Source organism: Microbacterium sp. CFBP9023 (assembly GCF_034045055.1).
Lineage (GTDB): Bacteria > Actinomycetota > Actinomycetes > Actinomycetales > Microbacteriaceae > Microbacterium.
Genome location: NZ_JAXCWI010000002.1, coordinates 113,421 through 225,402, shown reverse-complemented (window position 1 = coordinate 225,402; position 111,982 = coordinate 113,421). Strand labels below are relative to the sequence as shown.

Here is a 111,982-nt window from a genome sequence, read left to right as displayed (position 1 = left end):
AGGTCGTCCTGAAGCTGGTAGGCGAGACCCAGGTGGCGGCCGACGGCCTGCAGCGTCTCCTCGGCCGAGGTGGAGGAGTCGGCGAGGAGCGCCGCGGCGCGCAGCGGGAGCGAGAACGAATAGGTGGCCGTCTTGTAGACGCTCATCGACAGCACGGTGTCGACGTCGGAGGCGATGATCCCGTGGCTCAATGCGACGTCGGTGTGCTCGCCGGCCACCGTCTCGAGGATCGTCTGCTCGACCAGGTCGAGGAGGCGTCCTCGTGTGTGCGCCGGCACATCCGCCCGGGCGAAGCCCATGATCGCGGCCGAGAGCATCAGATCGCCCATCAGGATCGCGCTGGACCTGGCCCAGTGCAGCGCGTCCTGCTCGGAGGCGCCCGGTGTGCCGGCGGCGAGCTGCCCGATCAGATTGGGTCGCTTGCGGCGGGTCAGGTCTCCGTCGATGACGTCGTCGTGAAGGAGGAAGGCATAGTGAAGGAGCTCGATATGGGTCGCTATGTCGACGGCCCCGATCATCGCGTCCTCGCCTGCGGTCGGGACGAGCGCGCGGTGGATGTCGAGCAGCAGCCGCGGGCGCACGAGCTTGCCGCCGAGAGCGTGGTCGGCGGTCGCGCGCCAGAGGGCGGCGAACTCGGCTCCGTACACCTCGGCGTTCTCGCAGTGAATGGCGAAGCGCTGTCGGAGCACCTCTTCGACACGGGTGCTCATGTCCTCTCGCGGCGCGGTCTGCGTCACGGTCGCGGTCATGATCACACCACCCCGAGGTCGCGCAGTCGGGGCAGCTGCTCCACGAGCCAGGGACTGTACGCGAAGGGGGCACCGATGACGGCGTCAGCGAACTCGGCCGGATCGACCCAGGCCCACTCGGCGACCTCGTCGGGATCGGGGGAGAGGGGGCCGTCTGCGATGGCGACGTGCACGGGGCAGATCTCGTTCTCGACGATCCCGCTCGCGTCGACCGCGCGATAGCGGTAGTCAGGCAGCACCAGGGAGATGTCGGTGAGACGGAGTCCGAGCTCGTCCTGCGCGCGTCGATGCACTGCCTGTGTCATGTCCTCGCCCGGGCGGGGGTGACCGCAGAAGCTGTTGGTCCAGACGCCGGGCCAGGTGCGCTTCGTCAGCGCTCGCCGCGTGACGAGAAGACGCCCCTGCCGGTCGAAGACATGGCAGGAGAAGGCCAGGTGAAGAGGAGTATCGGTGGTGTGCACCGCATCTTTCGCGAACACGCCTATCGCGACTCCGTCTGCAGAGAGGAGGGTGACCTCATCCAACGGGGAACCTCCTCGATTTTCGCTAGCTTAGCTAATAATCAACATAACACGAAACAATCGTGTGTAGCATGATGGCATGCACGACGGACCCGACGCCACCCCCCGCGGAAGCGGTGCGTCCGATGTGCTGTCTCGCAAGGACCCGATCTCTCCGGACGGCCTCGCGCACGCGGCGATCTACGACGTCGAGTCGGCGGATCCGCGGAGCACTCTGATCGATCGATCAGGTGTCGACCCCGAGGACCTGCGCCAGATCGCGCTCGTCATGGGCGCCCTCGGTGAGCTCCGCGACGCGGAGCAGAAGCTGTCACTCGCCTCACGGCGCTACATGCGCCTGAACGACACGGACATGCGCGCACTGCATTACCTGATCGTGTGCGCGAACCGCGGGGCCACGGCCACTCCCGGGGGGATCGCGACGCACCTCGGCATATCGACGGCGTCGACGACGAAGCTGCTCGACCGCCTCGAGAAGGGCGGACATATCCGGCGGGCGCCGCATCCGACCGACCGGCGCGCTCTCGCGATCACCATCACGCCGGAGACGCGGCAGGCGGCCATGGAGACGGTGGGTCGTCAGCAGGCCAAGCGCTTCTACTCGGCGGCGCGACTCACTCCGGACGAGCGTGACGTCGTCATCCGGTTCCTGTCCGACATGGCCCAGGAGATCACGCTCCGGGATGAGCCGTGGGCTCAACCCGGAGTCGCGACCTCAGACTGAGTCAGTGCGCGGCGTTGTACGCCTCGACGACCGGGGCGGGAATGCGGCCCCGCTCTGAGAGCGTGTAACCGTTGTCGTTCGCCCAGGCGCGGATCGCCGCGACCTCGGGATTGCGACCCGCGCGCTTCCGGGGTGCTGCTGACCGCGACGAGGCCGCCGAGCCGGCCCGTCTTCCAGCCGAGATATACGGTTCCAATGCCGCACGCAGTTCTTCTGCGTGCGCGGAATTCAGATCGATCTCGTAAGAAGTGCCATTCAGCGAGAAATGGACCGTTTCGCCTTCGCCCACTTCCAGGATGCTTCCGTCGATGTCGTCAACCAGCTGGTGCACAATTCTTCTTGCCATGGGAATACAGTACTGCCGAATATCCGAGCCCGCAGTGCTATTCGTGACCAGGGTCGATCAATTTCAGGCCGACGATGCAGCCGACGAGGCCGAGGAGCAGCAGAATCCGCGGCCAGGAGATGTCGCTGTCGCCGGTGATCATCGCCCACACCACTGTCAGAGTCGCGCCGATGCCGACCCACACCGCATAGGCGGTGCCGGTGGCGATATCACGCATGGCGAATGCGAGCCCGAGCATCGAGAGGATCAGACCGCCCGCGAATATGATGCTCGGCCACAGCTTGGTGAATCCCTCGGATTTGCCGAGCGCAGTCGCCCATACAGCTTCGAGGACTCCGGAGACGATAAGCACGATCCACGACATGACGGTCCTTTCGGACCAGTCTTTTCGCTCACCGGGTACTGGTCTGCCTCGTCCGGGGCCGGGGTTCACCGACCAGTATCCACGATAGCCCTGAGCGCTGGGCAGGGCCTGTGCAGCGCTGTGCCGCGGAGCGCCGCGCGTGACTCAGGGGAGCAGTCCGGCCCGCCGCGCCTTGGCCACGGCGGCATGGCGGGTCGAGGCGTCGAGCTTGGACATCGCCGTGCCGAGATACGCCTTGACGGTGCCCTCGCGAAGGCCGAGCTGCCCGCCGATCTCCGCATTCGTCGCGCCGAGGGCGGCGCAGGCGAGCACATCGGTCTCGCGGCGGGAGAGATGAATCGTCGGGATCGGCCCGGTACCGGTGGAGACCGCGTCGTCCGCGAGCATCACGAGGCGCTGCTCCACCTGTGCGATGCGCGCCCGAAGATCCGCATCATCGACGGATGCCGCGATGCTGCGAAGCTCGGCGAAGCTCTCCCGCAGCTCTTCGCGATGGCGCGGGGGGACGGATGCGGACGACGGCGTGACCGAGCGAAGGCGACGTTCCACCTCGTCGCGAACTCGGAGCTCCTCTGCGACGGACTGTGCGACCTGCATCGCCGGCGCCGTGGTCACGCCGCCGACGGGTGTCCGGTCCCAGGCCCCCGCGTACAGGACTCCTCGGGGACGGCCGCTCACGACGATCGGCAGGGCCAGCAGAGTCCTGAGGCCCTCGCCGAGCACGAACACGTCGTAGTCGTGCGTGATCTGCTGCGATGACCCGTAGTCGCTCGTCATGCGAGGGCGCAGCTCCATCATCGCCCGTCCGCCGAGACCGCGTTCGGGTCTGACGCGCAACCCGTCGAGGCTGTGCGTGCGGTTTCCGACGATGCTGGTGACGCTGACCACGCCCTCGTCGATCAGGCCGCCGAAGGCGACCGGGAACCGGGTGCGCTGCGCGAGCTCGCGCACTGCTCTGGCGACGAGCTCGGTCTCTGATTCCATCTCGGTCGATGTGCTCACGACTACCTACTTTCGGGGGTGACGGCGCTGTGTCCCCGTTTCGTAGCGTCGACCCTATCATTCGCCTGGCAATGCGGGGCGAGCCGCAGAACATGAGGCAAGGAGGCCCCATGACCGACCATCCGACGGCAGATTCGCCGGGAGCGATCGACTACATCGCTGTCGAGGAATCACCACGATTCCGCGAACTGAAGAAGACGCAGCGCTCATTCATCTTCCCGCTCGCGGCATTCTTCCTCATCTGGTATTTCGTCTACGTCCTGCTCGCCGCCTTCGCGACCGAATTCATGTCGCAGAGAGTGTGGGGAGATATCACCGTCGGGCTGCTCATGGGGTTGGGACAATTCGTCACCACCTTCGCGATCACGATGGGGTACGTCGCATTCGCGAACCGGAGACTCGATCCGATAGCGACCGAGATCCGCGAAGAGCTCGAGAAGGCGCAGGCTGACGCATGAACCGCATTCACGCCGCCGCGGGGGAGATCGCGGTGGAGAGCAATCCTGTTCTCAACATCTCGATCTTCGTCGCCTTCGTGGCGGTGACACTGTTCATCGTCATCCGTGCGAGCCGGAACAACAAGACGGCGGCGGACTACTACGCCGCGGGCCGCTCGTTCACGGGGCCGCAGAACGGTTTCGCGATCGCCGGCGACTATCTGTCTGCGGCATCCTTCCTCGGGATCTGCGGTGCGATCGCGATCAACGGCTACGACGGCTTCCTGTATTCGATCGGATTCCTCGTCGCCTGGCTCGTCGCACTGCTTCTCGTCGCCGAGCTGATGCGCAACACCGGCAAGTTCACGATGGCCGACGTCCTGTCGTTCCGACTGAAGCAGCGGCCAGTGCGCATGGCGGCAGCGATCACCACGCTCGCAGTGTGCTTCTTCTACCTGCTCGCGCAGATGGCGGGAGCCGGCGGGCTGGTCTCCCTGCTGCTCGGAATCGACGGCCGACTCGGTCAGTCGATCGTGATCGCCGTCGTCGGCGTGCTGATGATCGTCTACGTCCTCATCGGCGGCATGAAGGGCACGACCTGGGTGCAGATCGTCAAGGCGTTCCTGCTCATCGGCGGTGCGATCGCGATGACGATCTGGGTGCTGGCGATCAACGGATTCAGCCTCAACACGCTGCTCGAGGCGGCTGTGGCGAATTCCGACAAGGGCGACGCGATCCTCGCGCCGGGACTGCAGTACGGGGCGAACCCGTGGGACTTCGTCTCTCTCGGCATGGCTCTCGTGCTCGGAACGGCGGGGCTCCCGCACGTGCTGATGCGCTTCTATACGGTCCCCACCGCCAAGGAGGCTCGTCGTTCGGTGGTGTGGGCGATCTGGCTGATCGGCGGCTTCTACCTGCTGACGCTGGTGCTCGGCTACGGAGCAGGCGCGCTCGTCGGCGCGGACGTGATCGCGGCGGCACCCGGCGGGCCGAACTCGGCGGCGCCGCTGCTCGCCCTGTATCTCGGCGGGCCGGTCCTCCTCGGGTTCATCTCGGCCGTCGCCTTCGCGACCATCCTCGCGGTGGTGGCCGGACTCACGATCACGGCAGCAGCCTCCTTCGCGCACGACATCTATGCGAACGTGATCCAGAAGGGGAAGAAGGACTCGGCCGGAAACCCCGTCGAGCCGGATCCCAACGGCGAGGTGCGCGTCGCACGCCGAACGGTGGTCGTGATCGGCATCCTCGCGATCGTGGGCGGGATCGGTGCGCAGGGGCAGAACATCGCCTTCCTGGTGGCGCTCGCGTTCGCGGTCGCCGCCTCGGCGAATCTGCCGACGATCCTCTACTCGCTGTTCTGGCGACGGTTCAACACCCGCGGTGCGGTCTGGAGCATGTACGGCGGCCTCGCCGCGGCGATCATCCTGATCATCCTGTCGCCGGTGTTCTCCGGGTCGCCGACCTCGATGATCCCCGGGATCGACATCGTGCTGTGGCCGATGAACAATCCGGGAATCGTGTCGATCCCGCTCGGCTTCTTCCTCGGCTGGCTCGGGACGGTCACGAGCCGGACCAAGGAGTCGCCGCTCCTGGCGGCCGAGATGGAAGTGCGCTCGCTCACCGGTTTCGGGGCCGAGAAGGCCGTCGACCACTGAGCGGCCGATGACGCGAACGGGGACCCCGACGGCCTACTCGTCGGGGTCCCCGTGTGCGGTCAGCCGTGCGACTCGAGGTCGAGAAGGAACCTCTTGCGCTCGGGATGCGCGCCGTACTGACCCGTCGTGCCATCCGACCGCACCACGCGGTGGACGGGGACGACGATGGAGAAGGGACTGAGACGGCAGGCGGTGCCGACGGCCCGCGCGGCACCGGGGCGCCCGGCCAGCACCGCGACCTCCCCGTAGCTGATCGTCTCTCCCCATTCGATGGTGGTGATGGTCTGCAGCGCCGTGCGCGCGAACCCGTCGATGAGGCGCCAGTCGAGCGCCAGGTGATCGTGGAATCGCACCGGCGATCCACCGAAGTACGCGTCGAGGAGTTCGGTGACCTCGTCTGCCGCACCGGGGTCGGGTTCCGGGACGGCCCGGAGCTGGCTCGCGATGTTCTCGAGGAGCCAGGGAACCGATGGATCATTCGACTCCGAGAGGTCGAATCGGACGAGCCCCTCGTCGGAGAACACCGCGAGGGCGTCGCCGAACGGAGTCGGTGCGAAGTCATAGCGGAAGGTCATGCCTCCATACTGACCGGAGCGGGGGCGCGGCAGTGTCCCCACGAGCGCGACCGGGGGAGACCGCACCGACTCGTCGCTCGGGTGCAGAAGCAGTCCACAGGGTCGTCGCTCCGCCCTCGAGCGGGCGGAAATACGGTGAAACCCGCCCGGGATACCGCCTGTGGGGCGAGGCGCGCTTAGTGTGTGAGGTGTGTGGCGACGTGAAGGCAAGGCTGCGGATGACGCAGCGACCGATGCCGCAGTGACCCTCGGCGAATCGCACGAGCCGGTCTCCGGTATCGGCATCGCGCATGCGGCAGAGGCCGAGCGCACTCGGCTGCGTGCGGAAGCTGCTGACCTCGGCGGCTCATCGCCGCTCGTGAACTTCCGCGACACGGTCGAATCCAGCATCGACATCTCGAAGGCCCACCCCGGCAGTCTTCCCCAGTTCATCACCGGCAAATCGACCCTGCTGTCGAATCTCTATCGCGACGAGGTCGGTCTGCGCACTGCGAGGCTCGCCGCCGAGCGGATCACGGCGAAGAACACCGAGCTGCGCACCGTTCGCGGCATCGAGGCGGTGCACCTCGCAGTCGGCGTCGCCGGCTGGCGCATCGGCGGGGCGGATTTCTCGGCGCCCGTGCTGCTTCGCCCCCTCGCCATCCGTCGGCACCACTCCGACTTCGAACTCAAGCTGCAGGGCGCGTTCGAGGTGAACCCCGAGCTCGTGCGCATCGCGCGTGAGCACTTCGGCATCACGATCGACGCCGCGGCTCTCGCCTCCCTCGCCTACGACGGCGGGATCTTCAAGCCGCAGCCCGTGATCGACAGCCTTCGGGCCACGACGCGGTCGATCGACACCTTCACGGTGCTGCCGCGGCTCGTGGTCTCGACCTTCGCCGATGTCGGCGGTGCCATGTCCCGCGACGGCGGGAGTCTGGACCACGTCGTGCTCAACGCTCTGGCCGGTCACGTCGGTGACCGCGAGCAGGTCTCGGCCCGCCGACCCGCGCCGCACCACACCGGACCGGACGACCGGGCGCCGGCATCCGACAATCTGCTGCTCGATGCGGATGCAGAGCAGGAGGCGCTCCTCGCCAGGATCGCCGCCGGACATTCGCTGACCGTCGCGACGCTCCCCGGCACAGGCGGCACACAGACCGTGATCAACGCGCTCGGCGAACTCGTGCGGGCCGGCAAGAGGGTGCTCGTCGTCTCGGCGCGACGGTCGACCCTCGACGGCGTGCGGCACCGTCTTGCGGGCATCGGCCTCGACAGCCTGGCGGTGTCTCCCGCGAACGTGCGTCGGGACCTCGTCCGCGCGATCGGCCGGAACGAGAAGGCGACGGCTCCGAAGGTCAGCGACGTCGATGACGCTCTCGTGCGTCTCCGCACGGTGCTCAGGGATTATCGCAGCGCTCTCACCGCTCCGGTCGCGGGGACGAACTCGTCGGTGCTCGACGCCACCAGGCATCTCACGAGGCTCGCCTCCCTGCCCACCCCGCCGTCGACCACGGCGCGACTCAGCGCCGAGACCCTCCGCCGTCTCGCTGACGATCGCTCGTCGGCGGCAGCGGCGCTCGCGCAGGCCGCGCGCCTCGGCGAGTTCCGCTTCGGACCCGACGACTCGCCCTGGTACGGAGTCACGTTCTCGAGCACCGAGGCTGCGAAGTCGGCGCACCAGCTGGCAGCGCGTCTGCACTCCGACAGCGTGCCGGCCCTCCTCGAGCGCGGGTATGCCCTCATCGCCCAGACGCATATGCGCCCGTTCTCGACGATCGACGAGCTCGGTGAGTACCTGCGGCTGCTGCAGGGCATCCGCGACTCTCTCGACCGGTTCAGCCCCACCGTCTTCGAGCGTCCGCTGGGCGAGCTCATCCAGGCTCACGGATCGCGCCGCGACGCGCCCGCGATGTCCGGGGCGAACCGGCGTCGGCTGCGTCGTCTCGCCAAGGAGTACGTGCGCCCGGGCGTCCATGTCACCGAGATGCACGAGTCGCTGCTGCGCATCCAGGCGCAGCGCACCCAGTGGCAGCGGTTCGTGGAAGCCGGGGTTGCGCCCGAGGTTCCACTCGGGCTCGCCGACGTCCACTCGTCGTGGCAGCGCGTCACGGCTGAGCTCGCCGAGCTCGATGTCGCGCTCGGCCGCAGGGAACCGCTGTCGACGCTCCCCGTCGCCCGCCTCGTGCGCACTCTCGCCGGTCTCGCGGCGAAGTCCGACGTCTTCGACAACCTCGTGGAGCGCGCGCAGCTGCGCGATCGGCTGGCTGACCTCGGTCTCGAGCCGCTGCTCGCGGAGCTGTCCGTTCGCCACGTCGCCGAGTCGCGCGTGGGTGACGAGCTGGAGTTCGCCTGGTGGCAGACACTGCTGGAGCGGGCTCTGCAGGAGGATCGAGCGCTGCTCGGTGCGAACACGGCGGTGGTCGACCGGCTCGAGCGGGACTTCCGTCTCGTCGACGAGGCGCACGCCGCGATGGCCGGTCCATTGCTCGCCTGGCAGCTCGCGAACCAGTGGAAGATCGCCATCGTCGATGAGCCGCAGGAGTCGCAGAACCTCAGGCGTGCACTGAAGCAGCCGGCGACGACGACAGCCGAGATCGTGAGCTCCGCGCCCACCCTCGTCGGCGTGCTCGCGCCGGTCTGGATCTCGTCTCCCTACCTCGTGCCGCAGATCCCCGACTCCGTCGAGTTCGACACGGTGCTCCTCGTCGATGCGGCCGCGATCAACCTCGCCGAAGCGGCCCCGGCGATCCGCCGTGCCCGTCAGGTTGTCGCTTTCGGCGATCCGGTCACTCAGCTTCCGACAGCGTTCCACGTCGCCGTGGACCCCGGCCCCGAATGGGAGCACGAGGTGCCCTTCGACTCCGTGTCGGTGTTCGAGCGCCTGTCCGAACTGCTTCCCGTGATGACCCTCACGCGCAGCTACCGCGCGGGCGGCGAGGACCTCGCAGAGCTCATCAACGACGCGTTCTACGGCGGCGAGATCGTCTCTCTGCCCTGGGCGGGCTCGTACCTGGGTCGCGGCAGCCTCACCGTCGACTACGTCGAAGGCGGCACCGGGGCGCCCGACCCCGTGTCGGGTGCGGTGGAGAGCCCCGAGGCAGAGGTCGCACGCGTCGTCACGCTGGTCGTGGAGCACGCCGTGCATCGCCCGGACGAGTCGCTCATGGTGGTCACCGCGAGCAGGCGTCACGCCGAGCGCGTGAGGGCCGCCGTCACCTCGGCATTCGCCGGGCGCTCCGACGTCGCCGACTTCGTCGGTCGCGACACGGCCGAGCCCTTCGCGGTGCTCACCCTCGAGGAGTCCGTGGCTGAGAGCCGCGACCGGGTGATCTTCTCACTCGGCTACGGCCTGACCAAGCACGGCCGAGTGCTCAGCGACTTCGGCGACCTGTCCACGCCGGATGGGGAGCGGCTGCTGACGGTCGGGATGACCCGCGCCCGCCGGTCCATGGTGATCGTCTCGTCGATCCGCCCCTCGTCGTTCGACGACGGCCGCCTCGAGTTCGGCGCCGCCACCCTGATGTCGATCCTCGGCGGCCTCGCCACCCGGGGACGCGACGCACGCCTGGAGGATCTCGCCGACCCGCTGACGCTCGCCCTCGCACGAGAGCTGCGCCGTCTCGGCGCAGCGGTCGACGTCGACTACCGCGGTCTGCTGCCGCTCGTCGCACAGCACAACGGCAAGGCCGTCGTCATCGAGTCCGACCCGGAGTCTCGTGGCGAGTCACTGCGCGAGGCCCTGCGGCTGCGCCCGAACGTGCTTCGCCGCCTCGGGTGGCATTACGTGCGCGTGCACGCCTTCGACCTCTACAGCGACCCCGTCACGGCGGCCACGCGCATCGCGGGAGTCTTGGGAATCTCGGCATCCGCGGCCCGAGCCGACAACGACACGCAGCCGATCGATCTCACCGACCCGCAGAATGACTGATCAGCCGGACTCCGGTGCCCCGCGGCAGAAGGTCGTGCGGGTCGCCGGATCGCGGCGTGCCCGGCTGACTCCCGTGCCGGGCACCGACACGGACCCGGATCGGGTCGTCCGGGAACCTCAGCGGACGACGGGCCCGAAGGGGCCCAACGACGACCGCCTGATGCAGGACGTGCCCCCGCACTACTGAGCACCGGCGGCTCAGGCGTGTTCGGGAGACGACGATGCGCACGGCCCGAATCGGACCGTGCGCTTCGCGGTGCGGACTGCGAGTCAGCTGCGCGGCTTGTTCCCGGCGAGCAGGTCGCGGATCTCGACGAGCAGCTCGGCCTCGGTGGCGGCCGCCGGCTCTTCTTCCGGCTGCTCGGCCGCGGTGCCCTTGCGCGCCTCGACGTGGGCCTTGAACGTGTTCATCGGCAGCACGAAGACGAAGTACACCACCAGAGCGACCGAGAGGAAGCTGATGATCGCCGAGATGAGATCGCCGATGGGGAACGTGACGGTATCTCCGTAGATGCTCTGCACCTGCGGTCCGAAGTTGCCCGTCGCATCCGCCTTGAAGAACAGCGAGACGAGCGGGGTGATGATGCTGTTCACCACGGCGGTGACGATCGCCGTGAACGCGGTGCCGATGACGACCGCGACCGCGAGGTCGATCACGTTGCCGCGGAGGATGAAGTCCTTGAAACCTTTGAGCATGGATGCCTCCGGGGAGTCGATGGGGTCAGGAAGAAGAGGTGCTGGTCGACGCGGGGGCCGGGGTCGTGGTCTTGGCCGGCTCCGCCTTCGATGATGCCGGGGCGGATGCGGAAGAGCCGGAGCCCGCTCGCGAGTCGGTGCGATAGAAGCCGGATCCGTTGAAGGTCACGCCGATGGATCCGTACTGCTTGCGCAGCTCGCCGCCGCATTCGGGGCAGACCGTGAGCGCGTCGTCGGAGAAGCTCTGCACGGCGTCGAAGGCGTGACCGCACGAACGGCAGGCATAGGCATAGGTGGGCATTGCGATCCTCGCGGGTCAGCGTCGCGTGGGCGACAGGTGGAGGGTCTGCGTGGGAGTCACGACGCCGGTGACCGGCTGGTCGTGAACCTCCCTCGGCAGGAAGTCGAGTACCTCGGAATCATAGATGACTGCGTAGACCGGAGGGCACTTCTCCATCGAACCGATGGTCTTGTCGAAGTACCCGCGCCCCCAGCCCATGCGCATCCCGGTGCGGTCGACGGCCGCGGCGGGGATCACCATCAGGTCGACATCATTGACGGCGATCGGACCGAGCACCTCGCCGGTCGGCTCGGGAAGCCCGAAGAGGCCTTCCGCGACGTCGTCGTCATCGGTCGCCACGGCCCAGTCGAGAAGGCCGTCGGCCCGTGTCACAGGAAGCAGGACCCGGATGCCGCGGCGCACCGCGCCGGTGACGAACTCCCGGGTGCCCGGCTCGGTCGTGGTCGAGAGGAAGCATGAGATCGACCGGGCGCCGAGCGCGTCGACCAGCTCGTCGAGGCGCTGCGTGATGGCGGATGCCGCGGCCTCCCGCTGCGAGTCGCTCAGCAGCTGGCGGCGTTCGCGGAGCTCGGCGCGAAGCGCGCGCTTCTCATGCTCTACGTCGTGGGACATGGCTCCGAGTCTACGGCGGCATCCCCACTAGGCTGGGTGGATGGGTATACGGAAGATGAAGGCTGTCATTCCTGCTGCCGGTCTGGGAACGCGTTTCCTGCCGGCGACGAAGGCGATGCCGAAGGAGATGCTGCCGGTCGTCGACAAGCCGGCGATCCAGTACGTCGTCGAAGAGGCCGCCAGCGCCGGGATCGATGACATCCTCGTCATCATCGGCCGCAACAAGAACGCGATCTCCAACCACTTCGACTCGGTCCCCGAGCTCGAGGTCAAGCTGATGGAGAAGGGCGACACGGGGCGTCTCGAGCGCGTCATCCATTCGAGCGACCTCGCCGACATCCACTTCGTCCGTCAGGGTGAGCCCAAGGGACTCGGTCACGCGGTGCTGCGTGCCCGCACGCACGTCGGCGACAGCTCCTTCGCCGTGCTCCTCGGCGACGACCTCATCGACGAGCGCGACCAGCTGCTCACCGAGATGATCGCCGAGCACGAGCGCAGCGGCGCCGCGGTGATCGCCCTCATGGAGGTCGACCCCGCGAGCATCCACATGTACGGCGCCGCCGCCGTCGAGGACATCGAGGGATCGGATGCCGTGCGCGTCACCGACCTCGTCGAGAAGCCCGCACCCGAGGACGCGCCGTCGAACCTGGCGATCATCGGCCGTTACGTCCTGCCCGCCTCGATCTTCGAGGTGCTCGAGCGCACCGAACCCGGCAAGGGCGGCGAGATCCAGCTGACCGACGCGCTGCAGGAGCTGGCCACCAGCGCCGACGGCCCCGGTGTGGTGGGCGTCATCTTCCGTGGACGCCGGTACGACACCGGCGACCGCGTCGACTACATCAAGGCGATCGTCCAGCTCGCCTCCGACCGCGACGACCTCGGCCCCGAGCTGCGGCCGTGGCTCAAGGAGTTCGCGGAACGCCTCTAGGCGTCGACGCGGCGTCGGGAGCGCGCGGATGGATCAGGCGACGGGGATGCGGCATGGTCCCATCGAGTTGCGCCTCGTGCGCTCTCGGGATGCGAGGGCTCTTCAGCACGAGCTGTTGAGCAATCGCTCCTGGCTGCAGCCGTGGGAGGCCACCGTCCCGTACGGATCGGTCTCGTTCGACATGCGACTCAGCATCCGCCGTCTGCTGCAGCAGTACCGCGACGGCGCGGGCTATCCGTTCGTCATGGAGTACGAGGGTGAGATCGCCGGGCAGCTCAACGTGTGGGGAGTCGCCAGGGGGTCGTTGTGCTCGGCGACCATCGGGTACTGGGTGAGCGAGCGCTTCGCCGGCAAGGGCATCACGCCCACAGCCGTCGCGCTCGCGACCGATGCCTGCTTCACGGAGTATGCGCTGCACCGCATGGAGATCTGCATCCGGCCCGAGAACGTCGCGAGCCTGAGGGTCGTGCAGAAGCTCGGCTTCCGCTACGAAGGGCTGCGTCGCCGTTACATCCACATCGACGGCGACTGGCGGGATCACTACGCGTTCGCCCTCACTCGCGAGGATGTGCCGCAGGGCGTGCTGGCCCGGTGGCTGAACGGCGAGGTGCCTCCGGACGCCGCGACGATCCCGCCGTCGGACCGTTTCGCGCTCTGACACGCCGCTGACTTCAGAACTCCTCGCGACACACGCTCCGACTGAGCGTCGTGACCAGCGATGTTCCCGTACCGTTGTCGACATGGACGGGCCGGTGCTGAGCGGGGGAGTGATAGTCCTCGTCGCTGTGCTCCTGTGGATGCTCTACCTGCTGCCCTCCTGGCGTGGGCGCTTCCAGTACGACGCCGCGGAGCGCAACGCCGTCAGACTGAACCAGGCCCTGCGGGTGCTGGCCGAGACCAGCGAGACCCCCGGCGAGGTCCGTCTCGAACTCAACGCGCGGACTGCCCTCGCGCAGCAGAAGCTCGCGAAGCGCCTGCAGTCCGAGAAGGAAGCCGCTGAGCTCATGAAGCTCCGCGAAGAGCTGGCTGCGACGAGGGCTGATCCCGTCATGCGACAGGCCCGCGCGCGTCGCCGCGTGCGCATCGTCGCCACCTCGACCCTGCTTCTCGGTCTCGTCGTCACGGGGCTCGGCGTGTGGCAGCTGATCGCGCTTCAGGCGCAGCTGCTGCTCTGGGTCGGCGGGTCGGTCATCGTCGTCGCCGGCTTCGCCCTGCAGCGCATGTCGGCTGTCGCCGCCCGCGCCGCCCGGCGTTCGGTGCGCGTCGTCGAGCAGCCCGTGCAGAGGGCAGAGCCCGAACTGCACGATCAGGGCCCGGCGACATGGACTCCGCGTCCGCTGCCCGAGCCGCTGGTGTCGGTCGCAGGCTCGCGCGCGCAGGTGGCGAGAGCGGAGCTGGATGCGCAGGAGAAGCGCCGCGCTGCGGCTCGTCTCGCCGAGCTTCGTGAGCGAGCGGAGCGCATGGCGCCCGCCGCACCCGTGCAGATTCCCGCGGCCTCGCAGGCCGCCGCGTCTCCGTTCGCGAAGATGGGATACGTCGACGACGCGGAGATCGAGGCGCATGTGCGCGACCTCCTCGCGAAGCGTGCAGCGGGCTGATGCTCGCGGCACGAGAGGGTCTTCGAGCGTGATAGCGTAGAAGACGTCAGGGCCTATGGCGCAGTTGGTAGCGCGCCTCGTTCGCATCGAGGAGGTCAGGGGTTCGAATCCCCTTAGGTCCACCGACGAGAAAGACCCCCGAGCATCGCTCGGGGGTCTTTCTTCTGTCTACTGTGCGCGTGCGCGGAGACGGCGACCGATCGCGTGGTCGCAGAGGGCGGCGGCACCCGCGCCCACCGCGTAGGCGACGAGGTCGCGCGCATCGAATCCGACGCCCAGGACGAGTCGCACCGGCCAGAAGGCCTCGGACCAGATCGCCGGCAGACCGGTGAGCTGGAAGCACTCGATCAGCATGCACAGCGCCGCGGCGCTCGCACCCACGATCCAGACCGGGGCTCGTGGGAGCACGATCGCGATGACGACGTAGATCATCACCGCATAGAGGGCGTCGCCGAGTGCGTTCGCGATCGGACCACGACCGACGACGTGTGTGACGAGACCGGCCGCGACCACCAGGACGGCGATGACGAGCAGTGCCCGGCGACGCGCACTGACGTGCGCGTCGCCGCGTGTGACCGACTGCATTCGCCGCTCCCGCTGTCTCGCCTACTTCCGGTTCGCGCGGTAGTAGGAGAGCAGCGTCTTCGTTGAGGCGTCCTGCGCGTCGATGGCCGCCTCGTCCCCGCCGATGGCCGGAGCGATCTGCATCGCGAGCTGCTTGCCCAGCTCGACGCCCCACTGGTCGAACGAGTTGATGCCCCAGATCGTGCCCTGCGTGAACGTGATGTGCTCGTACAGGGCGATCAGCTGACCGAGCACCTGTGGTGTCAGCGCGGGTGCGAAGATCGAGGTCGTCGGGCGGTTGCCGGCGAACGTGCGTGCCGCGACGAGCGCTCCGGTGGTTCCCTCAGCCTCGACCTCTGCGGCGGTCTTGCCGAAGGCCAGAGCCTTCGTCTGGGCGAGGAAGTTCGCCAGGAACAGCTCGTGCACGTCCTGCCCGCCGTCGGTCAGAGGGTAGGCCGGGTTCACGAACGCGATGAAGTCGGCCGGAATCAGCCGGGTGCCCTGATGGATGAGCTGGTAGAACGCGTGCTGGCCGTTGGTCCCGGGCTCTCCCCAGAACACCTCGCCGGTGTCGGTGGTGACCGGGGTGCCGTCCCAGCGGACCGACTTGCCGTTGGACTCCATCGTCAGCTGCTGCAGGTAGGCCGGGAACCGGCTCAGCTGCTGCGCGTAGGGCAGCACCGCATGCGACTGCGCGCCGTGGAAGTTGACGTACCAGACGTTGAGCAGACCCATCAGCACCGGGACGTTGCGCTCGAGAGGCGTGGTGCGCACGTGCTCGTCGACCGCATGGAAGCCGGTCAGCAGATCGCGGAAGGTATCGGGTCCGAGCGCGATCGCGAGCGACAGGCCGATCGCGGAGTCGACCGAGTAGCGGCCGCCGACCCAGTCCCAGAATCCGAAGGCGTTCGCCGGATCGATCCCGAAGGCCGCGACCTTGTCGAGGGCGGTCGACACCGCCACGAAGTGGTGCGCGACGGCGTCGGTGCGGGCGTCCTCGTCGTCGGAGATGGCTCCCGAGGCCTGGAGTCCGGCCCACAGCCAATCGCGCGCCAGGCGGGCGTTGGTGAGCGTCTCGAGGGTGGTGAAGGTCTTGGACGCGACGATGAAGAGGGTCGTCTCGGGGTCGAGGTCCGCGGTCTTCTGCGCGAGGTCGGTGGGATCGATGTTCGACACGAACCGCGCCTCGATCCCGGCATCCGCATAGGGCTTGAGCGCCTCGTAGACCATGACGGGCCCGAGGTCGGAGCCGCCGATGCCGATGTTGACGACATGGGTGACGCGCTTTCCGGTGATGCCGAGCCACTCTCCGGAGCGAACTCTGGTGGCGAAAGTGCTGAGTGCGTCGAGCACGGCCTGCACGTCGGCATCCACGTCCTGTCCGTCGACGACGAGCGCGGGGGAGGAGTCGGCCGGTCGACGCAGTGCCGTGTGCAGCACGGCGCGGTCCTCGGACGTGTTGAGGTGGCTTCCCTGGAGCATCGCGGCGTATCGCTCGGCGACTCCCGTCTGCTCGGCGAGGCGCAGAAGCGCTGCGAGAACGTCGTCGGTGACGAGGTTCTTCGACAGGTCGACGTGGAGGTCTGCGAGCGGGAACGAGAATCGCTCCGCACGGTCGGCATCGGCGGCGAACCAGCCTCGCAGATCGGCGGTGATCGACTCGCGCAGCGCGGCGAGTTCGGACCAGGCGGGAGTGAGTGTCGGATCAACAGGAGCGGTCATGGATCCACGGTACTGCCGCACGCGACGTCGTGACCCCGTGATGACGTCCGGCCTCGCTCTAGGATGGGGGCGATGACCGACACGGCGCCCACGACGACCTCGGAGCGGAGGCTGCGACGCGAAATCGGCCGCCGGCTCGTGCGGGCTCCGCTCGCGGGGGGAGTGCTCCTGCTGGTGGCCGCGACGGTGTGGACGATCGCGGGCGACGACCTGAGCTTCTTCCCGTTCCTGCTCATGCTGCTCGGCGGCTGGAGCATCGCCTTCTCCTTCGTCAACGCGACGATGGACATGCGCCCGGTGCGCGCCGGCGTCGCCGTGCACCTGGGTGTCGCCGTGGTGCTGACGGCTGTGATGATCGTCGTGATCGACGCCGGGAGCGAGCTGCTCGCAGGCCTGCCCGAACCCGTGCGGGCGGTCATCGTCGTGCTGCAGATCGCCGCCGGTCCCGCCGCGGGATGGATCTGGCTGGGCCTTCTGTCGCGCGTCACAGACCGCATCGGACGGCGTGATGCCCTCAGGCGCCCGTCTCCTGTCGCACCCGAATGGGAGCGTGACGAGAACGGCGACGGATCCCACGTCCAGTTCTCTGCCCTCGACCTGCGCATGCGGGCGCTGACGGTCGCCATCGTGGCGGTGGTCCTCGTCGTCGGCACCGCGGGCACCGTGCTGCTCATCGCATTCGACGACGCGGTGATGCACATGGGCGCCCGCCTCGCGATCATCCTCACGGGCGCGGTCGTCGGACTGCCGGTCTATCTGATGCTCCGCGCCGTGCTGAGGCGACGGACGCTGTCCTGCAGCGTCGCGTTCGGCGATGACGATCTGCGCATCCGCGCCGGCAACGCGACCCACCGCATCCCCTTCCGGCAGCTGCAGCATCTCGTCTGGCGGACGCGATCAGACTACGCCCGCATCGAGGTGCGCGGCGCGGGCGTCGATCTCTCGCTGATCACCGGGCTCGCGAAGCCGCCGTCGGGCCGCACGGCCGAACTGCCCGCGCTTCCGCGTCGGGTCTTCCGACGACTCGAGCTCGCAGGGCTCGACGTGGAGCGTTCGCGCCGTGATGAGGTTGTGACGTTCTCGCCGCGCCAGAGCGCGCACGCGAGTACACGATGACACGCGCGTCGGGGTACGGTTTCCTTCATGGGAAGACTGCGATATGACGGCACTTCGGAGCCGATCCTCATCGACGACGAGACGCTCGCTCATCTGAAGGTCATCGTCGGCACGAAGCTCCGTCGCCAGGAGAGCTTCATGATGACCTGGCATCCTCGCGAAGGCGGCGACCCCGGCCGTCTCACCGTCTGGATGCACCCGGCGATCCCGCTGCAGTTCCTCTTCACCTCTCCGGACCCGCACAACATCGAGAAGGCGCGCATCGAAGAGATGATGCGCGCTCTCAACGCGACGGGCGAGCTCGTGATCGACGACTACGTGCAGCCGAAGGCTGACAGCGGGAGCGCGTCGAAGTCCTGAACTACTCCGCGGGGTATCCGTCTGCCTGGAGACCGCGGGCCAGGTGCACGGCATTGCGCACTGCCGTCGCCGTGGCCTGCGCGACCTTCTCAGGGGTCGTGGAGAGATCCTTGTAGTCGATGGTCTGCATCGCCTCGCCGTTCCAGTAGATCGACGACTGGGCGGGCAGCGAGTACCCGACGTCGTTCAGCGCCTGGAACAGGATCGCGGCGATGTGGTGGGCTCCATCCTCGTTGCCGACGATTCCGGCGATCGCGACCTTGTCGAACAGGATCGGTCGGCCCGCATCGTCGGTCTCGCTCAGTTCGGCGTCGAGGCGTTCCAGCACCCGCTGCGCGACACTCGAGTGCTGGCCCATCCAGGTGGGGGTCAGGAACACGAGGATGTCGGCCGCCAGCACCTGCTCGCGCAGAGTCGGCCATTCATCGCCTTCGCCCATGTCGGTCTCGACGCCAGGGCTGATCGAGTGATCGACGGCGCGCACCAGCTGGCCGGCGACTCCGTGCTCCGCGAGAGCTTGCAGGATCTGGGACCCCAGGAGGTCGCTGCTCGATTCCGCGGGAGACGGCTTGAGGGTGCAGGAGATGGCGAGGGCAGTCAGTCGTGTGCTCATCCCTGCACGCAATCACCCCCGCGGGCGATCGCCCAGGGGGTTCCGTCGCTGCCGCGTGTGCGCTAGGCGGTATCCTGGATGACGGCCGCTACGACAGGAGATCCCGTGATCCTCAGCTTCATCTTCTTCATGATCCTCTTCCTCGGAGGCATCTGGCTCATGGGGCTCGCGCAGTCGCTCGAGGACTTCCAGGCGATCGTCTTCATCGCCGGCCTGCTCATCGTGAGTCTGTCGCTCGCGTTCGTGATGCGCGCCAGCGGCTCGGCCACCCGTCGCAAGGACAACTGGTCGGGCAACGCCACCGAGTAGTCAGGCGCGTCTGGCCAGCCTCGCCTCGAGGTTGGCCTTCACCGCGGGCCACTCGGGCTCGATGATCGAGAACTCGACGCTGTCGCGCAGCGCGCCGTTGCGGTATCGGCTCATCGCGCGCATGACACCGTCCTGCTTCGCTCCCAGACGTTCGATCGCCGCCCGCGACTGGAAGTTGACCCACTGCGTCGTCAGGCCCACACGGAACACGCCGAGGTCCTCGAACGCGTGCCGGAGCAGCAGCAGCTTCGACTCGGCGTTGGTGCCGGTGCCGTGGGCCGACGGGCGATTCCAGGTGTAGCCGATGTGCAGCCGGGGGACGTCGGCCTCCAGGTCGTAATAGGACGTGAGGCCGAGGATCCGTCCTTCGGCGTCGAACGCGGTGAACGGGATCATCCCACCGGTCTCGATCAGGCCGATGCGACGGTCGATCTCGGCGGCGAGCCCGTCGGGGGAGGGCACCGAGGTGTACCACGCCTGCTTCCACAGCTCACCCTCGAGCAGCGCATCGAGGAGGCCGTCGTGATGAGACGTCTCCAGAGGTCGGAGTTCGACGAGGCGGCCGGTGAGGATGATCGGGGCCGGAGCGGTGCGGAAGGTCATGCAGCCATTCAATCAGCGCCGCGCCCGGCGCCATGTCACACGATCGGGGCGCGATGCTCCCATTGGCCCCGCCCCATCCTCGCGCCGACGTACGTGGTGTCCCCGACGCGACGCAGCAGCCGTCGATATGCGGTCACGAGCTCGACGGTCACTCCCAGCTCGAAGGCGAGGCTGGCGGGGTGGGTGCCTCGCGCTCTCTCGGCCTCGGCGTACGCGTCGGCGTCGATCAGCAGTCGGGCCGCCCACTCGTCTGCTCGGCGCTCCTGTCGCGCGCGGATCGACGAATCCGCGGTGGGGGTGTGACCGAGCATCGCGTGCCCGAGCTCGTGCGCGATCACGCTGGATGTGGCCCTCGCGCTGAGACCGGGGGTGACCCGGATGGTCGCGGTGTGCGGTTCGTAGCCGCCGGGGCGCCGACCTCGCCGTTCGATGAGGTGCAGCCCGTTCTCTTCGAGCAGGCGAAGGAGGGCCTCCATGATCCTCCTCGCCGGGTGGTCGTCAGTCGTAGAGATCGTCGGTGTCGTCAGCGTGCGCGAGAGGAGACTCGAACGCGACTTCGGATTCATCCTGGCGTCGACCACGGACATCGGTGCGGGGGTGCAGGGCGGTGATCGTGGCGCCGCCGCGGAAGCCCTCGGAACGGAGCCGCTCTTCGGCACGCGTGATCACCACGTGCGGTGCGATGTCGAGGGCCGCGCTGACCGCGTACAGGATGGGAACCGGGATCGAGCGCTTGCCCGTGACGTAGTTGTCGAGAGCGCTCCTCGCGATGCCGACCTCGCGCGCCATCGCGGCGATGCTGCTTCCGGCGGCGGCGATCTCGGCGCGGAGCTGGCGGCCTACCGCCGCATTGAACTGCTCGCCCGGTGTCTTCACGTGAGTCACGATAGCACCGGCATGAAGCCAGGATGCCGTCATACTGGTGCGCTGAACGCTTGTCGCACCCCGTATGCGGCGATACTGTCTATGAATGACGACAGATGTGCGACGTGCGGTGGCGAATGCGATCGAAGAAGAACTGCGTCGCGGGGGCCGGGACGCACCCTGGCTCTCCGATCGAGCGGGAATCGCCCGCGCAGCGCTCCGCAGGAAGCTCGCGGGTGAGGCCGACTTCACCGTTGCCGATCTGGCCGACATCGCGCAGGCGCTCGACATATCGGTCGCGCGGCTCACGCCCTGACCGCACTAGCGTGGGGGTATGAAGACCATCCCCTTCGGATCCGCCACAGCCCCCGCCGTCGTCGCAGGAATGATGCGCATCGATGACAAGGATGATGCGCAGATCCGTGAACTGTACGACACCGCCCGCAGTGCCGGCATCGACTTCTTCGATCATGCCGACATCTACGGCGGCAGCATGCACTTCTGCGAAAGCCGCTTCGCCGATGCGCTGGACCTCACGGCCGCCGAGCGCGACGAGATCGTGCTGCAGACCAAGTGCGGAATCCACCCCGCCGAGGGCACGTTCGACTTCTCATACGAGCACATCGTCCGCCAGGTCGAGGGGTCGCTCGCGGCGCTTCGCACAGACCACATCGACGTTCTCCTGCTGCACCGCCCCGACGCGCTGGTCGAGCCCGAGGAGGTCGCCAGGGCGTTCGACGAGCTCGAGGCCGCAGGCAAGGTCCGCTCGTTCGGCGTCTCGAACCACACGCCGCGGCAGATCGACCTCCTGCGCACCGCGGTCACTCAGCCCCTGGTCGCCAATCAGCTGCAGCTGTCGATCACGCACGCGCCGATCCTCGCGCAGCCGGTCGCCGCGAACATGGCAGGCGAGGACCAGAGCATCGTCCGCGACGGCGGAGGCATCGTCGAGTACTGCCGCATCAACGGCATCACGATCCAGGCGTGGTCGCCCTTCCAGGGCGGCTTCTTCACCGGGGTGTTCCTCGGCAACCCCGAGTATGCCGAGCTCAACGCCGTGATCGATCGGCTGGCTGCGTCGTACGCGGTCGCACCGATCGCGATCGCGACGGCGTGGATCACGCGTCACCCCGCGAAGATGCAGGTCGTGCTCGGAACCACGACCCCGCAGCGGGTGCAGGATGCCGCTGCCGGCGCCGACATCGAGCTCACGCGCGCCGAGTGGTACGAGCTCTTCCGCGCGGCGGGTCACCTGCTCCCGTAGCAGGCGCGCGAGACTCGGGCGTCGTCTACCCTGAACACATGCCGTTCCTGTTCTCGCTCCTCGTCATCGCGCTGATGATCGGCGCGCTGGTCGACATCATCCGCCGAGACGACGCGCAGGTGAGATTCCTGCCGAAGATGGCGTGGATCATCATCGTGATCCTCCTGCCGCTGATCGGCGGTCTGCTGTGGTTCGCGATCGGCAGGGAGTACTCGGAGGCGGGTCTGCGGCTTCCCCGGATGCGGCCGGCTGCGCGCCCCGCGACCCGCCGACCCGAGCCACGCCAGGCCCCGCCGGTCGACGCTCGCAGCACGGAGCAGCAGATCGCGGATCTCGATCGTGAGATCGAGGAGTGGCGGCTGCGTCAGGAGATCGAGAAGCGCCGGCGAGACGAGGGCGACGCGTCGTCGAGCGGGGCCGCGGACACGTCGAGCTAGCCGACGCGCTCGAGATCGAAGGACTCCCGCAGGGCGTCTTCGAGGTGGGGATACGCGAACTCGAACCCGGCGAGCGTCAGCTTCTCGGGGATGACCCACCGGCTCTTGAGGATCAGCTCGGTCTCGGTGCGGATGCCGATGGCGCCGAGCTCGAGCATCCACCGAGGCATCGGCGGACCGATGCGTACCTCCAGCAGCCGCCGCACGGTGGCCATGAAGTCGGCGTTGTCGGTCGGGTTTGGAGATGCGGCGTTCACGGGCCCGTCGAGGGTCGGCGTGACCTCGAGGAAATCGATGATGCGGGCGACGTCCTCGACGTGCACCCAGCTGAACCGCTGCCGTCCGCGGCGTGCGCCGGGGCGGTGGCCCGTGCCCGCGGCGCGGCGTGCGCGGCTGATCGGCCAGCGCCCGTCGTGCTGCGCCCCTCCGAGGCCGAGTCGTGCCAGGTTCTTCAGCGGGCCGAGCACGCCGCCGTGGCCGAGCACGATCGCACTGCGCAGGGCCACCCGCCGCGTCCGGGGGAGGTCGTCCGCGAACAGCGCGCGCTCCCACGCCTTGGCCACCTCGACGGAGAACCCCGTGCCGATCTCGCCCGACGACTCGGTCATCGGACGCTCTTCGGCATGACGGTAGATGGTCGCCGTCGAGGAGTTGACCCACAGTGGGGGAGGATTCGCGGCCTTCGCGATGGCGGAGCTCAGCGACGAGGTCGTGTCGAGCCGCGAGCGGAAGATCGCGGCTCGGTTCTCGGGCGTATAGCGGCAGTTCACGCTCTTGCCCGCCAGGCCGATCACGAGCGACGCACCGTCGACGGCCCGATCGATCGCCGCCTGGTCTCCCCAGGAGATGTCGGCGCCGGATCGCGAGACGGTGATCACCTCCCGCCCCGCTGACCGCAGACGGGGGATCAGGTACTGCCCCATGAAGCCGGTCGATCCGCCGATCACGACGGGTCCTGCGGAGCGGGGCATCGGATCCGTCACGGGGTCTCGCTCTCGATCGCGTACTCGAAGAATCCCGTGTACTCGTAGACGCGGCCGAGCAGCGGGGCGTCGATGGTCATGTTCACGTGGTGCCGCTCGCGCTGTTCGTCCCAGCGCTCGACGAGACCGATGCGCGGACTCAGGAAGCGCGGAGCGGTGATGCGCAGCCGCCCGAACCGCATCCCGATCCGGCGGATGGTCAGCACGACGGCACCGTCACGCACGTCGATGTCGAAGGTCGTGACGACCGTGCGACGGGGGCCGATCTCGTTGCGGAGGATGCGGTTCGCGCCGAGGGAGACGACGTCGGGCATGACCCAGGTGCGTCCTGGGAGATCGAAGTGCCTGACTGCCAGCGCCTCGCCCGCGACCGTGCGGTTCTCGATGCGGAACGGGACGTCGTGCTCCCATCCGGCGAACGCGACTCCGAGGGATTCCGCGATGCGGAACACCGGCCACAACCAGCGATGGCGCGAGCCCGCGGTCGTGAACACGCCCGTGCCGACTCCGACATGCCCGTCGGGGATGGTGCGGAAATACCAGGCGGTCTTCGGGTGGAGTTCCGAGATGCGCTCGCCGAGCGCGCGCTCGTAGGGCGACCGTCGATCAGTGCCGGGTGCTGTCACACCCTCACCCTAGCGAGAGGTCGGACGCAGCAGTCGATCGAGCAGGGCGAGTGCCTCATGCTGCGGCGCGGTGTCGTCGAGGAGCCACTGCGTCTGCAGGCCGTCGGAGGCGGCCACGACCAGAGCGGCGACGGCCTCGGCATCCACGTCCTCGCGTATGAGACCCGTGTCCTGCTGCTCTCGCACGAGCGCGGCCATGTCCGTGCGCAACCGCGCGAAGCGCGTCGTCGCGAACTCACGGGCAGCCGGGTGCCCTTCTTCGAGTGCGGTCGCGACGAGCATGGAGTAGAGCTGGACGAGCCCGGGGACCTCGCGGTTGGTGCGCGCCGACTCGATCATCCGCTCGACCGGGGTCGCCTCGGCCGGGAGGGCGTCGGGCTGCTGGCGACCGGGCGCCGTGCTCTCCTGGTAGACCGCGACGAGCAGCTCCTCCAGCGACCCGAAGTAGTGGGTGAGGGCCGCGTGAGTGACGCCGACGGCACTGGCGATGGAGCGGAGGCTCGTGCGGTCGGCTCCGCGTGCGGCGAAGACCTCGATGGCGCGATCGAGGATCTCCTGGCGACGGGCGATGCCCTTCGCGTAGGCACCGCGCTGCCGCGGGCGATCCTGATCCTGACTCATGAGGCGAGTCTACAGATTGAAAACTTCCGCGCGGAGGTATTTGGTGATAGCGTGCTCGGACAGACGGGTGAAGGCAGCCCGCACGTCACCGACGACCGAAGGAGACCCCGTGGCGATTCAGACTTCCATCCAGCTGTTCACGATCAAGGATCAGCTCGAGACCGACCTCGAAGGCTCGCTGAAAGAGGTGGCCGCCAGAGGCTTCACCGCCGTCGAGCCCTACGACTTCGTGCGCCGGGCTCAGCCGCTCGCCGACGCCCTGTCTGCGGCGGGCCTGACCGCTCCCTCCGGCCACGCATTCCTCGCCTCCGAGTCGTTCGTCAACCCGGACGGCAGTGGAACCACTCTTCCGGTGCCGTCGCCCGCCGAGGTGTTCGCCGCGGCGAAGGTGCTCGGCATGGGCACCGTCATCGACCCCTACACGGAGCCCGCGCGCTGGGAGTCGATCGAGCAGATCGAGGAGACCGCGCGCCTGCTCAACGAGGCGGCCGCCGTCGGCGCGACCGTCGACGTGCGCGTCGGCTACCACAACCACGCCCATGAGCTCGAGGCCGTCTTCGACGGCGTCACCGGACTCGAGGTGCTCGCCGGCCTGCTCGACGAGCGTGTCGTGCTCGAGGTCGACCTCTACTGGGTCGCACGCGGCGGGGTCGACCCGGTCGCCCTGCTGCAGCGCCTCGGGGACCGCGTGATCGCGGTGCACGCCAAGGACGGCACGCTCGATCCCGCGCTCCTGAGCGCCTACCCGCCCGCCGATCAGGTGGCAGCCGGTGAGGGCACCGTGCCGCTCATCGAGGCCATCGCGGCCGCCCCCGCTCTCGAGCTCGCGATCGTCGAGTTCGACCACTTCGACGGCGACCTCTGGGATGCGGTCGAGCGCAGCCGCGTCTACCTCGACGAGAAGGTCGCCGGCTGATGGCGATCGGCAACGGACCCGTCGGCGTCGGGATCATCGGCGCGGGCAACATCAGCGACCAGTACCTGTCGAACCTCACGACCTTCCCCGACGTGCGCGTGATCGCCGTCGGCGATCTGCTCGAGGACCGCGCGAAGGCGCAGGCCGAGAAGTACGGCGTTCCTCGCGCGGGCGGTGTCGAGCTCGTGCTGAACGACCCCGAGATCGACATCGTCGTGAACCTGACGATCCCCGCCGTGCACGTCGAGGTGTCGGAGGCGATCCTCGCCGCCGGCAAGCACGTGTGGACGGAGAAGCCGATCGGCGTCAGCCGCGACGAGTCGCAGCGCCTGCTGCAGAGGGCGGAGGCCGCCGGTCTCCGTGTCGGCGTCGCCCCCGACACCGTGCTCGGACCCGGCGTGCAGACCGCGAAGCGCGCGATCGCCCGCGGCGACATCGGTCGTCCCCTCTTCGCCCAGACCACGTTCCAGTGGCAGGGGCCGGAGATCTTCCATCCGAACCCCGCGTTCCTGTATGCCAAGGGTGCGGGTCCGCTGCTCGACATGGGGCCGTACTACGTCTCGGCGCTCGTGCACGTGTTCGGTCCGGTGGCGGCCGTCGCGGCCCTCGGGCTCCAGGGTGCTCCGACGCGCACGGTGCAGGTGGGAGAGCTCGCCGGACAGGAGTTCCCGGTCGAGATCCCGTCGACGTTGAGCGTGCTGATGGACTTCGAGCAGGGCGGACAGGCGCAGAGCCTCTACAGCACCGACTCGCCTCTGCTGCGCCAGGGCATCGTCGAGATCACGGGCACCGAGGGCACGATCGTGATCCCCGACCCCAACACGTTCGGCGGACCGATCACGATCACGCGACCGCTGTCCCGCGTGTTCGTGCCGCCGGAGCCGACCGTGCAGGACGTCGTCGACGTCGAGCAGGAGGGCGTGCTCTCGGGACGCGGCGTCGGTCTGCTGGACATGGCGCGGTCGATCGCCGCCGGCCGGACGCATGTCGCCACGGGGGAATTCGGCTATCACGTGCTCGACACGCTGCTGTCGATCGAAGAGGCCGCCGAATCGCGCAGCTTCGTGCAGGTCGAGAGCACGATCGACGAGGTGGGCTCGCTGGATGCCGACTTCGATCCCTTCGAGGCGACTCTCTGAGGTCAGCCGGTGTGGCGGCGGCGGTGCGGTCAGCGCGCCTTCGTCGCCACATAGCGGTCGACGTTCGCGGGTGAGAGCACCTCGCGGGCGACCATGATCGCGGCGCCCAGCACGGCGGCCCGGTCACCCGCCTGCGACTGCACGATGGCGAGGTGCTGGGTCGCCAGGGGGATGGATCGTCGATAGACGACCTCGCGCACCCCGGCGAGAAGGTGCTCGCCGGCGCGGGCGATGCTGCCGCCCAGCACGATGATCGACGGGTTGAGCAGATTGACGACGGTCGCGAGCACCTCGCCGACATCTCGGCCGGCCTGACGGGTCGCCTCGATCGCAGCGGCATTGCCCGAGCGGACGAGGTCGACCACATCTGCGGGACTGTGCGCCGCAAGCCCGGCCTCCCGCAGAGCTGCGGCCAGCGCCGACCCGCTCGCGAGCGCTTCGAGGTCGCGCTCGTCGCCGGGCTCCCTCGTCGAGCCTGCGCCGCTCGGCACCTGGACGTGCCCCAGATCGCCGGCCGATCCCTGCGCGCCGCGCTGCAGCTGTCCGCCGGCGATGATGCCGGACCCGATGCCGGTCGAGACCTTCACGAACACGAGGTCGTCGACGTGCGGCCACGTGGTGGCCTGCTCGCCGAGCGCGAGGATGTTCACGTCGTTGTCGACGAGCACCGGCACGTCGAACGTGCGCTGCACGTAGGCGGGGATGTCGAAGCGGTCCCAGCCGGGCATGATCGGCGGGTTGGTCGGTCGCCCGGTCGAATGCTCGACGGGACCCGGCACGCCGATGCCCACCCCGAGCAGCGGGATGCCGGCAGCGCGGGAGGCCTCGAGGAGAGCGCCCGCATCGTCGAGGATCAGATCGAGGAGGCTCTCGGGCCCGTCGCCGATGTCGATCGTGCGGGTGCGCGAGTCGAGGATCACGCCGGCGAGATCGGCGACGGCACTGGTGGCGTGAGTGGCACCGAGGTCGACGGCGAGCACGACTCCGGCACGGGAGTTGAAGGCGAGTCGCGCAGGCGGTCGGCCGCCCGTCGAGACCGCCTCGCCTGCCGGTCGCAGGAGGTCGGCGGCGAGCAGGGCATCGACCCGCAGCGCGACGGTCGACCGCGCGAGACCCGTGATGGTCGCGAGCTCGGCTTTGGTGCGGGCGGTGCCGTCGCGAAGGATCTGGAAGATCTCGCCCGCCCCGGGATTCGCTGCCGCGGCGGTGCGGAGTGCGTCGACCATTGCGTCAGTAAACCACAGACCTGCGCCATCGCTCGGTCGACTTCCGATTCGTTACGAAGAACTTTTGACGAATACCTAGCAAAAGTCGAGGAGCCGTGTCAGACTCACCGCCATGACAACGGATGTCACAGACACCGGTCTCGGGACGATCCGAGTCGGCATCCTCGGCGGGGGATTCATGGCTCGCGTGCATCGCACCGCGGCCAGGGACGCGGGAGGCGAGTTCCGCGCCGTCGCCACCGGCTCCGTCGCGGGCGGGCGTCAGGCCGCGGGCGAACTCGGCGCCGGGCGTGCTGAGGCCGATGCCGCCGCTCTCCTCGCGGCCGATGACATCGACGTCGTCCACATCTGCACCCCCAACGCCACGCACGCCGGACTTGCGCTGCGCGCGCTCGAAGCCGGCAAGCATGTCATCTGCGAGAAGCCCCTCGCCACGAACGCTGCGGACGCCCGTGAACTCGCACGGGTCGCCGGATCTCTCGGCCGCGTCACCGCGGTTCCCTTCGTCTACCGCTACCACCCGATGGTGCGGGAGGCGCGGGCCCGCGTCGCTCTGGGCGACATCGGAGAGCTCCTCACCCTCGACTGCTCGTACCTGCAGGACTGGATGCTCCTCTCCACGGACGATGACTGGCGGGTGCGGTCGGCATCCGGCGGGGCATCCCGGGCGTTCGCCGACATCGGCTCGCACCTCTGCGACCTCATCGAGTTCGTGACGGGCCAGCGGATCCGGTCGCTGAGCGCCCGCACCCGCCGGGTGTTCGCCGAGCGAGCCGGACGGGCGGTCGACACGGAGGACATCGTCGCGATCCTCGTCGAGACCGAGTCCGGTGCCCTGGGCACCCTGCTCGTCTCGCAGATGGCCGCCGGACGCAAGAACGCCCTGACTCTCGAACTCCACGGGACCAGGCAGACCCTGCGCTTCGAGCAGGAGCGCCCGGAGGAGCTGTGGATCGGCATGAGAGAGGAGTCCCGGCTGCTGCTGCGGGACCCCTCCACCGCATCGCCCGACTCGGCTCGTCTGCAGCGGGTGCCCTCGGGGCATGCCATGGGCTATCAGGACGCGTTCAACGGCTTCATCGCCGACGTGTATGCGGCGATCGGCGGCGCGACCCCCGACGGGCTGCCCACGTTCGAGGACGGTGTCCGCTCGGCGGTGCTCACCGAGGCGGTCCTCGCCTCGGCGGCCGCGGACGGACGATGGACGGAGGTGGCGGCATGACCGCGACGATCACACAGCCGGTGCTCGAGGTCTCGGGCATCCGCAAGTCGTTCTTCGGAGTGGAGGTGCTGAAGGGCATCGACTTCGATGTGCGTCCCGGGGAGGTGCACGGACTCGTCGGCGAGAACGGCGCGGGCAAGTCCACGCTCATGAAGATCATCGCCGGGGTGCAGCCCGCCGACGACGGCGTGGTGCGCTACCGCGGCGCGGAGGTGCGGCACGCGCACCCGCGGCAGGCGATGGACGACGGCATCGTGACCGTCTTCCAGGAGTTCACGCTGCTGCCCGAGCGCACGGTCGCGCAGAACGTGTATCTCGGACGTGAGCCCCGACGCGGCGGCTTCGTCGATCAGAAGGCGATGATCCGTCGCACCGGCCAGCTCCTCGCCGACCTCGGCGTCTCGTTCATCGACCCGCAGGCCCGGGTCGGTTCGCTGACCGTCGCCGAGCAGCAGATCGTCGAGATCGTCAAGGCGCTGTCGTTCGAGGCGCAGGTCATCTCGATGGACGAGCCCACCGCCGCGCTGAGCGACCGCGAGGTCGAGCTGCTGTACGCGATCATCCGCCGGCTCACGTCTCGCGGGGTGGCGGTGATCTACGTCTCGCACCGGCTCAAGGAGATCTTCGACCTGTGCGACCGCATCACGATCCTCAAAGACGGCGCTCTGGTCTCGACCGATGAGACGAGCGCCCTGACGACCGACGAACTCGTGCGCCGAATGGTCGGCCGATCCATCCAGTCGTACTACCCGGATGCCGTGGCCGGCACCGTCGTCGGCGAGCCGCGGCTCGAGCTCGACGGCTGCGGCAACGCCTTCGTCGACGGCGTCTCGCTCACCCTCCGCGCCGGGGAGATCGTCGGGATCGCCGGGCTCCAGGGGTCCGGACGCACCGAACTGGTCGAGGGGATCTTCGGCATCGACCCGTTCGTGCGGGGCTCGATGCGGGTCGACGGCTCATCGACGCGCATCACGAGCGCCAGGGCGGCGGTGCGCGCGGGACTCGCCCTCGTCTCGGAGGATCGCAAGGCCCAGGGACTGGCGCTCGGGCAGTCGGTGCTCGACAACACCCTGCTCGTGATCCGCAGCGTCTTCACCGCTCGCACCGCCTCGTCCCGTCGAGAGGTGCCCGGGGTGCTCAGCTCGCTGGAGATCAGCTCCCGCGGTCTCGACCAGGAGGTGCGCTTCCTCTCGGGCGGCAACCAGCAGAAGGTCGTGCTCGCCAAGTGGCTGCTCACACAGCCGCAGATCGTGCTCTTCGACGAGCCGACCCGCGGCATCGACGTCGGTGCGAAGTACGCGGTGTACCAGCTCATGCGCGACCTCGCGGCACAGGGCAAGGCGGTGCTGATGGTGTCGAGCGAGCTGCCGGAGGTGATCGGCATGAGCGATCGGATCCTCGTGATGCACGACGGCGAGCTGGTCGCCGAGCTGCCGGCGGGTTCCGCGGAGCACGAGATCCTCGGCGCAGCCACGGGCGCGACGGTCGACGGGGGTGCACGATGAAGAGACTTCGGATCGACTCGACCGTCATCGTGCTCGGGATCCTCATCCTGACGCTCATCGTCGGCGCCATCCTCGTCGGCACCGTCGGTCGCAACTTCTTCAGCCCCGGCAACATCCGCGACATCCTCACCGGCATGAGCGTCCTCGGGCTCGTCGCGATCGGGCAGACCCTCGTGGTGCTGGGCGCGTCGCTCGACCTGTCGGTGACCTACGTCGTGAGTCTGTCGAGCCTCCTGGCGGCGACGATCATGAACGGCAACCCCGGGAACATCCCGGCCGCGGTCTCGATCACTCTGCTCGTCTGCGCCGGGATCGGTCTGGTCAACGGACTCATCGTCACCGTGCTGAAGGTCAACGGGTTCATCGCGACGCTCGGCGTGGGGCTGATCCTGCAGGGGATCCTGAACACCAACTTCGAGGGCTCGGCGGGCAGCGTGCCGTGGGAGTTCCAGCTCATCGGCGCCACCGGAGTCGGGCCCGTGCCGGTGTCGACGATCATCATGATCGCGCTCGCCGTCGTCGTCTGGCTGCTGCTGAACCGCACGCGCACCGGCGCCCACCTGTATGCGGTCGGCGGCGACCCCGAGATCGCGCGCCTGTCGGGTGTGCGCACCCGCCCGCCGCTGATCGCCGCGCACGTGCTGTGCTCCGTCTTCGCGGGCCTCGCCGGCCTGCTGCTCGCCAGCCGTCTCGGCGTCGGCAGTCCCACGGTCGGCCAGCAGGGCGGCTACGCGCTGCTGTCGATCGCGGCCGTCGTGCTCGGAGGCACCCTGCTGCTCGGCGGACGCGGTTCGATCTGGGGTGCCATCGGCGGCGTCGCGATCCTCGCGGTCGTCGACAACGTGATGAGCGTCATGCAGGTCAACCCGTTCCTGAAGGACGTCGTCCGCGGCGTGGTGATCGTCGCCGCGGTGGCCGTCTACAGTCGTCGGTCGATCGTCAGTCGCCGTCCGCGCTTCGGCGCCGGCGGCACGAGAACCGGGGGAGACGACGCCGCCAAGGCGGCCGAGTCCGAGATGGCGGCCGCAGCATCCGAACTCGCCGATACGAGCACCGTGGCGGAAGGAGGCCGGTCGTGAACGCTCTGCGCACACTCGTGAGCCCGCGGGGCGCGGTGTTCCTGCTGCTGGTGATCCTGCTCGTCGCCGTCATGATCCTCAACCCGAGCTTCGCGGAGCCGGGGCAGTTCATGAGGTTCATCCAGCGCGTCGCACCGATCGCCATCGTCGCGATCGGCCAGTACTTCGTCATCATCGCGGGCGAGTTCGACCTGTCGCAGGGCTCGCTGATCACCGCGCAGGTGATCGTCGCCGGCAACCTCGTCGGGCAGGACGACTCCCGCACCGTGCCCGTGCTGCTGCTGATGATCGTCTTCGGGGTGGTCGTCGGACTCGTGAACGGTGTCATCACCACGCTGCTCAAGGTGCCCTCCTTCATCGTCACGCTGGGCATGATGCTCGCCCTTCTCGGCGGCGTCATGTGGTGGACCGGGGGAGCGGCCACGGGCAACCCGGCTGACAGCTTCCGCGAGATCGGTCGTGGCGGCATCCGTGACGTGCCGGTGCTCGAGTTCATCCCCTGGGCGGTGTTCATCCTGATCGGGTGGCTCGCGCTGGGCATCTGGATCACCAAGCGCCCGCTCGGCAAGCTCCTCATCGCGGTCGGCGACAACTCGACCGCGGTCGACTTCGCCGGCGCGCGCAGCGCCTGGGTGACGACACGGGCGTTCGTGATCTCGTCGCTCTCGGCCACGCTCTCCGCCGTGCTGCTCGTGGGGTACGCCGGGGTGCATCCCTCGGTCGGCCGCGGCTACGAGTTCGTCGCCATCACCGCCGTCGTCCTCGGCGGGGTCGTGCTCGGCGGAGGCCGGGGATGGATCGTCGCGGCGGCGGCGGGAGCCTTCGCGCTCGAGGCCCTCTTCATGCTGCTGAACATCGCGGGGGTCCCTTCGACGCTGCGAGACGCCGTGCAGGGCGTGATCATCATCGCCGCAGTGGCGTACTCCGCGGTCGCCTTCCGGGCACGGCGCCGACGAGGCCCGCAGCCGTCTCCGGACGTTCCGCGCACAGAGACCTCAGAACCCGTAACAACCAGCACCATCCACACAGAAACCAGAGGAGATTAGCAATGCGACGATCGATGAAGATCGCCACCGCAGGGGTGGCTCTCTTCGGCCTCATCGCGCTCGCCGGGTGTACGACAGACCCGTCCGTGGCGCCGGCGGAGTCGGAGAACCCGGAGGAGTCGGCCGAGACCACCGAATGGTTCGACCAGGAGCTGTTCGACAAGCAGATGGAGGAGCGGGGTGTCGAGCCCCAGGGGCCGGCGACCGAGCCGTATCTCCAGCACATCAACGCCGAGATGGTCGACACGTCGGAGTTCGCCAGCGAGGGGCCCAAGAAGGCCTGCTTCGCGAACGCCTCGATCTCGAACCCGTGGCGGCAGACGGGCTGGATCACGATGAACGAGCAGCTCAAGTCGCTGCAGGAGGCCGGTGCGATCAGCGAGATGGAGACCCGCGACGCGCAGGATTCGGATGACACGCAGATCGCGGACATCGACTACTTCATCTCCGAGGGCGGCTGCGACGTCTTCCTCATCTCGCCCAACAGCACCGCGGCGATGACGCCGGCCGTCGAGCGCGCATGCGAGACCGGCAAGCCGGTGATCGTGTTCGACCGCGGCGTCGACACCGACTGCCCGGTCACGTTCATCCACCCGATCGGCGGATTCGCGTGGGGCATCGACACGGCCGAGTTCCTCATCGACAACCTCGAAGAGGGCGACAAGGTCGTGGCGCTGCGCATCCTCCCCGGAGTCGACGTGCTCGAGCACCGGTGGGCCGCTGCGGAGAAGCTCTTCGACGAGGCGGGGATCGAGGCCGTGGACTACTTCACGGGCGCCGACCCCGCGGAGATCAAGAGCATCATCAGCGACGAGCTCGCCAAGGGCGACGTGCAGGGAATCTGGATGGATGCCGGTGACGGCGCTGTCGCCGCGATCGAGGCCTTCGAGGATGCCGGCGCCGACTACCCGGTGATGACCGGCGAGGACGAGATGAGCTTCCTCCGCAAGTGGAAGGACACGGGTCTCACGGGCCTCGCCCCGGTGTACTCGAACTTCCAGTGGCGCACGCCGCTGCTCGCCGCGCAGATGATCTTCGCCGGCGAAGAGGTTCCGAAGGAGTGGGTGCTCCCGCAGAAGCCGATCACCGAAGCAGAGCTCGACGACTACCTCGCCGCCAACGAGGGAATGCCGGACGGGCACTACGCGAAGTTCGGCGGGGAGAACCTTCCCGGTTACCCGACCGTCTGGCAGGAACGCCAGATCCCGTAACCCGCGGTGATGCTCCCACCCTTCCCCTCTGCGCCTCGCGGATGGGAGGGTGGGAGCACTCGCGTCATCCCCGAAGGAGCAGGATGCCTCGCACGATCGCCGTCAACACGTGGGTGTGGACGTCTCCACTGACCGACGCGACTCTCGAGCCGCTCGCGCGGAAGGCGGCGGGGATGGGGTATCAGGCGCTCGAGCTTCCGCTCGAGAGCGTCGGGGACTGGGATCCGGCGCGAGCCCGCGACGTGCTCGACGACCTCGGCCTCGCCTCGATCGTCGTCGGGGCCATGGGCCCTCAGCGCTCGCTGCTCGCGCAGGCCGGTGACGTCGGGGCCACGCAGGACTACCTGCGCTCGTGCATCGCGGCGGCCGCGACGCTCGGTTCCGCGGTCGTCGCCGGTCCCTTCTACGCACCCACCGGGGCGACCTGGCGGATGTCCGTCGAGGACCGTTCGCGAGTGGTGCGCGAGCTGCGCACGAACCTCGAGCCGGTCGCGGCCGAGGCCGCCTCCGCCGGGATCACCCTGGCCGTCGAACCGCTCAACCGCTACGAGACGAGCGTGCTCAACACGGTCGAGCAGAGCCTCGACGCGCTCGCACCCCTGCTCGGTGCGGGCATCGGGCTCGCGCTCGACACCTACCACCTCAACATCGAGGAGAAGAAGCCCGCGGAGGCCATCCGCGCGGCGGGCTCGGCGATCGCGCACGTGCAGGTGTGCGGCAGCGATCGGGGCACCGTGGGCGACGACCACACGGACTGGCCGGAGATCCTCCGGGCCCTCGACGAGGCGGACTATCGAGGGCCGCTCGGGCTGGAGAGCTTCACGGGCGAGAACGCGACGATAGCCGTCGCCGCATCCGTCTGGCGACCACTCGCGGCGAGCCAGGACGCGCTCGCCGCCCGCAGCATCCAGGCGCTGAGAGCGCTCGGCACCTGACCCGTCACGCGATACGAAGGAGTGTCCATGACCACGCACCCGGTCACCCTGTTCACCGGCCAGTGGGCCGATCTGCCGTTCGAGGAGGTCGCCCGGCTGGCGGCCGAGTGGGGATACGACGGCCTCGAGGTCGCAGCATCCGGCGACCATCTCGACCTGCGGCGAGCCGACGAGGACGACGCCTACGTCGCCTCGCGCCGCGAGATCCTCGACCGGCACGGTCTGCAGATCTTCGCGATCTCGAACCATCTCGCGGGCCAGGCGGTGTGCGACGCCCCCATCGACTTCCGTCACCAGGCGATCCTGCGCGACTACGTGTGGGGCGACGGCGACTCCGAGGGCGTGCGCGCCCGTGCGGCGGACGACATGAAGCGGGCGGCGCGGGTCGCGCGCAAGCTCGACGTCGACACCGTCGTCGGGTTCACCGGCTCATCGATCTGGCCCTATGTGGCGATGTTCCCGCCAGTACCGGCATCCGTCATCGAAGGCGGGTTCGAGGACTTCGCCGCGCGCTGGAACCCGATCCTCGACGTGTTCGACGGCGAGGGCGTGCGGTTCGCGCACGAAGTGCACCCCGGTGAGATCGCCTACGACTACTGGTCGTCCGTGCGGGCGCTGGAGGCGATCGAGCACCGTGGGGCGTTCGGATTCAACTGGGACCCGTCGCACATGATGTGGCAGAACATCGATCCCGTCGGGTTCATCGTCGACTTCGCCGACCGGATCTACCACGTGGACTGCAAGGACACCCGGATGCGACCGCACAACGGGCGTGCGGGCGTGCTCGGATCGCATCTGCCGTGGGGCGACCCGCGACGCGGGTGGGACTTCGTCTCGACCGGCCACGGCGACGTGCCCTGGGAGGACGCGTTCCGCGCGCTCGAGGCGATCGGATACGACGGCCCTATCTCGATCGAATGGGAGGACGCGGGAATGGACCGCCTGCACGGCGCGCCGGAGGCCCTCGCTTACGTGCGGTCGCTGCTCTGGCCCGCGCCCACCGCCGCGTTCGACGCCGCCTTCAGCAGCCAGCAGACCGGAGATCCCGCATGACCATCCAGCACACCGTCGTCTTCCGCCTCGTGCACGAGGCGGGCAGCCCCGAGGAGCGCGAGTTCCTCGCGACGGGCAGAGCGGTGCTCACGTCGATCCCCGGTGTCGAGGACTTCACGATCCGTCGCCAGGTGAGCCCGAAGAGCGACCTCGAGCATCAGTTCTCGATGGTGTTCCGCGACCGCGATGCGTACCGCTCCTACGACGCGCACCCCGCGCACACCGCGTTTGTCTCGGAACGCTGGGTGCCCGAGGTCGCGGCGTTCCAGGAGTATGACTTCGAGGAGTGACGACGTGACCGGCGGCGCGGATCAGACCGAGTCGCGCAGCTTCACCAGGCGCTCGTGGCCGGTCTCCTCGAGCTCCGCGATGCTCTCGCGCGACTTGAGGAAGTCCGAGAACGAGCGGTAGCCGAGGGCCTTCTCGCTGAACGACGGGTCCATGCGACGCATGTGCGTCTTCACCGCCGAGCTGTGCAGCCACTCGTCGGCATCGGCCTTGTCGTGCCCGAGGCGCAGCGCGCGATGCAGCAGCTCCGTCGCCTCGCCCTGCTCGGTGCCCTCTCCGTGCTCGTCGAGCTTCGCGGACGACGACGGTGCCGCAGCGGTCGCCGCTGCGGCGGCCTTCGCCTTGGCGGCCTTCGTCGGCGGTCGCGACTTGGCCTTCGCGGCGGGCTCGGCGGCCGGCTCGGCCACAGGCTCGACGGCGACCTCGGGAACGGTGACGACGGGCGCGGGCGCGGTCTTGCTCGGGCGCACCACACCGGGAAGCGAGTCGTACGCCTCGAACTCGTCGCACGCGGCGGCGAGGGACTTCGCGGTGGACCCCGCGACGCCGACGCCGATGACGTAGCGACCCAGACGCTTGCAGCGCTGTGCGAGCGGGACGTAGTCGCTGTCTCCGGCGACGATCACGACGTGCGTGAGGTCGGGCAGACGGAACATGTCCTCGACCGCGTCGACGGCGAGGCGGATGTCCGCGCCGTTCTTCGCGTAGGCGGCGGCCGGGAACAGCTGCACGAGGTCGACGGCGCGGGCCACGAGCTGCGACCGGTAGACCGCGTTCACGGGCGACGACCAGTCGGCGTACGCCCGGGTGAGCACGAGCGTGCCGAAGGAGGCCGCGTAGTCGATGATCGCGCCGACCTCGATCATGGCGCGGGACAGCCGCTCCGTGACCTCCGGATCGGTCGGGTTCTCGGTGATCCGCTGGCGGTCCTTGCCATAGGCGTTCCGTCCGTGAACACGGTCGTACCAGGAGATGACGATGTTGTCGAAGTCCAGGTAGACGGCGACGCGGGCGTCGGTGGCCTCAGCCATGGTTCACTCCTTCGCGCGGGTAGCGCACGCCGATCTGCGCGCGGATCTCGTCGAGGGTGCCCATGATCGCGACGCTCTCGGCGATCGGCAGGATGTCGCCCTCGAGCACGCCGTCACCCACGAGGCGCTCGGCCGCGAGGGCCTGGTACTGCATGCCGCGACCGTCGACCTCGGACACATACTCCTCGACGACCGTGCCGTCCGGCTGCACGACGCGGAACGTGGTGGGGGTGTACCAGACGCGGTCGAGGTCGATGCGCGCCGTCGTGCCGATGATGCTCGCGGCGTTGGGGCCGGCGGCACGCGACGACGAGAGCGTCGTCGAGATCGCTCCGCCGTCGTGGGTCATGACGGTGGCGACCTCGGCATCCGCTCCGGTCTCGATCAGGCGGCCGACGGCGTGGATGCCGGTCGGGGCGCCGAGGATGTCCCACACGAAGGAGATCGGGTAGATCCCGAGGTCGAGGAGGGCACCGCCGCCGAGCTCGAGGGCGTTGAGACGGTGCTCGGGGTCGGAGGGGAGCAGCTGGGTGTGGTCGGCGCTCACGGCGCGGATCTCACCGAGGGTCCCGGCGGCGATGATCTCGCGGATGCGGACCATGTGCGGCAGGTAGCGCGTCCACATCGCCTCCATCGCGAGCAGGCCCCGATCGGCGGCCAGACGCTGCAGGTCCTCCGCCTCCGAGCGGTTGAGGGTGAACGCCTTCTCGACCAGCACGTGCTTGCCGGCTTCGAGCGCGAGGCGGGCGTTCTCGTGATGCATCGGGTGCGGGGTCGAGACGTAGATGATGTCGACCTCGGGGTCGGCGACGAGCGCCTCGTACGAGGGATGCGCGCGCGGGATGTCGAAGCGGGCGGCGAAGGCGTCGGCCGATTCCTGCGAGCGCGAGCCGACCGCCACGAGATCGAGCCCTGCGGTGCGCAGATCGGATGCGAACGCGCCGGCGATGCCGCCGGTCGCGAGGATTCCCCAACGAAGACCAGTCATCATCTCAGCGTAGGGGGTGGAGGCTGAGCACGGGGTGTTCGGACCAGGGCATCCGGGGGCGGCCGGAACGGATGCCGTTCAGACGAGCGCGAGCGCGCGGTCGAGGTCGGCGATCAGATCGCTCGGATCCTCGAGCCCGGCCGACAGGCGGATCGTGGCGAACTCGATCATGCGGTCACCACTGCGGTGCTCAGAGCGCGGGGGAGGAGGTCGAGGTCATGGTCCCATCCTCCGATCGGGCTCCGACACTCGGGGAGGATGTGTCGCCGTGTTGCGATCCGTTTCGCTGCGCTTCCCCGCCGATTGGCCCGCTGCCGAGCCCGCTCATACTTTCGGGTGCATGACCGAACCCCTCATCATCGGCGCCATGGTGCGCACTCTCGGCGCGTATCCCTCCGGCTGGCGTCAGCCGGGCGCGCATCGCGACCCCTCGGCCGATGCCGAGATCCTCCGTCGCATCGCGCGAGAGGGAGAGGACGCGGGGCTCGACTACCTGTTCTTCGGCGATTGGCTGGCCACCGGGCCGGACCTCGAATTCCGCGACCCGTACCTGCTCGCGCGGATCGATCCGGTGAGCGCCGTGCTGTACCTCGCCGGGGTCACCTCTCGCATCGGCCTCATCGCGACGGTGAACACGACCTACGCCGATCCGTATGCGACGGCGCGCTCGCTCGCATCCCTCGACCTGCTGACAGGCGGTCGCGCCGGCGTCAACCTCGTCACCGGAGCCGAGCCACGAGCCGCGGGTAACCACGGTCGCGATGCGCACGCCGACAACGAGAGCCGATACGACCGCGCGGAGGAGTTCGTCGTCGCCCTGCGCCGTCTGTGGGACTCGTGGAGCGAGGACGCCTGGATCGCGGATGCCGCACGCGGCGTGCTCATCGACCCGGACGGGCTCCGGGGTGCGGACCTCCGGGGCGAGCACGTGCGCGTCTCCGGGCCGCTGAACGTCGCCCGCCCGCCGCAGGGGCGGATCCCTCTCGTGCACGCCGGCACCTCGCCGCGGTCGCGCGCGCTCGCCGCGACCGAGGCCGATCTCGCGCTCATCGCCGCCCCGAACATCGCCGATGCGATCGCCACACGGCGGCAGCTGCGCGAGATCGCGCTCCGATCAGGCCGCTCGCCCGGGGGGCTGGCGGTGATCGCGCCCGTGCTTCCTGTGGTCGCACCGACGGATGCCGACGCTCACCGCATCGTCGAACGGCTGCTCGCGCTCGTCCCGCTCGACGAGGGGCATCAGTCGTCCCGCACGGCATTCCCCGCGAACAGATCGGTCGCCGCGCTGGCCGACGCCCTGGGCGTCGGTGCCGACGACCCGCTGCGTTCCGCCGGCTTCGACGAGGTCGTGACCCGCGATCAGGCCGGGCGCCTCGGGGAGGCAGGGCAGGCGCTGATCGAGCGCCTGCGACTCATCGCCGGACTCCGCGTCGGGGATGACGGCGAGACGGCGCTGACCTGGCGCCACCTCGTCGCGGCCCATGCCGTGCCCGCCGCATTCGTGGTCGGCGACGCCGCGACGATCGCGGACCACTTCGAGACCTGGCGCGACCAGGGTGCAGCCGACGGGTTCAACGTGCTCTCCGCGTTCCAGCCCGCACAGTTCGAGGCCTTCACCCGCCTCGCCGCGCCCGAACTGCGTCGACGGGGCCTGCTCGGTCGCAGCGACGGAGCGCCCGCCCCGCTGCGGGACCGTCTCGGCGTCGGCGGGGGAGTCGGTATCGGCGGGGGCGAGCAGCGTGCCGCATCATCGCTTCTCGTCCGCTGAACCGCGTCATCCATTACGTCGGATTGCGTCTGGTGACCCGTCATGACGTCTCGTGACAGGCCGGGTCCGCACATGACAGCCCCATTCGCGTCACGACCGTGAGAGTCCCTAGCGTGACGTTCACCCGCACACCGAACCACAGCATCCCGTCCAGGAGGACCCGCATGAACCGCCGTCTCATCCGCGCAGCCGCCGTCGCGCTTCCGCTCGTCCTTGCGGCGGGACTCGCCGCCTGCGCGTCCTCGCCGGCCCCGAGCGGCGCCTCCGCCGACGCGGGCGACCCCGTCACCGGGGGAACGCTGACCTATCTGGAGCACCAGACCTTCACGAACCTCTACCCGCCGCAGGCCGGGTTCTACCCGAACGGAGGCGTGGTCAACAACATCGCCGCCCGCCTGACGTGGCAGAACCCCGACTCGCTCGAGATCGAGCCGTGGATCGCCTCGGCCTGGACCGTGAACGACGACGCCACCGAGTACACGTTCGACCTGCGCCCCGACGTCACCTTCTCGGACGGGACGCCGCTGGACGCCGCGGCCGTGGCGAAGAACTTCGACACGTACGGCCTCGGCGACCCCGAGCGCGGCCTCACGGTCTCCGAGGCGATCAACAACTACGCCTCGAGCGAGGTCGTCGACGACGACACGGTCACCTTCCGCTTCTCGGCCCCGGCCCCCGGGTTCCTGCAGGCGACGTCGACCATCAACTCCGGCCTGCTCTCGCCCGAGACGCTCGACGGCACCATCGAGGACTTCGGGGCGGGCAACGCCGAGGAGATCATCGGCGCCGGGCCCTTCACCCTCACCGACGAGAAGCTGGGCACCGAGTTCACCCTCGCCGCCCGCGAGGACTACGCGTGGGCGCCGGAGAGCGCCGAGAACCAGGGCCGTCCGTACGTCGACGCCGTGCACGTGCTCGTCACCCCCGAGGACTCCGTGCGCATCGGATCGCTGCTCGCGGGTCAGGCCGACTACGTCCGCTACGTGCAGGCCTTCGACGAGGACCGGGTCGAGAGCTCGGGCTTCACGCTGTACGCACCGCAGACGCGTGGCGTCAACAACTCCATCTCGCTGCGTCCCGAGAACCCGCTGCTGAGCGACATCAGGGTGCGTCAGGCGCTCGTCGCCGCGGTCGACGCCCAGGAGGTCGTCGACACCCTGTTCACCGAGAACTACCCCGTCGCGACCTCGGTGCTGTCGCAGGAGGCGCTCGGATACAAGGACGAGTCGGAGCACTACGCATACGACCCCGACAAGGCCGAGAGGCTGCTCGACGAGGCGGGCTGGACGGCCGGGGCCGACGGCATCCGCGAGAAGGACGGCGAGCGCCTCGCGATCACCGTGTACGAGGCCGCACCGCAGCCGCTGTCGAAGCAGACGCTCGAGCTCGTCGCCCAGCAGCTCGCGAAGGTCGGTGTGGAGCTCACGGTCAAGCCGGCGGATGCCGGGTCGTATGCCGAGGACACCCGTGACCCGCTCAAGACGGGCTTCTACCACTCGATGGTCGGCCGCGCCGACTTCGACGTGATCAAGAGCCAGTACTACACGAAGAACCGTGACGCGCTGATCTCGAACGACGCCGAGCTCGACGCCCTGCTCGAGGCGGTCGCCTCGGAGCCGGACACCGAGAAGCGAGCGGCGGCCTCGCAGGCCGTGCAGGACTACATCGCCGAGCAGGCCTACGTCATCCCGCTGTTCGAGGAGCCGCAGGTCTACGGCGCCGCCACCTACGTGCACGGTGTGGACTTCGAGTCGGTCGGTCGCCCCACCTTCTCGGGCGTCTGGCTCGCCGAGCACTGAGCATGACTGAGACGGTGCACCGATGAGCTTCGTCCTCCGACGAGCCGGGCAGGCCGCGATCGTTCTGATCGCGGCCTTCACGGCCACCTTCTTCCTCCTGCAGCTGTTGCCGGGGGATGCGATCCTGATCAAGTTCTCCGACCCCAGCCTCGGGCTGTCGCCGGAGCAGCTCGACGGCATCCGCGCCACCTACGGCACCGATCTGCCGTGGTGGCAGCAGTACGTGCACGCAGGTCTCGGATTCGCGGCCGGTGACTTCGGCTACTCGACACAGTTCGGCACCCCGGTGCTGGAGATGCTCGCCGAGGCACTGCCGTCGACCGTGCTGCTCGCGTCGCTGGGGCTCGTGGTCGCGCTGCTGATCGCCGTGCTCGTCGCAGGGCTCTCGTCTCTCGCGCCGTTCGCGTGGCTGCGCGACGGCATCCGTCAGGTGCCGGGGCTGTTCGTCGCGGTGCCGGTGTTCTGGCTCGGCATCCTGCTGATCCAGGTCTTCTCGTTCGGTCTCGGGTGGGTGCCGATCGTCGGCGCCGACCCTGTCGCCGGGCTCGTCCTTCCCGTGCTGACCCTCGCCGTGCCGATCTCCGCTCCGCTCGCCCAGGTGCTGGTGCGCGCCATCGATCAGGTGCAGGCGCAGCCGTTCATCACCGTCGTCCGTGCCAAGGGCGCGCCGCCGTCGTGGGTGCTCACCCGGTCGGTCGCGCGCAACGCGGCCCTGCCGACGCTCACGATCGCCGGGGTGCTGTTCGGCGAGCTCGTGGGAGGGGCCGTGGTCACCGAGACCGTGTTCGGTCGCGCCGGCATCGGCCGCCTCACCGAGCAGGCCGTGTCGAACCAGGACATCCCGGTGCTGCAGGGCGTCGTGCTGCTGTCGGCCCTCGGCTTCGTGCTCATCAGCTTCGCCGTCGACCTCGTCACCCCGCTGATCGATCCGCGCCAGCGCGCCCTCTCGAAGTCAGGAGCATCGGCATGACCGTCGCCGCCGTGGCCGCATCCGTCGACACCCCGCCCGAGACACCGCAGCAGGATGCCGCAACGCTCACCCGATCGCCTCGACGCGCGCGCGGACTGCTCGCTCTGCCGTGGGGGCTCTACCTCGCGATCGCCGTCGTCTCGCTCGCCGTGCTCTGGGCGCTGATCCCCGGGGTCTTCGCACCCGGCGACCCTCTCACCGGCACTCCCGCCGACAAGCTGCTGCCACCGAGCGCGGCGCATCTCTTCGGCACCGACACGCTCGGTCGCGACCTGTTCGGCCGCGTCGTCCACGGCGCCGTGCACTCGCTCTCGGGAGCGCTCATCGCCGTCACCGTGAGCCTCGCGCTCGGGACGATCCTCGGTGCGATCGCCGGCGCGATCGGCGGCGTCGTCGACGACATCCTGATGCGCGTCGTCGACGTGCTGCTCGCCATCCCCGGCCTGCTGCTGTCGCTGTCGGTGATCATCCTCCTCGGCTTCGGCACGGTGAACGCCGCCATCGCCGTGGGCCTCGGCAGCGTCGCCGCCTTCGCCCGCCTCATGCGGTCGGAGGTCGCCAGAGTGCGTCGCAGCGAGTACGTCGAGGCGGCGTACGGCAGCGGGGGCACCTTCTTCACGGTGCTCCGTCGCCATGTGCTGCCGAACTCGCTCACCCCGATCGTCGCGCTCGCCGCCCTGCAGTTCGGCACCGCGATCCTCGCGATCTCGACCCTCGGATTCCTCGGTTACGGTGCTCCGCCACCCACCCCCGAATGGGGGCTGCTGATCGCCGAGGGACGCAACTACATCGCGACCGCCTGGTGGCTCACGGCACTGCCAGGACTCATCGTGGTCGTCGTCGTGCTCAGCGCCAACCGCATCTCGCACCGCATCGGAAGGAACTCGCGATGAGCGTGCTCACCGTCGACGGCCTCGCCGTCTCGTACGCCACCAGAGCCGGTCGCCGGGAGGTGGTGCACGGGGTCTCCTTCGAGATCGCCGAGGGAGAGGCACTCGCGCTCGTGGGCGAATCGGGATCGGGCAAGTCCACCACCGCGCACGCCCTGCTCGGCCTGCTGCCCGAGGGTGGCAGGGTCGACGGCGGCACGGTGCGCCTCGGCGAGCTCGACATCTCGGGCTGGACGGATCGCGCGCTGCGCGGCATCCGGGGTCCGGAGATCGGACTCGTGCCGCAGGACCCGGTGACCTCGCTCGATCCCGTGCGCCCGATCGGCGCCCAGGTCGAAGAGGTGCTGAAGCTGCACGGCCACCGCGATCGTCGCTCGCGGCGCGCGCGGGCGATCGAGCTCCTCGACCGGGTCGGCATCGATGATCCGGACCTCCGAGCGCGGCAGTACCCGCACGAGCTCTCGGGCGGTATGCGCCAGCGTGTGCTGATCGCCTCGGCGATCGCGCTGCGGCCACGGCTGCTGATCGCCGACGAGCCCACGAGCGCTTTGGACGCGACCGTGCAGCGCAAGGTCCTCGATCTGCTCGACGAGCTGCGCCGAGAGGAGGGCACGAGCATCCTGCTGGTCACCCACGACCTCGGCGTCGCGGCCGACCGCGCCCAACGGCTCGTCGTGCTGAAGGACGGCCGCATCGTCGAGCAGGGAGCGAGCGCCCAGGTGCTCGCGGCACCCTCGGACGGATACACGAAGCAGCTCCTCGCCGACGCCCCGGCGTTCACGACGGGGTTCCGCCGCCCCGAGGCGCCGCCCTTCCTGCGGGATGCCGCAGCGGTCGCGGCCGAGAACCCGTTCGCGATCACCGCGAGCGGTCTCGTCAAGGAGTTCAGGGTCGCGGGGCGTGAGCGATTCCGGGCCGTCGACGACGTGTCGTTCCGGGTGCGCCGGGGCACGACGCACGCGCTGGTCGGCGAGTCCGGATCGGGCAAGACGACCACCGCGCGCCTCATCACGCGCTTCCATGAGCCGGATGCCGGGGCCATCGAGATCGACGGTGAAGACGTGACCGGTCTGTCGGGCCAGCGTTTGCGCGCGCTGCGCCGGCGCATCCAGCTCGTGTACCAGAACCCCTTCGCCTCGCTGGATCCGCGGCAGCAGGTCGTCGACATCATCGCCGAGCCGCTGCAGAACTTCGGGGTGGGCTCCCGCTCCGACCGCAGGGATCGGGCGCTCGCCCTGATCGACAGGGTGTCGCTGCCGAGCGACCTCGCGCAGCGCACACCGCGTGAGCTCTCGGGTGGGCAGCGACAGCGGGTCGCGATCGCCAGGGCCCTCGCGATCGACCCCGAGATCGTCGTGCTCGACGAGGCGGTGTCGGCCCTCGACGTCACGGTGCAGGCGCGCATCCTCGAACTGCTCACCTCGCTGCAGGCCGAACTCGGTCTCACCTACCTCTTCATCTCGCACGACCTCGCCGTGGTGCGCAGGATCAGTCACACCGTCTCGGTGATGCGCCGCGGGCGGATCGTCGAGGAAGGCGTCACCGAGGAGCTCTTCCACGACCCCCAGCACGACTACACCCGGGAGCTGCTCGCGGCCGTCCCCGGACGAACGGAGCAGCCCGCATGACCGCACCCACGATCGCCTTCTTCACCCGGCTGCTCGACGACGCGTCGCCCGCCGAGCGCTACGCGCTGGCCACCGAGCAGATCCGGCACGCCGAACGGCACGGCGTCGGTCGCGCCTGGGTCGCACAGCACCACTTCCGCGCCGCGGAGGGCGGCCTGCCCTCGCCACTCGTCTATCTCGCGAACGTGGCCGCGCAGACCTCGCGCATCCGTCTCGGCACCGGGGTCGTCACGCTGCCGCTCGAAGATGCGGTGCGTGTCGCCGAGGACGCGGTGGTCGCCGACCTGCTCTCGGGCGGACGCATCGACCTGGGGCTCGGCAGCGGCGGAACCCCCTCGTCCTTCGTGCCGTTCGGTGAGGACGTGCGCGAGAAGGCGCCCACCTACGACCGCAAGCTGCGACTGCTGCTCGACGCGCTCGCGGGGCGGGACATCGGCGCCGACAACACCCTCTATCCGGATGCCGGCACTCTCGGCGACCGCATCTGGCAGGCGACCTTCTCGGCCCCCGGCGGCCATCGCGCCGGCATCCACGGGCATGGCCTCCTGCTCTCGCGCACTCAGCCGCGGTCGACGGACGCGCTGCACGCCCCGCTCTCGGCGCTGCAGGATCCGATCATCGACGCGTACCTCGAGGCTCTCCCCGACGGCGTCGCCCCGCGTATCACCGCCTCGCGCACCGTGTTCGTCGCGGATGATCGCGCGGATGCCCTGCGCTTCGCTGAGGTCGGGCTGCGTCGTGCCGCCGAGGGGTTCCGCCGACAGGGCCAGACGATCCCCGGCGACACCCTCGATGAGCTGATCGTGGCCCTCGACACGCACCTCGGCACCCCGGAGGAGGTCGCCGAGTCCCTCGCCGCAGACGCCACCCTCGACAGGGCGACCGAGGTCGCGTTCCAGGTGCACTCGGTCGACGCCCCGCACGAGCACGTGCTGCGCTCGATCGAGCTCTTCGCCGAGCAGGTCGCCCCCGCTCTCGGCTACACCCTCACCGACACCATCAAGGAGAAGGCATGACCACCGACATCGTCGATCAGATCGTAGGGGTGACGCCCGAGCTCGATGCGCTGCGGCGCCGCCGCCCCGTCACCAGGGAGCAGCTGCAGGCGAGCTTCGACGCGCTCTTCGCGCCGGTGTCGACGGAGGAGGTGTCGCAGGCCGAGCGCGAGCTGATCGCCGCGTTCGCCACGCGCCTCGCCGGCGACGCGGATGCGACGGCCGAGTTCTACGCAGACCGGGCCCTGGCTGTGGACCCGCAGCGCGCCACCGTCGTGATCGCCGAGGCCACGAACGCTGCGGTGACCGGGCCCTTCGGCTCGTACACCGAAGCGGGACTGCAGGGCGAGAACACCGAGGGCGAGCGCTACGCGCCGTCGCCCGAGATCGCAGAGGCGCTCGGCGGGCGGGTCGCCGCCGCCCTCGCGCACACGCACCTGCTCGTGTTCCGGCCGCGCGAATCCGCGGCCGTCGACATCCAGCGGCTGGTGGATGCGGGATGGTCGGCCGACGGCATCGTCACCCTCTCGCAGCTCGTCTCGTTCCTCGCGTTCCAGCAGCGCGTCATCACGGGCCTGAGGGTTCTCTCCGCCGCCGGCATCGCCGCGGCATCCGACTCCGAGGAGGAGGCAGCATGACCGAGCTTCTGCGCGATGACGCACCGCACCCCGAGGCGTTCACGCGAGCCGAGGTGGGGTGGACCCCGCATCTGCCGCCGCTCGCGGAGGAGGAGCTCACCGAGCGCCACTACGACGGTCTGGTCGACGCCTCTCGGGCGAAGAACGACTACTTCCGGCTGCTGGCGCGCGACCCCGAGGTGCTCAAGGCGCGCACGCTCGTCGACAAGGACATCTTCTACAACGCCAAGGAGGGTCTTCCCCGGGCCGAGCGCGAGCTCTCGGCAACCGCGGCTTCGCGTCGCAACGGCTGCGTGTTCTGCGCCTCGGTGCACTCGCGCTTCGCGGCGCACCACAGCAAGCGGGTCGACGACGTCGATCTCCTGCTGGATCAGGGAGTCGACGCCGACCTCGGGGAGCGGTGGAACGCGGTTGTCGCGGCCTCCGTCGCCCTGACCGACACGCCCAGCACCTTCGGCGCCGACGGGATCGCCCGGCTGCGGGCGGCGGGACTCGATGACCTCGAGATCGCCGACGTGATCCACGGTGCCGCGTTCTTCAATTGGGCGAACCGTCTGATGCTGTCGATCGGGAGGCCGGTCGCGCCCGCCTGATCGGTCGAGAGATCAGCACCGGCCCACCTCTGACGTGTCACCGTCGGGGTGGGCTGGTGTCCTTTTGCGAGAGTATCGGCATACTTCTTGCTGTCTCCATATGACGACGTATCGCTTGCTAATGTCGACGCATGGCAGCCGCGGGCGGAGCATTCTACGAAGTCGATACCGACGTGCTGCGTGCTATGGCGTCGAAGGCGCGTCGCATCGTCGGCGAGCTGGGCTCGTCCGATGCCGCGAAGCCTGCTGACGCCGGACACGAGTGGGTCGTCGCAGCCGCGACGCGTTTCAGCAGCGCATGGTCCGACGGGCTCTGCGTCCGTGTGACCGACACCGAAGACTTCGCAGACAGGTTGACCACGACCGCTCGGATCTTCGACGAAGGCACCGATGCGGCGAAGGCCGAAGTCGACGCGATGATCTGGGACGACTGATGGAGCTGGGGCAGACCCAGTCGGCGGCGGACCTCGTGCCGGGCTCGGTGTCCGAGGTCAGGGCGACCGCGGAAGCGTGGAAGGCTCGTGGCGCTGAAGCCACCCGTGCACGCGATGACCTCGCCACGCTGGATGACGACGGCACGTGGAGAGGCGCTGCCTACGACGCCTATCTCGACCGGTTCGAGCGGCAGCTGCTGCACTGGAAGCATGCGGGCGAATCGCTCCGCGCGGGTGCGAGCGCACTGTTCACGTGGGCCGACGCGTTGCAGTGGGCGCAGGACGAAGCCGACCGTGCGATCACTCTCTGGAACGAGGCAGAGCAACAGGCTGTTGCGGCGCTGGCCGCCCACCGTGCACACGTGCGGGAGTTGCGCGTCGGGCAAGGGCTCCGGCACCCCGAGGCCGACGTGCCCTTCGTCGATCCGTCAGGTCCTGCGCACAATGAAGCGCGGGAGGTCCTGTTCAACGCCCGGGCGACTCTCGAGGTCTATGCGCGCGACTGCGCGATCCGGTTGGACGATGCCGCGGATGCGGCGCGGATGCCGCTGACCGACGCGGAGGCCGCGACACGAACACAGCACGCGACGACCGAGGTGATCGTCAACCTCGCTGTCGTCCAGCCGTTCCGAGCCACGATGGACATGCTCGCGATCTCGGCGCAGACGCTCTGGGAGCACCCCGACATCATCCTCGAACTCCTGGGCGGCGCTGCCACCTTCCTCGGCGGCGCGGCGCTGGCAGCCGGAGGCGGGGCCATCACCGTCACCGGAGCCGGTGCGCTGGCAGGTTCGCCCGCACTGGTCGTCGCCGGAGTCGGAGTGGCCGGTGCAGGCGCGACGATGATGGGCGACGCCGCCGGCCGATGGCTCACCGAGAGCTACGGCGTCAGCGACCGAGTCCGCGGCCTCGACCGCGGCGATGGACGCGACGACGCGGGGACGTTCGCGAATGGCCAGAAGGATCCGCTGTGGGTTGATAAAGAGAAGATCGGCCTCACGGAGTATGCCCAAGACTTCGAAGTCGAGGTGATCCGCTCGAAGATCAAAGTCGACTACGAGGGTTCTCCGCAGAATGGGCGCTTCTACGACGGGCTTGTGAAGAATACCGACGGGCCGAATACCTATACGGGTGTGGAGGTGAAGTCCGGCAGTGCTATCGAGGCATACAACAGGCCAGGAAGCACGCAGCGACAGTTCGATGACGTTGTGAACGCGGGTACACCAGCGCACGGAAAGATGGACGGCGAGGACATCCTCCTCACACGGGTGGACAGTAAGGACATTCCATGAGAGCACCGTTTACGCACGGCGAGCAGTCTCCCAGCGGGATGCGGGGGTGGGTGACGGACGGTTATCGCCCGATCCCTGATCACCTGCGCCTCATGCTGGGACATCTTGACGGCGACGGTAAGTACACGTACATCATCTGGCCGGGCTCCGATCCTTCGAGCACCATCGGATTCCGCGTGCCGGCAGATGATTCGTTCATGCAGGCCGCAGGCTCCGCGGACGCTATGACTGTCGAGGTGCGGCTTCCCGGCCCCGACGGTGAGTCGCACCTGTACTCGGTCGGACGGCCCGAGCCCGCAGACGGCACGACCACCCTCATCCCCATCAGCGACGACCGCGCGGTGCGCGTGTTCTCGAACGAGATCTTCACCGCCGACGAAGCCGCAGTGATCTTCTACACGTACTACCTCACCGATGCCGTCTCGCAGCCCTACGTGCTTCGCGAGCTGGATCTCTCCAACGAACTCTCGGAGGAACGATGACGCTCTATGGACCCTTCGTCCAGGCCGCGAACGACGGTCGCACCGGCTGGCTGGCCGACGAGCATCTCACGATTCCCGAACGGCTCCGACGCACGCTGGAGTGGCTGGACGCCCGCAAGGACTACACGTACTCGATCTGGCGCGGCGCTGACCCCACAAGGATCGACGGCTACCACGAGCAGGCGAATGAATTCTTCATGCAGGCCGCGGGCTCGGCTGATGCGATGACGGTGGAAGCGCGGCTCCTCGGCGCCGACGGGGAGAGCCATCTGTACACGATCGGCCGGCCCGAGACCGCTGACGGCACGACGACTCTCATCCCTATGAGCGACGACCGCGCGGTACGAGTGTTCTCGAACGAGATCTTCACCGCCGACGAAGCCGCGGAGATCTTCTACACGTTCTACCTCACCGAAGCAGTCTCGCCGCCCTACGTCCTGCGTGAGCTCGACCTCGCACTGGAACTCTCGGAGGAACGATGAAGGTCGCTGTTCGTCACGACGCCGTGGCACAGACCGTCGCCGAGCTCGCGCTCACCGTGAAAGCCATCGAGCACGAACTCGACGCCCTCGATTCCGAGGCGACGCTACTGAAATCGACCTGGGACGGGGAAGCGCAACGGGCCTATGACCGTGCCCAGCGGGAGTGGTCGAACGCGCTCGAGAGCATGAGAGCGTTGCTGGCCGAGGCCACGCGCCGACTGATCGCCGCGAATTCCCTCTCCATGGCGACGGCGTCCACGGCTGCCCGCGTCAGGTCCTGAGCGGCTTACGGGATCAGCACGATCTTGCCCGAGGCGGCTCCGGACTCCATGAGCTCATGAGCGCGTGCCGCCTCGCTCAGCGGCAGTTCGGGGCCGAGCTCGATCGTGAAGTCGCCCGCCGCCAGCAGGTCGACGGTCGCGCCGAGGGCCTCAGCGCGCCACGCGAGCTCCTGCTCGGTGAGCGGCACCGGTGAACCGCCCGAGAACGCCCGGATGCCGAACGACGCGGCATCGGGGCCGCGGACGATCGTCGCGATGCGCTCGCGGTCGGCGACGAGCTCGAGCGACACCTCGATGGCCTCATCGGTCCCCGCGCAGTCGAGCGCGACCGTCACCCCGACGGGTGCGGCCTCGCGTACGCGCTCCAGCAGCCCGTCTCCGTATGCGACCGGGATCGCACCGAGGTCACGCAGCTGATCGTGTCTGGCCGGGCTGGCGGTCGCGATGACGGTGGCGCCCCAGGCGACGGCGAACTGCACGGCTGCCTGGCCGACCGAGCCCGAACCGCCGTGCACGAGAAGCACGTCGCCGTCCGTGACTCCGAGCGAGCGGAGCGCCTGATAGGCGGTGCCGGCGGGGATGCCGATGCCGGCCCCCTCCGCTGCGGTGACGGAATCGGGCAGCGCGACGAGCTTGTCGACCGGTACGGCGAGCATGCTCGAGTAGGTGCCGACCGTGTCGCGGATCGCGACGCGGTCGCCCACCGCGAATCCGTCGACGTCGTCGCCGAGCGATTCGATGACCCCGGCGCCGTCGAACCCGACGGCACGCGGCTCGGTGATCGGCGGTGAGGGGCGCTTCGCGCTGCGGAGCTTGGCGTCGATCGGGTTGGCACCCGCCGCCTCGATGCGCACCACGGCCTCGCCGCTGAGCGCGATCGGATCGGGAATCTCGATCAGGTGCAGCACATCAGGAGAACCGAACTCTGTGTAGACGATCGCGCGAGCCATGGATTCAGGCTACCCCCGAGACGACAGCACCTTCATGATCCGCTGCGGAGAGACGGGCTGCGCGGTGCCGAGACGCTGCGCGAACACGCTCACCCGGTACTCCTCGAGCAGCCAGCGGGTCTCGACCAGGGCCGGCGGCGCGTCGGCGGACAGCGGGATCGCGCCCCCGGCATCCTCGAAGGCCTTCGCCATGCGCTCGAACTCGCTCATGCGCGTGCGGTCCTTGCCGGGCTCATTCGCGAGCGTCTTCAGCCGCTCGAGCATCCCGTCGAGGTATCGCGGGAAGTGCGTGAGGCGCTCGACGCCTGCCGCCGAGACGAACCCGGGGTGCAGGAGTCCCGAGAGCTGCGTGCGGATGTCGTTCAGCGGCCCGAGCAGTGCGAGGGAGTTCTGCGAACGGATGCCGCGCTCGACATCGCGGGTCTTCGTGAGGATGCGAGCGACGAGCGACACGCAGGCGAAGAGGTCGTCGACGAGCGACGCCGACACCGCGTCGCGCACGCGCACGAACTCGGCCTCGGTGCGCACGAGGCCGCCCGGCGCCAGCCGATCGATCGTGCTCTGGACGACCGCGGCCCGGCAGTCCTCGATGAGCGCGGCGGCCGACTGGTAGGGCGACGCGGCGAGTGCGAGCTTCTCCTGGCTGGTGAGGTGCTGCTGCACGTACGACGAGGGCGAGGGCACACCGAGCAGCACGAGGCGCAGCACGCCCGCCCGCGTGGCGGTGGCGGCGGCATCCGCCGTGGACTCGACGCGCACCGAGACGGTCTTCCCCTGGTCGACGATCGCCGGGTACCCGCGCACCACTCCGCCGGCCACGCGGGTGTCGAGCACCTCGGGCAGGTCGCCGAACGTCCAGGCGGTGAGGCCGTCCTTCTCGATCGAGGTGGCGGCGGCAGCGGGCTGCGGTCCCTTCGAGGGGCCGGGGCGGCGGGGCGGGGTCGCGATCGACCGGGCCACGCTGCTGCGCGCACGGTCGGCGAGCTCGGCCTGCAGCGCACTGAGGTCGCGGTTCGATCCCGCGACGCGCCCGCGCTCGTCGACGGCGCGGAAGTTCATCCGCAGGTGCGCGGGCACGCGATCGTCTTCGAAGTCGGCAGCCGAGACGAGCTGATTCGCGAGCGGCTGGATGAGGCGTGCCAGCGCCTCTTTGAGCGTGCGATGAGGAAGGCCGCCGTGCGACTCCGGGCCGTCTCCGGCGAGCTCGGCACCGAACTTGTCGGCCCAATCGGCCGCAGGCACCACGTGCCGTCGGATCGCCTTGGGCAGTGCGCGGAGCAGGCCGGTGACGAGTTCGGCGCGCAGCCCCGGCACCTGCCAGTCGAAGCCCCTGTCCTCGATCTGTGCGAGCAGAGGCAACGGGATCACGACGCTCACGCCGTCGTCGGCCGCCCCCGGCTCGAAACGGTACGCGAGCCCGAGCACCTGGTCGCCCTGCGTCCACCGGGTGGGGAACTCGCTCTGATCGGCCCTGCTCTCGTCGTCGAGCAGGTCGGCCTCGCGCATCACGAGCAGCTTCGGGGTCGCGGCCAGCGCGTCGCGCCACCATTTCTCGAACGAGCGCACGTCGAAGACGTCGGTCGGGATCCGCTCGTCGTAGAAGCGGAACACCGCTTCGTCGCCGGCGAGGATGTCGCGACGCCTCTCACGTTCCTCGAGCTTCTCGAGGCGCTTGCGCAGTTCGGCGTTGCTGCGCCAGAAAGCGCTGACCCGCTTGTCGATGCGCGTCGGATCCCATTCGCCCTCGACGAGGGCGTGCCGCACGAACATCTCACGCGACGCCGCCCGGTCGATGCGCGCGAACTGCACACGGCGACGGGGGATGATCTCGACCCCGAACAGCGTCACCTTCTCGTACGCGACCGCCGCGCCGGCATCCTTCGACCAGTGCGGCTCGGTGACCTGGCGCTTCGCGAGATCGCCCGCGAGCGCCTCCGCCCAGGCGGGGTCGATCGCGGCGACCGTGCGGGCGTAGGTGCGTGAGGTCTCGACGATCTCGGCGGCCATGACCGCCTGCGGGGCCTTCTTGCGCAGGGCGGATCCGGGGAAGATCGAGAAGCGGATGCCGCGGGCGCCACGGTATTCCGCCATCCTCTTCTTCTTCGGATCGAGGCCCTTGCCGGTGTTGCGCTCGTCGAGGATGCCGATCTGCGACAGGAGTCCGGCGAGCAGAGCCCGATGGATCGCATCCGGATCCGCGGTCCCCCCGCGCGAGGAGTCCTTCTCCCGCACGAGCGACCGCAGCTGACGGTGCACGTCGAACCATTCACGCACCCGGACGTAGTTGAGATGCTCCGAACGGCACAGGCGACGGAAGGCGCTCGAGCCGAGCTCGCGCTGCTGCTCCCGGAGGTGGTTCCACAGGTTCAGGATCGACAGGAAGTCGCTCGTCGGGTCGGTGAAGCGCGCATGCATGCGGTCGGCTTCGTCGCGCACGCTCTGCGGCGCCTCCTGCGACGGCCGCTCGCGCACGTCCTGGATCGACATTCCGGCGACGATCGCGAGCACGTCGCGGGTGACGTCGGCGCCGCCGGGGCGTCCGGCCTCGATCAGCATGCGGGCGAAGCGGGGGTCGATCGGGATTCGGGAGATGTCGCGACCGATGCGGGTGAGTCGAGGTGCGTCTCCGCTGCCGGTGACGGCGCCCAGCTCGGTGAGCAGGTCGACGGCGGCCTTGACTCCCCGGGAGTCGGGCGGGGTGAGGAACGGGAAGGCGGTGATGTCGCCGAAGCCGAGCGACAGCATCTGCAGGATCACCGAGGCGAGCGAGGTGCGCAGGATCTCGGGTTCGGTGAACTCCGCGCGCTTGTCGAAGTCCTCCTCGCTGTACAGGCGGATCGCGATGCCGTCGCTCGTGCGCCCGGCGCGGCCCGAACGCTGGTTCGCGGAGGCCTGCGAGATCGCCTCGATCGGCAGCCGCTGCACCTTCGAGCGGTTGCTGTATCGCGAGATGCGCGCGGTGCCGGTGTCGATCACGTAGCGGATGCCGGGAACGGTGAGGCTGGTCTCGGCGACGTTCGTGGCGAGCACGACCCGACGCCGCACACCGGCGACGCGGCTCTTCTCGAACACCCGGTGCTGCTCCGCCGCCGACAGCCGGCCGTACAGCGGCAGCACCTCGGTGGGGGAGCGGTCCTTCGCGTACGCGCCGCGCACGGCATCCGCGGCATCCCTGATCTCGGCTTCGCCCGGCAGGAACACGAGCACGTCGCCCGGCTCCTCGCGGTCGAGTTCACGGAGGGCCGCGACGATGGCGGTCACCTCGTCGGACTCCTCGGTCTCCTCCGTCTGCTCGCGGTAGCGGATCTCGACGGGGAAGGTGCGGCCGGACACCTCGATCACCGGCGCGGGCACACCCTCGGGCGTCGCGAAGTGTCGGGCGAAGCTCTCGGGATCGATCGTCGCCGACGTGATGATCACCTTGAGATCCGGTCGTTCGGGAAGGATCCGCACGAGGTATCCCAGCAGGAAGTCGACGTTGAGCGAGCGCTCGTGCGCCTCGTCGATGATGATCGTGTCGTAGCGGCGCAGCAGCCGGTCGCGGTGGATCTCATTGAGCAGGATGCCGTCGGTCATCAGCGCGATGCGCGTGTCGTCGGACACCTTGTCGGTGAAGCGCACCTTGTATCCGACGAGGCCGCCGAGCTCGACCTGCAGCTCCTCGGCGACGCGCTCGGCGATCGTGCGGGCGGCGAGTCGTCGGGGCTGCGTGTGCGCGATGCGCTCGCGCCCGAGATCGAGGCAGATCTTCGGCAGCTGCGTCGTCTTCCCCGAGCCCGTCGCTCCGGCCACGATGACGACCTGGTTGTCGCGGATGGCGTCGGCGATCTCCTCCCGCGCAGCGCTGACCGGCAGCTCGGGAGGATAGAAGATCACAGGGGAAGGCATAGAACTCCCATCGTACGATTCATCCGTGAGCACTGTGTCGAAGCCTCCTCCCGCATCGCGGTGGTTCCACGAGTTCGGGCGGGCTCCGCGCATCCTCGGACTCGACGTCGCCCGAGGGCTGGCGATCCTCGGCATGGCCGGAGCGCACATCGGCGAGACCGAGGCGTTCGATCCGTTCGACCTGTCGACCTGGACCGACCTGGTGCACGGGCGATCGTCGATCCTGTTCGCCGTGCTCGCCGGCATCTCGATCGCCCTGATGACCGGCCGCAGCGTGCTGCCCGATCCCGAGCGGATGCCGAGCCTCCGCCTGCAGCTGATCGGTCGCGGAGCGGTCATCTTCCTGATCGGTCTGGCGCTGGAGATGCTGAACACGCCGATCGCGGTGATCCTCACGCTCTACGGACTGCTCTACGTCGCCGTCATCCCGTTCCTCCGGTGGCAGCCGTGGAAGCTGCTGATCGCCGCCGGCATCCTGGCACTCGCGGCACCGGCGCTGCTCGCATTGCTCGCCGCACTCACCCTGAACCCCACCGGCGCGGGCGTCAGCCTCGTCCTCTACGGCTCGTATCCGATCACCGCGTGGCTCGCGTTCGTCTTCGCCGGTATGGCGCTCGGGCGCCTGCGTGTCGAGAAGCTCGAGACCGCGGCGATCACGCTGAGCGCGGGCGTCGGACTCATGGTCGTCGGCTACGGACTGGGCCTCGTCGGAGGAGTCACCCGCCTCGGCTCCGGCTCGGCGATCTTCGGCGGCGAGCCCGCCGCGGGGTGGAGCAGCTACTCCGACGCGCTGGCCGCAGCGGATCCGGGAGGGGCCGTCGTCCGGGCGATCTTCGCCGTCGAACCGCACTCCGGCGGAACGGCCGAGATCCTCGGCTCGGGCGGGTTCGCGCTGTCGGTCATCGCGCTGTGCGTGCTGCTCAGCGGGCCGTTGCGTGCGGTGCTCCTTCCGCTCGGGGCGTTGGGGTCGATGCCCCTGTCGGCCTACAGCGTGCACGTCGTCTCGGTCGCGCTCGTGGCAGGACCCGGAGGCTTCTTCCCGAGCAACGCCTTCTGGTTGGCGACGGCCGTCGCGCTGCTTCTCGCGACCACGCTGTGGTCGATCCTGTTCGGGAGGGGCCCGCTCGAGAGGCTGGTCGGCTGGGTCGCCTCGAGGATGGCGGCGGTTCCTCCTGGTCGACCTGTCATCACAGGTCGTAGGGTGGATTCATGACGATTCCTGCACTCGAACTGAACGACGGCCATTCCATCCCGCAGCTCGGCTACGGGGTGTTCAAGGTTCCGGCCGACGAGACCGAGCGCGCCGTGAGCGAGGCGCTCGAGATCGGCTACCGCCACATCGACACGGCCGCCATCTACGGCAACGAAGAGGGCGTCGGGGCGGCGATCGCCTCTTCCGGCATCCCGCGCGACGAGCTGTTCATCACGACCAAGCTCTGGAACGACCGCCACCACGACGACGAGCCGCGTGCGGCGATCGGCGAGAGCCTCGAGAAGCTCGGGCTGGATGCCGTCGACCTCTACCTCGTGCACTGGCCCACTCCGGCGAAGGACGACTACGTGCACGCCTTCGCTCGGCTCATCGAGCTGCGCGAGGCAGGACTGACACGCAGCATCGGCGTCTCGAACTTCCTCGTTCCGCACCTCGAGCGCGTGGTGGCCGAGACCGGCGTGACGCCGGCGGTCAACCAGATCGAGCTGCACCCGGCCTACCAGCAGCGCGACGTCGTCGACTGGGCGACCGAGCACGGCATCCGCATCGAGTCGTGGGGCCCGCTCGGCCAGGGCAAGTACGACCTGTTCGGCACGCCGGCGGTGGCCGAGGCGGCGGCGGCGCACGGCGTCACCCCCGCGCAGGCGGTGCTGCGCTGGCACCTGCAGCGCGGATTCATCGTCTTCCCGAAGTCGGTGCGCGCCGAGCGCCTGCGCGAGAACCTCGACGTGTTCGGGTTCGAGCTCACCGACGCCGAGGTCGCGGCGATCGACGCCCTCGACCCGCTCGACGGCTCTGGTCGGGTCGGATCGCACCCCGACGACGTGAACTGACACGCTCCGTGTCGACAGATGACGCCCCGTGTCGCTTCCCGCGACACGGGGCGTCGTCGTGAGTAGCGTCGTCCGCATGACAGCTCCCTACCGCGTCGTCGCCGTCTCCGGATCTCTGCACGAGCCCAGCAAGACCACGGCGCTCATCCGTGCGATCGCCGGGGCGATCGCCGAGCGCGCCGAGGTCGAGATCGAGGTCATCGAGCTCACCGACATCGGCCCGTCGCTCGCAGGAGCGCTGCGTCGCGACCAGCTTCCGGCGCGCGTCGAGGAGAAGCTGGTGGCGATCGAGGCGGCAGACCTGCTGATCGTGGGCAGCCCCGTCTACCGCGCATCCTTCACCGGCCTCTTCAAGCACTTGTTCGACTTCGTGGGTCAGTACGAGCTCGTCGGCAAGCCGGTGCTGCTCGCGGCGACCGGCGGCGGCGAACGCCACGCGCTCATCATCGAGCACCAGCTGCGGCCGCTGTTCGCGTTCTTCCAGGCGCTGACGCTGCCCCTGGGTGTCTACGCCAGCGACACCGACTTCGACGGCTACGTGATCGCCTCCGACGTGCTCCACGCGCGCATCGCCCTCGCGGCCGAGCGTGCGCTGCCGCTCGTCGGCTATGCGGCATCCCGGCCGGCGGAGCTGCTCGTCTCCTGACCGTCTCGTCAGACGCCGATCGGCGTAGCGTGGACGTATGACGAACCGGCTCGCCGACACGCTCAGCCCGTACCTCCGCGCCCACGCCGACAATCCCGTCGACTGGTATCCCTGGGGCCCGGAGGCCTTCGCCGAGGCGCAGCGCCGCGATGTGCCGCTGCTGATCTCGATCGGGTATTCGACCTGCCACTGGTGTCATGTGATGGCCAGGGAGTCGTTCGCCGACCCCGACACGGCTGTGCTGATCAATCGCGACTTCGTCGCGGTGAAGGTCGACCGCGAGGAGCATCCCGACGTCGACGGCGCCTACATGGCGGCTGCCTCGGCGTTCACGCAGAATCTCGGTTGGCCCCTCACCGTCTTCACGACGCCGCGGGGCCGCACGTTCTACGCCGGAACCTACTGGCCGCCCGAGGCACGACAGCCGATGCCCGCGTTCCGTGACGTGCTCGCCGCGGTGCAGGAGGCGTGGACCCAGCGCCGTGCCCAGGTCGAGGAGTCTGCGGATGCCGTCACGGACGCCCTCGCCCGCGCAGGCGCCTCGACGCCCTCCGATCTTCCGGACGCCGATGCTCTCGCCGGCGCGGCGCGGACGATCGCGGCTCGGGAGGATCGCAGCTTCGGCGGTTACGGCGATGCGCCGAAGTTCCCGGTCGCGACGACCCTGAGGATGCTGCAGACACCGCTCGTGCGCAGAGAGGCCCCGGATGCCGCCGAGTCGGCCGACCGGGCGCTCGCCGCGATGGCCGCCTCCGATCTGCGCGATGCCGATGGGGGGTTCTTCCGCTACGCGACCCGACGTGACTGGAGCGTGCCGCACTACGAGCGGATGCTGACCGACAACGCGCAGCTGCTCGACGTGGCGCTCGACGCGGGTGACGACGCGACCGCACGCGGCATCGCCGACTTCCTCCTGGGCACGCTGCGCAGGGCGGGCGGCGGGTTCGGCGCGGCTCAGGACTCGGAGTCGTGGATCGACGGCGAACGCAGCGAGGGCGGCTATTACCTGCGACCGCCCTCCGAGAGGACCGGTCTCGAGCTCCCTGCCGTCGACGGCAAGGTCATCACAGGATGGAACGGTCTGGCCATCACCGGTCTCGCCCGCGCGGGAGCTTCTCTGGCGGAGGGGTTCTGGGTGCAGGCCGCGGCCGAGGCTGCCGAGTACGTGCTGCGAGTCAACAGGGACGCGACCGGGGCTCTCGTGCGGGCCTCGCTCGACGGGGTCGCCTCGGGTGCGGTCGCCACCGCGGCCGATGTCGCTCTCCTGGCCGACGGGCTGTTCGCGCTCGCCGCGGCCACGGGCGAGGCGGCGTGGGCGGTGGAGGCACGCACACTGCTCGACGCGGCGATCGAGGGCTTCGAGGGCGACCCGCTGCTCGCCGAGCACGGCATCGCCGCAGCGCCCGATCAGACCGACGGCGATCTGCCGTCGGATGCGGCGGCCGTGGCTGCGGCATCCCTCACCGCCTGGCGTCTCGGCGCGGGGGATCGGTATCGCGAGGCAGCCGCGGAACGCGTGCGCGAGCATGCCGCGCCCGCCATCGCACAGCCGTTCGCGCACGGCAGCCTGCTGCGCGTGGCAGCGGGTCTCGTCGATGCGCCGAGGCAGCTCGTCGTCGTCACCGAGACGCCCGAGGGCGCACTCGCCTCGGCAGCCCGCAGGGCCGACGCGGACGTCGTCGCGATCGTCACCCCGGAGCAGGCCCAGGCATTCGCGGATGCCGGCTTCGAGCTGTTCGACGGCAAGGGCGACGCGATGGAGCAGGCGTTCGACTGCCGCTCGTTCGTGTGCCGGCTCCCGGTGCGCGACCCCGCAGACCTCCCGCTCGCGCGGTGAGCTCAGGCTGCGATCCTGGACGGCGGGCGGAGCCGCGTAGGCTGAGCAGTCTGCTCATCGCACGCAGGAGGCACGCGCATGACCGAGGTTCCCACCACGACGACCACGACCAAAGGTCTGCACCCCGGGCTGACCCGTCGGCAGATCTCGATGATGGGACTCGGCGGGGCGATCGGCGCCGGACTGTTCGTCGGGTCGGGACAGGCGATCAGCATCGCCGGTCCTGCCGTGCTCATCTCGTACCTCGTGGCCGGCGGCATCGTCGTGCTGATCATGGCGATGCTCGCCGAGATGGTCGCCGCCCGCCCGAGCTCAGGAGCCTTCAGCTCATACGCGCAGAAGGCGATGGGCCGCAGCGCCGGCAGCGCGGTCGGGTGGCTCTACTGGATCCAGCTCGTCGTCGTGATCGCCGCCGAGGCCACCGGCGCCGCCGGGATCATCGCGGCCTGGATCCCCGGCATCCCGGCCTGGGTGTGGGTGCTCGTCTTCGTCGTCGCCCTGACCGCGGTCAACCTCTTCGGGGTGCGCAACTACGGCACGTTCGAGTTCTGGTTCGCGGCGATCAAGGTCGCGGCGATCATCGTGTTCCTCGTGGTCGGCGTGTGCGCGATCCTGGGCTTCATCCCCGGCGTGCCCGCGACCGGCATCGGCAATCTCGTCGACAACGGCGGCTTCGCCCCGAACGGCCTCACGGGCATCGCGGCGGCGCTCCTCATCGTTGTCTTCGCGTTCGGCGGCACCGAGGTCGTCGCGATCGCGGCGGCGGAGTCCGACGACCCCGCACGCAACATCCGCCGGATCGTGCGCGAGGTCCTCGTGCGCATCCTGATCTTCTACGTCGGCTCGATCTTCGTGATCGTGTCGGTGCTCCCGTGGAACGATCCCGCCGTCAAAGACGGTCCCTTCTCCGCAGTGCTCGACACTCTGCAGCTGCCGGGCGTCGGCCTCGTGATGGACCTCATCGTCGTGATCGCGCTGCTGTCGGCGATGAACGCGAACATCTACGGCGCGTCGCGGATGGCGTACTCGCTCGGTGAGCGCGGGCTCGCACCGCTCGCGGCGACGCGCACGACGTCGACGGGCGTGCCGGTCGTGGCCGTGCTCGCCTCCGTCGCGTTCGGCTTCATCACGGTCGGGCTGAACTGGGCGTTCCCCGATGTGGTGCTGCCGGCGCTGCTCAACGTGGTCGGATCGACGCTGCTCATCATCTGGACGGCGACGGCGGTCTCGCAGATCATCCTCCGCCGCCGTGCCGATCGTGAGGGTGCGGCGATGCCGATGCGCATGTGGGGCTTCCCCTGGCTGTCGTGGCTCTGCCTGGCGCTGCTCACCGGAGTGATCGCGCTCACCATGATCGACGAGGCTGCGCGTGTGCAGCTGCTGCTCACGATCGGCCTCACTGCGGTGCTGCTGGTCGTCGCCCGCCTGACACGCGGTGTCTCTCGCCCGGGGGTGGCCGGCGAGCGCGACGGAGTGGTCGAGGGCTGACCGCGCGCACGTGCTGCCGCTGGTCGGGTCAGATCCAGCCGGGCAGCCAGTTGTGCAGGAGCCAGAACTGGTAGGGCACGCTCATGCCGGTCCACACCGGGTAGAAGAACGCGGAGACCAGCACCACGACGGCGAGGAAGACGATCACGGTGCGCTCGCCCGACTGCCGGCGGTGCAGCGGATCCTCCCGGCGTCCCGCGATCTGACGGAGAACGACCGCGAGTGCGAGCACGAGGAACGGCGCCATCGCGACCGTGTAGAACTGGAAGATCGTCCGCTCAGGGAACAGCAGCCAGGGCACGTACGTCGCCGCGAGCCCGACCAGGGGGAACGTGAGGGCTGGACCGACGGGGCGACGTTCGGCCCACCCGCGCACGAGGCGGTAGAGCAGGTAGAGAGCCGCGGCGACACCGGCGTACCAGATCAGCGGGTTGGGGATCGTCGAGATCACCGCGATGCAGTGATCGACGCCGCAGGGCCCGGGGTCGCTGCCCACCCAGACGGCTGTGGGGCGCAGCAGCAGAGGCCACTCCCACGCGGGGCTCGCGTACGGGTGGCCCTTGCTGAGACCGACGTGGAAGTTCAGAATCGCCTCGTGGTAGTTCCACAGCGCGATCAGCGGATTCGGATCGCTCTGCCGGGCATAGCCCCCGGCGGTGACGAGCCACCCCGTCCAGCTGGCGAGGTAGGTGGCGAGCGCCGGCATCACGAGCAGCACGAAGGAGACCGGTCCCTGACGGAGGGCGGCCGCGGTGGGCCAGAGCACGACGCCCGCGCGGCGTCGTGCCAGAGCATCCGTCACCACGACGTACAGGCCGAAGGCCGCGAGCGCATAGAGCCCCGACCACTTCACGGCGCAGGCGGCGCCGAGCGCGACACCTGCGGCGATCAGCCACGGACGCCGCCAGAGCACAGGACCCCACATCGGCGCAGGGAAGTCGGGGTCGGTATCGGGGTCTGCGCGTTCCAGCACGGGGATCACCCGGTCGCGGTCGATCAGGATGAAGAGCGCGCCGAGCATGAGGAAGAACGTCAGAGGGCCGTCGAGCAGGGCCGTGCGACTCATCACGATGCTGAGGCCGTCGATCGCCAGCAGGGTGCCGGCGACCGTCGCCACCACGATCGAGCCGGTCAGGCGGCGGGCGACCAGATAGACGAGCAGCACGGTGGCGGCGCCCAGCAGTGCCGTCGCGATGCGCCAGCCCACCGTGTTGTCGGGTCCTCCGATGGCCATCCCCAGGGCGATCAGCCATTTGCCCAGGGGCGGATGCACGACGAACGACCCGGCATCCGACAGCGGCAGCTGCTGCAGTGTGATGAACGCCTCGTTCGCATCCTTGCCCCAGGTGCCTTCGTATCCGAGAGTCCACAGCGACCAGGCGTCCTTGACGTAGTAGGTCTCGTCGAAGGCGAGCTGGTGCGGATGGCCGAGGTTGACCAGGCGCAGCACGGCGGCCAGGGCCGTCACCACGAGCGGCGCGAACCAGCGCACCATGCGCCCCCAGTCGGGGTCCTGCAGCACACGGTCGCGCAGTCGCTCGTAGCGCGTCAGTCGCTGCTCGGGCGGAGGCAGCAGAGGCAGGGGCGCGGTCACCGCACCAGCCTAGACACTCCGCCGCTGGGCGCCGCCTAAGCTGGGCGGGTGATCATCCTCGCCGCAACACCGATCGGAAACCTCGGGGATGTCTCGCGTCGCCTCGTCGAGGTGCTGGAGAACGCCGAGGTCGTCGTCGCGGAGGACACGCGCACCACGCAGCGGCTCATGCAGGCTCTGCAGATCTCGAACCGCCCCCGGCTGATCGCACTCCATGATCACAACGAGAAGCAGAGAGCGGCGGAGCTCGCCGCACTCGCGGTCGAGACGGATGTCGTCGTCGTGAGCGACGCGGGGATGCCGGCCATCAGCGACCCCGGGTACGGGCTCGTCGCCGAGGCGGTCGCTCAGGGAGTGACGGTGACGGCGATCCCGGGGCCGAGCGCAGTGCTGATGGCGCTCTCCATCTCGGGACTGCCGACCGACCGCTTCACGTTCGAGGGGTTCCTGCCGCGCAAGCCCGGGGATCGGCGCTCGACGCTGCGGGCGCTCGCCGCAGAGCCACGCACCATGGTCTTCTTCGAATCTCCCGCCCGCCTGGCGTCGTCGCTCGCCGATATGGGCGCAGCCTTCGGCGACGACCGCCGCATCGCCGTCTGCCGCGAGCTGACCAAGTTCTACGAAGAGGTGCGCCGCGGCACCTCCGCCGAGCTCGTCGAGTGGGCGACGGCGGGCGTCAAGGGTGAGATCGTCGTGGTGGTCGAGGGTGCAGCGCCTCGTGAGGCGTCGGCGGAAGACGCTCTCGCGCAGGTGCAGCGACTCGTGGCATCCGGCGTGCGTCTGAAGGAGGCCTGCGCCGAGGTCGCCGCGGCGACGGGCCTGTCGTCGCGCGACCTGTATCAGGCAGCGCTCGCCGCGCGCAGCTGATGGAAGGCACCTCGGACGCGGGCGTCGCCGCTGCCTACGACGAGCGGGCCGCGGAGTACGTGAAACTCGCCGGTGCGATCGAGCAGATGGATGCCCGGGATGCTGCGGTCATCGAGGCCTGGCGTGACACGGCCTCCGGCCTGCTGCTGGATGCCGGCTGCGGGCCCGGGCACTGGACCCAGCTCCTGAGTCTCGGCGAACGCGTGGCGCAGGGGATCGACCTGTCGGAGGAGTTCATCGCGACGGCGAGGAAACGGCATCCGGGCATCTCCTTCGACGTCGGCTCGTTCCGCGACCTGCCGTTCGCGGCGGGGTCGGTCGGAGGCATCCTCGCCTGGTACTCACTGATCCACACCTCGCCGGCTGACATCCCCGGGATCCTCGAAGAGTTCGCCCGCGTGCTGGCTCCCGGAGGCAGCATCCTGATCGGCTTCTTCGACGGCGAGCCGCGCGAGCCGTTCGCGCATGCCGTCGCTCCGGCGTACTTCTGGTCTGCCGACGCGCTCGCCGGGCTTCTTGCCGACGCGGGCTTCGAGGTCGTGTCGAGTGACACCCGGGGCCGCGAACCCGGCGAGATCAGCGCCCGCCCTCACGGCTCACTCGAAGCACGCAGGCGGTGACTCGCTCGCCGGGTAGCCTGGTGCACACGCAAGCGGAGGAGGACCGAGCGTGAGCAAGAGGGCGACCGTCTACGACGTCGCAGACCGCGCCGGAGTGTCGATCGCGACGGTCTCCCGCGTGCTGCGGCAGCCGGATGCCGTGCGCCCCGCCACGCGCGAGCGCGTGCTCGACTCCGTCTCGGCGCTCGGCTACGTGCCCAGCGGCAGCGCGCGCGGTCTGGCCGAGCGCCGCACCGGCGTGCTCGGGCTGTACTTCCCCGGTTTCGATGCCTCGGAGGACGCGCCCGTCCTCGACGTGCTGGCCGATGACCAGGGCGAGGCGCCGCCGTTCACGGTCGAGCAGGCGTCCCCCGACGCGGGCGCACCGCATCCGACCATGCTGTTCCTCGACGAGGTGCTGCGGGGAGCGGAGCTCGAAGCCTGGAAGCAGGGTTTCGTGCTCATGATCGGCGTCGGCCGTGACGATCCGACGCGCGAGACCGTCCGGGACATCGCCGGGCGCGTCGACGGGCTGATGGTGCTGGCGCAGAGCGTGCCCGACGACGTGCTCGCCCGGCTCGCTCAGCGGATCCCCGTGGTGGTGCTCTCGGGGCCGGCGCGCGGCGACAGCTACGACCACGTGACCGTCAGCAACGCCGAGGCGATGTCGGAGCTGACCAGACTGGTGCTCGCGCAGGCCGATCAGGGGACGCTCGCTTTTCTCGCCGGCCCCGAGGACTCGCCCGACGGCGCCCAGCGCTGGGAGGGTTTCGCCGCGGCGGTCGCCGAGACGGGCATCGCGACGGACGCCGTGACGGTGCTGCGCGGCGACTTCACCCGCGCATCCGGGCGGCGGGCGGCCGAACAGCTGATCGCCGACGGCGTCCCCGCCGCACTCATCGCCGCGAACGACCAGATGGCCCTCGGGGCGATCGACGCGTTCCGATCGGCTGGCATCCGCGTGCCCCACGATGTCCGGGTCACGGGCTTCGACGGCATCGAGGCGGCGGGGCTGTCGCGTCCCGCCCTCACCACTGTCCGCCAGCCGATGATCGATCTCGGGCGGGCGGCCGTGCAGCTGCTCTCGCGACGTCTCGAGAACCCGGACGGCGAGCCGATGACGGTGCGCCTGCCCGTGCAGATCCTCGTCCGCGAGAGCTCCCAGCGCCCCGACTGAGACGGGATTTGACACCGCTCCCACGCCGGTCGTCGCAGGGGAGTGGGGGCTCTCGGTGTCATGCGAGGGGGTTGCAGCGGTCAAATGTATGCGCTTACAATTGCTGATGCGGCTTCGGTCGCGGGGTGCCCCGACCCGTGGGACCCCCTTCATGACACAGACGACATGAGGTGGCAGTGTGGCGAAGACGCACATGCTCCGGCGCTGGCGGAGAGCCGCGATCGTGGGACTGGCGGCAGCGGCCGTCGTGCTCAGCGGTTGCAGCATCCAGATCAGTTCGCAGCCCGATCCATCGATCGGCGACGACACGATGCTCATCAACGCGGACAAGGGGAACCCGTTCTTCACGCGGAACTTCAACCCGTATCTCACCAACACGCGCACCGCGTCGCGGTGGATCTATGAGCCCCTGATCCTGGTGAACCCGCTCGACGGAACCGAGAACCCGTGGCTCGCGAGCGAATGGTCGCAGCCCGATGCCCGGACGGTCGTGATGACGATCCGCGATGACGTCGAGTGGAGCGACGGCGAGAAGCTGACGCCCGACGACGTGGCGTTCACGTTCCAGCTGCTGAAGGACAACCCCTCCCTCGACATCAAGGGCGCCTGGCAGCACCTCGAGACCGTCGAGGTCGACGGCGACGACGTCATCATGCACCTGCAGACCGATGACGCGCCCTCGCTGCCGATCCTCGGCCAGACCATGATCGTGCCGGAGCACCTCTGGTCGGACGTGAAGGACCCGGGCACGTACCGCAATGAGAACCCGGTCGGCACCGGCCCGTTCGTGCTGGGCAACTACAACGACCAGCAGTACTCGATGGACAAGAACCCCGACTACTGGCAGGCCGACAAGATCGAGATCGAGCACATCATCCTGCCGTCGACGAACTCGCAGCTCGACACCGTCACCCGCGGCTACGACTGGGCGTACTCGTTCATCTCCGACGTCGAGGGCACGTGGGGTGCGGCCAGTGAGAACAACGACTGGTGGTTCCCGCCGGGAGGCGTGATCGCGCTGATGCCGAACCTCGAGGTCGCGCCGTTCGACGACGTGAACGTGCGCCGCGGCATCGCCCTCTCGCTCGACCGCGAGGAGATCGCCGAGACCGCCTCCGAGGGCTACATGGAGCCCGCAGGGCAGACCGGCCTCGTGCTCCCGAACCAGGAGGAGTTCCTCGACCCCGGCATCCCCGATCAGGGCATGATCACGCAGGACAGGGATGCCGCACTCGCGGCCTTCGCCGAGGCGGGGTACACCCTCGACGGCGACCGGCTGGTGAGTGCAGACGGCGAGCAGCTCGAGTTCGCGCTCACGACGGCCAACGGATTCTCCGACTGGACCCGCGCGGCGCAGACCGTGCAGAGCCAGCTGGCGAAGGTCGGCGTCAAGGTGACGCTCAAGCTCCCTCAGCCGGCCGGCTACCAGAGCGCCATCAGCAACGGCGACTTCGAGATGGCGATCGGCGGTATGGGCAACGGCGACGTCTACCAGGCGTACAACAACCTGCTCTCGAGCGAGTTCTACGTGCCCTCCGGGTCCGGCGAACCCACCGCCAACAACTTCGAGCGGTACCGCTCGGACGAAGCCGACGCGCTGCTCAAGGAGTACCGCGAGACCGTCGACCCCGCGCGCCAGACCGAGATCGTGCAGGAGCTGCAGGCCATCGTCTACGAGGAGATGCCGGTCATCGGCCTCTACTACGGCGGCATCTGGGGCCTGTTCAACGACTCCAAGTTCACCGGCTGGCCCTCAGAGGATGACCCGTACATGATCCCGCAGAACTACGACTCGGCACCGCTGGGCATCTTCACCCGGCTCGAGCGCGTGAAGGAGGACGACCGATGAAGTACGTCTTCCAGAAGATCGGGCTGTTCGTCCTCACGCTGTGGGCGGCCATCACCCTGAACTTCTTCCTTCCGCGACTGATGCCCGGCTCGCCTGCCGACGCCGCCATCGCCAAGCTCTCGCAGAACGGCCCGGTGTCCGATGCGACGCGCGCCGCGATCGAGGCGCAGCTCGGTGTGCCGACCGGCTCGATCTGGGATCAGTACGTCGCCTACCTCGGTCAGGTCGCACGACTCGACTTCGGTGTCTCGTACACGTTCTACCCTCAGACCGTGTCGAGCATGGTCTCGACCGCGCTGCCGTACACGATCGGCCTCGTCGGCATCGTCACGATCCTCGCGTTCGTGATCGGCACCCTGATCGGCACCGCCGCCGCCTGGCGCCGCGGCACGTGGCTGGACTCGCTGCCGACGCTGACCGGCTCCTTCCTCAGCACCTTCCCCTACTTCTGGACAGCGCTGCTGCTGCTGTTCTTCTTCGGGTACGTGCTGCACTGGTTCCCGACCACCGGCGCGTATTCGGCGACGACCACGCCGGGCTTCACCTGGGACTTCTTCATCGATCTCGTGCAGCATGCGGTCCTCCCGGCGGTCACGATCCTGTTGACCTCTCTCGGCGGATGGATCATCGGCATGCGCAACGCGATGATCAACACCCTGGGTGACGACTACGTGACGTTCGCCGAGGCGAACGGCCTGCACGGTCGCACCATCGCCCTCCGCTATGCCGCACGAAACGCGATCCTGCCGAACCTCACCGGCTTCGGGCTCACGCTCGGCGGCGTGGTCGGCGGATCGATCCTCGTGGAGCAGGTGTTCGGCTATCCCGGCATCGGATACCTGCTCTTCAACGCCGTGATCGGGCAGGACTACCCGCTCATGCAGGCGCTCTTCCTGATGATCACCGTCAGCGTGCTCGTCGCCAACTTCCTCGTCGACATCCTGTACGGCGTGCTGGATCCAAGGACCCGCCGATGACCTCCACCATGAATGTCAAGGTTCCCTCCGACCGGATCGCGGCTCCCAGCCCGTGGCGCTCGTTCGCCCGGATGGTGGGCACCCTCTGGTCCAACGGCAAGGCCCGCCTGGGCCTCATCATCCTCGGTCTGTTCGTGCTGGTGGCGGTGTTCGCTCCGCTGCTCGCCCCGTACGGACCGAAGGAGAACACCTTCGAGCGCAACGCCGACGCGTCGGCCGCGCACTGGCTCGGCACCACCGCCGCCGGCGAAGACGTCTTGAGTCAGCTGATCTACGGCTCGCAGATCAGCCTCCTGGTCGGCATGGCCGCCGGCATCCTCTCGACGATCGTCGCCGTGCTGATCGGGCTCAGCTGGGGCTACATGCGCGGATTCCTGGGCGAGGTGGTCGGCTTCATCGTCAACCTCTTCCTGGTGATCCCCGGTCTGCCGCTGATGATCGTGATCGCCGCGTACCTGCAGAACGGCGGCATCCTGATGATCATCGCGGTGATCGTCGTCACCGGCTGGGCCTGGGGTGCGCGCGTGCTGCGCAGCCAGACGCAGTCGCTGCGAGGCAACGACTTCGTCACCTCGGCGCAGTTCTCGGGTGACAGCAGGGCGCGCATCGTGTTCCGCGAGATCCTGCCGAACATGACCTCGATCATCGCGGGCACGCTCTTCGGAGCGGCGACCGCGGCGATCCTCGCAGAGGCGGGCCTCGAGTTCCTCGGGCTCGGCGACTCGAGCATCGTCAGCTGGGGCACCATGCTCTACTGGGCGCAGAACTCCAACTCGCTGCTCACCGGGCAGTGGCTGCTGCTGTTCGCCCCTGGTCTCTGCATCGCCCTGCTCGCCCTGAGCCTGACACTGATCAACTTCGGCGTGGATGGGATCTCCAATCCGCGCCTGCGAGAGGGGAAGGGCCGATGAGCGCCATGGAAGCGAACATCCCCACGGATGACGTGCTGCTCGATGTCCAGGGCCTGTCGGTCGAGTACGCCTCGCCCGGCACCACGCCGGTCACCGCCGTCGAGGACGTCTCGTTCACGCTGCGTCGCGGCGAGTTCGTCGGTCTCGTCGGCGAGTCCGGCTCGGGCAAGTCGACGCTCGGCTTCGCGCTGACACGGCTCCAGAAGCCGCCGGCTCGCATCAGCGGCGGGCGCATCCTGTTCGACGGGCGCGACATCCGCGAGCTCGACGCCGAGGAGCTGCGCCGTCAGCGCCAGGGCGGGTTCGCGATGGTGCTGCAGTCGGGCATGAACGCGCTGAACCCGGTGCGCACGATCGGCAACCACTTCCGCGACATCTTCGCCGCGCACGGACACGTGGCCCGCGACGATCGGGATGCGAGGGCGCGCGAGCTGATCGGCAAGGTCGGTCTCGACCCCGCAGTGCTGGCCAGATACCCGAGCGAGCTCTCGGGCGGCATGCGGCAGCGCACCTCGATCGCGCTGGCACTGTCGCTCGAGCCGCAGCTGATGGTGTTCGATGAGCCGACCACGGCGCTCGACGTGCTCGTGCAGCACGCCGTCATGGACACCATCAAGGATCTCCAGCGCACCGAGCACTTCACCGCGATCCTCATCAGCCACGACCTGGGCATCGTGCTCGAGGCGACCGATCGGGTGATGGTCATGCATGAGGGTCGGATCGTCGAAGACGCGCCGAGCCTCGACATCCTGCAGCGTCCTCAGGACGAGTACACGCGGATGCTGCTGAGCCACTACGCCGATCCTCGGGCCGAGTCGATCTCGATCCCCGGGTTCGTCGACCTCGGCACGCGCCGTCGCGAGGGGCGCTCACGCACCGACCTGACCGAGACCCTGCCCACCGTGTCGCAGCGCGACACGCGCCGGGCGGACGCCGCGATCGTGGTCGAGGGCGTGTCGAAGCGGTATCCGGCTCCGCGTCGGGGCGAGCAGCCCGTCACCGCGGTCGACGATGTGTCGTTCCGACTCGAACCCGGCGAGGCCCTGGCACTCGTCGGCGCCTCCGGCTCGGGCAAGTCGACGATCGCGAAGCTGATCACCGGTGTCGAGAAGCCGACCGAGGGCACGGTGCGCTTCGGCGATGTCGACGTCGCGGCCCTGCGCCGTGCGGGCCTGCGCGACCTGCGCAAGGACGTGCAGATGGTGTTCCAGGATCCGTATGCCGCGCTCAACCCGCTGCACACGGTGGAGTACGCGCTGAGCCGACCGATCCGCAACTACACGCCGTTGCGCGGTGACGAGGCGAGAGCCCGCGTGCTCGAGCTCCTCGAGACCGTGGGCCTGACACCTGTCGAGCAGTTCGCGGCCAAGCTGCCGCATCAGCTCTCAGGCGGTCAGCGTCAGCGCGTGGTCATCGCCCGGGCGCTCGCGAGCGATCCGCAGGTGCTGATCGCCGACGAGCCGGTGTCGATGCTCGACGTGTCGCTGCGTGCCGGAGTGCTCGCGCTGCTCGAAGACCTGCGCGAGAGGTGGGGCATCAGCATGCTCTACATCACGCACGACCTGCTCAGCGCGCGGCTCGTCACCGAGAACATCCTCGTGCTCAACGGCGGTCGCGTCGTCGAGCGCGGTGAGACCTCTCAGGTCCTCCAGCATCCGGAGGACCCGTACACGGTGCAGCTGCTCGACGCCGTGCCCAACCCATCCCGAATCTCGAAATAGAGAGGAGCACTCGTGCTCACATTCCCTGACGGCTTTCTCTGGGGCGCTGCGACCGCAGCCCATCAGGTGGAGGGGAACAACACGACCAGCAACTGGTGGGCCATGGAGCATGCTCCGGGCTCGACGATGGTGGAGCCCTCGGGCGATGCCGCCGACCACTTCCACCGGTACCCGGAGGACATGCGGCTGCTGGCGGATGCCGGTCTGAACTCGTACCGCTTCTCGATGGAGTGGGCGCGCATCGAGCCCGAGCGCGGCTTCGTGTCGCGGGCGATGCTGGATCACTACCGCCGCATGATCGACACGGCCCGGGAGAACGGTCTGGACCCGACGGTGACGCTGATGCACTTCACGGTGCCGCAGTGGTTCCAGAAGGACGGCTTCTGGCGTGCGGACGACGCGGTCGACCTGTTCTCCCGCTACGTCGAGACCGTGCTGCCGATCCTCGAGGGCGTGACCTACGTCTGCACGATCAACGAGCCGAACATCGCGGCGATGCTCGCCGGGGGAGAGGACGCCTCGAACCTCGTCGCCTTCGGACTGCCGAACCCCGACCTCGCCGTCGCGGACACGCTGCTCGACGCGCACCACCGGGCCTCCGAGATCCTGCATTCCGTCTCGGGCGTGCAGGCCGGATGGACGATCGCGACGCAGGCCTTCCACTCCACCGGTGAGCCGGGGGCGGACGAGATGCTGGCCGAGTACGGCGACCCCCGCGACCACTGGTACCTCGATCAGTCGGCCGGTGACGACTTCGTCGGCGTGCAGGCCTACACCCGCACCTTCATCGGCCCCGAGGGTCCGCGTCCGGTCGCCGACGACGTCGAGACCACGCTCACCGGCTGGGAGTTCTTCCCCGAGGCGCTCGAGATGGGCGTGCGCAGCGCGTGGGAGCGCAGCGGCGGCGTGCCGGTGCTCGTCACGGAGAACGGCATCGCGACCGGCGACGACACGCGGCGCATCGCCTATACCCAGGGCGCTCTCGAGGGACTCCACCGTGCCATCTCCGACGGCATCGAGGTCAAGGCCTACCAGCACTGGAGCGCACTCGACAACTACGAGTGGGCGAGCGGATTCCGCCCGACCTTCGGCCTGATCGGCTTCGATCACGAGACGTTCGAGCGTTCGCCGAAGCCCTCGCTCGCCTGGCTCGGAGAGGTCGCACGCCGCAACGGGCTCTGAGCCGCACGACCCCGGGGCCCAGCCCCGGGGTTACGCTCTGATCATGACCCACGCAGTCCGCGCGAAGCGCGGAGACAGGCTTCGATCGGCGGCCGCCGGCTTGAGCGCGGCCGTCGTCGCGGTCGGCCTGGCAGAGCTGGTCGCAGCGATCGTCGAGCCGAGCGCGAGCCCCTTCGCCGTGATCGGCAGCGGTCTCATCGATCTCGCCCCCAGCTGGGCTAAGGATGCGGCGATCGCACTGTTCGGCACCGGCGACAAGGTGGCGCTGATCACCGGGATAGCGGTGGTCCTCGTCGGGGTCGCCGCGCTCGCCGGCATCCTGGAATCCCGCCGCGCGGGCGTGGGATCCGCGATCCTCGCCGCTCTCGGCGTGCTGGCGCTGGTGGCCGCGATGATCCGTCCGGGCGCGGGCCCCTTCGCCTGGCTCCCCGGTCTCGTCGCCGGCGCGACCGCGGTCGTCGCGCTGCGGCTGCTCATGCGCAAGGTGCATCCGATCCCCTATCTCCGCGCCGAGCATGAGGAACGCCGCCAGTTCCTGCTGTGGACCGCCGGCGTCGCCGCGACCGGCGTCGTGGCGCTCGTCATCGGCAGCGCAGCCCGCGGCGCGACCAGGTCGATCGAGGCGATCCGCTCGACGTTGCGGCTGCCGAAGGCTGTCGCCCCCGCGCCGATGGTGCCGGTCGGTGCAGAGCTCGACATCCCCGGCCTGGCTCCTGTCGTGACCCCCAACGCCGAGTTCTACCGCATCGACACCGCACTGATCGTGCCGCGCATCGACCCGGCCGACTGGTCGCTGCGCATCCACGGGATGGTCGATCGCGAGATCGTGATCACGTGGGACGAACTGGTCGCGCTGCCGATGCAGGAGTCGCACGTCACCCTCGCCTGCGTGTCGAACCAGGTCGGCGGGGACCTGATCGGCAACGCCCTCTGGCTCGGTCATCCGGTGCGCGATCTGCTCGCGAGAGCGGGAGTCGATCCCGACGCCGACATGGTGCTGTCGACCTCATCCGACGGGTTCACGGCCTCGACGCCGATCGAGGCGCTCACCGACGAGCGCGATGCCCTGCTCGCGGTCGTCATGAACGGCGATGCGCTGCCTCTCGAACACGGCTTCCCGGTGCGCATGGTGGTGCCGGGCCTCTACGGCTATGTGTCGGCGACCAAATGGGTGACGGACCTCGAGGTCACCCGGTTCGACCGCACGACCGCCTACTGGACCGACCGCGGATGGTCGGAGCGCGGACCGGTGAAGCTGCAGTCGCGCATCGACGTGCCCCGGCGGGGGACCAGGATCGAGGCCGGCGACGCCGTCATCGCGGGCATGGCGTGGCAGCAGCACGTGGGCGTCGAGGGTGTGGAGGTGCGGATCGACGACGGTGAGTGGCGTCGCGCCGAGCTCGGCGCCGCGATCTCCGACGACACCTGGGTGCAGTGGCGTCTCGACTGGGCGGCCGAGAGTGGAGCGCACACGATCGAATGTCGCGCGATCAGCGCCGACGGGGAGACGCAGACCTCGGATCCGGCCGATGTCGTGCCCGACGGCGCCCAGGGGTGGCACCGCATCGAGGTGTCTGTCGCCTGAGCGTAACGACCCCCTGCATCCCACCTAGAATTGTCCCCATGCCCGCAGGCGAATCGTTCTACATCACCACGCCCATCTACTACCCCTCCGATGTGCCCCACATCGGTCACGGGTACACCTCGGTGGCGGTCGACGCGCTCGCGCGCTGGCACCGGCAGGGCGGCGATGACACCTGGATGCTGACGGGCACCGACGAGCACGGCCAGAAGATGCTCCGTGCCGCGGCCGCGAACAACGTCACTCCGCAGGAGTGGGTCGACAAGCTCGTCACCGAGGCGTGGTTCCCCCTGCTCGAGACGCTCGACGTCGCGAACGACGACTTCATCCGCACGACGCAGGAGCGCCACGAGACCAACGTGCAGACGTTCTTCCAGCGTCTCTACGACCGTGGCTACATCTATGCGGGCGAGTACGAGGCGCTGTACTGCGTGGGCTGTGAGGAGTTCAAGCCCGAGTCCGAGATCGTCGACGGCACCGGTCCGTTCGAGGGCCTCAAGGTCTGCGCCATCCACTCGAAGCCGCTCGAGCTGCTGCAGGAGAAGAACTACTTCTTCAAGCTGAGCGAGTTCCAGGACCGTCTGCTCGAGCTCTACAAGACCCAGCCCGACTTCGTGCGCCCCGATTCGGCGCGCAACGAGGTCGTCTCCTTCGTCAGTCAGGGTCTCAAGGACCTCTCGATCTCGCGCTCGACGTTCGACTGGGGCATCCCGCTGCCGTGGGACGAGTCGCACGTCATCTACGTCTGGGTCGATGCGCTGCTCAACTACGCCACCGCCGTCGGCTACGGCTCCGATCAGGAGACCTTCGACCGCCGCTGGCCCGCCTATCACGTGGTCGGAAAAGACATCCTGCGCTTCCACGCGGTGATCTGGCCGGCTCTGCTGATGGCCGCAGGGCTCGATGTGCCCAAGGGCGTGTTCGCGCACGGCTGGCTGCTCGTCGGCGGCGAGAAGATGTCGAAGTCGAAGCTCACCGGCATCGCGCCGACCGAGATCACCGACGTCTTCGGATCCGACGCCTACCGCTACTACTTCCTCTCGGCGATCGCGTTCGGCCAGGACGGCTCGTTCTCGTGGGAGGACCTCTCGGCCCGCTACCAGGCGGAGCTCGCCAACGGCTTCGGCAACCTCGCCTCGCGCACCACGGCGATGATCGAGAAGTACTTCGAGGGCATCGTACCGCCGCCCGCCGACTACACCGAGAAGGATCTCGAGATCCAGAGGATCGTCGCGGATGCCGCCTCGAATGCGGATGCCGCGATCGAGCAGTTCCGCATCGACGAGGCCATCTCGTCGATCTGGACGATCGTCGACGCTCTCAACGGCTACATCACGGAGAACGAGCCGTGGGCATTGGCACGGGACGAGGCTCAGCGCGGCCGTCTCGGCACCGTCCTCTACACGTGCGCCGAGGGACTTCGCGCGCTCGCCGTGCTGCTCTCGCCCGTGATGCCGCAGTCGACGGAGAAGCTCTGGGTCGCCCTCGGCGCCGCAGAGAGCCTCGGACGTCTGCAGGACCAGCCGATCCGCGAGGCCGGAGCCTGGGGCGTGCTGCGTCCCGGCACCAGCGTCAACGGTCTCACCCCGCTGTTCCCGCGCGTGGAGTCCACCGCCTGAGCATGACGTACGTGCAGCAGCGAGACGGCGACGGACGCAAGGATCTCCGGTACCCCGCGGCTCCGGAGCCCCTTGCCGTGCCCGTCTACGACAATCACGCGCATCTCGAGATCCTCGACGGCGATGAGCCGCTGTCGCTGACCGAGCAGCTCGATCGTGCGGCGGCCGTGGGCATCGCCGGGGTGGTGCAGGCATCGGGTGACATCGAATCGTCCCGGTGGGCGGTCGAGGCCGCCGAGTCGGACCCGCGTGTGCTCGCGGCTGTCGCGATCCACCCGAATGATGCGCCCGTCTACGCCGAGGAGGGTCGTCTCGATGAGGCCATCGCGGTGATCGACGAGCTCGCGGCGCACCCGCGAACGCGGGCGATCGGCGAGACGGGTCTCGACTTCTTCCGCACCGAGCCCGAGCGCCGAGCGCCGCAGTTCGAGTCGTTCGAGGCGCACATCGCGCTGGCGAAGAAGCACGGCATCGCGATGCAGATCCACGACCGTGACGCGCATGACGCGGTGCTCGAGACGCTGAGTCGCGTCGGGGCGCCCGAGCGGACGGTCTTCCACTGCTTCTCCGGCGACGATGCGATGGCAAGGATCTGCGCGGATGCGGGCTACCACCTGTCCTTCGCCGGCAACGTCACGTTCAAGAACGCGCAGAACCTGCGCGACGCGCTGAAGGTGACGCCCCTGGACCGCATCCTCGTCGAGACCGATGCGCCGTTCCTCACCCCGACGCCGCTGCGCGGTCGTCCGAACGCCCCCTATCTCGTGCCGATCACGGTGCGGTTCATGGCGGCGGAGCTCGGCATCGAGGTCGACGAGCTGTCGACCCGACTCGCCGCGAACACCCTGCGGGTCTACGGCTCGTTCACCGACTGATCCGCCGGTGCGGCACTGACGATCTGCGAGATCGGCTTCCAGACCAGGACAAGGGTCAGCGCGGCGCCCACGAAGGCGAACCACCACGGAGCCGTGAGACCCCAGACCTGGGCGATCACCCCGCCGAGGGCCTGGCCGATGACCATTCCGCCGAACACGCCGACCATGTTGACCGAGGCCACGCGGCCCTGCAGCTCGGCGGGGACCAGACGCTGACGGACGGTCGTCGAGATCGTGCCCCACACGAACGCGTAGGCGCCGAACACGAACATGATCACGAGCGCCACCCAGCCCGCGGTGGTGAGTGCGAACGCGAGGTGCATCAGCACCTCGAGCGAGAGGACGACGCGCATCAGCGTCGCGAACGACACGTGGCGTTCGAGCCAGCCGAAGCAGAGGGTGGCGAGGATTCCTCCGGCCGCCGAGGCGGTCGTCAGGGCGCCGTAGCCGACCGCGCCCATGTTCAGATACTCCGTGGCATAGAGCACGAGCACGCCCCACGGGGCCGCCCAGGTGACGTTGAAGACGAGGATGATCAGCACCAGCATCCGCACCGGCGGGTTCTGCCACAGCCAGCGGAGTCCCTCGCCGATGTCGGTGTGCACGTGCGACTTCACGCCGTCTCCCGTTGACCGGGGCGGCACGGGGGTGCGGGCCATGCGCGAGATCAGCACGACCGCGAGGAGGACGCAGAGGATCTCGAGCAGGAACGGCCACGCCGCGCCGGCGGCGAAGAGGAACGCGCCGAGCGGCGGCCCGGCGAACTGGTTCGCGACGAGATACCCGGCCTGCAGTCGGGCGTTGCCGATGCCGAGGTCGGCCGGCTTCACGAGCATCGGCAGCAGCGTGCTGCCGGCGGTGTCGACGAAGACCTCCGCCGTGCCGTAGAGGATGGCCACGGCGAGCACGATCCAGATGTTCGCGGTTCCGGTGAGCAGGAACGCGCAGAGCCCCGCGAGCACCACGGCCCGTGCCGCGTTGGCGAACATCACGAGGCGCCGACGGTCGAACCGGTCGGCGATGGCTCCGGCGTGCAGCCCGAACAGCAGCCACGGGAGGAACTGCAGGATCGCCCCGGACGCGACGAGGATGGGCGACGACGTCATCGACGCGATGAGCAGGGGAGCGGCCGCGAGGGCGACGCCGTCTCCGACGTTGCTCGTCCACGATGACGCGAGCAGCCAGCGGAAATCCCTGCCCATGCGCCGTGGTGCGATCAGTTCACCGAGGGAGGGCATCACAGCAGACTACTGGGCGGCTCGGACACCGGCGGGGGTGGGGGACAATGGAGCAATGACAGTCACCCTGCTCGGCGCCACCGAGATCCGCCGCCTCGCCGCTGAGCTCGACGTCACCCCGACCAAGAAGCTCGGACAGAACTTCGTCGTCGACGCGAACACCGTGCGCAAGATCGTGCACGCCGCCCGCGTCCAGCCGGGGGAGCGGGTCGTCGAGGTGGGCCCGGGGCTCGGCTCCCTCACCCTTGCGATCCTCGAGGCCGGCGCATCCGTCACCGCTGTCGAGATCGATCACCGGCTCGCCGCCCGGCTCGCCCAGACCGCCGAGGAGCATGGCGTTCCCGCCGACATGCTCACGGTCGTCGACGCCGACGCGCTGCGCATCACGGAGCTGCCGGGCGAGCCGACCGTGCTGGTCGCGAACCTGCCCTACAACGTCTCGGTCCCCGTGCTGCTGCACTTCCTCGAGAACTTCTCCTACCTGAAGCGCGGTGTCGTGATGGTGCAGGCCGAGGTCGCCGAGCGCATCGCGGCCAAGCCGGGCTCCAAGATCTACGGCACCCCGAGTGTCAAGGCCGCCTGGTACGGCGAGTGGAAGCTGTCGGGCACCGTGTCCCGTCAGGTCTTCTGGCCGGTGCCCAACGTCGACAGCCTCCTCGTCGGCTTCGACCGGTCGGAGGGCGAGCGCGGCACAGAGGACGAACGCCGACTCACCTTCAAGATCGTGGATGCCGCCTTCAACCAGCGCCGCAAGATGCTGCGACAGGCGCTGTCCGAGCTCTTCGGCAGCTCCGCCGCGGCATCCGAGATCCTGATCGCGGCCGGAGTCGCGCCGACCGCTCGTGGCGAGGACCTCACGGTCGATGACTATCACCGTATTGCGCGGCACGTCGCTCAGATCGAAGACGCCGTCGTCACCGACTAACCTGGCACCGTGACCGACTCTCCTCGCTTCCGTCCGAACATCCCCGAGCTGCACCGGCCGTACGCCGCCGACGAGAGCCGCTACCAGCAGTTCGAGTACCGCCAGGTGGGCACCTCGGGGCTGTTCCTGCCGCCCATCTCGCTGGGCCTGTGGTGGAACTTCGGCGACAACATCCCGCTCGACAACCAGCGCGCGCTGCTGCGTCACGCCTTCGACCGCGGCATCACGCACTTCGATCTCGCGAACAACTACGGCCCGCCCTACGGCTCGGCCGAGAAGAACTTCGGCCGCATCTTCGCCGAGGACTTCCGCCCCTACCGCGACGAGCTGATCATCTCGTCGAAGGCGGGCTGGGACATGTGGCCGGGTCCGTACGGCGACTTCGGCAGCCGCAAGTACATCCTCGCGAGCGCCGAGCAGTCGCTGACCCGCATGGGCCTCGACCACGTCGACATCTTCTACTCGCACCGCGCCGATCCCGTGACGCCGGTCGCCGAGACGATCGGGGCGCTCGACACGCTCGTGCGCCAGGGCAAGGCCCTCTACGTCGGCATCTCGTCGTACAGCGCCGAGCGCACGGCCGAGGCCGTCGCCGTCGCCACCGACCTCGGCACCCCGCTCGTCATCCACCAGCCCGCCTACTCGATCCTCAACCGCTGGGTCGAAGACGGCCTCACCGACACCCTCGAGCAGTCCGGCGTCGGTGCGATCGCGTTCACACCTCTCGCGCAGGGGCTCCTCACCGACAAGTACCTCGGCGACGGCACGGCCGCCCGTGCGCAGAAGCGCGGTTCGCTGCCGGATGCGCCGCTGTCGGATGCCGCCGTGCAGACCCTCCGCTCGCTCAACGCCATCGCCGAGCAGCGCGGGCAGTCCCTGGCGCAGATGGCGATCCAATGGACGCTGCGCAACCCGGTCGTCGCCTCCGCGCTGGTCGGGGCATCGCGTCCCGAGCAGCTCGACGAGAACATCGCCGCCGTCAACGGTCCGGCATTCACCGACGACGAGCTCGGCCGCATCGACGAGGCGGCCGGTGCCATCGACGTCGACCTGTGGGCGACGTCGACGGAGCTGTGACGGGAACACCGACATGAGCTTCGCCGCCCCCGTCGACTCCGTGCACGTGCGCGCGCCCGGCAAGATCAACGTCTATCTCGGTGTGGGCGGCCGCCACGACGACGGGTATCACGCGCTGGCCACCGTGTTCCAGGCGGTCTCGCTCTATGAGGACGTGATCGCCCGGCACGCCGACGACTTCTCGATCACCGTCTCGGGCGTCGACGACCCCGACACCGTGCCGCTGGACGATCGCAACCTCGCGATGCGCGCCGCCAAGCTGCTCGCGACCGCCGCCGAGTACGACGGCGGGGTGGCGCTGGAGATCCGCAAGAGCGTGCCTGTCGCCGGAGGCATGGGCGGCGGGTCGGCGGATGCCGCGGCCGCTCTCGTCGCGTGCGACGCACTGTGGGGTACCGGGTTCTCGACCGCCCGCCTGCATGAGCTGGCCGCCCGCCTCGGCGCGGACGTCCCGTTCGCGTTGCACGGCGGCACCGCCGTCGGAACCGGCCGAGGAGATCAGCTGAATCCCGCGCTGGCGAGGGGGCGGTTCGACTGGGTGCTCGTCCCGAGCGATGACGGGCTGTCCACGCCCGTCGTGTATGCGCGACTCGATGCGCTGCGAGACGCTGAGGGCTCGCTCGCCGACGATCCGCCGCTGTCGCTCGAGGTGCCGGCTCCCGTGCTGCAGGCGCTGCGTTCCGGCGACCCCGAGCTGCTGTCCGAGAGCATCTACAACGACCTGCAGGAGGCCGCCCTGTACGAGCGGCCCGAGCTGGAGACCACGATCCTGCGCGGCATCCACGCCGGCGCTCTGCAGGGCATCGTGTCGGGTTCGGGACCCACCGTCGCTCTCCTCTGCCCGAGCCCCGAGGGTGCGCAGGAGGTCCAGTCGCTGCTGCGTGAGCACGGACTCGAGTCGCTGCACGTTCACGGGCCTGTGCCCGGCGCGCGCATCCTCGCCTGACCCGGCCCGCCCGCATCCTCGCCTCGGCGAGGTGCGCTCCGCGCGCCTGGCATACATAATGAAGAGACGATGTGACCGTGCACATACAAGGAGGTCTGTGATGTCGACTGCCTCCGAGCGTGCCCGGATGCCGAGCATCCGCGACGTCGCGAGACTCGCGGGGGTGTCGCACCAGACCGTGTCGCGGGTACTGAACGACCACCCCAGCATCCGTCCCGAGACGAAGGCCAAGGTCCTCGACGCCATCGCCGTGCTGGACTACCGCCCCAATCTGGCGGCGCGGGCGCTCGTGACGAGCAAGTCCAACATGCTCGGCATCCTCTCGGCCACGGTGGGGGAGTTCGGACCGACGTCGTCGATCGTCGGCATCGAGGACGCCGCTCGCGAGGAGGGGTACTCGGTCTCGACCCTGAACCTCTCGGCCACGACGCCCGAGGCGATCGGCAACGCCCTGCGGCAGCTGGCGCGCGAGCAGGTCGACGGCATCGTGGTGCTCGCCCCGCAGGTCCGGGCGTTCCATGTGCTGAAGGGCATGGCGGTCGAGATGCCGTTCGTCTCGCTGCAGACGGCCTCCGGCTCCGACGGGGTGACCCTGTCGGCCGACCAGGTCGCGGGCGCGCGCACCGCCACCGAGCATCTGATCGGGCTCGGACACAGCGACATCATCCACATCGCCGGGCCGCAGGACTGGATCGAGGCCGAGTCGCGCATGCGCGGATACCTCGATGCTCTGCGGGAGGCCGATCTGCCCACCTTCCCGCCGATCCGCGGAGACTGGACGGCCGACTTCGGCTATTTCGCGGGGCAGGAGCTCGCCCGACGGCGTGACTTCACGGCCGTGTTCGTCGCGAACGACCAGATGGCGATCGGGCTGCTGCACGGGTTCAGGGATGCCGGCATCCGCGTGCCCGAGGACGTGAGCGTCGTCGGGTTCGACGACATCCCGGTCGCGGCGCATGTCGCACCGACGCTGAGCACGGTGCATCAGGACTTCCCCGAGCTGGGTCGCCGCGCCGTGCGCATCCTGCTCGCGCAGATCCGTGGTGAGCAGGTGCCGCAGTTCGGGCCCCTGCAGACGACCCTTCGAACGCGGGAATCGTCCGCGCCTCGATAAGGCCACATTTTCGCGAGTGGTCTTGACACCGTCTCAGCGAGCGTAGACTATGTAATCCAATGTGAACGGTCACATCGAAGGTGACCGCCCGTCGCGAGGAAGATCTTGTGAGCACCACAGCAACGTTGCCGGTCGTGTCAGGCCCCATCCTGGAGATGCGCAGCATCACCAAGGAGTTCCCGGGTGTCAAGGCGCTGTCCGACGTGTCCATCACCGTCCGGGCCGGAGAGATCCATGCGATCTGCGGCGAGAACGGCGCCGGGAAGTCGACCCTGATGAAGGTCCTCTCCGGCGTGTACCCCTACGGCACGTACGAGGGGGAGATCCTGCTCTACGGCGAGGAGCAGCGCTACCGCGACATCGCGGCGAGCGAGCAGGCCGGGATCGCGATCATCCACCAGGAGCTCGCGCTGATCCCTGAGCTCTCGATCACCGAGAACATCTTCCTCGGCAACGAGATCCGCCACTTCGGCGCGATCGACTGGCGCGCCCAGCGTCAGCGCACGGTCGAGCTGCTGGCCCGGGTCGGCCTGCGCGAAGACCCCGACGTCGCCATCAAGACGCTCGGTGTCGGAAAGCAGCAGCTGATCGAGATCGCGAAGGCCCTCAACAAGGACGTCAAGCTCCTCATCCTCGACGAGCCCACCGCGGCACTGAACGAGAACGACTCGCAGCACCTCCTCGACCTGATCCTGGGTCTGAAGGCCAAGGGCATCGCGTCGATCATGATCAGCCACAAGCTCAACGAGATCGAGCAGATCGCCGACGAGATCACGATCATCCGCGACGGTCGCACGGTCGAGACGCTCGACATCTCGCGCGGCGAGATCAACGAGGACCGCATCATCCGCGGCATGGTCGGCCGCTCGCTCGAGAGCCGCTACCCCGACCGCACCCCCGAGATCGGCGACGTGTTCTTCGAGGTCAAGGACTGGTGGGTGCAGCACCCGACCGTGTCTGAGCGGATGGTCGTCAAGGGGTCGAACCTCAACGTGCGTCGTGGCGAGGTCGTCGGCATCGCCGGTCTGATGGGCGCGGGCCGCACCGAGTTCATGATGAGCATCTTCGGTCGCTCCTACGGCACGTTCCTCGGCGGACAGATCGTCAAGGACGGCCAGGAGATCACCATCCCCGACGTCTCCTCGGCGATCAAGCACGGACTCGCGTACGTCAGCGAGGACCGCAAGGTGCTGGGGCTCAACCTGCTCGACACCATCAAGCGGTCTGTCGTGGCGGCGAAGCTGTCGAAGATCTCGAAGCGCGGCGTCGTCGACGAGCGCGAGGAGTACTCGGTCGCCGAGCGCTACCGCAAGGCGCTGCGCATCAAGACACCCAGCGTCGAAGAGGGCGTCGGCAAGCTCTCGGGAGGAAACCAGCAGAAGGTCGTGCTGGCCCGGTGGATGTTCACGGACCCCGACCTGCTGATCCTCGATGAGCCCACGCGCGGCATCGACGTCGGAGCGAAGTACGAGATCTACGCGATCATCAACGAGCTCGCCTCCCAGGGCAAGGGCGTCATCGTCATCTCCAGCGAGCTGCCCGAGCTGCTCGGCATCTCCGACCGCATCTACACAGTCTTCGAAGGTCGGGTCACCGACTGCATCCCGGCCGACCAGGCGACACCCGAGGCTCTCATGCGCAGCATGACCTCCGCGACTCAGAAAGCATCCGCATGACCACCGACCTCACGACAACGAAGCGCGGCTTCCACTTCGGCGACATCCGCAAGATGTTCGGAAGCAACGGCACCTCGTCACTGCGCCAGTTCGGCATCCTGGGCAGCCTCATCGTCATCATCGTCCTCTTCGAGGTGCTGACGCTGCTGCGCAACGGACCGAACGGCGCGACGCTGACGTCGGGCAACCTGATCAACGTCATCAACCAGTACTCGTTCATCCTGATCCTCGCGATCGGCATGGTGATGGTCATCATCATGGGGCACATCGACCTGTCGGTCGGTTCCGTGGCGGCCTTCACCGGCATCATCGTCGCGAAGTCGATGGCCGACTGGAACCTCCCTTGGCCGCTGGCGATCCTGCTCGGCCTCGGCGTCGGTGCCCTGGTGGGCGCCTGGCAGGGGTTCTGGGTCGCCTACGTCGGGGTGCCCGCGTTCATCGTGACGCTCGCTGGCATGCTCTTCTTCCGTGGCGCGCAGCAGTGGATCGGTGACGCTCAGACGATCCCGGTGCCCAAGGGCTTCCAGGTGATCGGCACCGGCTACCTTCCTGAGGTCGGGCTCCCGCTGGACTTCAACGTGCCGACCATGATCCTCGCGCTGGTCGCGGTGGCGTGGCTGGTCTTCTGGGAGATCCGCACCCGTCGCCAGCAGCACAAGATGGGCTCCGACAGTGCGCCCCTCTGGGTCAGCGTCGTCAAGGTCGTGCTGCTCTCGGTCGTCGTGCTCGCCGCTGCGTGGATGTTCGCGACGGGTCGCCCGGGCACGAGCTTCCCGGTTCCGGGTCTGATCTTGCTCGCCCTCGTGATCATCTACTCGTTCATCACGCGGAACACCGTCTTCGGTCGCCACATCTACGCCGTGGGTGGCAACCGCCAGGCCGCACGCCTCTCCGGCGTGAAGGACCGCTGGGTCGACTTCTTCGTCATGATGAACATGTCGATGATGGCCGCACTCGCTGGCATGATCTTCGTCGCCCGTTCGCAGGCATCCGGACCGAACGACGGCACCGGCTGGGAGCTCGACGCGATCGCGTCGGTGTTCATCGGTGGTGCTGCGGTCGCCGGTGGTATCGGTACCGTGATCGGCTCGATCATCGGTGGTCTGGTCATGGCGTTCCTCAACAACGGTCTCGCTCTGCTCGGCCAGGGTGCCGACGTCGTCTCGATGATCAAGGGCCTCGTGCTCCTGCTCGCGGTCGGCATCGACGTCTGGAACAAGCAGCAGGGCCGTCCGTCGCTCATCGGTCTCCTGACCCGCCGGTCGGGCCGCAGGAGCGACCCGGAGGCCACCGCGACCTTCGAACCCAACAGGACTTACCAAGCCCCTCCCGTCGACAAGACGAGGGCCGAGTAAGCGGACTCTCCGCGCAGTGCTCGCACGCAGAATCCGTCACATCACACAGAAAGAGATCACATGAAGAAGATCATCGTCACAGCGACAGCGCTCGTCGCGACGGCTGCCTTCGCACTCACGGGCTGCTCCGGTGAGCGCGGCGGCGGAACCGACACGGGATCCGGCGAAGAGGCCGAAGCAGGCTTCGCCGCCGACTCCTCGATCGGTGTCGCCCTTCCCGACAAGACCAGTGAGAACTGGGTCCTCGCGGGACAGCTCTTCACGGACGGCCTGGAAGAGGCCGGCTTCAAGGCAGACGTGCAGTACGCTCCGGCGAGCAACACGGTCGCCGAGCAGCAGAACCAGATCCAGGCCATGGTCACCAACGGCGCCAAGGTCATCATCATCGGCGCGAAGGATGGCAAGCAGCTCGCCACCCAGGTGCAGGCGGCCAAGGATGCCGGCGCATACGTGATCGCGTACGACCGTCTCATCGAGAACACCGAGGCAGTCGACTACTACGTCGCGTTCGACAACTTCAAGGTCGGCCAGCTGCAGGGCCAGGCCCTGCTCGACGGTCTCGCCGAGCGTGCGGGCCACGAGGCTCCGTACAACATCGAGCTCTTCTCCGGCTCGCCGGATGACGCCAACTCGAAGGTCTTCTTCGACGGCGCCATGGACGTGCTCCAGCCGGAGATCGACAACGGCAACCTGGTGGTCGTGTCGAAGCAGACCGAGATCGCGCAGACCGCGACCGAGGGATGGCTTCCGGAGAACGCGCAGAACCGTATGGACACGCTGCTCACCTCGTCGTACAGCGGTGACACCGTGGTCGACGGCGTGCTGTCGCCGAACGACACCCTTGCTCGCGCCATCATCACCTCGGTGCAGCAGGCCGGCAAGCCGGTTCCGGTCGTCACGGGTCAGGACTCCGAGGTCGAGTCGGTGAAGTCGATCATGGAGGGCATCCAGTACTCCACGATCAACAAGGACACCGCGCTGCTCGTCGAGCAGTCGATCAAGATGGTCGGCCAGCTGCAGAAGGGCGAGACCGTCGATGTCAACGACGAGGAGTCGTACGACAACGGCGCCAAGGTCGTTCCGGCGTACCTGCTCGACCCGATCATCGTCACCAAGGAGAACGCTGCTGAGGCGTACGCCAACGTGCCGAGCCTCCTCGAGATCGTGAAGTCGTACCAGTAAGCGACATCGCACTCACCGCAGACGAGCCGTCCGGACCTTCGGGTCCGGGCGGCTCTTCGCCATGTCGGGTCGACTCTTCACACCGCGCGCGGGCGAGTCGCTGGCGGGAAGCGGACGTCCTGTCGGAAGACGTCCGCACACGGCGCTAGCCCCAGACGGGGTCGTCCGGATCGGGAGAGTCTGTGCCGTCGGCATCTGTCATGATGCGCGCTTCAGCGATCCACGACGTCAGAGGGCCATCGCGGAGGAGATGAGGCCGCGGTGTGTCGAGCAAAACGGAGGCGGTGACCTTGTCCAGCGGCTCATCGCTCGCGAAAATGACGACGTTGCCGAGTGGCCCTTCCGCATCTTCCGGCTCTGCGTCGAGCACGACAGCGACGTGATCGAACACGGTGCTCAGGGTCGCGGCCTGTCGTCGTGAGTATTCGAACGGATGCCCGTCGAGCAGGTTCACGGCGACCACGCCCGCTGCTGCGGAGCGCGCGGCGACCCGGCGATAGAACTCCTGGCTGGCCACACGATGCCGGATGACGGCGGCATCCCAGAGATCGACGACGGTGAAGCACGCCTCCACCCAATCGGTGTCGATTGCGGTGCGATAACTCGCTGCGTCGTCAAGTCCGGGGGACGGAGATGACTGCACCGGCGATGTCTTCTCATTCGGAAGAGCGGCGTCCGCGACCGTTCGAGCGTCACCGAGGATGACTCGTATGTCAGACCCGTGAGGCAATGGCAGCGCGTCGATGACGGCGGCGTAGAGCGCGGGTTCGAACTCCACCACCAGCTGAGGTGATCCGGCGCGCGTCGCCTGGACGTAGCGTGCCAGCGTGAGTGCTCCGGCCCCCAGATGCACGGTGAACAGCGGCGCACCAGGCTCGGTGGCGGCATCCATTGCGCGGGCGATGTGTTGGGTGTAGCTGTACTCGAGGGCGGTGGGTTCGGTCATCGAGACGACGGACTGCGCAATTCCATCCACGCTGAGCTCGAAGCGACCGGGGCGCCTTCTCGACTGCACCAGCTTCGCCGTGCGATTGGCTAGTGAGAGCGAGAACACCCGGCGACTCCATGGCACCTGTCTAGTTTAAGCCGGAGAGGATCGGTCGGCGGCTGCCTCTGGAGGAGCAGAGCGCCGTAGGCGAACTTGCTCTCGGAAGGCCGAGCCTCCTCGAGATCGTACGAGTCGTGCGAGAAAGCGATCAGCCATCGGGCAGAAGAGGGCCGCCCGGACCTTCGGGGCCGGGGGGCTCTTTCTTGTTGGCGTGCTGCTGTGGTGCGTTCTTCAGCAGCCGACGCCGGCCGGGTTCTCGTGGCAGGTGTGGGCGACGAGCGCGGTGCGGGCCTGGAGGATGCGGATCTCCTGCGCGGCGCCGCTGGTCGTGAGCTGCCCGGGAATGTCGATCCATCCGCCGCCGAGGTCCACCTGCGCGGTGAATCGGATGTCCACCCGGGCCGGGTACACGCCGGGTTCGCGGTAGACGTGGCTGGTCGGGGTCGGCGTGAACTGCGCCTGACCGAGCGCCTCCCACGTCTGACCCGGCGTGGTCACGGTCGCCGAGCTCTCGTCGCCGTAGGTGTAGTCGTATCCGGCCGGGACAAACCGCACGCGCAGTGGCACGCCGAACAGCTCGCCGTCTTGGATCTGCGTGGATGCTGCGGCCGTGAAGTTCGTCGGCATCCCGGCGATCCCGACGTTGCCGGGTTCGGCGGTCGCGCGGATCGATGCCGGTGCGAATCGCGCCAGGTCAGAGATCGTGATCGTCGGCGCGCCCGGCGTCGACGGAGCGGAGGCCGGGGGAGCGGGCCGGTTCGGGCGCGGCGCACAGCGCGTGGTGCCCGAGTCGTCCATGCATGCCGCGAGGTCGATCGCCTCCTGGCTCGGACCCGACGGTTCACCCGGACCCGTATCGTCGCCCGGACCGCCATCACTCCAATTCGAGTCGGTGCCGGGATCAGTGCTCGGCTGCTGCTGGGTGCCGGAGATGGTGAGGGAGGAACCATCCGTCGAGCCGCAGACTCCGACGGAGGCCAGTTCGCCGGTGCATGAGCTCATGTCGACCCGAGGCGCGGGGACTGAGACCGAAACGCAGATCACGGTGGCCATGCACAATGCTGCTCCGGCTGTCAGCACGTCGTCGTCTCCGCGGTCGCCTCGTGCGCAATAACGAGGGACATTGTCGAAACAACAAACTCAACCCTTTGGGCGACTATGTCGCCACGCTCGGGCGGAGTCACGTTCACACCGGCCTCGCTCATGAGCGAGACCCCAGAAACGTCAATGCAGACCAGACCTACTACACGCGGATGGTCGGTCTGAAGCTCGGCGGATTCCTCTGCGAACGAAGTCACCTCGGCAGTGCCTTCAATTCGAAGGCCCTCCGCGCGTAGGACGTTTTGTCCGTCGATATCGCTCTCCAGTGCGACTCCGGTGAGGTACTGCTGCGGATCAGCGCCGGATACTCCTTTGCGCCGGTCGTTCAGCGCATCGTTGTACGCCCGGTACACCTTCTCCGCCGCAGCGAACGCCTCCTCCTCGTTGGCGAAGGCCGCGGTGGGCGTAGGGGCGGGCTCGGGTTCAGTGGTGCATCCCGCGAGAGCGCCAACCCCCAACGCCACTACGGCGACAGCAACTATGCGCGCGCCCAACCGTGGAACTGCCGCACCACCGCCTCTGCCGTGACGAATCGCAAGAACGGACAAGGGGCGCAATGGAGGAGGAGTCACCGCGCCACCGTAGTGAAATCGGCCAGGCTCGCGTCGCGTTTCTCCACAGGTCCGCGCCAGCGCGAACGTCTCCGCTCAGAACGGCGCGCGCACGGCATCCGATTCGGTGAAGATCACCGTGTTCGGTGCAGGGGGAGTGTCGATGTACGTCCGCCCGATGGGACTCGTCCACTCCATGACCCCGCCGGGCTTCTGCTCGACGTGCCATGGCGTGTGATGTTTCAGAACGTGATGTCGGCGACAGAACGATGCCAGATTCGATTCGCAGGTCGCGCCACCCGTCGAGGCAGCATGGTTGTGGTCGAGGTCGCATTTCCGCGCCGCCACTCCGCACGCCGGGAATCGACATCGTTGATCTCTTGCCCGTAGGTGCCTGCGCAGGTGGCGGCTCGGTCGGTATCGGTCGACGGCGAGGACGCGACCGGTGATCGGATGCGTCAGCACCCGTTCCCATCCCTTCGTCTGCCCGGCCAATCGGCGCGCGGTATCGACGTCGATCGGAATCACGCCGTCGAGCTCGGCGGGCGACGCCGCCTCGGCATCAGACGCCGCGTCCGCATCGTCGTCCATCAGGGTCGTCACCGGAACGGTGATCTCGATGCGCGCACTGATGGCCGCCAGCAGTCCGTCTTCGCTGTCGTGCCCGGTCGGCTGGCCGCTGAGCACGAGGTCGGCGAGCAGGTCGGCGCGGATCTCGTCGACCGTCCGATCATCCGCCTCGAACTCATCGCCGTCGCGAGCCGCCCGCCGCTTCGCGCGAAGGTTCTCGACGCGCAGTGCGTGCGCCATCTGCGAGAGACGATCGAACATGCCGTGGACGAGCGCGGCAGGCGCGTGCGTGTGCAGCGTCGCCATCCCGTCTTCGCCATCCGTCACCCAGACTCGCCGCTGAGACCTGGCGCGACGATGCCGCTCCGACACTGTCGTCGGGGCGAACCGCTCAGCGACTCGCCGTGCCAGCGCGCGCAGTCGGTTCGGCGATTCCACCTCCGCCAGCGGAAGGATCACCGCGGAATATGCCTCGCGGTGATCGGGCGACTCGAGGCCCGAACCTGCGTCGACGATGACACGGGAGTGCGCGGCGCTGATCCGCCCCGCTCCCTGTGCGGCCCAGACGGCGGGGAACCGATCGACCAGCAGCTCCGCCGCCGCCATCCGCCGCTCGATGGTGCGATCGCTGACATGCTGCACGGCTCCGATCTCGGCTGCGATGGTCCTGATCGAATGGTCTCCCCGGTCCGGGTGATCCCCCTGCTTCGCGATGTCGACCGCGAGCCGACCGGCGATCGCCAGCAGCCCGTCGCGCGCCGCGCTCATGCTGCTCAATGTCGCCTCCGCGACTTGCAACGCGGCGACGAGATCGGCGAGATTCGCGATCTGCGTGTCCGTCGCGTCGAGCAGTGCTGTCATGTCTCCGAGTGGATCACGGACCACCGACATTCGAACGAAGATTCGATACATTCCCGAATCGACATGATCCCGGAAGAGGGGTGACTCATGCGACACTGACGTCATGCTCCTTCACGCCGTCGACGTCGGCGACGGCCCTCGTACGGTGGTTCTGCTCCACGGGATGATGGGCTCGGCCGACAGCTGGTGGCGTGTGATGCCGGTGCTCGCTGCACAGGGCTTCCGTGTGCTGGCGATCGATCTCCCCGGTCACGGTCTGTCCCCGCGAGACCCGCGTCTGACGATCGAGCGGGCCGCATCGTCGGTGGTCGAGACCGTCCGAAGTCTCGCCCCGGGGCGGCCGCTCGCGGCCGTCGGACACTCCGTCGGTGCGAGCGTGCTCGCACAGGCGGCCCCGCTTCTCCGACCTGAACCGGGCATCTATGTCGATGCCGCACTCGTCCTCCCCGGCGGCAGCGACCGTGACGATCTCATCGAGCGGTACGCCCGCGATCGCGAAGCGCGACAGTCGCCGGAGAACCTCCGTGCCTCGCGTCCGTTCTACTCGGAGAGGGATGCCGAGATCGAGGCACTCGCCGCCCGCCGCTTCGACCCGACGACGATGGCATCCGTCTCCTGCGGCCGCGATCACATGTGGCTTCCCGACCCGGGGTCGATCATCGTCCGCGCCGACCCGAGCGACTGGGTGACCGCCGCCGACGTCGCCCGGTTCGAGGCGAACGGCATCGACGTGCGCAGCATCCCCGGAGCCGCGCACACTGTCTGGTACAGCCACTTCGAGGAGTTCACGGCGTCGCTCCCGGAGCTGTTCGGCCGGCGCGCTCGTGCGCAGGGTGCCGGATGACGAGGCAGCCGTGACAGGAGGCTGACCGGGCCACCCAGACCGCGCGACTACCCTGGGGAGTGACATGGCACATCTTCTCGGGGCAGAAGCCCTTCATCTCGAATATCCGACGAGGGTCGTCTTCGACTCCGTGACCCTCGGCATCGAAGAAGGTGACCGCATCGGCATCGTCGGCCGCAACGGCGACGGCAAGTCGAGCCTCCTCGGAATGCTCGCCGGCATCAAGGAGCCGAACTCGGGCCGCGTCACGGTGCGAGGTGGCACGACCATCGGCGTCCTCGACCAGGCCGACACCCTCAGCGACGACCTGACCATCAGCGCGGCGGTCGTCGGTGACACCCCGGAGTACGAGTGGGCCGGCGACCCGCGCATCCGCGACGTGATCGAGGGACTGCTGAAGGACCTGCCCTGGGATGCGGAGATCGGCTCCCTCAGCGGAGGCCAGCGCCGACGCGTCTCACTCGCCAAGCTGCTGACGGGGGATTGGGACGTCATCGCGCTCGACGAGCCCACCAACCACCTCGACGTCGAGGCCATCACCTGGCTCGCCGGACACCTCAAGAAGCGGTGGAGCCCGAATTCCGGAGCGCTCATGGTCGTGACTCACGACCGGTGGTTCCTCGACGAGATCTGCACCGAGACCTGGGAGGTGCACGACCGCATCGTCGAGCCCTTCGAGGGCGGCTATGCGGCGTACATCCTGCAGCGCGTCGAGCGCGACCGCATGGCGGCGGCGACCGAGGCCAAGCGTCAGAACCTCGCCAAGAAGGAGCTCGCGTGGCTCCGTCGAGGCGCACCCGCGCGAACCGCGAAGCCGAAGTTCCGCATCGATGCGGCCAACGAGCTCATCGCCGACGTGCCGGAGATCCGCGACAAGGTCTCCCTGCAGTCGCTCGCCGTCTCTCGTCTCGGCAAGGACGTCGTCGACCTGCTCGACGTCGGAGTGACCTATCCGACCGCCGACGGCGGCACCCGCGAAGTCCTCCGCGACGTCGAGTGGCGCATCGCGCCGGGGGAGCGCACTGGCATCCTCGGTGTGAACGGCGCTGGCAAATCGACGCTGCTCGGGCTGATCTCGGGCACCGTCGAGCCCACCGTCGGCCGTGTGAAGCGCGGCACGACCGTGAAGGTGAAGACTCTCACGCAGCGCCTCGACGAACTCGAGGACGTCCGACGCGAGCCGGTGCGTGTCGTGATCTCGCGACTGCGCACCTCGTACACGATGGGATCCGGCTCGAAGGCGCAGGAGCTCACGCCGGGCCAGCTCCTCGAGCGGCTCGGGTTCGATTCGGCGCAGCTCTCCACCCCCGTGAAGGATCTCTCCGGAGGTCAGCAGCGCCGCCTGCAGCTGCTTCTCGTGCTCCTCGACCAGCCCAACGTGCTGATCCTCGACGAGCCCACCAACGACCTGGACACCGACATGCTCGCGGCCATCGAGGATCTGCTCGATTCGTGGTCGGGGACCCTGCTGGTGGTCAGCCACGACCGGTACTTCCTCGAGCGCGTCACCGATCAGCAGTTCGCGATCCTCGACGGCCACCTGCGGCACCTGCCCGGCGGCGTCGACGAGTACCTGCGCCTGCGCCAGTTGCAGACCTCGGCACCGGGCAGGTCGCAGACGGCCGTCAACACCGAGAAGAAGGCCCCCAGCCTCGACGGCGCCGCACTGCGCGCCGCCCAGAAAGAGGTCTCGTCGCTCGAGCGCCGCATCCAGAAGCTCACGCAGCAGGTCGACAAGGCGAAGACCGCTCTGGCGGATCACGACCAGTCGGACTTCGCCGGCCTCGGCGACAAGATGAAGGCGATCAGCGACCAGCAGGCCGAGATCGAGGAACTCGAACTCCGCTGGTTCGAGCTGACCGAAGAGCTCGACTGACGAGAGGTCTGGCCCTTCCGCCCTCGCGGGAATACGGTGGCAGTCGAATGCGCTGTGCTCTGGGCGGGGTTCGATGCCAGCCGGGATCGCACAGCTTGATCCTGCGGTACCCGGGAGGTTCAGATGGAAGGACTCGAGGTCACCGTCCTGATCGGACTCACGATCCTCGTGGGCACGTTGATCGCGCCGCGCGTTCGACTCGCGCTGCCGCTCGTCCTCGTGATCTTCGGACTCCTGCTCGGCTTCGTCCCGCAGCTCCGCGAGATCCAGCTGCCCCCTGAGACGGTCCTGCTGCTGTTCCTCCCGGTGATGCTGTTCTGGGAGAGCCTCACGACCTCGCTGCGATCGATCCGCCGTGACTTCCGATACATCCTCCCGATGAGCACGGTGCTCGTCGTGGCATCCGCATTCGCCGTCGCGGGCATCGGTCTGCTGTTCGGGATGCCGTGGGAGACCGCGCTGATCCTCGGCGCCGCAGTGGCCCCTCCGGATGCGACGGCCGTGGCAGCCCTCGGCAGGCTGCTGCCCCGGCGCATGTTCATGAAGCTCAAGGCCGAGAGCCTCACGAACGACGGAACCGCGCTCGTGCTCTACGCGATCGCCGTCTCGCTGGCTCTCGGCGGCAACATCACACCCCTGTCGGTGACGATGTCGGTGCTCACCTCCTATGTCGGAGGAGTAGCGGCCGGTGTCGTGATCGCAGGCCTCGGCTACCTGCTGCTGCGTCGCACCTCTTCGACGATCGTCATCAACGTCGCGCTGCTGCTCATCCCGTTCAGCGCATTCCTCCTCGCGGAGATCGTGCACGCCTCCGGCGTGCTGGCCGTCGTCGTGGCCGGTCTCATCGTCGCCTATGTCTCCCCCCGGGTGACGACAGCCTCGTCGCGGCGGCAGGCCGACGCCGCATGGCCGTTCGGTGTCTTCCTGCTCAACGGAGCGCTGTTCGTGCTGATCGGGCTCGAGGTGCAGTTCGTCGCACATGAGATCTCCGCGGCAGCGATCGGCCGGCTCGTGCTCATCACCCTCGCGGTGTGGGGGACGCTGCTCGTCGTCAGATATCTCTTCCAGCTGCTGAACGCGCCCTTCCAGCGACGCAATCCGGCGCTTCCGTCCCGTGGTGCCAAGGCGCGATCGATGGCGGTGTCGACGGTCGCAGGCATGCGGGGTGCCGTCTCGCTCGCGATCGCGCTGTCGGTTCCGGCCGCCAGCGCGACCGAGGGCGAGATCGCCGGACGCGACGAGATCGTGTTCGTCACGGCGGGAGTGATCCTGCTCAGTCTGCTCGTACAGGGGCCGCTGCTGCCGGCGATCGTTCGCTGGGCACGTTTCCCGGTCGATCACATGGAGGCCGAGGAGTACGAGCTCGCCGAGCGGACGATCTCGGGCGCGGCACTGGCCGCCCTCGACGACCTCGCCGTCGAGCACGGCGTCGGTCAGGAGATCCGAGACAAGGTGCGTGCCGAGGGCTACCAGATGCTCGAGTTCTCGAACGCGCGTGCGCTGGCGCGCGAGCAGGCGATCGTCGATGCCGAGGCCCAGGCGCTCGACGTCATGCTCGACGAGCCCGATCCGCTGGGCGGCGGCCAGCAGATGAACGGGGGAGCGGATGCCGGTGCCGCGGAGGCGTCGGTCGCGCTGCGACTGCCGGACGCGACTCGTGTCGGCGACGACGGTGAGCTCGCGGACGGCGAGGTCAGGACTCTGCAGATGATCGCCACCTCGGCCGACGTCGACGTCATGCAGCGGTCGCCGCTGCTGCGTCACGAGGAGCACACGCGCCTCAAGCTCGCGCTCATCGACCGCAAACGCGAGGTGCTGCTCGGATTGCGCAGAGAAGGGACGGTCGACGACCTCGTGGTCCGTCGGATCTCGGCACGACTCGACCTCGAACAGGTCCGGCTGCAGGGCATCGAGGACTACGACTGAGAGCTGTGACGCTCTGTGACACTCGATTGTCGCGCAGCGCGTCGCCCTGCCTAACGTATTCGAGTCCCCCAAGAGAGGAACCCGAACACTCATGTCCATCACAGCATCCCGTCGGACCACATCCGTCATCGCCGCGCTCGCCGCGGTCCCGCTCTTCGTCGCACTCGCAGGCTGCGCGACCGCATCGTCCGACGCCGGTTCCGGCGGCTCCGAGGACGAGACCGTCAAGATCGGTGTCGTCGGCAAGGGAGACGCACAGTGGGCTCCTTTCGTCGAGGCAGCCGCTGACGAGGGCATCACGGTCGAGCTCGTCGACTTCGGCTCGTACGAGCAGCCGAACCCCGCTCTGACCGAGGGTGAGATCGACCTCAACCAGTTCCAGCACATCGTGTACCTCGCCGAGTACAACACGGCATCCGGCTCCGACCTGACGCCGGTCGGCTCGACGGCGATCTACCCGCTGGGCCTGTACTCGCAGAAGTACGACGATGTCGACGACATCCCCGAGGGGGAGACCGTCGCGGTTCCCGACGACGCATCGAACCAGGCTCGCGCGCTGCTCGTGCTGCAGTCGGCCGGACTCATCGAGCTCAAGAGCGGCGGCACGATCTTCTCCGACCTCTCCGACATCGACACGGGCAAGTCCAAGGTCGAGGTCACCGCGCTCGAGGCCGCGCTGATCCCGACGTCGCTGCCCGACGTCGCGGCGGCGATCATCAACAACGACTTCGTCGAGGATGCGGGTCTGACCTTCGAGGATGCGATCGCTCAGGACGACCCTGAAGACCCGAACGCGCTTCCGTACGTGAACATCTTCGCGGCCCGCGCCGAGGACGCCGACAACGAGACGTACCTGAAGCTCGTCGAGATCTTCCAGACCAATGAGGACGTCCAGGCTGGCCTGCTCGAGTCGTCGGGTGACACCGCCGTGCCGCTGCAGACCCCGGTCGAGGATCTCGTCGCCTCGCTCGAGAAGGTCCAGAAGGACACCGAGGCCAACAAGTAGGACGACCGGGGTGGGTGACACCCCCGTCCGATGAGGGAGAATCGGGTGGCGCTTCGTGCGTCACCCGATTCTTCGTTCCCGAAGCAGACAGACCGGAGCACCGCATGCCGATCGTCACCCTGACGAATGTCTCGAAGACCTACCCCTCCCGCACGCGCGACGAGTCCGAGGTCGTGGCCGTGGACGACGTGACCCTGTCGATCGAGAAGGGCGACGTCTTCGGGATCATCGGATACTCGGGCGCCGGCAAGTCCACGCTCGTACGACTGATCAACGCGCTCGAGCCGGCGACGAGCGGGACCATCACCGTCGACGACGTCGACATCACAGCTCTCAAGGAGAGCGAGCTGCGCAAGGTCCGCGGCGGCATCGGGATGATATTCCAGCAGTTCAACCTGTTCTCCTCGCGCAGCGTCAAGGCGAACATCGCCTACCCGCTCAAGCTGGCCGGATGGTCGAAGCCGGACATCGAGAAGCGGGTCGCCGAGCTGCTGAGCTTCGTGGGCCTGGCCGACAAGGCGAAGGCGTACCCCGAACAGCTCTCCGGTGGCCAGAAGCAGCGCGTCGGCATCGCCCGCGCCCTCGCCACCGGCCCGGCCATCCTCCTCGCCGACGAGGCCACCAGCGCACTCGACCCGCAGACCACGCATGAGGTGCTCGACCTGCTCAAGCGGGTCAACCAGGAGCAGGGCGTCACGATCGTCGTCATCACCCACGAGATGGACGTCATCCAGACGATCGCCACCAAGGTCGCGGTCATGGAGAACGGACGGGTGATCGAGCAGGGCGATGTCTTCGACGTGTTCTCGGCCCCGCAGAATCCGGCCTCGCAGCGCTTCGTCGGAACGGTCGTGAAGGGCATCCCGTCGCCGTCCGAGCTCGGCGTGCTGCGGGAGCGCCACCGGGGCCGCCTCGTCACGTTCTCGTTCCGCGACGGCGACTCGTCGCAGGCTCAGGTCTTCCTCGACCTCGCCGGCGCCGGACTCGACTTCGAGCTCGTGTACGGCGGGATCAACGACATCCGGGGGCGCGCCTTCGGCCACCTCACACTCGCGATCCGGGGTGAGAGCGCCGTGATCGACCGCACGCTCGAGCAGATCGGCCAGCGCGTCGAAGTCACCGAGATCGCAGAAGAGGAGGCACGCTGATGGATCGTCTGAACGAACTGTGGCCCGACCTCTGGAAGGCCGCCCTCGAGACCCTGTACATGACGTCGTTCGCACTCGTGCTGGGCGGCATCCTCGGTCTCGCGATCGGCGTCATCCTGTATGTCACCCGTCCGGGCGGGCTCGCCGAGAACCGGGCCGTGTCGGTCATCGCGAACCTCGGGGTGAACTTCTTCCGCCCGATCCCGTTCGTGCTCTTCGTCGCCGTGGCGCAGCCGTTCGCCCGCGCGGTGGTCGGCACCGGCATCGGCACCACGGCCGGCGCGTTCATGATCGGTCTGGCCGCGGCGTTCGCCATCGGCCGCATCGTCGAGCAGCACCTCGTGTCGGTGTCGCCCGGCGTGATCGAAGCCGCGCGCGCCATGGGCGCAGGTCCCACGCGCATCCTGTTCACGGTCGCGATCCCCGAGTCGCTCGGACCGCTGATCCTCGGCTACACGTTCATCGTGGTGGCACTGATCGACATGACCGCGATGGCAGGACTCATCGGCGGCGGCGGCCTCGGCGCGTTCGCCCAGATCTACGGCTTCCGGCAGTTCGAGCCGGTCGTCATGTGGACGGCGATCGTCCTCATCGTCGTCTTCGTCCACCTCGTGCAGATGCTCGGCACGTGGCTCGCGCGCAGGATCATGCGGCGCTGACGGGAGCCTCCTGCAGCGTGCGCGTCGTGGTGAAGACCCGCGGCGCGCCGCTCAGCGGATCGACGAAGTGCAGCTCGCGCGCGAGCAACTGCATCGGCTTCTTGAAGTCGTCGGGCTTCTCGCCACGCAACTCGGGGTAGAACGGATCGTTCAGGATGCCGAGCCCCAGCGCGGCGAGATGCACGCGGAGCTGATGCATCTTGCCGCTGTGCGGGTGCAGGAGCGTGTGCACGACGCGCTCGTCGGCATCGATCACATCGATCTGCGTCTCGGCGTTCGGCTCCCGCTCGTCGTCGACCTGGACCTTCAGCTCATTGCGGAGCTTCACGATGTGGTTGCGGTAGACGAGCGGGAATCGTGAGGCATCCCAGTCGGCCGGACGAGCCGACACGGCCTCGTACACCTTCTGCACCTGCCGCGTCTCGAAGAGCAGCTGATACGGCCCTCTCGTGGCCGGTCGCGCCGAGAACATCAGCACTCCTGCCGTGGCCCTGTCCAAGCGGTGGATGGGGGCGAGCTCGTCGTTGTCGAGAAGGTTGCGCAGTCGGATCAGCGCCGAGTTCTGCAGGAACTTCCCGCCGGGGATGGTGGGCAGGAAATGCGGCTTGTCGATGACCACCAGATCGTCGTCCTGATGGAGGACCTCGATCTCCACGGGGAGACGGGTCTCGACGGGCGGGTCGCGGTAGTACCAGATGAACTCCTCGACCCCCAAGGGCGTGTCCCGTGCGAGAGGGGTGCCGTCGCGGGCGACGATCTCACCGCGATCGAAGCGGCTGAGCAGCCCCTCGGGATCGAGGTGGAAGAAGCGCTCGATCATGTACGCGCCGACGGTCGGCCATTCGCCGCTCATCGGCACGTGCAGACGTGTCGCGCCGACGCCGTCGCGCACCGGAAGAGGGGAGAGCATGCCCATCCGTCAGCCCCTCACGCGTCGAAGCTCAGGCTCAGCTTGCGCAGCAACGCAGCGAGCCGATCGCGGTCACCGCGGGACAGCGCCTGCAGCAGGTCGTCCTCGACGTCGACGAGGCGCGTGATCGCGGCATCCACCCGGATGCGTCCGTCGTCCGTGAGCGTCACGAGCACGCTGCGGCCGTCGGCCGGGTCGCCCTCCCGTCGCACGAAACGTCGGCCGACCAGGCGGTCGATGCGATTGGTCATGGTGCCGCTCGACACCAGCGTCTGCTGCAGCAGCTGCTTGGGGGAGAGCTGGAAGGGCGCGCCCGCGCGGCGCAGAGCCGACAGCACGTCCCATTCCCAGGCCTCCAGGTCGCTGCGTCGGAACACATCTCTGCGAGCCCGGTCGAGCAGCCTGGTCAGGCGATCCATCCGCGACAGCACCTCGAGAGGCGAGAAGTCGAGGTCGGGGCGCTGGGTGTTCCAGGCGCCGACGATCCGATCAACCTCATCCGCCTCAGTCATCCGTCCATTATCGCCGGTAGCACGCAGGTGGACGTGGCAGACTTGATCCGCGGCGCCCTCGGGGGCCGCGGTCCGCCGTGGTGTAATGGCAGCACGACAGCCTTTGGAGCTGTTAGGTCTAGGTTCGAGTCCTGGCGGCGGAGCATGACTGGGAACAATCTCGCGATCATCGTCCTCGCCGCAGGCCAGGGCACCCGCATGCGCTCGCGTCTTCCGAAGGTGCTGCACCCGATCGGCGGGCGTCCGCTCGTCGGCCACGTGCTGACCACCGCGACGCGACTCGGCGCCGATCACATCGAGGTCGTCGTGCGGCATGAACGCGACCAGGTCGTCGCCGCACTCGAGAAGGACTACCCGACCGCGGTCTTCATCGATCAGGACGACGTCCCCGGCACCGGACGCGCAGTGCAGGTGGCTGTCGACGCGCTCCCTGCCGACTTCGACGGCGACGTGCTCGTGCTCTCGGGCGACTGCCCTCTCGCGGATGCGGACACGCTGGGCTCGTTCCTCGACGCGCACCGCGCCGCGCAGGCGGAGGCGACCCTCATGACCGCCGTGGTCGAGGACCCGACCGGCTACGGCCGCGTCATCCGCGACGCCGACGGCGGCGTCGATCGCGTCGTCGAGCAGAAGGATGCGACGACCGAAGAAGCTGCCGTCAGCGAGATCAACGCGGGCATGTACGTGTTCCGCGTCTCGACGCTCCGCAAGTACCTGCCGTCGGTGGGCGTCGACAACGCGCAGGGCGAGATGTATCTGACCGACGTGCCGGGGCTCCTCCGCCGCGATGGCAGCCGTGTGGCGGCATCCGTCGTCTCCGACGTCACCGTCACCTACGGCGTCAACGACCGCGCTCAGCTCGCGGAGGTCGGTCGTCTGCTCAACCGCCGCATCGTGCGGCGCTGGCAGCTCGAGGGCGTCACCGTGATCGATCCTGCGACGACGTGGATCGACGACGACGCGACCCTCGCGCCCGACGTCACGATCCTCCCGAACACGCACATCCTGCGGGCGACGACGATCGCCGAGGGCGCCATCATCGGACCGGACACCACCCTCGTCGACTGCGAGGTGGGAGAGGACGCGATCGTCCGCCGCACCGATGCGACGCTCGCGGTGATCGGTGCCGAGGCCACGGTCGGACCGTTCTCGTTCCTGCGGCCGGGCACCGTCCTGGGGGCCAGAGGCAAGATCGGCGCCTACGTCGAGACCAAGAACGCCGAGATCGGCGAAGGCAGCAAGGTGCCGCACCTGTCATACGTCGGAGACGCGACCATCGGGCGAGGCGTCAACCTCGGTGCGAGCACGATCACCGCGAACTACGACGACGTGAACAAGCACCGCACGGTGGTCGAGGACGAGGTGCACACCGGCTCGCACACGACCCTCGTCGCGCCCGTTAGGCTGGGAGCCGGCGCCAAGACAGGTGCTGGCGCTGTTGTCCGCAAGGACGTCCCCGCCGGCTCCCTTGCCATGAGCGTCGCCCCTCAGCGCAACATCGAGGGTTGGGTCGAGAAGAACAGGGCAGGCACGGGCGCGGCAGACGCCGCAGCCCGAACCCGAGTGGCGGAGTAGGCAGAACGATGGCGCGCAAGAAGAAGACGGTCGATCTGGACAGGGACAACGGCATCGCTCCGGGTCTCGTTGCCAAGACCAAGAAGCGACTCGTGGTCGCAGGTGGTCGATCGCACCCCGAGCTCACCGCGGCGGTGGCCGCGTCGCTCGGAACAGAGGTCGTGCCGACAGAGCACCGCACCTTCGCATCCGGTGAGATCTACGCCCGGTTCGAGGTGTCGATCCGAGGCTGCGACCTCTTCCTGATCCAGACCTTCGGTGAGCCGGTCAACGAGTGGCTCATGGAGACCCTCATCATGATCGACGCCGCGAAGCGCGCGTCCGCCAAGCGCATCACCGTCGTCGCCCCGTACTATCCGTATTCGCGTCAGGACAAGAAGGGCCGCGGCCGTGAGCCGATCAGCGCCCGCCTCGTCGCCGACCTGCTGAAGACCGCCGGCGCAGACCGCGTGATGAGCGTCGACCTGCACGCCGCACAGATCCAGGGCTTCTTCGACGGTCCCGTCGACCACCTGTTCGCCAAGCCCGTGCTGCTCGAGTACTTCCAGCGCACGCTGAGCCCCGCCGACCGAGAGATCCTCACGGTCGTCTCGCCCGACATGGGTCGTGTCCGCGTGGCCGACACATGGTCCGACAGCCTCGGCGCCCCGCTGGCGATCATCCACAAGCGACGCGACCCGAAGGTCGCGAACCAGGTCTCGGTGCACGAGATCGTCGGAGCGGTCGAGGGTCGCACCTGCCTGCTCGTCGACGACATGATCGACACCGGTGGAACCATCGTGAAGGCCGCGCAGGCGCTCAAGGCCAACGGCGCGCATCGCGTGATCGTCGCCGCGACCCACGCGATCTTCAGCGATCCGGCCTCGGAGCGTCTGCAGGACGCCTCGATCGACGAGGTCGTGATCACCGACACGATCCCGCTCACCGAGTCGCGTCGCTGGGACAAGCTGACGGTCCTCCCGATCGCCCCGATGCTCGCGCGTGCGATCCACGAGGTCTTCGAAGACGGATCCGTCACGAGCATGTTCGGCGGAGACGCGTAAGCGACTCATATATCGGGCACAGCCTGCACATAGACGGGCTCCCTACGGTCGAATCAACACATCGATCAAGGCCGGGAGGACCATCATGATCCGCACGACTGTACCGACTTCTGTTCGCAAGAGCGCCGCCCTGGTCGGCGTCGCCGGGCTCCTCGTGCTCGCCGGTTGCTCCGGCACCGCGGACGCCGAAGACCAGTCCACCGACGCCGGAACCGACACGAGCACCGAGTCGACGGATTCGGGCGCATCGACGAGCGGCGACTACACCGACGGCACGTACACGGCCGACGGTTCGTACCAGACCCCCGAGACGGTCGAGAAGATCAGCGTGACCCTCACCGTCGCCGACGGCCTGGTCACCGAGGTCGAGGTGACCGGTGACCCGCAGGCACGCGAGAGCGAGCAGTACCAGGGGCAGTTCATCGACGGGATCTCGGATGAGGTCGTGGGCAAGTCGCTCGACGAGATCGAGGTCAGTCGAGTGGCCGGATCGTCGCTCACCAGCGGCGGGTTCAACGAGGCCGTCGAGTCGATCAAGGAGCAGGCGGCCGCCTGAGGCGCCTGACCACGTATGGCGATCTGGCGTTTCGACGCGATCGGCACGGCCTGGGAGATCGAGACGTCGCACGAGCTCGACGAGCATGACCGTGAGCGAGTCGGGACCGAGATCGAGCGGTTCGACCGAGAGTGGTCGCGGTTCCGTGACGACTCCTCGGTCACGCGGGTCGGCCGTGACGGCGGCTCGATCTCCTCGCCTGATGCGGGAACCATGCTCGATGCCTTCCGCGAGCTGTCCCGCGCGACCCACGGGGCGGTCAACCCGCTCGTCGCCGACAGCCTGTCGGCCCTGGGCTACGACTCGTCGTACTCGCTCGTCGCGCACGATCCCGTCGCTGCGCCCGGCGACTGGACGTCCCTGCTGGACTGGACGCCGGGGGAGGCCACGGCATCCGTTCCCGCCCTCCTCGATGTCGGCGCCCTCGGCAAGGGACGCCTCGTCGACGTCGTCGCCGCGGTGCTGTCCGACGTTCCCGGGAGTGTCGTGGTCGATGCCGGCGGTGATATGAGGGTTCGCGGCGATGCGGTTCGGGTGGGCCTCGAGCATCCATACGATCCGACGAAGGCGATCGGCGTGATCGAACTGCAGGATGCCGCGCTGTGCGCCTCGGCGGTCAATCGCCGTGCGTGGGGCGACGGACTGCATCACGTCCTCGACGCTCGCACCGGCGTGCCCGTGCGGACATGGGCGGCCACGTGGGCGATCGCCCCCGACGCGATGCGAGCGGATGCTGTCGCGACTGCCCTGTTCTTCGAGGGCGGGCCAGAGATCGCCGCATCGTGGGGCGTGGAGTGGGTGCGGATGACGACCGACGGGCGGGCGGAACGCTCGAACGGCTGCCCCGCTCAGCTGTTCACCACCCGCCGTTGAATCATCGAAGTAGGGAAGAGTAGACCTGTGATCACCTCCATCACCGCACTGCGGCAGCGGGTCCTTGCGTTGCTCGGCGGCATCTCGATGTATCGCCTGGTGCTGTTCGCGCTGCTGACGCTGGCGCTCATCGCTGTGGTGCTCTCGGCTCTCGGCGTGATCGTCTCACCCACGCCGGTCGAGATCCTCGCATCCTTCGTCGTCCTGGCCATGGTCATCTCGCTGGTGGACGCAGCGGCCCAGCGAATCCTGCGCCTTCCGTGGCGTATCGAGTCGTCGCTGGTCACCGCGCTGATCCTGCTCTTCGTGCTCCGCCCCGGCATCGAGCCGAACGCCCTGCTCGGCCTTGCGATCGCCGGAGCCGTCGCGAGCCTCTCCAAGTACCTGATCGCGTGGCGAGGTCGGCACATCCTCAACCCGGCGGCGTTCGGCGCTGCCGTCGTGTCGATCCTCGGGTCGTTCGGAGCGTTCGAATGGCTCGGGACCTCGTCGTCCTGGTGGGTGGGCACCCCGTCACTCTTCATCCCCGTCCTGATCCTCGGGCTCGCCGTGCTGTGGCGCACCGAGAAGGTGCGGATCGTCGTCGTGTTCCTCGTCGTCGCCATCGCCGTCTCGGTCCTTCGTCAGGCCGTGCAGGCGCAGGAGTTCGCGATCGACTTCGACGCCGGCTCCGCCCTCTCGTTCGCGATCCTGCAGTCTCCGTTCCTGTTCCTCGGTGCGTTCATGCTGTCGGAGCCGTTGACTCTGCCGCCGCGCCGGTGGCAGCAGTTCTCGGTGGCAGTTCTCGTCGGCGTGCTCGCCGGCTGGCCGATCGCGATCGGCGGCCTCTTCACGCTCGGGCAGGAGCGTGCTCTGCTCATCGGAAACCTCCTGGCCTTCGCCTTCGCGCTGCGCGGATCCGTGCGTCTCGTGCTCGAGAAGCGGCAGTTCATCACGCCGACGGCTCAGGAGCTGACGTTCCACGCGAAGGGCACGCTGAAGTTCCTGCCGGGGCAGTACCTCGAGCTGGACGTGCCGCACTCCCGCCCGGATGCGCGTGGAACCCGCCGCGAGTTCAGCATCGTCTCGGCGCCCGCCGACCTCCCGACGCTGCGCATCGCCTACAAGGACGGCGATCACAAGCATCCCTCGAGCTACAAGCGCGCGCTGGCGGCCGCCGAGCCGGGTGCTGCGCTCGCGGTGACCGGCACATGGGGCGACTTCCTGCTTCCACGCGCCGAGACCCCGGTGCTGATGGTGGCCGCGGGCATCGGCGTCACTCCGTTCGTGTCGCAGCTGCGACAGCTGATGCTGACCGAGCAGCAGCGTGACGTGGTTCTCGTCTACGTGGCATCCGACAGCTCGGAGCTCGCGTTCCGTGACGAGCTGGCCGCGACCGGTGCGCGCGTGATCGTGTTCACCCGGGACGAGCCTGTCGACCTGCCCTCGCGCTGGACCTGGGCCCAGGGTGTGCGCCTCGACGCGGCGGCTCTCGAGCACTACGTCCCGGACATCGGCGAGAGGCATTCCTACATCTCCGGCCCGCCGCGGCTGATCGCCGACCTCGCTCCCGCCCTGCAGAAGGCGCGGTCGCTCACGACAGACGCCTTCGCCGGGTACTGAGTCCGGTCTGTTCGGTGTCGCCCGGCGCCACGTGCAGGACGCCAGCACGTTCTGCGGGCCGGTTCTCCTGATTCCGTCCTGCATTCGTGCCTCGGTCCTGCAAGTGGTACAGGCTGTGCGTCGCCGAAGCGCTCCGTAGATCGCGGGGGTGGGTCGTCCTGTGCCGCCTGCAGGACCCAGGCACGTTCTGCGGGGTGGTTTTCCTGATTCCATCCTGCATTCGTGCCTTGGTCCTGCAACCGGTAGGTCAGATGCGCGCGCGAATGCGATCGACGGCCGCAAGGATGGCGGCTTCCACGACCGGCCAGTCGTGGACGATCATCGCGTAGTCGAAGCGCAATGTCTCATATCCCTGCCTGGATGCCTCCGCATCGCGCAGCAGATCTCGATGGCGGTGCGATGCGCTGTCGTGATTCTCCGCCCCGTCGGCTTCGAGGATGAGCAGCTCATGGAGCATGAAGTCCACGCGTCCGACCGAAGGAATGTCGACCTGACATTCGAGATGGATCCCGAGCAGGTGAAGCCGAAGACGTAGCAGCGACTCGAGGCCGCTGTCGGCATCCGTCCGAGCCAGATCGACCAGCCACCGAGCCTTCGCCGGGAGGCGGGATCGGATGCGGGCGCGCCCTGCCGCTCCGATCTTGCGCAGCTGCAGGGCCGACTCGATCGAGACGAAGAACGACTCATCGCCCTTGCAGAGATAGACGTGAACAAGGGCGTCCTCGAGGGGAGCGAGGCCGAGAACCGTCCGTCCGCCGAAGTAGTGGCCGGTGCACGTGCATGTGATGTGGTGGTTTCGGCCGTGCGTGCCGAGCCAGACATGCGGATTCGTATCGTCCTCGAGCGTCCAGATGCCGTGCATCCGCAGTGCACGAGAGCAGGTCAGTGCGCCTCCGTGCGCGGCAGAGGTGAGAACGTCGGCGGGAGCGGATGGCGTCGCGAACACGCCGTTGCGGACGCGAGTGATCGTGCCGTCGCGAACGGCTGATGAGAGCATCCGTCTGCTCAGCCCGAACTGGCGAAGAGTCGTACCCCTGGCCAGATCACCCAGGTGAGAGAGGACGTGTGCGGCGGTCGGCATCTGATCGATCCTGCCCGTTCTGAGGCGGGGGACGGATCGGAATCGAGGGTCGTGGAAGGTATCGGCTGATAGCCCGACCTGTGCAGAAGAGAAGTCGTGGGTCCGTGCGGTCGTCTGCTTCACCGTCTGGAGGATGAGAGCACGGTTGCAGGATCGAAGTCGTCGGTTCGTCCTGCGAACGTGCCGCGGCCCCGCAACCGGCCCGGGGGGAGGGCCGGCGCAGAGGGGAGCGTGTTCCGTCTGCAGGATGAGAGCACGGTTGCAGGACCGAGGCCGCCCGTTCGTCTTGCGAACGTGCCGCGGCCCCGCAACCGGCCCGGGGGGAGGGCCGGCGCAGAGGGGAGCGTATTCCGTCTGCAGGATGAGAGCACGGTTGCAGGATCAAAGTCGTCGGTTCGCCTTGCAGAAGTGCCTCGGTCCCGCAGACGGCTCTGCGGGACCGAGGGGAGACGAAGGCGCGGTCAGTCCGAGGCGGCCGCCGGGTTGATCGGGAGTCGCACGCTGAAGGTCGTGTCTCCGGGCTCGCTGTCGACCGTGAGGTGACCGCCGTGTCCTTCGACGATCGCCTTCGCGATGGCCAGTCCGAGCCCCGTGCCGCCGGTCTGGCGGGCGCGGGAGCTGTCACCGCGGGCGAAGCGTGCGAAGAGCTCGTCCCGCACCCCGGGGTCGATGCCCGGGCCGTTGTCGTGCACGCGCAGCACGGCCTCGTCGCCTTCGCGGGCCACGCTGAGGGTGATCGACGTACCGGCAGGCGTGTGCGTCCGCGCATTCGCGAGCAGGTTCGCGACGACCTGGTGCATGCGGCCCGCATCGCCGACGATGACGATGGGCTCGTCCGGCGCCTCGATGTTCCAGTGGTGGTCGGCTGCGGTCGGGCGCGCATCGGAGAGCCCCTCCAGCGCGAGCTGTGTCAGATCGACGGTGCCGTAGACGAGTTCTCGCCCCTCGTCGAGACGGGCGAGCAGCAGCAGATCCTCCACCAGGCGCGTCATGCGCAGGGACTGGGCCTGGATGCGCTCGAGCGACGTCGTGGTGCTCTCGATGGCCGCCTCTCCGCCCTGCTGCTTCAGCGCACGCAGAGAGAGCTCGGAGTAGCCGCGGATCGACGACAGAGGTGTGCGCAGTTCGTGGCTCGCGTCGGCGACGAACCGACGCATCCGCTCTTCATTCTTCTGACGGGAGGCGAGAGAGGCGTTGACATGGTCGAGCAGCTTGTTGAGGGAGGAGCCGACGAGACCCGTCTCGGTCCGCGGATCGGCCTCCGCGGCAGGCACCCGCTCGGTGATCTGCACCTCTCCGCGGTCGAGGGGCTGGTTCGCCACCCGCGTCGCCGTCGCGGCGACCGCACGCAGCGGTCTCAGCCCGACGCGGATCGTGATCGCCGTCGTGAGAGCGAGGAGGATCAGACCGCCGATCGTCGCGAGGGCGATCACGGTGAGCAGTGTGGCCAGTTGATTCTGGATCTCGGTCCGGGGGAGGCCGGTGACGACATTCACACCGTTGGGCGCCTGCTTCGCGAAGACCATGTACGAACCGAAGTCGTCCAGGGCGACGGTGGCGCTGGGCTGGCCGGCAAGTGCCGCGTCGATCCGTTCGAGGTCCGCGCTGGTCAACTTCTGCGGGACGCCGCCCCACTCGTCCTTGGTGTCGGGGAAGAGCACGCCGCTGGTGCCACCCTCGGTGCTGGACACCGCCAGCAGGAGTCCCGGAACCCGCGCATCGTTGATCTCGAGGATGTTGTCCATGTTCGCGAACTGGGCCGGTACCCGGCTGACCCACTGCGTCACCTGATTCGAGTAGCTGTGCAGGCGATCCTCGAGCTGCCGTTCGAGCGTGCTGCCGAGCAGCGCACTGGTGATCACGGCGACGATCACGAGGATGAGCGAGACGAAGCCGATCACGGCTGTCATCAGCCGTGTCTGCAGACTCATCGGCCGTCTGGCCATCCCCGTGCTGCTCACTGAGGCGCCTTGATCATGTAGCCGACACCGCGCACGGTGTGCAGCAGCGGGGTGCGTCCGGCGTCGATCTTCTTGCGGAGGTACGAGATGTACAGCTCCACGACCGAGGACTTGCCGCCGAAGTCGTAGCTCCACACGCGATCGAGGATCTGCGCCTTCGACAGCACTCTGCGTTCATTGCGCATGAGGTAGCGGAGCAGCTCGAACTCGGTCGCGGTCAGCTCGATCTCGGTGCCATCGCGCATGACCTCGTGGCTGTCCTCATTGAGGGTGAGGTCGGCGACGCGGAGGATCGACTGACCGTCGTCGGCGGTCGCATGTCCCGTGCGACGGATGATCGCGCGCAGACGTGCGATGACCTCTTCGAGGCTGAACGGCTTGGTGACATAGTCGTCGCCGCCGGCGGTGAGGCCGGCGACGCGGTCGCCCACGGCATCCTTCGCGGTCAGGAACAGCACGGGCACGAGGCTGCCCGACTCGCGGAGGCGCCGCAGCACGGCCATGCCGTCGAGGTCGGGCATCATGATGTCGAGCACGAGAGCGTCGGGTTCGAACTCGCGCGCGACCTGCAGAGCTTCGAGGCCGGACGACGCCGTGCGCACCTCCCAGCCCTCCATCCGCAGAGCCATCGCGAGCAGGTCGGTGAGCATCTGCTCGTCGTCGACGGCGAGGATGCGCAGGGGGGAGCCGTCGGGGCGGCGCAATTCGGGAAGATCAGTGCTCATGAGTACATTCTGCGGAATCACCTATGGGGTTTCTATGGAGTGCGCTATGCGTCGCCTGTGAGAAAGCACCCATAGCCTTCTCATCATCGGTCCCTCGATCTCGCAAAAGTCCGGTCTTTAGCGTCGACATCGGCCCCGCGAACGGCGCGGCAGAAGGAGACACATGTACGGGACATATCTACGGCGCGAGTTGGCGGGCCGCAAGAAGCAGACCATGATCGTCGCGATCGGACTCGCGATCGCGATCGCCCTGGTGATCATCGTGAACGCCCTCACGGCAGGAGTTCGGGATGCGCAGGCGCAGGCGCTGGAATCGGTGTACGGCGTGGGCACCGACCTCACGGTCACCGGTGCCGCGGCGGAACCGGGGGAGGGCGGCGGGCAGCGCTTCGACTTCGGCTCGGAGGACGGCGCGACCGAGGGCGACACGACCACACTGAGCCAGTCGACTCTCATGACGGACTTCATGCGCGGCACGCTCGACGCGTCCGTGCTCGACACGGTGACCTCGACGGATGGCGTGACGGCGGCATCCGCTGCTCTCAGCCTCACGAACTCGACGTTCTCGGGCGAGCTGCCCAGCGGCGGGCTCGGTGAGCAGGACGCCACGACAGAGGGCACTGCGCCGGCCGAGGGTCAGGCGCCGCCGCAAGGTGGAGCGGGTGGCACGGGTGGCGGCTCGTTCGGCGTCGATTCATTCACCGTGCTCGGCATCGACCCGGCCGTGACGTCAGTGGGTCCGCTCGCCTCGGTCGAGGTCAGCGATGGCCGGGCTCTCGACACGGATGACGCCGGGGCACTCGTCGCGCTCGTCGACGCGACCTACGCGACCACGAACGAGATCGCCGTCGGCGACACGATCGACGTCGCAGGCTCCGATGTGGAGATCGTGGGGATCGTGGCTTCCACCGCGGACTCCGCCGACACCGCTGCCGACGTCTATCTGCCCCTCGACACGGCGCAGGATCTCTCCGGCGCCGGAGACGTCGTCTCCACGGTGTACGTGCAGGCCGAGTCCGCATCGTCGATCGACGCGGTGCAGGCGGCCCTCGCAGACGAGCTGCCCGACGCGACGATCACCTCGCAGTCCGAGCTCGCCGCCACCGTCTCCGGTTCGCTGTCCAGTGCCACGTCGCTGATCACGAACCTCGGCACCTGGCTGTCGATCATCGTGCTCGCCGTGGCCGTGCTGCTCTCGGTGCTGCTGACGCTGTCCGGCGTCTCGCGCCGCACCCGCGAGTTCGGCACGCTCAAGGCGATCGGCTGGTCGAACGGTCGCGTCGTGCGCCAGGTCGCGGGCGAGTCGATGGTCCAGGGACTGATCGGTGGCGTCGTGGGGCTTGCACTCGGCATCGCCGGCATCGTTGTGATCGATCTCGTGAAGCCGACCGTCGCGGCTGCTGCCGCGAGCACTGCGGAAGGCGGCCCCGGCGGGATGGGCGGCGGGCCCACCGGAGGTGGCGACATGTTCCAGACGCAACAGGCGGCCGACATCGTGCTGCACGCACCGTTCACACCGTGGGTGCTGGTCGCCGCGGTCGGCCTCGCCGTGCTCGGCGGTCTCGTGGCAGGAGCATTCGGAGGCTGGCGCGCGGCCCGCCTCAGCCCGGCAGAGGCACTGCGCTCCGTCGCCTGACGGACCCTCGATCACCCATCGCACGACAAGGAGACACGACATGACCATCGCAGACATCGCCCCTTCCGCGAGCGGCACGGATGCCGCGGCGCCGCTGTACCGCGCGCAGGGTGTCACTCGCACGTACACGCAGAAGGGACGCACGGTGAAGGCGCTCACGGGGGTCGACCTCACGATCCTTCCCGGTGAGTTCGTCACCATCCAGGGGCCGACCGGAGGGGGCAAGTCGACTCTCCTGCAGATGCTGGGCGCGCTCGACAAGCCCTCCTCCGGCTCGTTGAAGCTCGGTGACATCGAGCTGGCGTCGGCATCCGCGTGGGAGCTCAGCCGCATCCGTGCCCAAGAGATCGGCTTCGTGTTCCAAGGGTTCAACCTCATCCCCACGCTGACGGCGGCCGAGAACGTGGACATGGCCCTCGAGCCCACCGAGCTGAGCCGGACCGAACGGACGGCTCGCGTCGCCGAGGCTCTCGCTCACGTCGGGCTCGCCGACCGCGGCGACCACCTGCCCACCGAGCTGTCGGGCGGTCAGCAGCAGCGTGTGGCGATCGCGCGGGCGATCGTGAAGCGACCCCGCGTGCTGCTCGCGGACGAGCCCACAGGCAACCTCGACGAGAGCATGCGTGATGAGATCCTCACGCTGCTCCAGGGGCTGTGCGCGGAAGGGATCACCATGATCGTCGTCACTCACGACTCGGCGGTGGCGCGCCGGGCCACCAGACGCCTTCGGCTGGCGAAGGGCACGGTGCAGGACATCACCCGGTGAGACATGACGAAGGCCCCGGCGGAATCGCCGGGGCCTTCGTCATGTCTGCGACGCGCTCAGTGCGTGTCTTCGGCTTCGATCTCGGTGCGGTCGCCCGACCACTGCGTGTGGAAGGTGCCCGGCTTGTCGATGCGCTTGTAGGTGTGCGCCCCGAAGAAGTCGCGCTGGCCCTGCACGAGGGCTGCGGGGAGGCGGTCGGCGCGGATGCCGTCGTAGTACGACAGCGACGACGAGAACGCCGGAGCCGGGATGCCGGCCTGTGCCGCCGCGACCACGACGCGACGCCACGGCGCCTGAGCGCGCGTGATCGCCTCGGTGAAGTACGGAGCCGTCAGCAGCACGGGAAGACCGGGCTCTGCCGCGTATGCGTCGGCGATGCGGTTGAGGAACTGCGCACGGATGATGCAGCCGCCGCGCCAGATCTTGCTGATGGCGCCGAGGTCGATGTTCCAGCCGTATTCGGCAGCGCCGGCGCGGATCTCGTCGAAGCCCTGCGAGTACGCGACGATCTTCGATGCGTAGAGCGCGAGACGGACGTCCTCGATGAAAGCGGCCTCGTCGGCGACGACGAACTCCTCGTCCGGGCCCGGGAGGGCTCCGGCGACCTCGCGCTGCTCGGGGTGCGACGACAGCGAGCGGGCGAACGTGGCCTCGGCGATGCCGGAGACGGGAACGCCGAGCGACAGCGCGGTCTGGACGGTCCACGCTCCGGTGCCCTTGGCTCCGGCCTGGTCGAGGATGACGTCGACGAGCGGCTTGCCGGTCTCGGCATCGACCTGGCGCAGCACCTCTGCGGTGATCTCGATCAGGTACGACTCGAGCTCGCCCTTGTTCCATTCGGCGAAGATCTCGGCGATCTCGGCGGGCGACTTGCCCGTGCCGCGGCGGATGAGGTCATAGGCCTCGGCGATGAGCTGCATGTCGGCATACTCGATGCCGTTGTGCACCATCTTGACGAAGTGTCCGGCACCGTCGTGTCCGACGTGCGTGACGCACGGCTCGCCCTCGGCGATCGCAGCGATCGACTTGAGGATCGGGCCGAGGGTGATCCACGACTCGTCCGAGCCGCCGGGCATGATCGACGGGCCCGTGAGTGCGCCCTCCTCGCCGCCCGAGATCCCGGCGCCGACGAAGTTGATTCCGGTCTCACGGACCGCCTTCTCGCGGCGGATCGTGTCGGGGAAGTACGCGTTGCCGCCGTCGACGATGATGTCGCCCGGCTCGAAGACCTCGACCAGCGAGTCGATCACGGCGTCCGTCGGGCCGCCGGCCTTGACCATGATGATCGCGGTGCGCGGCTTCTGCAGCGAGTCGGCGAACTCCTGGTAGGTCTGGGCGGGGATGAAGCCGGCCTCAGGGTGATCGGAGACGAGCGTCGCGGTCTTCTCGTAGCTGCGGTTGAAGATCGCCACCGTGTTGCCCTCGCGGCTGGCGAGGTTG

The 111,982-nt window shown here is 68.6% G+C and carries 107 protein-coding genes, 2 tRNA genes and 1 riboswitch (2 of these 110 only partly in view); of the genes, 74 read left to right on the top strand and 35 right to left on the bottom strand.

Annotated elements, in window-relative coordinates:
- Together SOM10_RS11360 and idi are read right to left on the bottom strand one after the other, a co-directional pair.
- On the bottom strand, positions 1-749 hold the 5' portion of the coding sequence (locus tag SOM10_RS11360; protein ID WP_320490029.1) for a polyprenyl synthetase family protein. 343 nt of this gene lie to the left of the window's left edge; the window shows 749 of its 1,092 coding nt (coding positions 1-749); its start codon is at positions 747-749; its stop codon lies beyond the left edge, outside the window.
- 2 nt (positions 750-751) lie between these two features.
- Positions 752-1,273 carry an isopentenyl-diphosphate Delta-isomerase gene (idi, locus tag SOM10_RS11355; protein ID WP_056279923.1) on the bottom strand — a complete coding sequence of 174 codons (522 nt, stop codon included), beginning with the start codon at positions 1,271-1,273 and terminating at the stop codon, positions 752-754.
- Positions 1,274-1,349: 76 nt separating this feature from the next.
- Here idi and SOM10_RS11350 point away from each other — a divergent pair, with 76 nt between their 5' ends.
- Positions 1,350-1,994, top strand: a complete 645-nt coding sequence (locus SOM10_RS11350; RefSeq protein ID WP_082297860.1) for a MarR family winged helix-turn-helix transcriptional regulator — start codon at positions 1,350-1,352, stop codon at positions 1,992-1,994.
- A gap of 1 nt (position 1,995) precedes the next feature.
- On the opposite strand, the gene SOM10_RS11345 is transcribed toward SOM10_RS11350, so the two are convergent.
- The 3 genes from SOM10_RS11345 to SOM10_RS11335 all read right to left on the bottom strand — a co-directional run bounded on the left by SOM10_RS11345 (position 1,996) and on the right by SOM10_RS11335 (position 3,706).
- Positions 1,996-2,340, bottom strand: coding sequence for a histone-like nucleoid-structuring protein Lsr2 (locus tag SOM10_RS11345; protein WP_053097221.1), 345 nt, complete (start codon positions 2,338-2,340; stop codon positions 1,996-1,998).
- Between the two features lie 37 nt (positions 2,341-2,377).
- Complete coding sequence (locus tag SOM10_RS11340; RefSeq protein WP_053097219.1) at positions 2,378-2,704, bottom strand: DMT family transporter; 327 nt, start codon at positions 2,702-2,704, stop codon at positions 2,378-2,380.
- 10 nt (positions 2,705-2,714) lie between these two features.
- A riboswitch (guanidine-III (ykkC-III) riboswitch) is annotated at positions 2,715-2,782 on the bottom strand.
- A 66-nt stretch (positions 2,783-2,848) separates the two neighbouring features.
- Entirely contained in the window at positions 2,849-3,706 is an 858-nt protein-coding gene (locus SOM10_RS11335; protein WP_295103994.1) for a LuxR C-terminal-related transcriptional regulator, read from the bottom strand.
- A gap of 110 nt (positions 3,707-3,816) precedes the next feature.
- Here SOM10_RS11335 and SOM10_RS11330 point away from each other — a divergent pair, with 110 nt between their 5' ends.
- Both SOM10_RS11330 and SOM10_RS11325 read left to right on the top strand, forming a co-directional pair.
- Complete coding sequence (locus tag SOM10_RS11330; RefSeq protein ID WP_053097216.1) at positions 3,817-4,164, top strand: DUF485 domain-containing protein; 348 nt, start codon at positions 3,817-3,819, stop codon at positions 4,162-4,164.
- Positions 4,161-5,798: a solute symporter family protein gene (locus tag SOM10_RS11325; RefSeq protein ID WP_056279927.1), complete on the top strand. Its 1,638-nt coding sequence runs from the start codon at positions 4,161-4,163 to the stop codon at positions 5,796-5,798. Before SOM10_RS11330 ends, SOM10_RS11325 begins: the two co-directional genes overlap by 4 nt.
- 59 nt (positions 5,799-5,857) lie before the next feature.
- Here SOM10_RS11325 and SOM10_RS11320 read toward each other — a convergent pair whose 3' ends face one another.
- On the bottom strand, positions 5,858-6,373 hold the full coding sequence (locus SOM10_RS11320) for a methylated-DNA--[protein]-cysteine S-methyltransferase (RefSeq protein ID WP_320490026.1): 516 nt from the start codon (positions 6,371-6,373) through the stop codon (positions 5,858-5,860).
- A 190-nt stretch (positions 6,374-6,563) separates the two neighbouring features.
- On the opposite strand from SOM10_RS11320, the gene SOM10_RS11315 reads away from it, so the two are divergent.
- Entirely contained in the window at positions 6,564-10,283 is a 3,720-nt protein-coding gene (locus SOM10_RS11315) for an ATP-binding protein (protein WP_056279930.1), read from the top strand.
- Positions 10,284-10,553: 270 nt separating this feature from the next.
- Here SOM10_RS11315 and mscL read toward each other — a convergent pair whose 3' ends face one another.
- From mscL to SOM10_RS11300, 3 genes are read right to left on the bottom strand one after another with little or no spacing between them, the layout of a single operon-like run.
- The gene (gene mscL, locus SOM10_RS11310; protein WP_053097207.1) at positions 10,554-10,979 is read right to left on the bottom strand and encodes a large conductance mechanosensitive channel protein MscL; all 426 of its coding nucleotides are present in this window, start codon (positions 10,977-10,979) and stop codon (positions 10,554-10,556) included.
- Between the two features lie 25 nt (positions 10,980-11,004).
- Positions 11,005-11,280: an FmdB family zinc ribbon protein gene (locus tag SOM10_RS11305; RefSeq protein ID WP_053097205.1), complete on the bottom strand. Its 276-nt coding sequence runs from the start codon at positions 11,278-11,280 to the stop codon at positions 11,005-11,007.
- A 15-nt stretch (positions 11,281-11,295) separates the two neighbouring features.
- The gene (locus SOM10_RS11300) at positions 11,296-11,892 is read right to left on the bottom strand and encodes a 5-formyltetrahydrofolate cyclo-ligase (protein WP_053097203.1); all 597 of its coding nucleotides are present in this window, start codon (positions 11,890-11,892) and stop codon (positions 11,296-11,298) included.
- Between the two features lie 40 nt (positions 11,893-11,932).
- Between SOM10_RS11300 and galU the strand changes: the two genes are divergently transcribed.
- From galU to SOM10_RS11280, 4 genes are all read left to right on the top strand, one after another.
- Positions 11,933-12,820, top strand: a complete 888-nt coding sequence (galU, locus tag SOM10_RS11295; RefSeq protein ID WP_053097201.1) for a UTP--glucose-1-phosphate uridylyltransferase GalU — start codon at positions 11,933-11,935, stop codon at positions 12,818-12,820.
- Between the two features lie 46 nt (positions 12,821-12,866).
- A complete protein-coding gene (locus SOM10_RS11290; protein ID WP_053099195.1) occupies positions 12,867-13,478 on the top strand; it encodes a GNAT family N-acetyltransferase in 612 nt (203 codons plus the stop codon).
- Between the two features lie 82 nt (positions 13,479-13,560).
- Positions 13,561-14,418, top strand: coding sequence for a hypothetical protein (locus SOM10_RS11285; RefSeq protein ID WP_072591593.1), 858 nt, complete (start codon positions 13,561-13,563; stop codon positions 14,416-14,418).
- A 49-nt stretch (positions 14,419-14,467) separates the two neighbouring features.
- A tRNA-Ala gene (locus SOM10_RS11280) sits at positions 14,468-14,540 on the top strand.
- A 46-nt stretch (positions 14,541-14,586) separates the two neighbouring features.
- Here the strand turns inward: SOM10_RS11280 and SOM10_RS11275 are convergent.
- Entirely contained in the window at positions 14,587-15,003 is a 417-nt protein-coding gene (locus SOM10_RS11275; RefSeq protein WP_320490022.1) for a DUF2809 domain-containing protein, read from the bottom strand.
- A gap of 21 nt (positions 15,004-15,024) precedes the next feature.
- Positions 15,025-16,704, bottom strand: a complete 1,680-nt coding sequence (pgi, locus tag SOM10_RS11270; RefSeq protein WP_320490020.1) for a glucose-6-phosphate isomerase — start codon at positions 16,702-16,704, stop codon at positions 15,025-15,027.
- Between the two features lie 72 nt (positions 16,705-16,776).
- Here pgi and SOM10_RS11265 point away from each other — a divergent pair, with 72 nt between their 5' ends.
- Positions 16,777-17,820 carry a hypothetical protein gene (locus SOM10_RS11265; protein WP_320490019.1) on the top strand — a complete coding sequence of 348 codons (1,044 nt, stop codon included), beginning with the start codon at positions 16,777-16,779 and terminating at the stop codon, positions 17,818-17,820.
- 27 nt (positions 17,821-17,847) lie between these two features.
- On the top strand, positions 17,848-18,180 hold the full coding sequence (locus SOM10_RS11260) for a hypothetical protein (RefSeq protein WP_295101446.1): 333 nt from the start codon (positions 17,848-17,850) through the stop codon (positions 18,178-18,180).
- A 1-nt stretch (position 18,181) separates the two neighbouring features.
- On the opposite strand, the gene SOM10_RS11255 is transcribed toward SOM10_RS11260, so the two are convergent.
- Positions 18,182-18,793, bottom strand: a complete 612-nt coding sequence (locus tag SOM10_RS11255; RefSeq protein ID WP_320490018.1) for a flavodoxin family protein — start codon at positions 18,791-18,793, stop codon at positions 18,182-18,184.
- 105 nt (positions 18,794-18,898) lie between these two features.
- Here SOM10_RS11255 and SOM10_RS11250 point away from each other — a divergent pair, with 105 nt between their 5' ends.
- Positions 18,899-19,102, top strand: a complete 204-nt coding sequence (locus SOM10_RS11250) for a hypothetical protein (RefSeq protein WP_053097189.1) — start codon at positions 18,899-18,901, stop codon at positions 19,100-19,102.
- On the opposite strand, the gene SOM10_RS11245 is transcribed toward SOM10_RS11250, so the two are convergent.
- The 3 genes from SOM10_RS11245 to SOM10_RS11235 are packed head-to-tail and all read right to left on the bottom strand — an operon-like array spanning position 19,103 to position 20,581.
- Positions 19,103-19,705 (bottom strand): GNAT family protein, encoded by a 603-nt coding sequence (locus tag SOM10_RS11245; RefSeq protein WP_320490017.1) that lies wholly within the window; start codon positions 19,703-19,705, stop codon positions 19,103-19,105.
- A gap of 35 nt (positions 19,706-19,740) precedes the next feature.
- Positions 19,741-20,181, bottom strand: a complete 441-nt coding sequence (locus SOM10_RS11240; protein WP_082297859.1) for an ImmA/IrrE family metallo-endopeptidase — start codon at positions 20,179-20,181, stop codon at positions 19,741-19,743.
- 22 nt (positions 20,182-20,203) lie between these two features.
- A complete protein-coding gene (locus SOM10_RS11235; RefSeq protein WP_232224461.1) occupies positions 20,204-20,581 on the bottom strand; it encodes a helix-turn-helix domain-containing protein in 378 nt (125 codons plus the stop codon).
- A 94-nt stretch (positions 20,582-20,675) separates the two neighbouring features.
- On the opposite strand from SOM10_RS11235, the gene SOM10_RS11230 reads away from it, so the two are divergent.
- The 3 genes from SOM10_RS11230 to SOM10_RS11220 are packed head-to-tail and all read left to right on the top strand — an operon-like array spanning position 20,676 to position 22,270.
- Positions 20,676-20,885 carry a hypothetical protein gene (locus SOM10_RS11230; RefSeq protein WP_056279941.1) on the top strand — a complete coding sequence of 70 codons (210 nt, stop codon included), beginning with the start codon at positions 20,676-20,678 and terminating at the stop codon, positions 20,883-20,885.
- Between the two features lie 18 nt (positions 20,886-20,903).
- Positions 20,904-21,833 (top strand): aldo/keto reductase, encoded by a 930-nt coding sequence (locus SOM10_RS11225; RefSeq protein WP_295101439.1) that lies wholly within the window; start codon positions 20,904-20,906, stop codon positions 21,831-21,833.
- Positions 21,834-21,871: 38 nt separating this feature from the next.
- Complete coding sequence (locus SOM10_RS11220; protein ID WP_053097181.1) at positions 21,872-22,270, top strand: PLDc N-terminal domain-containing protein; 399 nt, start codon at positions 21,872-21,874, stop codon at positions 22,268-22,270.
- On the opposite strand, the gene SOM10_RS11215 is transcribed toward SOM10_RS11220, so the two are convergent.
- Genes SOM10_RS11215 through SOM10_RS11205 form a run of 3 tightly spaced genes read right to left on the bottom strand, consistent with a single transcriptional unit; the run spans position 22,267 to position 24,500 of the window.
- Positions 22,267-23,241, bottom strand: a complete 975-nt coding sequence (locus SOM10_RS11215) for an epimerase (RefSeq protein WP_230100359.1) — start codon at positions 23,239-23,241, stop codon at positions 22,267-22,269. The genes SOM10_RS11220 and SOM10_RS11215 overlap by 4 nt on opposite strands.
- Before the next feature lie 8 nt (positions 23,242-23,249).
- Complete coding sequence (locus SOM10_RS11210) at positions 23,250-23,879, bottom strand: DUF4166 domain-containing protein (RefSeq protein ID WP_320490015.1); 630 nt, start codon at positions 23,877-23,879, stop codon at positions 23,250-23,252.
- A 9-nt stretch (positions 23,880-23,888) separates the two neighbouring features.
- Positions 23,889-24,500: a TetR/AcrR family transcriptional regulator gene (locus SOM10_RS11205; protein WP_056279948.1), complete on the bottom strand. Its 612-nt coding sequence runs from the start codon at positions 24,498-24,500 to the stop codon at positions 23,889-23,891.
- 109 nt (positions 24,501-24,609) lie between these two features.
- On the opposite strand from SOM10_RS11205, the gene SOM10_RS11200 reads away from it, so the two are divergent.
- Together SOM10_RS11200 and SOM10_RS11195 are read left to right on the top strand one after the other, a co-directional pair.
- Positions 24,610-25,416 carry a sugar phosphate isomerase/epimerase family protein gene (locus SOM10_RS11200; RefSeq protein WP_230100357.1) on the top strand — a complete coding sequence of 269 codons (807 nt, stop codon included), beginning with the start codon at positions 24,610-24,612 and terminating at the stop codon, positions 25,414-25,416.
- Positions 25,416-26,555, top strand: coding sequence for a Gfo/Idh/MocA family protein (locus SOM10_RS11195; protein ID WP_053097175.1), 1,140 nt, complete (start codon positions 25,416-25,418; stop codon positions 26,553-26,555). Before SOM10_RS11200 ends, SOM10_RS11195 begins: the two co-directional genes overlap by 1 nt.
- 29 nt (positions 26,556-26,584) lie before the next feature.
- Here the strand turns inward: SOM10_RS11195 and SOM10_RS11190 are convergent, their stop codons facing one another.
- On the bottom strand, positions 26,585-27,781 hold the full coding sequence (locus SOM10_RS11190) for an ROK family transcriptional regulator (protein ID WP_056279954.1): 1,197 nt from the start codon (positions 27,779-27,781) through the stop codon (positions 26,585-26,587).
- Between the two features lie 112 nt (positions 27,782-27,893).
- On the opposite strand from SOM10_RS11190, the gene SOM10_RS11185 reads away from it, so the two are divergent.
- From SOM10_RS11185 to SOM10_RS11150, 8 genes are all read left to right on the top strand, one after another.
- The gene (locus SOM10_RS11185) at positions 27,894-29,003 is read left to right on the top strand and encodes a Gfo/Idh/MocA family oxidoreductase (RefSeq protein WP_320490010.1); all 1,110 of its coding nucleotides are present in this window, start codon (positions 27,894-27,896) and stop codon (positions 29,001-29,003) included.
- Positions 29,000-30,508 (top strand): sugar ABC transporter ATP-binding protein, encoded by a 1,509-nt coding sequence (locus SOM10_RS11180; protein ID WP_320490008.1) that lies wholly within the window; start codon positions 29,000-29,002, stop codon positions 30,506-30,508. Before SOM10_RS11185 ends, SOM10_RS11180 begins: the two co-directional genes overlap by 4 nt.
- Positions 30,505-31,587: an ABC transporter permease gene (locus SOM10_RS11175; protein ID WP_056279956.1), complete on the top strand. Its 1,083-nt coding sequence runs from the start codon at positions 30,505-30,507 to the stop codon at positions 31,585-31,587. Before SOM10_RS11180 ends, SOM10_RS11175 begins: the two co-directional genes overlap by 4 nt.
- Positions 31,584-32,633, top strand: coding sequence for an ABC transporter permease (locus tag SOM10_RS11170; protein ID WP_230100355.1), 1,050 nt, complete (start codon positions 31,584-31,586; stop codon positions 32,631-32,633). Before SOM10_RS11175 ends, SOM10_RS11170 begins: the two co-directional genes overlap by 4 nt.
- A gap of 14 nt (positions 32,634-32,647) precedes the next feature.
- Complete coding sequence (locus SOM10_RS11165) at positions 32,648-33,844, top strand: substrate-binding domain-containing protein (protein WP_400341970.1); 1,197 nt, start codon at positions 32,648-32,650, stop codon at positions 33,842-33,844.
- 83 nt (positions 33,845-33,927) lie between these two features.
- Complete coding sequence (locus tag SOM10_RS11160; protein ID WP_320490003.1) at positions 33,928-34,779, top strand: sugar phosphate isomerase/epimerase; 852 nt, start codon at positions 33,928-33,930, stop codon at positions 34,777-34,779.
- A 27-nt stretch (positions 34,780-34,806) separates the two neighbouring features.
- Complete coding sequence (locus SOM10_RS11155; RefSeq protein WP_320490002.1) at positions 34,807-35,832, top strand: sugar phosphate isomerase/epimerase family protein; 1,026 nt, start codon at positions 34,807-34,809, stop codon at positions 35,830-35,832.
- Complete coding sequence (locus tag SOM10_RS11150) at positions 35,829-36,122, top strand: Dabb family protein (protein ID WP_053097158.1); 294 nt, start codon at positions 35,829-35,831, stop codon at positions 36,120-36,122. Before SOM10_RS11155 ends, SOM10_RS11150 begins: the two co-directional genes overlap by 4 nt.
- Positions 36,123-36,143: 21 nt before the next feature.
- Here SOM10_RS11150 and SOM10_RS11145 read toward each other — a convergent pair whose 3' ends face one another.
- Positions 36,144-37,151: an NYN domain-containing protein gene (locus SOM10_RS11145; RefSeq protein ID WP_320490000.1), complete on the bottom strand. Its 1,008-nt coding sequence runs from the start codon at positions 37,149-37,151 to the stop codon at positions 36,144-36,146.
- Positions 37,144-38,139, bottom strand: coding sequence for a Gfo/Idh/MocA family protein (locus tag SOM10_RS11140; RefSeq protein ID WP_295101422.1), 996 nt, complete (start codon positions 38,137-38,139; stop codon positions 37,144-37,146). Before SOM10_RS11140 ends, SOM10_RS11145 begins: the two co-directional genes overlap by 8 nt.
- A 340-nt stretch (positions 38,140-38,479) precedes the next feature.
- On the opposite strand from SOM10_RS11140, the gene SOM10_RS11135 reads away from it, so the two are divergent.
- The 13 genes from SOM10_RS11135 to SOM10_RS11075 all read left to right on the top strand — a co-directional run bounded on the left by SOM10_RS11135 (position 38,480) and on the right by SOM10_RS11075 (position 50,391).
- Entirely contained in the window at positions 38,480-39,907 is a 1,428-nt protein-coding gene (locus tag SOM10_RS11135; protein ID WP_320489999.1) for an NtaA/DmoA family FMN-dependent monooxygenase, read from the top strand.
- A gap of 164 nt (positions 39,908-40,071) precedes the next feature.
- Entirely contained in the window at positions 40,072-41,706 is a 1,635-nt protein-coding gene (locus SOM10_RS11130) for a TIGR04028 family ABC transporter substrate-binding protein (protein ID WP_320489998.1), read from the top strand.
- 22 nt (positions 41,707-41,728) lie between these two features.
- The gene (locus tag SOM10_RS11125) at positions 41,729-42,676 is read left to right on the top strand and encodes an ABC transporter permease (RefSeq protein ID WP_320489997.1); all 948 of its coding nucleotides are present in this window, start codon (positions 41,729-41,731) and stop codon (positions 42,674-42,676) included.
- Positions 42,673-43,569, top strand: coding sequence for an ABC transporter permease (locus tag SOM10_RS11120; protein ID WP_320489996.1), 897 nt, complete (start codon positions 42,673-42,675; stop codon positions 43,567-43,569). Before SOM10_RS11125 ends, SOM10_RS11120 begins: the two co-directional genes overlap by 4 nt.
- A complete protein-coding gene (locus tag SOM10_RS11115; RefSeq protein ID WP_056279969.1) occupies positions 43,566-45,194 on the top strand; it encodes a dipeptide ABC transporter ATP-binding protein in 1,629 nt (542 codons plus the stop codon). Before SOM10_RS11120 ends, SOM10_RS11115 begins: the two co-directional genes overlap by 4 nt.
- The gene (locus tag SOM10_RS11110) at positions 45,191-46,210 is read left to right on the top strand and encodes a putative FMN-dependent luciferase-like monooxygenase (protein WP_187250528.1); all 1,020 of its coding nucleotides are present in this window, start codon (positions 45,191-45,193) and stop codon (positions 46,208-46,210) included. The genes SOM10_RS11115 and SOM10_RS11110 overlap by 4 nt, the downstream gene beginning before the upstream one ends.
- Positions 46,207-46,827: a CMD domain protein gene (locus tag SOM10_RS11105; protein ID WP_053097143.1), complete on the top strand. Its 621-nt coding sequence runs from the start codon at positions 46,207-46,209 to the stop codon at positions 46,825-46,827. Before SOM10_RS11110 ends, SOM10_RS11105 begins: the two co-directional genes overlap by 4 nt.
- On the top strand, positions 46,824-47,420 hold the full coding sequence (locus tag SOM10_RS11100; RefSeq protein ID WP_072591572.1) for an alkylhydroperoxidase domain protein: 597 nt from the start codon (positions 46,824-46,826) through the stop codon (positions 47,418-47,420). The genes SOM10_RS11105 and SOM10_RS11100 overlap by 4 nt, the downstream gene beginning before the upstream one ends.
- Positions 47,421-47,551: 131 nt before the next feature.
- A complete protein-coding gene (locus tag SOM10_RS11095) occupies positions 47,552-47,854 on the top strand; it encodes a hypothetical protein (RefSeq protein WP_320489993.1) in 303 nt (100 codons plus the stop codon).
- Complete coding sequence (locus tag SOM10_RS11090; protein WP_320489992.1) at positions 47,854-49,146, top strand: putative T7SS-secreted protein; 1,293 nt, start codon at positions 47,854-47,856, stop codon at positions 49,144-49,146. The genes SOM10_RS11095 and SOM10_RS11090 overlap by 1 nt, the downstream gene beginning before the upstream one ends.
- 92 nt (positions 49,147-49,238) lie before the next feature.
- Positions 49,239-49,628, top strand: a complete 390-nt coding sequence (locus tag SOM10_RS11085) for a hypothetical protein (protein ID WP_320489990.1) — start codon at positions 49,239-49,241, stop codon at positions 49,626-49,628.
- On the top strand, positions 49,625-50,110 hold the full coding sequence (locus SOM10_RS11080) for a hypothetical protein (protein ID WP_072591568.1): 486 nt from the start codon (positions 49,625-49,627) through the stop codon (positions 50,108-50,110). Before SOM10_RS11085 ends, SOM10_RS11080 begins: the two co-directional genes overlap by 4 nt.
- Entirely contained in the window at positions 50,107-50,391 is a 285-nt protein-coding gene (locus tag SOM10_RS11075) for a WXG100 family type VII secretion target (protein ID WP_320489989.1), read from the top strand. The genes SOM10_RS11080 and SOM10_RS11075 overlap by 4 nt, the downstream gene beginning before the upstream one ends.
- Positions 50,392-50,396: 5 nt before the next feature.
- Here SOM10_RS11075 and SOM10_RS11070 read toward each other — a convergent pair whose 3' ends face one another.
- Both SOM10_RS11070 and hrpA read right to left on the bottom strand, forming a co-directional pair.
- Entirely contained in the window at positions 50,397-51,341 is a 945-nt protein-coding gene (locus SOM10_RS11070; protein ID WP_072591566.1) for a quinone oxidoreductase family protein, read from the bottom strand.
- A 9-nt stretch (positions 51,342-51,350) separates the two neighbouring features.
- Positions 51,351-55,229: an ATP-dependent RNA helicase HrpA gene (hrpA, locus tag SOM10_RS11065; RefSeq protein WP_320489987.1), complete on the bottom strand. Its 3,879-nt coding sequence runs from the start codon at positions 55,227-55,229 to the stop codon at positions 51,351-51,353.
- A 25-nt stretch (positions 55,230-55,254) separates the two neighbouring features.
- Here hrpA and SOM10_RS11060 point away from each other — a divergent pair, with 25 nt between their 5' ends.
- The 5 genes from SOM10_RS11060 to SOM10_RS11040 all read left to right on the top strand — a co-directional run bounded on the left by SOM10_RS11060 (position 55,255) and on the right by SOM10_RS11040 (position 61,246).
- Positions 55,255-56,442 (top strand): heparan-alpha-glucosaminide N-acetyltransferase domain-containing protein, encoded by a 1,188-nt coding sequence (locus tag SOM10_RS11060; protein WP_320489985.1) that lies wholly within the window; start codon positions 55,255-55,257, stop codon positions 56,440-56,442.
- On the top strand, positions 56,439-57,275 hold the full coding sequence (locus tag SOM10_RS11055) for an aldo/keto reductase (RefSeq protein ID WP_187250521.1): 837 nt from the start codon (positions 56,439-56,441) through the stop codon (positions 57,273-57,275). The genes SOM10_RS11060 and SOM10_RS11055 overlap by 4 nt, the downstream gene beginning before the upstream one ends.
- A gap of 76 nt (positions 57,276-57,351) precedes the next feature.
- Positions 57,352-57,921, top strand: coding sequence for an FMN reductase (msuE, locus tag SOM10_RS11050; RefSeq protein ID WP_053099190.1), 570 nt, complete (start codon positions 57,352-57,354; stop codon positions 57,919-57,921).
- 37 nt (positions 57,922-57,958) lie between these two features.
- Positions 57,959-59,758, top strand: coding sequence for a thioredoxin domain-containing protein (locus SOM10_RS11045; protein WP_320489981.1), 1,800 nt, complete (start codon positions 57,959-57,961; stop codon positions 59,756-59,758).
- 78 nt (positions 59,759-59,836) lie between these two features.
- The gene (locus SOM10_RS11040) at positions 59,837-61,246 is read left to right on the top strand and encodes an amino acid permease (RefSeq protein ID WP_320489979.1); all 1,410 of its coding nucleotides are present in this window, start codon (positions 59,837-59,839) and stop codon (positions 61,244-61,246) included.
- Between the two features lie 28 nt (positions 61,247-61,274).
- Here the strand turns inward: SOM10_RS11040 and SOM10_RS11035 are convergent, their stop codons facing one another.
- A complete protein-coding gene (locus SOM10_RS11035; RefSeq protein WP_320489977.1) occupies positions 61,275-62,840 on the bottom strand; it encodes a dolichyl-phosphate-mannose--protein mannosyltransferase in 1,566 nt (521 codons plus the stop codon).
- A 48-nt stretch (positions 62,841-62,888) separates the two neighbouring features.
- Between SOM10_RS11035 and rsmI the strand changes: the two genes are divergently transcribed.
- The 11 genes from rsmI to SOM10_RS10980 all read left to right on the top strand — a co-directional run bounded on the left by rsmI (position 62,889) and on the right by SOM10_RS10980 (position 76,199).
- Positions 62,889-63,707, top strand: a complete 819-nt coding sequence (gene rsmI, locus SOM10_RS11030; RefSeq protein ID WP_056279993.1) for a 16S rRNA (cytidine(1402)-2'-O)-methyltransferase — start codon at positions 62,889-62,891, stop codon at positions 63,705-63,707.
- Positions 63,707-64,327, top strand: coding sequence for a class I SAM-dependent methyltransferase (locus tag SOM10_RS11025; RefSeq protein ID WP_320489974.1), 621 nt, complete (start codon positions 63,707-63,709; stop codon positions 64,325-64,327). The genes rsmI and SOM10_RS11025 overlap by 1 nt, the downstream gene beginning before the upstream one ends.
- Before the next feature lie 49 nt (positions 64,328-64,376).
- Positions 64,377-65,483: a LacI family DNA-binding transcriptional regulator gene (locus SOM10_RS11020; protein ID WP_320489972.1), complete on the top strand. Its 1,107-nt coding sequence runs from the start codon at positions 64,377-64,379 to the stop codon at positions 65,481-65,483.
- A 178-nt stretch (positions 65,484-65,661) separates the two neighbouring features.
- A complete protein-coding gene (locus SOM10_RS11015) occupies positions 65,662-67,332 on the top strand; it encodes an ABC transporter substrate-binding protein (protein WP_320489971.1) in 1,671 nt (556 codons plus the stop codon).
- The gene (locus tag SOM10_RS11010; RefSeq protein ID WP_285364224.1) at positions 67,329-68,309 is read left to right on the top strand and encodes an ABC transporter permease; all 981 of its coding nucleotides are present in this window, start codon (positions 67,329-67,331) and stop codon (positions 68,307-68,309) included. The genes SOM10_RS11015 and SOM10_RS11010 overlap by 4 nt, the downstream gene beginning before the upstream one ends.
- Positions 68,306-69,220 carry an ABC transporter permease gene (locus SOM10_RS11005; RefSeq protein WP_053097105.1) on the top strand — a complete coding sequence of 305 codons (915 nt, stop codon included), beginning with the start codon at positions 68,306-68,308 and terminating at the stop codon, positions 69,218-69,220. The genes SOM10_RS11010 and SOM10_RS11005 overlap by 4 nt, the downstream gene beginning before the upstream one ends.
- A complete protein-coding gene (locus tag SOM10_RS11000) occupies positions 69,217-70,941 on the top strand; it encodes an ABC transporter ATP-binding protein (protein ID WP_083569357.1) in 1,725 nt (574 codons plus the stop codon). The genes SOM10_RS11005 and SOM10_RS11000 overlap by 4 nt, the downstream gene beginning before the upstream one ends.
- A gap of 12 nt (positions 70,942-70,953) precedes the next feature.
- Positions 70,954-72,123, top strand: a complete 1,170-nt coding sequence (locus SOM10_RS10995; RefSeq protein ID WP_053097102.1) for a glycoside hydrolase family 1 protein — start codon at positions 70,954-70,956, stop codon at positions 72,121-72,123.
- A gap of 43 nt (positions 72,124-72,166) precedes the next feature.
- Positions 72,167-73,708 carry a molybdopterin-dependent oxidoreductase gene (locus SOM10_RS10990; protein WP_320489967.1) on the top strand — a complete coding sequence of 514 codons (1,542 nt, stop codon included), beginning with the start codon at positions 72,167-72,169 and terminating at the stop codon, positions 73,706-73,708.
- Between the two features lie 38 nt (positions 73,709-73,746).
- On the top strand, positions 73,747-75,324 hold the full coding sequence (gene metG, locus SOM10_RS10985; protein WP_187250516.1) for a methionine--tRNA ligase: 1,578 nt from the start codon (positions 73,747-73,749) through the stop codon (positions 75,322-75,324).
- A gap of 2 nt (positions 75,325-75,326) precedes the next feature.
- Entirely contained in the window at positions 75,327-76,199 is an 873-nt protein-coding gene (locus SOM10_RS10980; protein WP_320489965.1) for a TatD family hydrolase, read from the top strand.
- On the opposite strand, the gene SOM10_RS10975 is transcribed toward SOM10_RS10980, so the two are convergent.
- A complete protein-coding gene (locus SOM10_RS10975; RefSeq protein WP_320489964.1) occupies positions 76,178-77,437 on the bottom strand; it encodes an MFS transporter in 1,260 nt (419 codons plus the stop codon). The genes SOM10_RS10980 and SOM10_RS10975 overlap by 22 nt on opposite strands.
- A gap of 55 nt (positions 77,438-77,492) precedes the next feature.
- Between SOM10_RS10975 and rsmA the strand changes: the two genes are divergently transcribed.
- The 7 genes from rsmA (at position 77,493) to SOM10_RS10940 (ending at position 85,712) form a co-directional block, all read left to right on the top strand.
- Positions 77,493-78,362 (top strand): 16S rRNA (adenine(1518)-N(6)/adenine(1519)-N(6))-dimethyltransferase RsmA, encoded by an 870-nt coding sequence (gene rsmA / locus SOM10_RS10970; protein ID WP_320489962.1) that lies wholly within the window; start codon positions 77,493-77,495, stop codon positions 78,360-78,362.
- Between the two features lie 9 nt (positions 78,363-78,371).
- Entirely contained in the window at positions 78,372-79,439 is a 1,068-nt protein-coding gene (gene mgrA, locus SOM10_RS10965; RefSeq protein ID WP_295105049.1) for an L-glyceraldehyde 3-phosphate reductase, read from the top strand.
- A 13-nt stretch (positions 79,440-79,452) separates the two neighbouring features.
- Entirely contained in the window at positions 79,453-80,385 is a 933-nt protein-coding gene (locus tag SOM10_RS10960; protein ID WP_056280016.1) for a 4-(cytidine 5'-diphospho)-2-C-methyl-D-erythritol kinase, read from the top strand.
- 100 nt (positions 80,386-80,485) lie between these two features.
- The gene (locus SOM10_RS10955; RefSeq protein ID WP_053097086.1) at positions 80,486-81,499 is read left to right on the top strand and encodes a LacI family DNA-binding transcriptional regulator; all 1,014 of its coding nucleotides are present in this window, start codon (positions 80,486-80,488) and stop codon (positions 81,497-81,499) included.
- A 155-nt stretch (positions 81,500-81,654) separates the two neighbouring features.
- Positions 81,655-83,175 carry a multiple monosaccharide ABC transporter ATP-binding protein gene (mmsA, locus tag SOM10_RS10950; RefSeq protein ID WP_222839478.1) on the top strand — a complete coding sequence of 507 codons (1,521 nt, stop codon included), beginning with the start codon at positions 81,655-81,657 and terminating at the stop codon, positions 83,173-83,175.
- Positions 83,172-84,530: a multiple monosaccharide ABC transporter permease gene (gene mmsB / locus SOM10_RS10945; RefSeq protein ID WP_053097084.1), complete on the top strand. Its 1,359-nt coding sequence runs from the start codon at positions 83,172-83,174 to the stop codon at positions 84,528-84,530. The genes mmsA and mmsB overlap by 4 nt, the downstream gene beginning before the upstream one ends.
- 60 nt (positions 84,531-84,590) lie before the next feature.
- Entirely contained in the window at positions 84,591-85,712 is a 1,122-nt protein-coding gene (locus tag SOM10_RS10940; protein ID WP_053097082.1) for a sugar-binding protein, read from the top strand.
- Between the two features lie 145 nt (positions 85,713-85,857).
- Here the strand turns inward: SOM10_RS10940 and SOM10_RS10935 are convergent, their stop codons facing one another.
- The 4 genes from SOM10_RS10935 to SOM10_RS10920 form a co-directional block, all read right to left on the bottom strand.
- A complete protein-coding gene (locus SOM10_RS10935) occupies positions 85,858-86,784 on the bottom strand; it encodes a hypothetical protein (protein ID WP_320489958.1) in 927 nt (308 codons plus the stop codon).
- A 207-nt stretch (positions 86,785-86,991) separates the two neighbouring features.
- A complete protein-coding gene (locus SOM10_RS10930) occupies positions 86,992-87,762 on the bottom strand; it encodes a hypothetical protein (protein ID WP_320489956.1) in 771 nt (256 codons plus the stop codon).
- Between the two features lie 71 nt (positions 87,763-87,833).
- A complete protein-coding gene (locus SOM10_RS10925) occupies positions 87,834-88,409 on the bottom strand; it encodes a hypothetical protein (protein WP_320489954.1) in 576 nt (191 codons plus the stop codon).
- A 99-nt stretch (positions 88,410-88,508) separates the two neighbouring features.
- Positions 88,509-89,843 carry an HNH endonuclease signature motif containing protein gene (locus tag SOM10_RS10920; RefSeq protein WP_320489953.1) on the bottom strand — a complete coding sequence of 445 codons (1,335 nt, stop codon included), beginning with the start codon at positions 89,841-89,843 and terminating at the stop codon, positions 88,509-88,511.
- A gap of 103 nt (positions 89,844-89,946) precedes the next feature.
- On the opposite strand from SOM10_RS10920, the gene SOM10_RS10915 reads away from it, so the two are divergent.
- From SOM10_RS10915 to SOM10_RS10890, 6 genes are all read left to right on the top strand, one after another.
- A complete protein-coding gene (locus tag SOM10_RS10915; protein WP_320489952.1) occupies positions 89,947-90,687 on the top strand; it encodes an alpha/beta fold hydrolase in 741 nt (246 codons plus the stop codon).
- A gap of 64 nt (positions 90,688-90,751) precedes the next feature.
- On the top strand, positions 90,752-92,563 hold the full coding sequence (locus SOM10_RS10910) for an ABC-F family ATP-binding cassette domain-containing protein (RefSeq protein WP_056280025.1): 1,812 nt from the start codon (positions 90,752-90,754) through the stop codon (positions 92,561-92,563).
- A 123-nt stretch (positions 92,564-92,686) separates the two neighbouring features.
- Positions 92,687-94,489, top strand: coding sequence for a Na+/H+ antiporter (locus SOM10_RS10905; protein ID WP_187250507.1), 1,803 nt, complete (start codon positions 92,687-92,689; stop codon positions 94,487-94,489).
- A gap of 91 nt (positions 94,490-94,580) precedes the next feature.
- Positions 94,581-95,495, top strand: a complete 915-nt coding sequence (locus SOM10_RS10900) for a MetQ/NlpA family ABC transporter substrate-binding protein (RefSeq protein ID WP_053097067.1) — start codon at positions 94,581-94,583, stop codon at positions 95,493-95,495.
- A 104-nt stretch (positions 95,496-95,599) separates the two neighbouring features.
- Positions 95,600-96,643 (top strand): methionine ABC transporter ATP-binding protein, encoded by a 1,044-nt coding sequence (locus tag SOM10_RS10895; protein WP_053097066.1) that lies wholly within the window; start codon positions 95,600-95,602, stop codon positions 96,641-96,643.
- Positions 96,643-97,302 (top strand): methionine ABC transporter permease, encoded by a 660-nt coding sequence (locus SOM10_RS10890; RefSeq protein ID WP_320489950.1) that lies wholly within the window; start codon positions 96,643-96,645, stop codon positions 97,300-97,302. Before SOM10_RS10895 ends, SOM10_RS10890 begins: the two co-directional genes overlap by 1 nt.
- Here SOM10_RS10890 and SOM10_RS10885 read toward each other — a convergent pair.
- Together SOM10_RS10885 and SOM10_RS10880 are read right to left on the bottom strand one after the other, a co-directional pair.
- On the bottom strand, positions 97,289-98,212 hold the full coding sequence (locus tag SOM10_RS10885) for a pseudouridine synthase (protein WP_320490738.1): 924 nt from the start codon (positions 98,210-98,212) through the stop codon (positions 97,289-97,291). The two genes, SOM10_RS10890 and SOM10_RS10885, sit on opposite strands and share 14 nt — an antisense overlap.
- Before the next feature lie 17 nt (positions 98,213-98,229).
- The gene (locus tag SOM10_RS10880; RefSeq protein ID WP_053097060.1) at positions 98,230-98,724 is read right to left on the bottom strand and encodes a MarR family winged helix-turn-helix transcriptional regulator; all 495 of its coding nucleotides are present in this window, start codon (positions 98,722-98,724) and stop codon (positions 98,230-98,232) included.
- Between the two features lie 71 nt (positions 98,725-98,795).
- Here SOM10_RS10880 and SOM10_RS10875 point away from each other — a divergent pair.
- The 6 genes from SOM10_RS10875 (at position 98,796) to SOM10_RS10850 (ending at position 104,373) form a co-directional block, all read left to right on the top strand.
- Positions 98,796-98,867 (top strand) — tRNA-Gln (locus SOM10_RS10875).
- A gap of 1 nt (position 98,868) precedes the next feature.
- Complete coding sequence (gene glmU, locus SOM10_RS10870; RefSeq protein WP_072591547.1) at positions 98,869-100,299, top strand: bifunctional UDP-N-acetylglucosamine diphosphorylase/glucosamine-1-phosphate N-acetyltransferase GlmU; 1,431 nt, start codon at positions 98,869-98,871, stop codon at positions 100,297-100,299.
- A gap of 8 nt (positions 100,300-100,307) precedes the next feature.
- Positions 100,308-101,342, top strand: coding sequence for a ribose-phosphate diphosphokinase (locus tag SOM10_RS10865; RefSeq protein ID WP_053097056.1), 1,035 nt, complete (start codon positions 100,308-100,310; stop codon positions 101,340-101,342).
- Between the two features lie 85 nt (positions 101,343-101,427).
- Complete coding sequence (locus SOM10_RS10860; protein ID WP_053097053.1) at positions 101,428-101,898, top strand: FMN-binding protein; 471 nt, start codon at positions 101,428-101,430, stop codon at positions 101,896-101,898.
- A gap of 15 nt (positions 101,899-101,913) precedes the next feature.
- On the top strand, positions 101,914-102,771 hold the full coding sequence (locus tag SOM10_RS10855) for an FAD:protein FMN transferase (RefSeq protein ID WP_320489948.1): 858 nt from the start codon (positions 101,914-101,916) through the stop codon (positions 102,769-102,771).
- Positions 102,772-102,798: 27 nt separating this feature from the next.
- Positions 102,799-104,373, top strand: a complete 1,575-nt coding sequence (locus SOM10_RS10850; RefSeq protein WP_320489947.1) for a flavodoxin reductase — start codon at positions 102,799-102,801, stop codon at positions 104,371-104,373.
- A 247-nt stretch (positions 104,374-104,620) separates the two neighbouring features.
- Here SOM10_RS10850 and SOM10_RS10845 read toward each other — a convergent pair whose 3' ends face one another.
- The 3 genes from SOM10_RS10845 to SOM10_RS10835 form a co-directional block, all read right to left on the bottom strand.
- Positions 104,621-105,454 carry a type IV toxin-antitoxin system AbiEi family antitoxin domain-containing protein gene (locus SOM10_RS10845; protein ID WP_320489945.1) on the bottom strand — a complete coding sequence of 278 codons (834 nt, stop codon included), beginning with the start codon at positions 105,452-105,454 and terminating at the stop codon, positions 104,621-104,623.
- 461 nt (positions 105,455-105,915) lie between these two features.
- Entirely contained in the window at positions 105,916-107,385 is a 1,470-nt protein-coding gene (locus SOM10_RS10840; RefSeq protein WP_414683578.1) for a sensor histidine kinase, read from the bottom strand.
- Between the two features lie 26 nt (positions 107,386-107,411).
- On the bottom strand, positions 107,412-108,140 hold the full coding sequence (locus tag SOM10_RS10835; protein WP_056280043.1) for a response regulator transcription factor: 729 nt from the start codon (positions 108,138-108,140) through the stop codon (positions 107,412-107,414).
- A gap of 163 nt (positions 108,141-108,303) precedes the next feature.
- Between SOM10_RS10835 and SOM10_RS10830 the strand changes: the two genes are divergently transcribed.
- Both SOM10_RS10830 and SOM10_RS10825 read left to right on the top strand, forming a co-directional pair.
- Complete coding sequence (locus SOM10_RS10830; protein ID WP_320489943.1) at positions 108,304-109,776, top strand: ABC transporter permease; 1,473 nt, start codon at positions 108,304-108,306, stop codon at positions 109,774-109,776.
- Positions 109,777-109,816: 40 nt separating this feature from the next.
- On the top strand, positions 109,817-110,542 hold the full coding sequence (locus SOM10_RS10825) for an ABC transporter ATP-binding protein (RefSeq protein ID WP_320489942.1): 726 nt from the start codon (positions 109,817-109,819) through the stop codon (positions 110,540-110,542).
- A gap of 56 nt (positions 110,543-110,598) precedes the next feature.
- On the opposite strand, the gene gndA is transcribed toward SOM10_RS10825, so the two are convergent.
- Positions 110,599-111,982, bottom strand: partial view of an NADP-dependent phosphogluconate dehydrogenase gene (gndA, locus tag SOM10_RS10820; RefSeq protein WP_053097041.1) — the 3' portion only. 65 nt of this gene lie beyond the right edge of the window; the window shows 1,384 of its 1,449 coding nt (coding positions 66-1,449); the start codon falls outside the window, past its right edge; it ends in the stop codon at positions 110,599-110,601.

Excerpts from the sequence above, each read along its gene's own strand:
- SOM10_RS11325 (WP_056279927.1), top strand. The coding sequence starts at position 4,161 with ATGAACCGCATTCACGCCGCCGCGGGGGAGATCGCGGTGGAGAGCAAT.
- galU (WP_053097201.1), top strand. The coding sequence starts at position 11,933 with ATGGGTATACGGAAGATGAAGGCTGTCATTCCTGCTGCCGGTCTGGGA.
- SOM10_RS11290 (WP_053099195.1), top strand. The coding sequence starts at position 12,867 with ATGCGGCATGGTCCCATCGAGTTGCGCCTCGTGCGCTCTCGGGATGCG.
- SOM10_RS11045 (WP_320489981.1), top strand. The coding sequence starts at position 57,959 with ATGACGAACCGGCTCGCCGACACGCTCAGCCCGTACCTCCGCGCCCAC.
- SOM10_RS11350 (WP_082297860.1), top strand. The coding sequence starts at position 1,350 with ATGCACGACGGACCCGACGCCACCCCCCGCGGAAGCGGTGCGTCCGAT.
- SOM10_RS11190 (WP_056279954.1), bottom strand. The coding sequence starts at position 27,781 with ATGGTCGACGCACTCCGCACCGCCGCGGCAGCGAATCCCGGGGCGGGC.
- SOM10_RS10905 (WP_187250507.1), top strand. The coding sequence starts at position 92,687 with ATGGAAGGACTCGAGGTCACCGTCCTGATCGGACTCACGATCCTCGTG.
- SOM10_RS10910 (WP_056280025.1), top strand. The coding sequence starts at position 90,752 with ATGGCACATCTTCTCGGGGCAGAAGCCCTTCATCTCGAATATCCGACG.
- SOM10_RS11135 (WP_320489999.1), top strand. The coding sequence starts at position 38,480 with ATGACCGAACCCCTCATCATCGGCGCCATGGTGCGCACTCTCGGCGCG.
- SOM10_RS10915 (WP_320489952.1), top strand. The coding sequence starts at position 89,947 with ATGCTCCTTCACGCCGTCGACGTCGGCGACGGCCCTCGTACGGTGGTT.
- SOM10_RS11000 (WP_083569357.1), top strand. The coding sequence starts at position 69,217 with ATGAGCGCCATGGAAGCGAACATCCCCACGGATGACGTGCTGCTCGAT.
- SOM10_RS10885 (WP_320490738.1), bottom strand. The coding sequence starts at position 98,212 with ATGCTCTCCCCTCTTCCGGTGCGCGACGGCGTCGGCGCGACACGTCTG.
- SOM10_RS11300 (WP_053097203.1), bottom strand. The coding sequence starts at position 11,892 with ATGTCCCACGACGTAGAGCATGAGAAGCGCGCGCTTCGCGCCGAGCTC.
- SOM10_RS10825 (WP_320489942.1), top strand. The coding sequence starts at position 109,817 with ATGACCATCGCAGACATCGCCCCTTCCGCGAGCGGCACGGATGCCGCG.
- SOM10_RS11140 (WP_295101422.1), bottom strand. The coding sequence starts at position 38,139 with ATGACTGGTCTTCGTTGGGGAATCCTCGCGACCGGCGGCATCGCCGGC.
- SOM10_RS10845 (WP_320489945.1), bottom strand. The coding sequence starts at position 105,454 with ATGCCGACCGCCGCACACGTCCTCTCTCACCTGGGTGATCTGGCCAGG.
- SOM10_RS11105 (WP_053097143.1), top strand. The coding sequence starts at position 46,207 with ATGACCACCGACATCGTCGATCAGATCGTAGGGGTGACGCCCGAGCTC.
- SOM10_RS11120 (WP_320489996.1), top strand. The coding sequence starts at position 42,673 with ATGACCGTCGCCGCCGTGGCCGCATCCGTCGACACCCCGCCCGAGACA.
- SOM10_RS11100 (WP_072591572.1), top strand. The coding sequence starts at position 46,824 with ATGACCGAGCTTCTGCGCGATGACGCACCGCACCCCGAGGCGTTCACG.
- SOM10_RS11075 (WP_320489989.1), top strand. The coding sequence starts at position 50,107 with ATGAAGGTCGCTGTTCGTCACGACGCCGTGGCACAGACCGTCGCCGAG.
- SOM10_RS11340 (WP_053097219.1), bottom strand. The coding sequence starts at position 2,704 with ATGTCGTGGATCGTGCTTATCGTCTCCGGAGTCCTCGAAGCTGTATGG.
- rsmA (WP_320489962.1), top strand. The coding sequence starts at position 77,493 with ATGACAGTCACCCTGCTCGGCGCCACCGAGATCCGCCGCCTCGCCGCT.
- SOM10_RS11160 (WP_320490003.1), top strand. The coding sequence starts at position 33,928 with ATGCCTCGCACGATCGCCGTCAACACGTGGGTGTGGACGTCTCCACTG.
- hrpA (WP_320489987.1), bottom strand. The coding sequence starts at position 55,229 with ATGCCTTCCCCTGTGATCTTCTATCCTCCCGAGCTGCCGGTCAGCGCT.
- SOM10_RS10840 (WP_414683578.1), bottom strand. The coding sequence starts at position 107,385 with ATGAGTCTGCAGACACGGCTGATGACAGCCGTGATCGGCTTCGTCTCG.
- SOM10_RS11055 (WP_187250521.1), top strand. The coding sequence starts at position 56,439 with ATGACGATTCCTGCACTCGAACTGAACGACGGCCATTCCATCCCGCAG.
- SOM10_RS11040 (WP_320489979.1), top strand. The coding sequence starts at position 59,837 with ATGACCGAGGTTCCCACCACGACGACCACGACCAAAGGTCTGCACCCC.
- mmsA (WP_222839478.1), top strand. The coding sequence starts at position 81,655 with ATGCGCAGCATCACCAAGGAGTTCCCGGGTGTCAAGGCGCTGTCCGAC.
- SOM10_RS10835 (WP_056280043.1), bottom strand. The coding sequence starts at position 108,140 with ATGAGCACTGATCTTCCCGAATTGCGCCGCCCCGACGGCTCCCCCCTG.
- SOM10_RS11125 (WP_320489997.1), top strand. The coding sequence starts at position 41,729 with ATGAGCTTCGTCCTCCGACGAGCCGGGCAGGCCGCGATCGTTCTGATC.
- SOM10_RS11180 (WP_320490008.1), top strand. The coding sequence starts at position 29,000 with ATGACCGCGACGATCACACAGCCGGTGCTCGAGGTCTCGGGCATCCGC.
- SOM10_RS11305 (WP_053097205.1), bottom strand. The coding sequence starts at position 11,280 with ATGCCCACCTATGCCTATGCCTGCCGTTCGTGCGGTCACGCCTTCGAC.
- SOM10_RS11230 (WP_056279941.1), top strand. The coding sequence starts at position 20,676 with ATGACGACAGATGTGCGACGTGCGGTGGCGAATGCGATCGAAGAAGAA.
- SOM10_RS11195 (WP_053097175.1), top strand. The coding sequence starts at position 25,416 with ATGGCGATCGGCAACGGACCCGTCGGCGTCGGGATCATCGGCGCGGGC.
- SOM10_RS10865 (WP_053097056.1), top strand. The coding sequence starts at position 100,308 with ATGGCGCGCAAGAAGAAGACGGTCGATCTGGACAGGGACAACGGCATC.
- SOM10_RS10830 (WP_320489943.1), top strand. The coding sequence starts at position 108,304 with ATGTACGGGACATATCTACGGCGCGAGTTGGCGGGCCGCAAGAAGCAG.
- SOM10_RS10975 (WP_320489964.1), bottom strand. The coding sequence starts at position 77,437 with ATGCCCTCCCTCGGTGAACTGATCGCACCACGGCGCATGGGCAGGGAT.
- SOM10_RS10900 (WP_053097067.1), top strand. The coding sequence starts at position 94,581 with ATGTCCATCACAGCATCCCGTCGGACCACATCCGTCATCGCCGCGCTC.
- metG (WP_187250516.1), top strand. The coding sequence starts at position 73,747 with ATGCCCGCAGGCGAATCGTTCTACATCACCACGCCCATCTACTACCCC.
- SOM10_RS11080 (WP_072591568.1), top strand. The coding sequence starts at position 49,625 with ATGACGCTCTATGGACCCTTCGTCCAGGCCGCGAACGACGGTCGCACC.
- SOM10_RS11260 (WP_295101446.1), top strand. The coding sequence starts at position 17,848 with ATGGGAAGACTGCGATATGACGGCACTTCGGAGCCGATCCTCATCGAC.
- SOM10_RS11090 (WP_320489992.1), top strand. The coding sequence starts at position 47,854 with ATGGAGCTGGGGCAGACCCAGTCGGCGGCGGACCTCGTGCCGGGCTCG.
- SOM10_RS11255 (WP_320490018.1), bottom strand. The coding sequence starts at position 18,793 with ATGAGCACACGACTGACTGCCCTCGCCATCTCCTGCACCCTCAAGCCG.
- SOM10_RS11175 (WP_056279956.1), top strand. The coding sequence starts at position 30,505 with ATGAAGAGACTTCGGATCGACTCGACCGTCATCGTGCTCGGGATCCTC.
- SOM10_RS11225 (WP_295101439.1), top strand. The coding sequence starts at position 20,904 with ATGAAGACCATCCCCTTCGGATCCGCCACAGCCCCCGCCGTCGTCGCA.
- SOM10_RS11145 (WP_320490000.1), bottom strand. The coding sequence starts at position 37,151 with ATGGCTGAGGCCACCGACGCCCGCGTCGCCGTCTACCTGGACTTCGAC.
- mscL (WP_053097207.1), bottom strand. The coding sequence starts at position 10,979 with ATGCTCAAAGGTTTCAAGGACTTCATCCTCCGCGGCAACGTGATCGAC.
- SOM10_RS11010 (WP_285364224.1), top strand. The coding sequence starts at position 67,329 with ATGAAGTACGTCTTCCAGAAGATCGGGCTGTTCGTCCTCACGCTGTGG.
- SOM10_RS10855 (WP_320489948.1), top strand. The coding sequence starts at position 101,914 with ATGGCGATCTGGCGTTTCGACGCGATCGGCACGGCCTGGGAGATCGAG.
- SOM10_RS11005 (WP_053097105.1), top strand. The coding sequence starts at position 68,306 with ATGACCTCCACCATGAATGTCAAGGTTCCCTCCGACCGGATCGCGGCT.
- mmsB (WP_053097084.1), top strand. The coding sequence starts at position 83,172 with ATGACCACCGACCTCACGACAACGAAGCGCGGCTTCCACTTCGGCGAC.
- SOM10_RS10890 (WP_320489950.1), top strand. The coding sequence starts at position 96,643 with ATGGATCGTCTGAACGAACTGTGGCCCGACCTCTGGAAGGCCGCCCTC.
- SOM10_RS10980 (WP_320489965.1), top strand. The coding sequence starts at position 75,327 with ATGACGTACGTGCAGCAGCGAGACGGCGACGGACGCAAGGATCTCCGG.
- SOM10_RS11185 (WP_320490010.1), top strand. The coding sequence starts at position 27,894 with ATGACAACGGATGTCACAGACACCGGTCTCGGGACGATCCGAGTCGGC.
- SOM10_RS11095 (WP_320489993.1), top strand. The coding sequence starts at position 47,552 with ATGGCAGCCGCGGGCGGAGCATTCTACGAAGTCGATACCGACGTGCTG.
- SOM10_RS11320 (WP_320490026.1), bottom strand. The coding sequence starts at position 6,373 with ATGACCTTCCGCTATGACTTCGCACCGACTCCGTTCGGCGACGCCCTC.
- SOM10_RS11265 (WP_320490019.1), top strand. The coding sequence starts at position 16,777 with ATGACCGACACGGCGCCCACGACGACCTCGGAGCGGAGGCTGCGACGC.
- SOM10_RS11245 (WP_320490017.1), bottom strand. The coding sequence starts at position 19,705 with ATGACCTTCCGCACCGCTCCGGCCCCGATCATCCTCACCGGCCGCCTC.
- glmU (WP_072591547.1), top strand. The coding sequence starts at position 98,869 with ATGACTGGGAACAATCTCGCGATCATCGTCCTCGCCGCAGGCCAGGGC.
- SOM10_RS11220 (WP_053097181.1), top strand. The coding sequence starts at position 21,872 with ATGCCGTTCCTGTTCTCGCTCCTCGTCATCGCGCTGATGATCGGCGCG.
- SOM10_RS11240 (WP_082297859.1), bottom strand. The coding sequence starts at position 20,181 with ATGGAGGCCCTCCTTCGCCTGCTCGAAGAGAACGGGCTGCACCTCATC.
- SOM10_RS10930 (WP_320489956.1), bottom strand. The coding sequence starts at position 87,762 with ATGAGCTCATGCACCGGCGAACTGGCCTCCGTCGGAGTCTGCGGCTCG.
- SOM10_RS10920 (WP_320489953.1), bottom strand. The coding sequence starts at position 89,843 with ATGACAGCACTGCTCGACGCGACGGACACGCAGATCGCGAATCTCGCC.
- SOM10_RS11215 (WP_230100359.1), bottom strand. The coding sequence starts at position 23,241 with ATGCCCCGCTCCGCAGGACCCGTCGTGATCGGCGGATCGACCGGCTTC.
- SOM10_RS11115 (WP_056279969.1), top strand. The coding sequence starts at position 43,566 with ATGAGCGTGCTCACCGTCGACGGCCTCGCCGTCTCGTACGCCACCAGA.
- SOM10_RS10955 (WP_053097086.1), top strand. The coding sequence starts at position 80,486 with ATGTCGACTGCCTCCGAGCGTGCCCGGATGCCGAGCATCCGCGACGTC.
- SOM10_RS11165 (WP_400341970.1), top strand. The coding sequence starts at position 32,648 with ATGAAGATCGCCACCGCAGGGGTGGCTCTCTTCGGCCTCATCGCGCTC.
- SOM10_RS11070 (WP_072591566.1), bottom strand. The coding sequence starts at position 51,341 with ATGGCTCGCGCGATCGTCTACACAGAGTTCGGTTCTCCTGATGTGCTG.
- SOM10_RS11150 (WP_053097158.1), top strand. The coding sequence starts at position 35,829 with ATGACCATCCAGCACACCGTCGTCTTCCGCCTCGTGCACGAGGCGGGC.
- SOM10_RS11285 (WP_072591593.1), top strand. The coding sequence starts at position 13,561 with ATGGACGGGCCGGTGCTGAGCGGGGGAGTGATAGTCCTCGTCGCTGTG.
- SOM10_RS11130 (WP_320489998.1), top strand. The coding sequence starts at position 40,072 with ATGAACCGCCGTCTCATCCGCGCAGCCGCCGTCGCGCTTCCGCTCGTC.
- SOM10_RS10990 (WP_320489967.1), top strand. The coding sequence starts at position 72,167 with ATGACCCACGCAGTCCGCGCGAAGCGCGGAGACAGGCTTCGATCGGCG.
- pgi (WP_320490020.1), bottom strand. The coding sequence starts at position 16,704 with ATGACCGCTCCTGTTGATCCGACACTCACTCCCGCCTGGTCCGAACTC.
- SOM10_RS11025 (WP_320489974.1), top strand. The coding sequence starts at position 63,707 with ATGGAAGGCACCTCGGACGCGGGCGTCGCCGCTGCCTACGACGAGCGG.
- SOM10_RS10895 (WP_053097066.1), top strand. The coding sequence starts at position 95,600 with ATGCCGATCGTCACCCTGACGAATGTCTCGAAGACCTACCCCTCCCGC.
- SOM10_RS11345 (WP_053097221.1), bottom strand. The coding sequence starts at position 2,340 with ATGGCAAGAAGAATTGTGCACCAGCTGGTTGACGACATCGACGGAAGC.
- SOM10_RS10860 (WP_053097053.1), top strand. The coding sequence starts at position 101,428 with ATGATCCGCACGACTGTACCGACTTCTGTTCGCAAGAGCGCCGCCCTG.
- SOM10_RS11330 (WP_053097216.1), top strand. The coding sequence starts at position 3,817 with ATGACCGACCATCCGACGGCAGATTCGCCGGGAGCGATCGACTACATC.
- SOM10_RS11085 (WP_320489990.1), top strand. The coding sequence starts at position 49,239 with ATGCTGGGACATCTTGACGGCGACGGTAAGTACACGTACATCATCTGG.
- SOM10_RS10960 (WP_056280016.1), top strand. The coding sequence starts at position 79,453 with ATGAGCTTCGCCGCCCCCGTCGACTCCGTGCACGTGCGCGCGCCCGGC.
- msuE (WP_053099190.1), top strand. The coding sequence starts at position 57,352 with ATGACAGCTCCCTACCGCGTCGTCGCCGTCTCCGGATCTCTGCACGAG.
- SOM10_RS11155 (WP_320490002.1), top strand. The coding sequence starts at position 34,807 with ATGACCACGCACCCGGTCACCCTGTTCACCGGCCAGTGGGCCGATCTG.
- SOM10_RS11110 (WP_187250528.1), top strand. The coding sequence starts at position 45,191 with ATGACCGCACCCACGATCGCCTTCTTCACCCGGCTGCTCGACGACGCG.
- SOM10_RS11275 (WP_320490022.1), bottom strand. The coding sequence starts at position 15,003 with ATGCAGTCGGTCACACGCGGCGACGCGCACGTCAGTGCGCGTCGCCGG.
- SOM10_RS11205 (WP_056279948.1), bottom strand. The coding sequence starts at position 24,500 with ATGAGTCAGGATCAGGATCGCCCGCGGCAGCGCGGTGCCTACGCGAAG.
- SOM10_RS10880 (WP_053097060.1), bottom strand. The coding sequence starts at position 98,724 with ATGACTGAGGCGGATGAGGTTGATCGGATCGTCGGCGCCTGGAACACC.
- SOM10_RS10940 (WP_053097082.1), top strand. The coding sequence starts at position 84,591 with ATGAAGAAGATCATCGTCACAGCGACAGCGCTCGTCGCGACGGCTGCC.